92 protein-coding genes and 1 tRNA gene are annotated in these 115,343 nt (G+C 50.1%); 40 read left to right on the top strand and 53 right to left on the bottom strand.

Annotated features, from left to right (window positions below; genetic code table 11):
* The first annotated feature begins 227 nt into the window (after positions 1-227).
* Positions 228-1,091 carry an SH3 domain-containing protein gene (locus AC2215_RS07785; protein WP_486809399.1) on the top strand — a complete coding sequence of 288 codons (864 nt, stop codon included), beginning with the start codon at positions 228-230 and terminating at the stop codon, positions 1,089-1,091.
* A 138-nt stretch (positions 1,092-1,229) separates the two neighbouring features.
* Here the strand turns inward: AC2215_RS07785 and AC2215_RS07780 are convergent, their stop codons facing one another.
* The 6 genes from AC2215_RS07780 to AC2215_RS07755 all read right to left on the bottom strand — a co-directional run bounded on the left by AC2215_RS07780 (position 1,230) and on the right by AC2215_RS07755 (position 5,703).
* Complete coding sequence (locus AC2215_RS07780) at positions 1,230-1,352, bottom strand: hypothetical protein (protein WP_486809398.1); 123 nt, start codon at positions 1,350-1,352, stop codon at positions 1,230-1,232.
* Positions 1,353-1,465: 113 nt separating this feature from the next.
* A complete protein-coding gene (locus tag AC2215_RS07775; RefSeq protein ID WP_486809410.1) occupies positions 1,466-1,780 on the bottom strand; it encodes an asparagine synthase-related protein in 315 nt (104 codons plus the stop codon).
* A 162-nt stretch (positions 1,781-1,942) separates the two neighbouring features.
* On the bottom strand, positions 1,943-3,235 hold the full coding sequence (locus AC2215_RS07770) for an MFS transporter (RefSeq protein ID WP_486809397.1): 1,293 nt from the start codon (positions 3,233-3,235) through the stop codon (positions 1,943-1,945).
* Between the two features lie 266 nt (positions 3,236-3,501).
* Positions 3,502-4,035 carry a hypothetical protein gene (locus AC2215_RS07765; protein WP_486809396.1) on the bottom strand — a complete coding sequence of 178 codons (534 nt, stop codon included), beginning with the start codon at positions 4,033-4,035 and terminating at the stop codon, positions 3,502-3,504.
* 8 nt (positions 4,036-4,043) lie between these two features.
* Positions 4,044-4,808, bottom strand: coding sequence for an MBL fold metallo-hydrolase (locus tag AC2215_RS07760; protein ID WP_486809395.1), 765 nt, complete (start codon positions 4,806-4,808; stop codon positions 4,044-4,046).
* Positions 4,792-5,703, bottom strand: coding sequence for a hypothetical protein (locus tag AC2215_RS07755; RefSeq protein ID WP_486809394.1), 912 nt, complete (start codon positions 5,701-5,703; stop codon positions 4,792-4,794). Before AC2215_RS07755 ends, AC2215_RS07760 begins: the two co-directional genes overlap by 17 nt.
* A 159-nt stretch (positions 5,704-5,862) precedes the next feature.
* Here AC2215_RS07755 and AC2215_RS07750 point away from each other — a divergent pair, with 159 nt between their 5' ends.
* Complete coding sequence (locus AC2215_RS07750) at positions 5,863-6,468, top strand: DNA-3-methyladenine glycosylase (protein WP_486809393.1); 606 nt, start codon at positions 5,863-5,865, stop codon at positions 6,466-6,468.
* Between the two features lie 119 nt (positions 6,469-6,587).
* On the opposite strand, the gene stpA is transcribed toward AC2215_RS07750, so the two are convergent.
* From stpA to AC2215_RS07725, 5 genes are all read right to left on the bottom strand, one after another.
* On the bottom strand, positions 6,588-7,862 hold the full coding sequence (stpA, locus tag AC2215_RS07745) for a glucosylglycerol 3-phosphatase (RefSeq protein ID WP_486809392.1): 1,275 nt from the start codon (positions 7,860-7,862) through the stop codon (positions 6,588-6,590).
* A gap of 290 nt (positions 7,863-8,152) precedes the next feature.
* Positions 8,153-8,494 carry a cupin domain-containing protein gene (locus AC2215_RS07740; protein ID WP_486809391.1) on the bottom strand — a complete coding sequence of 114 codons (342 nt, stop codon included), beginning with the start codon at positions 8,492-8,494 and terminating at the stop codon, positions 8,153-8,155.
* Positions 8,495-8,621: 127 nt separating this feature from the next.
* Positions 8,622-9,407 (bottom strand): ZIP family metal transporter, encoded by a 786-nt coding sequence (locus tag AC2215_RS07735; protein ID WP_486809390.1) that lies wholly within the window; start codon positions 9,405-9,407, stop codon positions 8,622-8,624.
* Positions 9,408-9,551: 144 nt separating this feature from the next.
* The gene (locus AC2215_RS07730; RefSeq protein ID WP_486809389.1) at positions 9,552-10,421 is read right to left on the bottom strand and encodes an alpha/beta fold hydrolase; all 870 of its coding nucleotides are present in this window, start codon (positions 10,419-10,421) and stop codon (positions 9,552-9,554) included.
* Between the two features lie 201 nt (positions 10,422-10,622).
* Positions 10,623-16,034 carry a CHAT domain-containing protein gene (locus tag AC2215_RS07725; RefSeq protein WP_486809388.1) on the bottom strand — a complete coding sequence of 1,804 codons (5,412 nt, stop codon included), beginning with the start codon at positions 16,032-16,034 and terminating at the stop codon, positions 10,623-10,625.
* A gap of 441 nt (positions 16,035-16,475) precedes the next feature.
* Between AC2215_RS07725 and AC2215_RS07720 the strand changes: the two genes are divergently transcribed.
* The 3 genes from AC2215_RS07720 to AC2215_RS07710 all read left to right on the top strand — a co-directional run bounded on the left by AC2215_RS07720 (position 16,476) and on the right by AC2215_RS07710 (position 18,849).
* Positions 16,476-17,159 carry a DUF3318 domain-containing protein gene (locus AC2215_RS07720; protein ID WP_486809387.1) on the top strand — a complete coding sequence of 228 codons (684 nt, stop codon included), beginning with the start codon at positions 16,476-16,478 and terminating at the stop codon, positions 17,157-17,159.
* A gap of 307 nt (positions 17,160-17,466) precedes the next feature.
* Positions 17,467-18,393, top strand: coding sequence for a geranylgeranyl diphosphate synthase CrtE (gene crtE, locus AC2215_RS07715; protein ID WP_486809386.1), 927 nt, complete (start codon positions 17,467-17,469; stop codon positions 18,391-18,393).
* A 9-nt stretch (positions 18,394-18,402) separates the two neighbouring features.
* Positions 18,403-18,849 carry a divergent PAP2 family protein gene (locus AC2215_RS07710; RefSeq protein ID WP_486809385.1) on the top strand — a complete coding sequence of 149 codons (447 nt, stop codon included), beginning with the start codon at positions 18,403-18,405 and terminating at the stop codon, positions 18,847-18,849.
* On the opposite strand, the gene AC2215_RS07705 is transcribed toward AC2215_RS07710, so the two are convergent.
* The 3 genes from AC2215_RS07705 to AC2215_RS07695 all read right to left on the bottom strand — a co-directional run bounded on the left by AC2215_RS07705 (position 18,832) and on the right by AC2215_RS07695 (position 21,350).
* Complete coding sequence (locus tag AC2215_RS07705) at positions 18,832-19,812, bottom strand: hypothetical protein (protein ID WP_486809384.1); 981 nt, start codon at positions 19,810-19,812, stop codon at positions 18,832-18,834. The two genes, AC2215_RS07710 and AC2215_RS07705, sit on opposite strands and share 18 nt — an antisense overlap.
* Before the next feature lie 183 nt (positions 19,813-19,995).
* The gene (locus AC2215_RS07700) at positions 19,996-20,619 is read right to left on the bottom strand and encodes a glutathione S-transferase family protein (protein WP_486809383.1); all 624 of its coding nucleotides are present in this window, start codon (positions 20,617-20,619) and stop codon (positions 19,996-19,998) included.
* Positions 20,620-20,699: 80 nt separating this feature from the next.
* Positions 20,700-21,350 (bottom strand): glutathione S-transferase N-terminal domain-containing protein, encoded by a 651-nt coding sequence (locus AC2215_RS07695; RefSeq protein WP_486809382.1) that lies wholly within the window; start codon positions 21,348-21,350, stop codon positions 20,700-20,702.
* A 360-nt stretch (positions 21,351-21,710) separates the two neighbouring features.
* Between AC2215_RS07695 and AC2215_RS07690 the strand changes: the two genes are divergently transcribed.
* Complete coding sequence (locus AC2215_RS07690; protein ID WP_486809381.1) at positions 21,711-22,286, top strand: TetR/AcrR family transcriptional regulator; 576 nt, start codon at positions 21,711-21,713, stop codon at positions 22,284-22,286.
* Positions 22,287-22,477: 191 nt separating this feature from the next.
* On the opposite strand, the gene AC2215_RS07685 is transcribed toward AC2215_RS07690, so the two are convergent.
* Positions 22,478-22,804, bottom strand: a complete 327-nt coding sequence (locus tag AC2215_RS07685; RefSeq protein ID WP_486809380.1) for a c-type cytochrome — start codon at positions 22,802-22,804, stop codon at positions 22,478-22,480.
* A 148-nt stretch (positions 22,805-22,952) separates the two neighbouring features.
* Here AC2215_RS07685 and AC2215_RS07680 point away from each other — a divergent pair, with 148 nt between their 5' ends.
* Both AC2215_RS07680 and AC2215_RS07675 read left to right on the top strand, forming a co-directional pair.
* Positions 22,953-23,390 carry a peroxiredoxin gene (locus AC2215_RS07680; RefSeq protein WP_486809379.1) on the top strand — a complete coding sequence of 146 codons (438 nt, stop codon included), beginning with the start codon at positions 22,953-22,955 and terminating at the stop codon, positions 23,388-23,390.
* A gap of 310 nt (positions 23,391-23,700) precedes the next feature.
* The gene (locus AC2215_RS07675; RefSeq protein WP_486809378.1) at positions 23,701-24,252 is read left to right on the top strand and encodes a phycobiliprotein lyase; all 552 of its coding nucleotides are present in this window, start codon (positions 23,701-23,703) and stop codon (positions 24,250-24,252) included.
* Positions 24,253-24,631: 379 nt separating this feature from the next.
* Here AC2215_RS07675 and AC2215_RS07670 read toward each other — a convergent pair.
* The 3 genes from AC2215_RS07670 to murA all read right to left on the bottom strand — a co-directional run bounded on the left by AC2215_RS07670 (position 24,632) and on the right by murA (position 27,214).
* Positions 24,632-24,713, bottom strand: a tRNA-Leu gene (locus AC2215_RS07670).
* Positions 24,692-25,567 carry a M48 family metallopeptidase gene (locus AC2215_RS07665; RefSeq protein WP_486809377.1) on the bottom strand — a complete coding sequence of 292 codons (876 nt, stop codon included), beginning with the start codon at positions 25,565-25,567 and terminating at the stop codon, positions 24,692-24,694. Before AC2215_RS07665 ends, AC2215_RS07670 begins: the two co-directional genes overlap by 22 nt.
* A 282-nt stretch (positions 25,568-25,849) precedes the next feature.
* On the bottom strand, positions 25,850-27,214 hold the full coding sequence (gene murA, locus AC2215_RS07660; protein ID WP_486809409.1) for a UDP-N-acetylglucosamine 1-carboxyvinyltransferase: 1,365 nt from the start codon (positions 27,212-27,214) through the stop codon (positions 25,850-25,852).
* Between the two features lie 454 nt (positions 27,215-27,668).
* Here murA and AC2215_RS07655 point away from each other — a divergent pair, with 454 nt between their 5' ends.
* The 3 genes from AC2215_RS07655 to AC2215_RS07645 all read left to right on the top strand — a co-directional run bounded on the left by AC2215_RS07655 (position 27,669) and on the right by AC2215_RS07645 (position 31,266).
* Positions 27,669-29,135, top strand: coding sequence for a polysaccharide biosynthesis/export family protein (locus AC2215_RS07655; RefSeq protein WP_486809376.1), 1,467 nt, complete (start codon positions 27,669-27,671; stop codon positions 29,133-29,135).
* A 403-nt stretch (positions 29,136-29,538) separates the two neighbouring features.
* Positions 29,539-30,282, top strand: a complete 744-nt coding sequence (locus tag AC2215_RS07650) for a lysophospholipid acyltransferase family protein (RefSeq protein ID WP_486809375.1) — start codon at positions 29,539-29,541, stop codon at positions 30,280-30,282.
* A 177-nt stretch (positions 30,283-30,459) separates the two neighbouring features.
* Positions 30,460-31,266: an alpha/beta fold hydrolase gene (locus tag AC2215_RS07645; RefSeq protein ID WP_486809374.1), complete on the top strand. Its 807-nt coding sequence runs from the start codon at positions 30,460-30,462 to the stop codon at positions 31,264-31,266.
* Between the two features lie 166 nt (positions 31,267-31,432).
* Here the strand turns inward: AC2215_RS07645 and AC2215_RS07640 are convergent, their stop codons facing one another.
* From AC2215_RS07640 to cbiT, 3 genes are all read right to left on the bottom strand, one after another.
* Entirely contained in the window at positions 31,433-31,882 is a 450-nt protein-coding gene (locus AC2215_RS07640) for a hypothetical protein (RefSeq protein WP_486809373.1), read from the bottom strand.
* A gap of 376 nt (positions 31,883-32,258) precedes the next feature.
* Complete coding sequence (locus AC2215_RS07635) at positions 32,259-33,161, bottom strand: phosphatidate cytidylyltransferase (protein ID WP_486809372.1); 903 nt, start codon at positions 33,159-33,161, stop codon at positions 32,259-32,261.
* Between the two features lie 370 nt (positions 33,162-33,531).
* Positions 33,532-34,134, bottom strand: a complete 603-nt coding sequence (cbiT, locus tag AC2215_RS07630) for a precorrin-6Y C5,15-methyltransferase subunit CbiT (protein ID WP_486809371.1) — start codon at positions 34,132-34,134, stop codon at positions 33,532-33,534.
* 269 nt (positions 34,135-34,403) lie between these two features.
* Between cbiT and ychF the strand changes: the two genes are divergently transcribed.
* The 5 genes from ychF to AC2215_RS07605 all read left to right on the top strand — a co-directional run bounded on the left by ychF (position 34,404) and on the right by AC2215_RS07605 (position 38,175).
* Positions 34,404-35,495 (top strand): redox-regulated ATPase YchF, encoded by a 1,092-nt coding sequence (ychF, locus tag AC2215_RS07625; protein WP_486809408.1) that lies wholly within the window; start codon positions 34,404-34,406, stop codon positions 35,493-35,495.
* Between the two features lie 148 nt (positions 35,496-35,643).
* Complete coding sequence (locus tag AC2215_RS07620; RefSeq protein ID WP_486809370.1) at positions 35,644-36,006, top strand: phage holin family protein; 363 nt, start codon at positions 35,644-35,646, stop codon at positions 36,004-36,006.
* A 341-nt stretch (positions 36,007-36,347) separates the two neighbouring features.
* Positions 36,348-36,557 carry a hypothetical protein gene (locus AC2215_RS07615; protein WP_486809369.1) on the top strand — a complete coding sequence of 70 codons (210 nt, stop codon included), beginning with the start codon at positions 36,348-36,350 and terminating at the stop codon, positions 36,555-36,557.
* 131 nt (positions 36,558-36,688) lie between these two features.
* The gene (locus AC2215_RS07610; RefSeq protein WP_486809368.1) at positions 36,689-37,642 is read left to right on the top strand and encodes an MDR/zinc-dependent alcohol dehydrogenase-like family protein; all 954 of its coding nucleotides are present in this window, start codon (positions 36,689-36,691) and stop codon (positions 37,640-37,642) included.
* A gap of 236 nt (positions 37,643-37,878) precedes the next feature.
* Positions 37,879-38,175, top strand: coding sequence for an isochorismate lyase (locus AC2215_RS07605; RefSeq protein ID WP_486809367.1), 297 nt, complete (start codon positions 37,879-37,881; stop codon positions 38,173-38,175).
* A 300-nt stretch (positions 38,176-38,475) separates the two neighbouring features.
* Here AC2215_RS07605 and AC2215_RS07600 read toward each other — a convergent pair whose 3' ends face one another.
* The 3 genes from AC2215_RS07600 to AC2215_RS07590 form a co-directional block, all read right to left on the bottom strand.
* Entirely contained in the window at positions 38,476-40,287 is a 1,812-nt protein-coding gene (locus tag AC2215_RS07600; RefSeq protein ID WP_486809366.1) for a CHAT domain-containing tetratricopeptide repeat protein, read from the bottom strand.
* Positions 40,288-40,593: 306 nt separating this feature from the next.
* On the bottom strand, positions 40,594-41,661 hold the full coding sequence (locus AC2215_RS07595) for a DUF1822 family protein (RefSeq protein ID WP_486809365.1): 1,068 nt from the start codon (positions 41,659-41,661) through the stop codon (positions 40,594-40,596).
* 23 nt (positions 41,662-41,684) lie between these two features.
* Positions 41,685-42,404: a sigma-70 family RNA polymerase sigma factor gene (locus tag AC2215_RS07590; protein ID WP_486809364.1), complete on the bottom strand. Its 720-nt coding sequence runs from the start codon at positions 42,402-42,404 to the stop codon at positions 41,685-41,687.
* A 351-nt stretch (positions 42,405-42,755) separates the two neighbouring features.
* Between AC2215_RS07590 and AC2215_RS07585 the strand changes: the two genes are divergently transcribed.
* Positions 42,756-43,133, top strand: a complete 378-nt coding sequence (locus AC2215_RS07585) for a hypothetical protein (RefSeq protein WP_486809363.1) — start codon at positions 42,756-42,758, stop codon at positions 43,131-43,133.
* Positions 43,134-43,388: 255 nt separating this feature from the next.
* Positions 43,389-44,744 (top strand): cytochrome P450, encoded by a 1,356-nt coding sequence (locus tag AC2215_RS07580; RefSeq protein ID WP_486809362.1) that lies wholly within the window; start codon positions 43,389-43,391, stop codon positions 44,742-44,744.
* A gap of 147 nt (positions 44,745-44,891) precedes the next feature.
* On the opposite strand, the gene AC2215_RS07575 is transcribed toward AC2215_RS07580, so the two are convergent.
* From AC2215_RS07575 to AC2215_RS07555, 5 genes are all read right to left on the bottom strand, one after another.
* On the bottom strand, positions 44,892-46,364 hold the full coding sequence (locus AC2215_RS07575) for a cryptochrome/photolyase family protein (RefSeq protein ID WP_486809361.1): 1,473 nt from the start codon (positions 46,362-46,364) through the stop codon (positions 44,892-44,894).
* Between the two features lie 338 nt (positions 46,365-46,702).
* A complete protein-coding gene (locus AC2215_RS07570) occupies positions 46,703-49,834 on the bottom strand; it encodes a CHAT domain-containing protein (protein ID WP_486809360.1) in 3,132 nt (1,043 codons plus the stop codon).
* A 111-nt stretch (positions 49,835-49,945) separates the two neighbouring features.
* Positions 49,946-50,734 (bottom strand): DUF1822 family protein, encoded by a 789-nt coding sequence (locus AC2215_RS07565; RefSeq protein ID WP_486809359.1) that lies wholly within the window; start codon positions 50,732-50,734, stop codon positions 49,946-49,948.
* Between the two features lie 337 nt (positions 50,735-51,071).
* Entirely contained in the window at positions 51,072-51,875 is an 804-nt protein-coding gene (locus tag AC2215_RS07560; protein ID WP_486809358.1) for a sigma-70 family RNA polymerase sigma factor, read from the bottom strand.
* Between the two features lie 93 nt (positions 51,876-51,968).
* Positions 51,969-52,205 (bottom strand): hypothetical protein, encoded by a 237-nt coding sequence (locus tag AC2215_RS07555; RefSeq protein ID WP_486809357.1) that lies wholly within the window; start codon positions 52,203-52,205, stop codon positions 51,969-51,971.
* A gap of 169 nt (positions 52,206-52,374) precedes the next feature.
* Here AC2215_RS07555 and AC2215_RS07550 point away from each other — a divergent pair, with 169 nt between their 5' ends.
* From AC2215_RS07550 to AC2215_RS07535, 4 genes are all read left to right on the top strand, one after another.
* Positions 52,375-52,707, top strand: a complete 333-nt coding sequence (locus AC2215_RS07550; RefSeq protein ID WP_486809356.1) for a hypothetical protein — start codon at positions 52,375-52,377, stop codon at positions 52,705-52,707.
* A 548-nt stretch (positions 52,708-53,255) separates the two neighbouring features.
* Positions 53,256-54,686, top strand: a complete 1,431-nt coding sequence (locus AC2215_RS07545; RefSeq protein ID WP_486809355.1) for an MFS transporter — start codon at positions 53,256-53,258, stop codon at positions 54,684-54,686.
* 34 nt (positions 54,687-54,720) lie between these two features.
* Positions 54,721-54,936, top strand: a complete 216-nt coding sequence (locus tag AC2215_RS07540) for a transposase family protein (protein WP_486809354.1) — start codon at positions 54,721-54,723, stop codon at positions 54,934-54,936.
* A 171-nt stretch (positions 54,937-55,107) separates the two neighbouring features.
* A complete protein-coding gene (locus AC2215_RS07535; protein WP_486809353.1) occupies positions 55,108-55,614 on the top strand; it encodes a hypothetical protein in 507 nt (168 codons plus the stop codon).
* Between the two features lie 101 nt (positions 55,615-55,715).
* On the opposite strand, the gene AC2215_RS07530 is transcribed toward AC2215_RS07535, so the two are convergent.
* From AC2215_RS07530 to AC2215_RS07510, 5 genes are all read right to left on the bottom strand, one after another.
* On the bottom strand, positions 55,716-56,003 hold the full coding sequence (locus AC2215_RS07530; RefSeq protein ID WP_486809352.1) for a hypothetical protein: 288 nt from the start codon (positions 56,001-56,003) through the stop codon (positions 55,716-55,718).
* A 44-nt stretch (positions 56,004-56,047) separates the two neighbouring features.
* Positions 56,048-57,022, bottom strand: coding sequence for a succinate dehydrogenase/fumarate reductase iron-sulfur subunit (locus AC2215_RS07525; protein WP_486809351.1), 975 nt, complete (start codon positions 57,020-57,022; stop codon positions 56,048-56,050).
* Between the two features lie 252 nt (positions 57,023-57,274).
* Positions 57,275-58,321, bottom strand: a complete 1,047-nt coding sequence (locus AC2215_RS07520) for a pentapeptide repeat-containing protein (RefSeq protein ID WP_486809350.1) — start codon at positions 58,319-58,321, stop codon at positions 57,275-57,277.
* A gap of 317 nt (positions 58,322-58,638) precedes the next feature.
* Entirely contained in the window at positions 58,639-59,487 is an 849-nt protein-coding gene (gene map, locus AC2215_RS07515; RefSeq protein WP_486809349.1) for a type I methionyl aminopeptidase, read from the bottom strand.
* A 409-nt stretch (positions 59,488-59,896) separates the two neighbouring features.
* A complete protein-coding gene (locus AC2215_RS07510) occupies positions 59,897-60,385 on the bottom strand; it encodes a multicopper oxidase domain-containing protein (protein WP_486809348.1) in 489 nt (162 codons plus the stop codon).
* A 1,111-nt stretch (positions 60,386-61,496) separates the two neighbouring features.
* Here AC2215_RS07510 and AC2215_RS07505 point away from each other — a divergent pair.
* A complete protein-coding gene (locus AC2215_RS07505) occupies positions 61,497-62,327 on the top strand; it encodes an Npun_R2479 family HD domain-containing metalloprotein (protein ID WP_486809347.1) in 831 nt (276 codons plus the stop codon).
* Between the two features lie 203 nt (positions 62,328-62,530).
* Here AC2215_RS07505 and AC2215_RS07500 read toward each other — a convergent pair whose 3' ends face one another.
* The 4 genes from AC2215_RS07500 to AC2215_RS07485 all read right to left on the bottom strand — a co-directional run bounded on the left by AC2215_RS07500 (position 62,531) and on the right by AC2215_RS07485 (position 68,255).
* A complete protein-coding gene (locus AC2215_RS07500; protein WP_486809346.1) occupies positions 62,531-63,313 on the bottom strand; it encodes an ABC transporter permease in 783 nt (260 codons plus the stop codon).
* Between the two features lie 309 nt (positions 63,314-63,622).
* Complete coding sequence (locus AC2215_RS07495; protein WP_486809407.1) at positions 63,623-64,978, bottom strand: MATE family efflux transporter; 1,356 nt, start codon at positions 64,976-64,978, stop codon at positions 63,623-63,625.
* A gap of 596 nt (positions 64,979-65,574) precedes the next feature.
* On the bottom strand, positions 65,575-66,525 hold the full coding sequence (locus AC2215_RS07490; protein WP_486809345.1) for a hypothetical protein: 951 nt from the start codon (positions 66,523-66,525) through the stop codon (positions 65,575-65,577).
* Positions 66,525-68,255, bottom strand: a complete 1,731-nt coding sequence (locus AC2215_RS07485; RefSeq protein ID WP_486809344.1) for a carbamoyltransferase family protein — start codon at positions 68,253-68,255, stop codon at positions 66,525-66,527. The genes AC2215_RS07490 and AC2215_RS07485 overlap by 1 nt, the downstream gene beginning before the upstream one ends.
* Positions 68,256-69,480: 1,225 nt before the next feature.
* Here AC2215_RS07485 and AC2215_RS07480 point away from each other — a divergent pair.
* From AC2215_RS07480 to AC2215_RS07470, 3 genes are all read left to right on the top strand, one after another.
* A complete protein-coding gene (locus AC2215_RS07480) occupies positions 69,481-70,458 on the top strand; it encodes an ABC transporter substrate-binding protein (RefSeq protein WP_486809343.1) in 978 nt (325 codons plus the stop codon).
* Positions 70,458-72,203, top strand: coding sequence for a sensor histidine kinase (locus AC2215_RS07475; RefSeq protein WP_486809342.1), 1,746 nt, complete (start codon positions 70,458-70,460; stop codon positions 72,201-72,203). The genes AC2215_RS07480 and AC2215_RS07475 overlap by 1 nt, the downstream gene beginning before the upstream one ends.
* Positions 72,204-72,513: 310 nt before the next feature.
* The gene (locus tag AC2215_RS07470; protein ID WP_486809341.1) at positions 72,514-73,506 is read left to right on the top strand and encodes a methyltransferase domain-containing protein; all 993 of its coding nucleotides are present in this window, start codon (positions 72,514-72,516) and stop codon (positions 73,504-73,506) included.
* A 708-nt stretch (positions 73,507-74,214) separates the two neighbouring features.
* On the opposite strand, the gene AC2215_RS07465 is transcribed toward AC2215_RS07470, so the two are convergent.
* Positions 74,215-75,603 carry an MFS transporter gene (locus tag AC2215_RS07465; protein ID WP_486809340.1) on the bottom strand — a complete coding sequence of 463 codons (1,389 nt, stop codon included), beginning with the start codon at positions 75,601-75,603 and terminating at the stop codon, positions 74,215-74,217.
* A gap of 1,104 nt (positions 75,604-76,707) precedes the next feature.
* Between AC2215_RS07465 and AC2215_RS07460 the strand changes: the two genes are divergently transcribed.
* The gene (locus tag AC2215_RS07460; RefSeq protein WP_486809339.1) at positions 76,708-77,184 is read left to right on the top strand and encodes a YbjN domain-containing protein; all 477 of its coding nucleotides are present in this window, start codon (positions 76,708-76,710) and stop codon (positions 77,182-77,184) included.
* 359 nt (positions 77,185-77,543) lie between these two features.
* The gene (locus AC2215_RS07455; protein ID WP_486809338.1) at positions 77,544-77,861 is read left to right on the top strand and encodes a hypothetical protein; all 318 of its coding nucleotides are present in this window, start codon (positions 77,544-77,546) and stop codon (positions 77,859-77,861) included.
* Here the strand turns inward: AC2215_RS07455 and AC2215_RS07450 are convergent.
* The 5 genes from AC2215_RS07450 to AC2215_RS07430 all read right to left on the bottom strand — a co-directional run bounded on the left by AC2215_RS07450 (position 77,836) and on the right by AC2215_RS07430 (position 86,622).
* On the bottom strand, positions 77,836-78,636 hold the full coding sequence (locus AC2215_RS07450) for a M15 family metallopeptidase (protein WP_486809337.1): 801 nt from the start codon (positions 78,634-78,636) through the stop codon (positions 77,836-77,838). The two genes, AC2215_RS07455 and AC2215_RS07450, sit on opposite strands and share 26 nt — an antisense overlap.
* Before the next feature lie 43 nt (positions 78,637-78,679).
* A complete protein-coding gene (locus AC2215_RS07445) occupies positions 78,680-80,113 on the bottom strand; it encodes a polysaccharide biosynthesis/export family protein (RefSeq protein ID WP_486809336.1) in 1,434 nt (477 codons plus the stop codon).
* 339 nt (positions 80,114-80,452) lie between these two features.
* Entirely contained in the window at positions 80,453-84,148 is a 3,696-nt protein-coding gene (locus tag AC2215_RS07440) for a CHAT domain-containing protein (protein WP_486809335.1), read from the bottom strand.
* 241 nt (positions 84,149-84,389) lie between these two features.
* Positions 84,390-85,085: a potassium channel family protein gene (locus AC2215_RS07435; RefSeq protein WP_486809334.1), complete on the bottom strand. Its 696-nt coding sequence runs from the start codon at positions 85,083-85,085 to the stop codon at positions 84,390-84,392.
* A gap of 202 nt (positions 85,086-85,287) precedes the next feature.
* A complete protein-coding gene (locus AC2215_RS07430) occupies positions 85,288-86,622 on the bottom strand; it encodes a TrkH family potassium uptake protein (RefSeq protein ID WP_486809333.1) in 1,335 nt (444 codons plus the stop codon).
* A 260-nt stretch (positions 86,623-86,882) separates the two neighbouring features.
* Here AC2215_RS07430 and AC2215_RS07425 point away from each other — a divergent pair, with 260 nt between their 5' ends.
* The 4 genes from AC2215_RS07425 (at position 86,883) to AC2215_RS07410 (ending at position 90,942) form a co-directional block, all read left to right on the top strand.
* On the top strand, positions 86,883-87,803 hold the full coding sequence (locus tag AC2215_RS07425; protein ID WP_486809332.1) for a methyltransferase domain-containing protein: 921 nt from the start codon (positions 86,883-86,885) through the stop codon (positions 87,801-87,803).
* Positions 87,804-87,920: 117 nt separating this feature from the next.
* Positions 87,921-88,772, top strand: coding sequence for a tetratricopeptide repeat protein (locus AC2215_RS07420; RefSeq protein WP_486809331.1), 852 nt, complete (start codon positions 87,921-87,923; stop codon positions 88,770-88,772).
* Positions 88,773-89,010: 238 nt separating this feature from the next.
* The gene (locus tag AC2215_RS07415; protein ID WP_486809330.1) at positions 89,011-89,472 is read left to right on the top strand and encodes a DM13 domain-containing protein; all 462 of its coding nucleotides are present in this window, start codon (positions 89,011-89,013) and stop codon (positions 89,470-89,472) included.
* 246 nt (positions 89,473-89,718) lie between these two features.
* A complete protein-coding gene (locus AC2215_RS07410) occupies positions 89,719-90,942 on the top strand; it encodes a phosphate/phosphite/phosphonate ABC transporter substrate-binding protein (protein ID WP_486809329.1) in 1,224 nt (407 codons plus the stop codon).
* 159 nt (positions 90,943-91,101) lie between these two features.
* Here the strand turns inward: AC2215_RS07410 and AC2215_RS07405 are convergent, their stop codons facing one another.
* From AC2215_RS07405 to AC2215_RS07385, 5 genes are all read right to left on the bottom strand, one after another.
* Positions 91,102-91,797, bottom strand: a complete 696-nt coding sequence (locus tag AC2215_RS07405; RefSeq protein WP_486809328.1) for an ATP-dependent Zn protease — start codon at positions 91,795-91,797, stop codon at positions 91,102-91,104.
* 99 nt (positions 91,798-91,896) lie between these two features.
* Positions 91,897-92,946 carry a DNA cytosine methyltransferase gene (locus AC2215_RS07400; RefSeq protein ID WP_486809327.1) on the bottom strand — a complete coding sequence of 350 codons (1,050 nt, stop codon included), beginning with the start codon at positions 92,944-92,946 and terminating at the stop codon, positions 91,897-91,899.
* The gene (locus AC2215_RS07395) at positions 92,943-93,797 is read right to left on the bottom strand and encodes an NgoPII family restriction endonuclease (protein WP_486809326.1); all 855 of its coding nucleotides are present in this window, start codon (positions 93,795-93,797) and stop codon (positions 92,943-92,945) included. Before AC2215_RS07395 ends, AC2215_RS07400 begins: the two co-directional genes overlap by 4 nt.
* 276 nt (positions 93,798-94,073) lie before the next feature.
* Positions 94,074-94,679, bottom strand: a complete 606-nt coding sequence (locus tag AC2215_RS07390; RefSeq protein WP_486809325.1) for a Uma2 family endonuclease — start codon at positions 94,677-94,679, stop codon at positions 94,074-94,076.
* A 45-nt stretch (positions 94,680-94,724) separates the two neighbouring features.
* On the bottom strand, positions 94,725-95,636 hold the full coding sequence (locus AC2215_RS07385; RefSeq protein ID WP_486809324.1) for an alpha/beta hydrolase: 912 nt from the start codon (positions 95,634-95,636) through the stop codon (positions 94,725-94,727).
* Positions 95,637-96,442: 806 nt separating this feature from the next.
* On the opposite strand from AC2215_RS07385, the gene AC2215_RS07380 reads away from it, so the two are divergent.
* From AC2215_RS07380 to AC2215_RS07360, 5 genes are all read left to right on the top strand, one after another.
* The gene (locus tag AC2215_RS07380; RefSeq protein ID WP_486809323.1) at positions 96,443-98,014 is read left to right on the top strand and encodes a hypothetical protein; all 1,572 of its coding nucleotides are present in this window, start codon (positions 96,443-96,445) and stop codon (positions 98,012-98,014) included.
* A gap of 357 nt (positions 98,015-98,371) precedes the next feature.
* The gene (locus tag AC2215_RS07375) at positions 98,372-98,866 is read left to right on the top strand and encodes a hypothetical protein (RefSeq protein WP_486809322.1); all 495 of its coding nucleotides are present in this window, start codon (positions 98,372-98,374) and stop codon (positions 98,864-98,866) included.
* A gap of 382 nt (positions 98,867-99,248) precedes the next feature.
* The gene (locus tag AC2215_RS07370; RefSeq protein WP_486809321.1) at positions 99,249-102,971 is read left to right on the top strand and encodes an ExeM/NucH family extracellular endonuclease; all 3,723 of its coding nucleotides are present in this window, start codon (positions 99,249-99,251) and stop codon (positions 102,969-102,971) included.
* A gap of 432 nt (positions 102,972-103,403) precedes the next feature.
* Positions 103,404-104,300, top strand: a complete 897-nt coding sequence (locus AC2215_RS07365; protein WP_486809320.1) for a hypothetical protein — start codon at positions 103,404-103,406, stop codon at positions 104,298-104,300.
* 328 nt (positions 104,301-104,628) lie between these two features.
* Positions 104,629-105,783, top strand: coding sequence for a calcium-binding protein (locus AC2215_RS07360; RefSeq protein ID WP_486809319.1), 1,155 nt, complete (start codon positions 104,629-104,631; stop codon positions 105,781-105,783).
* Between the two features lie 151 nt (positions 105,784-105,934).
* Here the strand turns inward: AC2215_RS07360 and leuB are convergent, their stop codons facing one another.
* Positions 105,935-107,020 (bottom strand): 3-isopropylmalate dehydrogenase, encoded by a 1,086-nt coding sequence (leuB, locus tag AC2215_RS07355; RefSeq protein ID WP_486809318.1) that lies wholly within the window; start codon positions 107,018-107,020, stop codon positions 105,935-105,937.
* A 165-nt stretch (positions 107,021-107,185) separates the two neighbouring features.
* Positions 107,186-107,878: a hypothetical protein gene (locus AC2215_RS07350; RefSeq protein WP_486809317.1), complete on the bottom strand. Its 693-nt coding sequence runs from the start codon at positions 107,876-107,878 to the stop codon at positions 107,186-107,188.
* A gap of 348 nt (positions 107,879-108,226) precedes the next feature.
* Here AC2215_RS07350 and AC2215_RS07345 point away from each other — a divergent pair, with 348 nt between their 5' ends.
* Positions 108,227-108,664, top strand: a complete 438-nt coding sequence (locus AC2215_RS07345) for a GUN4 domain-containing protein (RefSeq protein ID WP_486809316.1) — start codon at positions 108,227-108,229, stop codon at positions 108,662-108,664.
* 118 nt (positions 108,665-108,782) lie between these two features.
* Here the strand turns inward: AC2215_RS07345 and AC2215_RS07340 are convergent, their stop codons facing one another.
* Positions 108,783-109,268: a peptidoglycan-binding domain-containing protein gene (locus AC2215_RS07340; RefSeq protein WP_486809315.1), complete on the bottom strand. Its 486-nt coding sequence runs from the start codon at positions 109,266-109,268 to the stop codon at positions 108,783-108,785.
* A gap of 327 nt (positions 109,269-109,595) precedes the next feature.
* Here AC2215_RS07340 and AC2215_RS07335 point away from each other — a divergent pair, with 327 nt between their 5' ends.
* Positions 109,596-111,941 (top strand): cellulase family glycosylhydrolase, encoded by a 2,346-nt coding sequence (locus AC2215_RS07335; protein WP_486809314.1) that lies wholly within the window; start codon positions 109,596-109,598, stop codon positions 111,939-111,941.
* Positions 111,942-111,964: 23 nt separating this feature from the next.
* Here AC2215_RS07335 and AC2215_RS07330 read toward each other — a convergent pair whose 3' ends face one another.
* Complete coding sequence (locus AC2215_RS07330; protein ID WP_486809313.1) at positions 111,965-114,331, bottom strand: CHASE2 domain-containing protein; 2,367 nt, start codon at positions 114,329-114,331, stop codon at positions 111,965-111,967.
* Between the two features lie 132 nt (positions 114,332-114,463).
* Between AC2215_RS07330 and AC2215_RS07325 the strand changes: the two genes are divergently transcribed.
* On the top strand, positions 114,464-114,796 hold the full coding sequence (locus AC2215_RS07325; RefSeq protein ID WP_486809406.1) for a DUF6717 family protein: 333 nt from the start codon (positions 114,464-114,466) through the stop codon (positions 114,794-114,796).
* Positions 114,797-115,343: the final 547 nt, after the last annotated feature.

Raw genomic sequence — 115,343 nt, 5'->3', positions numbered from 1 at the left:
AAACGCAATCAAAACTCAAGACGGATGCCAAGCTATTGTAGCGAACTCCCGACATTCCCCGATCTCAAGGAGTAATTCCCCACAAATATTCCACAAAGCGATCGATTTCATCCGGATCGCATCCCCTCTAGAATGTAAAAAGGTTTCAGACTCGGAACGTTCGCGCAGTCAGATCTGCCAGGGCGATCGCTTCGAGTCCCGACTCGACCCAGAAGACTTCAAAACTGATGAAACGTCACCCCCTTTTCTCCGTTGCCATTATTACCATCGCGATCGCCCTAACCAATTGCAGCAACGCCACCCCACCCATCCCCACGGCAACTAACACGCCCGCACCCACACCCACCACTCCGGCCACACCCACACCAACGGCCACCACTCCGGCCACACCCACACCAACGGCCACCACTCCGGCCACACCCACACCAACGGCCACCACTCCGGCCACACCCACCACTCCGGCCACACCCACCACTCCAGCCACACCCACCACTCCAGCCACACCCACACCAACGGTTACCCAAACTCCCACCACCGCCCAGAATCCCGATCCCGAACCGCAACCGGCGGATATTCGCACCATTAGCTGCATTACCACCAGCGCAGTGGTAGACGACCCCGATGCCCCCCTCAACGTTCGTTCTAGTCCAGTGACGGGGAATGTGGTGGGTCAACTCGATAATGGGGCGATCGTCACGGTCGAACGGGAAGCGGATAACTGGCTCGAAATTAGCGATCCGGTCGAGGGGTGGATCTCGAAAAACCTCACTCAAAGTAGCTGCAACCAGAAAGTGGCACGGGTTAGCTTTCCCGCCGGACCGACATCCTTTACCCTGGACGATCGCATCGTCGGTACGGGGAATCACCAGTATTTAGTTACCGCCTCCCAGGGGCAAACTCTGACTCTAAAAGCACAAGATGGGCCGCTACCTTTTGTCATTGCCCCCAACGGTCAGGAAATTACCGGGGGAGTCGGGTATGCCGGGGCTGTGGATTGGAGTGGTGCGTTACCCGAGAGTGGGGAATATCGGATCGAGTTGACCTCGAATTTTCGCGGGTTTACGTACAATACGGCGATCGACTTGCGATAAGTATCGATGTCGGGATGTAAAGGTCCTGGCGCGATCGCCGTTTTCAAACCCTTCTTTGTCTCTCTAGAACACAATCGGGATGTCAGAAGGCTAGTCTCCCGACATCCCGATCTCGTTGGTGAATGCAACTTGCTCGTGTTAGTGCGCCGAACCGTTGCCGTGATATTTGTCCGTATCGTAGAACCCGTTGCGAGTTCCGAAATACAGGCATCCGAGGGTGAATAGAGGGGTGATGATGAGTAAGATTAACTTAACGTCCATCAGTATGTTGTCGCTCCTATGGTAAAAAAATGAGACTCTGCGATCGACAAATGTCGAGACGAGTGCTATTCGATCTTTATTTTATGAATGGGTTCAAAAACCCCCATCAAATTTTAGATTTGAAAGTTGAGATTGCCAAGATATCCCCTGAAAAACTTTAGATTCGATCGAACAACCGCCAAATCTCGATCGATGATGATGAACGGCTTTGCGGCTTCTCTTAAGACATACTTTTCGGTCTGACCCCGAATTTTAAGGGAAACAGGCATATTCCGAACGAACTCTACAACTTTACGATCTAAAAAAGGTAGTCTTCCTTCAATGGGATGTGCCATCTCAACACCCTCGGCAAACATTCGTAAAATGTAGTTAGAAAGGACGGTTTTAGACCACAAATAGAGGGATTGATGAACCGGTTCTCTGTCCAGCCGTTGTCGTTGTACATCTATCTCGTTTATTTAACAGATAGTGAGCTGTAACACTGGCATCGATCGTTATCTTTTTACTTGAATTTCTAAACTTTTGCGATTTTGAGGAGTTAGCTCCAATCGCGTTCTCCTAACATAGGAAGCATCCCCTCCCCTATAGACTTATATGGTAAGCTCACGGCTGCGATCGAACATAAAGGCACTCAACAAACATAAGAAAGCACTCAATAAACCCATCATTTGATAACTGTCAAGATTAATAGCACCCAGATAAAGTCTCCATACGCCTAATGTAAAATTCAAATAAAATCCAACAAAAAAGGGGACGAGATTGCCCAGAATCATTCCGATACTATTGAAGAAAGCTAATGCTGTAACAGCCGATCGCTCCGTGGCAGTATTGTGTACGCCAACGAGCAATGCCATTTTCAATCCCGATTGTAAAAAGCCAGTCAGAATAGTAATTAAGACCAAGGATAGAGATGACAACTGCCACCAACCATAGGACCATTCAATGGGTCGCACAAATAGCCATAGCATTCCGACAGTGGCTAACATTAAGACAATAATATATAGGGTACGCATAAAGCCAATGCGGTCTATGAGTCGCCCCCAAATTGCTATCCCAGTCAGAGTGCCTACTATATTTAATGTGATTAACTGGGAAATATAATTGGCATTAAGCTGTAAGCCCATTGCTAAATAAGTGACAAATAGCGGCAAAGAGGAAAGAAAACATAAAGTCAGAATAGTGATGAATAAACGGTATTTTTTGTTGGCAAATATATCGCGAATATCTTCAATAAAATCATAGCGTTTTTCAGAAAATAATTTAGGGTTGTTAGAGGTTTTAATTTTATCAGTTATGAGTCCTGCAAATAAACAGTATATCATCAGCAAAAGCACTATATATGCGTAATCTTGAAGTGCTAATTTTGCTCCAATTGTCACAGAAAGAATCGCAAAAAAAAGTAAATTAAACCCATTTACCGTTAGCCGCATTTTAGCCAAAAACCATCCACGCTTTTCTGGAAAGGTGGATTGCCGGATAATCGGTTGAAAAGCAACTCCTTTTGTCGCATTATGAACAATATTCATTAATAAAATAGTAATACAAAAAAAAGCAAAACCCAGAGTTTTATTTTTTGCATAAACTACAGGCACAATCAACATTAATGGTAATAAACAGAATAATAAAGCAAAACCAATTATCAGAGTATTTTTACTTCCCCAACGCTTGACAAAATAAATCCCTGCCATTTGTAGAGGTATAACTAAGGAAGGTAAACCAATGGCAAAACCGATTTCAGCTTCTTGTAAACCTAGGATACTGGTTGCATATAGCTGAAGTAAGCTAGCATCAACAGCACCAAAATTGGTCATCAGAGGGATATTTGCAATATTTGAGATAATCAAAAGCTTTTGATTACGAGCCAGTTGTTTTTGATTCAGCATATCGAGTGGTTACCAGTAATATCTAGTGCAGCGTGGCAGAAATAACAAGCTCGTTCTCAAACGCAGCAAAGCGATGTGCAGTCAGCATTTTTAATTTTGCGTGCATCGCGAGCGGTGTCGGTTTGAGTCCCGTTCAACTTTTCAAGACGCATTTTTAATTCTGCGTAGCAGCACTAGTTCTGGTATTTCATCTGACAATCCTGGAAAAAATATTTACCTCACTAATATTAAAAGTGCTGTAATAATCATTCACTTTTCAGGCATGCCTAAGCATTATATTTCTTTTCCCACTCTTTGAGAGCCATCGCATAGTTTCCGACAGCACTAATTCGACTCCAAAACATGCTAAAATCTGCCTGAGCATTTTCTAATTTGAATTCAATCTTATTACTTTTGTTTTTGAGAAATAATTCAATATTAGCCTGTACGGTATTACAGTAATCAATACAAACATCTATTCGTTCGTATTTAAACTGTTTCGGAAGGATTATCGATTCTGAGTAACCTTTGATTATCGGACTATCTAGGCGTTTTGCATAACTTTTAGCCGTTGACATGATATCCCGCTTTAAATGTACATAAAAAGCACGATCTCCATATTTTTTCTCTAAAGAACCGAGAAACCACGACAACCGATTATCTACTTCAATATGATTTTGAGAATATTGAAGGCGCCGATCTCCTATCAAAGAGATTCTAGATTCGTGAGATGCTGTATAGTTTTTAATATGCTGACAGGCTTGAGCAAATGTTGTAGAACCACATCTTCCAGTACATAAAACAAAAACATTTGAAAACATTAGTTCTCTCAACTCCGCATAACAAGACCATCATAAGCCATAATAATATTTTGATGAAAATCTTTGATAGATGCAAAAAGCAACTCTTTGGTTTTCGTATCTGGATACTGTCTAGCACCAAAATGAGTGACGATTACTTTCTCAGCATTAGTACCAGTTAGCACTGCCTTAAGTTGCTCTATATCAAGATGAAATCCATTTGTTTTATCTCCTCCAACCGGGCAAGATTCAACGATTAGAATATCGCAATCCTTAGTTATATTTAAGAGAGAATCACATAAAATGGTATCAACACAATAACAAATAGATTGGTTCTCTAATTGTAATTGAGCGCCTATCACTGGAGTATTATGTTTTAAAGCTTGAGTCTTTAGGGTGAAATTATCGAAATTCAAGGTTGTATCTTTAGCAACTCGAATATCAACAGGAAATCCTAGTTTCTCCCTAGGTTTTACAAACGGATAAGAAAACAAAGTCTCTAAATAACTCTTTAGACTTTCATGGATAACAATTGTTAGGGAAGCAGGGCGAAACATCGGTAAAATATGTAGCCCATAACAGTGGTCTAAATGCAGGTGTGAAAGCATGACAGTAATATTTTTATTACGAACGCTTTCTCTGTCTATTTTTCTCACACCAGTGCCTAAATCAAATAAAACAATATCTCTATCATTTACAAATACTCCTACACAATTGGTAGCACCTAATGTGCTGTCAAACCAACCAGACGTTCCGTAAAAAACGATTTCCAATGCTTTAGTCTCCTCTTTCATCAAAGTATCTCCTGATTTTTACAGCATATTCGTTGTTTTCATCGTGCCATTGCCATGCTCCATCTTCATTAATTGTTAGACGATCTGCGATCGCAAAACTATCGTCCTGAATTAATTTATGGCGATCGGAATAGCGACGATTTTTATAATCTCCCTGAACAATATGATAAATCCGATTTTCCAGACAAGAAACTCTTCCCTCAATCATCTTAAAAACTTGGTCTCCCCAAGAATGATAGAGATTATACAATCGAGGACTTAAAGAAAGCGTTTTGAACAAAATCGAATGATATCCCATAGCGGAGGCTAATAAAACTTTGTCACCCCCCCCCAAAATCATAAAGTCGGGGAAACCGATTTCTCTAATTGTGGTTGCCTTTGTTGCCCATCCAAAGCCTGGAGAACATCCAAGACTTAAGCTGATGCCACGTTGACTGAAATACTCGTCAACTCTAATATCGCGATGGAAACTGGTGACCACGGATTTGCGACTCAGTCCAGTTTGGTAAACATTTCCATTTTCAAGCTTTACATCTTCGACTTGATTAAAGATTTGAACGAGTCGGTGGGTTTCCAGTTTCTCTTTTAATTGCTCTTGCCAATCCTGATTCGCGAACAGGATATCTGCATCAGCCCAAATCACATATTGATGCTTTTCATTCAAATGCGATAATGCGACGTTATAGAATCTTTCTTTTTGCCAAAGTACAGAAGCCGAGGAAATCTTGATAATTTGAAGATGAGGCGATGAAATAATACTGTCCGTATCTAAGCCATAACCAACCAAGATGATATCAACTATTTGGCTTAAGTCAGCTAGTAATTTTAAAAGAGCAATATACCGGCTTTTAGTGCCTGAAAAATTAAAATACGCTAGTATACAAACCGTATCCATCACTCTCGTAAGCCTGTTGAATATATGTACGACTCTAGAATTTAATCGTATCTCCTCATAGACCGCTTTGATAGTCTGAGAGCGTCAATCATAACTGTAAGGTGCAGACCGGGTTGATTGACAACAGTCAATCAGCCTGCCCCCTCTACCTCTCTTCCCATGTCCCCCAATTCGATCGAACCCGCTTGGTTTGCCCGTCCGGCAACGGAAGTTGCTCCCGATCTCATCGGCTGTACCCTGGTGCGAAAAACCGACGACGGGCAAATTGTCCGGGGTCTCATCGTCGAGACAGAAGCGTACGAACCCGGCGATCCGGCTTGCCACGGCTATCGAAAAAAGAGCGATCGCAACGCCGCTATGTTCGGCCCTCCCGGGATGATTTACGTCTATCTCATCTACGGAATGTACCACTGCGTCAATCTTTCTACCGATGCCGAAGGCGTTGCCAGTGCCATCCTGATTCGGGCCGTGCAACTCGATACCGTTCCTCCCTGGATCGATCGCACTAAAGCGGGTAAAGTCGATCGCATCGCCGCCGGACCGGGTAAACTTTGTCGGGTACTCGATATCGATTTGAATCTGACGGGGAAATCGCTGGCGTTGAATGGTGCGCTGTGGTGCGAACCCCGCGATCCCGAGTTTCAGGAAGATTTGGATCGGGGGAAACAGGCGATCGTCCAAACCATCCGCATCGGGATTACGAAAGGCGTGGATTTGCCCTGGCGGTGGTATTTGGCTGATTGTGCGGCAGTGTCTCGACGTTAGTGCTGCGACGGGTCATTAAAAATGCCGACGATCGCGCGCCCAATTGAGAATTGCAACAGCGTGTACTGTGGCATCTATGGCGCAAGACAAGGAATTTTTCCCGAGTCAAATCGCTCCACTCATCCACCGTTTTGCCGGCGTTTTGCTGCCATTTGAAACGCCTCGCAATACTCCCGATGTCCGTCGGGAAAGACCAGATTCAAAGTGAGGGGATCGTCAGTATCTCTGGGGTCTCCAGGTCCTTCCGTCGCCACGAGTTGACCATCAACCTCAGCCAAGGGAATGGGTTTGCGATTTTTCAGTTCGCCCCCGCTACTATCGATGTAAACCGTGAGATTTTCTCGATCGAACACGCGACCGATCGATTGAATCAGTTGCAAGAAATTGCGATCGCTTCCCCCTCGTTTGGCTTGCTGCCCGTCTGGCGTTTCGACGATTTGACTGGTGACGGTATCCCCCACACCGATGATGGTGGGCATTAAGGCTCGATCGCAATGTCGATCGACTAAGGTTAATAAATCCGCTTCCGATTTCGGGGCTTGGCGGGCGTTGAAATTCTCCCCGAGGGGATATTCTCCGGTGCGCTGATAGTAGTAGCGATTGAGTAGTGCCAGCACCCCCGCTTCTTTAATTGCCCCCCGCAGCATAAACTGAAAGTCCGTCGTTCCCGAAGAGCGATCGTCGGCAAACCAGACAATTTCGAGATCGCTGCTATCTCTGCCCAAATTCGGCGCGTAGTGAACGAAAAACGAGTCCTCCATGCCCTGTTGACTGGCTTCTTGCACCAAGGTATCCATTAAGGCTTGCATCCGTTGCTGAAGTTGCGGGTACAGCGACAGGTTATCGGTGGCAGACAGGGTTTCGTAGAGAGTATTGAGATTTGCTGTCGGTGATGCCACGTTATCGAGAACGGAAGATTCGATGCCGCGATCGAGTTCTGTTGGGGAAATATCGTGGGGATGAATCGCGAAAAACGCTCGCAGTTCCGTTGCAATTCGTTGGGGAACCTGTTGTAAAAATGCTAACTCCTCGTCGCTGACTCCTGGATGGGAGACCTTGCCATCGCGATTTTGCCATTGTACGCCCCCTGCGGCTAGTCCGGGCAGATAGAGTTGCTTCTGGGCAACATCTACACCGGGATAAGCGCGATCGATAATGCCATTGACCCCCCGCTTGCCGATATGTTCGCCATTGGTGAGGACGAAGAAATGCCCCTCAAAAGCACTGATGGCTTCCACGTACGCCGGATCGATGGTGCGATCGAGGGGGTCTTTGACTAACCCCATGCAAACGCCATCGAGGTCTTGGATAACGAGCAAATTTTCCGTATTCGCCAGTACGTCGATAAAAGCGGCGCGATCGAGGCTAAGGCGTTGTTGAGACAGGGATACCATATGAAATCTGGTCGACGATCGTATTGCTCGTACTCGATCGCCCATGATTATTTCTAGGGTCAAGTACGAATGGGACAAAATGCTGAGTGAATCCAGCAGCCACCGCAGTCAGTCGTCAGGGAAGATTTTGACTGCAATATTGCCCATCTTAGGGACTTGCAAGGAAATAAGATACCCGTACCTTGAGAATCATTTCTCGATCGGGGAAGGCATGAAAGATTTTGCCGTCTCTATCGCTGATGTAAAGTAAAACTTTTGATTTGCTTCTATCTCCACTTTTTTTCCCTCATTTAATCCGAAGACATTTCAAATTCGCCCATAGCACCAAGACGGATAGTTATAAGTTCAATATCCGTGATTGCTTCGTGGGGACCTTGTTGACACCCGGCTGGGGTTTTCCAAAATGTTCCTGCTTGACAAATATTTGGTACGGTTTTTATCGTACCCGACAACAAAAATACATATTCATCACATGGATGAGTATGTCGCGGTATGACAGTACCTTTCTTCATTTTTAAGCGGTGAATCGAACCATCTTTAACCGGTTCGCTAAGTACTGACCAACTCGTTCCTGGAAAAGCTTTTAAATCGGATAAAATTTGCTTGTCTGGTTCTATGAAAATTTGTTGCATAATAATTTTTTAATAGAAGGCATAGCATTTTTATTGTATCGCTCTATATTATCTCGCTCTAAAAACAATGTAAACTTTAGTAGCTTCCTATACTTTGGTATATTTTAGATGACCGATCGCTTATGACTCACCCCAACCCAATATCCAACAACATCATCACCACAAATCCCACCATCACCCCCATTGTCGCTTCCTGTTCGTGTCCTTTTTCGTGAGATTCGGGGATAATTTCTTCACTAATTACAAAAAGCATTGCCCCCGCCGCAAACGCCATCGCCCAGTGTAAAACCGACTGCGCTACCGAAACCACCCCCGCACCAATTAATCCCCCGATCGGTTCGACAAGTCCCGTCAGCAGCGATACACCAAAGGCATAGGGAACGCTATAGTTTTCCGCGACTAAGGAGAGTGCCACTACCAACCCTTCGGGAAGATTTTGCAATCCAATTCCCAAAGCTAACGGCACGCCATCGCTCACATTTCCCGCCCCAAAATTTACCCCCACCGCCAAACCTTCGGGGAAATTATGTAACGTAATTGCTGCCACAAACAACCAAATCCGTTTCAGGTTTTTCGGCGTATTCCCCTCGCATCCTTTACAAAAATGTTCGTGGGGTAAATATCGATGCGTCAGCACCAAAAATATGCCCCCTAAAAGTACTCCAATTCCCATCACGAATGCCGCCCGCATTTGAGTATCTCCCAGGGCGATCGCCGCTTGAGTTCCGGGGATAATCAGGGAAAATGCCGTTGCTGCCAGCATTACGCCACCGCCCAATCCAAGGGCGATCGCCTGTATCCGCTTCGTTAATTCAATGGGGAGAAAAACCGGTAAAGCACCGATCGCCGTTGCAAGTCCGGCACACAAACTAGCAAGAAATCCAGCGAAAACAGGATGAATTGTTAGATCCATAGTTGGAGAATTGGAGGAGGGGAAGATGCGGAATATGGGGACGCTTGTAGGGGCAAAGCATTTGAGCGGCAAATTCTCGAAGAAACGAAACCTCACAAATCCAAATGCTTCGCCCCCTCCGGATGAGGAGAGACTAACAAAGGCTCAGCTTACCCCAATTTCAGCCGCAAACTCGGCATCTAACCAGCGATCGATATCTTGACGCATTCGATCGGGAATTTCCCAGGGAAACAGGTGGGCGGTATTGGGGTAAAGATGCCACTGACTGCGTTTGAGGTGTTCGGCGGTTTCTTGACTCGATTCTGGGGTAATGTGGCGATCGGTATCGGCAGCCATCACCAGACAGGGACAATCGATCGCCTCTAAATCCGGCAGTCGGTTGTAGCCCCCTCGAATGGCTTTGTTGAGGGCGCGGGTAGCGGCTTTGGAAGTTTGCCAGTAGGCCCAAATCCCCTCATCGGCTATGTATTGGTATGCGGTGGCAGTATGTTGTTGGAACAGGTGTTGAAAGAGCGATCGTTTCGCCAATGTGTCGATATTCCACTGCCACCCCGGACGCAACAGGTTCACAATCCCCGATACTCCCGTATAGGCGAGATGTTGCCAGGTGACGGGGGGATGGTTGCTGCGGGGACGCGCCGCCGTTCCCACCAGAATTAACCCCTGCACTTTTTCGGGCAATCTCAGGGCCAGTTCCATCGCCAGAATCCCCCCCAACGACCAACCGAGGACGATGCAGCGATCGATATCGTATCGTTCCAGAACCGCCTCGAGATCTAAAAGGTGGGCTTTCATCTCGAAATCTCCCGTTGCCGGACTTTGACCGTAGCCGCGCAAATCCGGGGCCAAGGTTTTGCAGCGACGAGAGAGGTGGCGGGTAAAAACGGACATACTGCGTCCGGAACCGGGATGGCCGTGCAGGCAGAGGATGGGATAACCCGTTCCGGCGACGTAGACATTTAGCGGTAGGGGAGAGGATGAGTTGGTAGATACGGGGGTGGGTTGAGTTGGCATGTTTCGATCGTCCGACGGAATTCAGATTGAGGCGGCAACGCTCAATATATCGGAGTTTAACGCCAATTACCAAGGACTACCCACTAGGGTGAGCAGGGGGAGCTGAGGGAGCAGGGGGAGCAGGGGGAGCAAGACCCCGGAGAAAATCCAGGACTGTCCTAGCTGGAGTGGCGACAGCTATATATCGGAGTGTAGCGCCAATTACCAAGGACTACCCACCATGGTAAAGCCCGCCCAATAGTAAGGATGAGACAAATCGCGATTTTCCCAACCTTGCAATTCCGGTGGCAGGGGAATGCGAATACCGTCACCCACCAGTTCGCCCCCTTCAATCCGAACCTCCCCTCGCAATAGGGCAAGCTGGGCTTGTCGGAGCGCTTCGGCTTTAATGGGCGATTGTCTGAGATCGCCGTAAAACTGACTCATCATCGCCAAGGTTCCCAAATCGCTCACAGACCACAAGCTCGCTAGGACGGACTTAACCCCCGCTCGAACCGCCAGTCCGGCAATTCCCATTTCGCTGGTTTCATTTCCCACAGCGGTTTGACAAGCACTCAAGACTAATAAATCCACCACCGGCGGCGCAAACCAACCCACCTGCCGGAGTTCCTCTAAAGAGAGACGCTCGTCCCAGAACTGAATGTAGGCTCCTTCGGAGTCCGATCGATCGAAACGGGCGTGAGTGGCCAGGTGAAGAATATGATGGTGCTGCTCTTGGCGCTGCCCGATCAGATTTTCCAGGGTAAATTCTTCGTTGAGAAATACTTCACCCGGCCAAAGTCCAGGGGTGGCGGTAGAGGGCGTCTGAGGTTTGGATTTGCGGGCAAAATCAGCCCTCGATGCGGGTACCCCGACGATGGTTGCTAATTCTAGGGGGACCGCCGGTAAGGGCGCTAGCTCAGTAAACTCGGACATGCCCATGGCTAAAACCCGATCGCCCTGTAGGGATCGATAGCGGGTATCGGTGAGATTCAGACTGGGAATTAGACCGAGATTGTACTTTTCCATCAGAAACTGTTCGCCATCGTGCAAAGCGGCGATCGGGATTTGACGCAGCCCCGAATCCATGGAAAAGAGAAGGGTATCGATATCGTGGGCGACGAGTTCGCTTTCGAGGGGTTGAATCAACCACTGATAGAGTGTTTGGGCTGAGGGTAGGTAGCTGTTGGAGTTGTAACTCTGTAATTGATGGAGAAAAAGACCGATCGTTGAATCTAGGGGAAAAGATTCGGCATCCAGGGTGACGGTTTTGACCTGTGGCGAACCGTCCGGAAGTACCAACATCAGAGTTAACGGTTCCGATTCCGTTTCGAGAACCTCAGCCGGAGCTTTTGGCGGATGGGTGAGAGCGTAGATGATGGCTGCCTTTTCTCCAGTTTGCGCCTCAATGGTTCTGAGGGTTTCTCGCATCACTTCGGTGGTGATTTCTTCTCCATCAACGAGATTTGCACCCAAGTATTCCTCAAACTGGGATTCAAACCGCCGTTCGATTTGCACGACGGCATCATCTGAAGTGAAATCCGCATCCATGCGCTCCGGCATCGGTAGATTCTCGAGAGGAACTCGATGGTCTGGAAATGAAAGTTCGCCAATCGGGGAAATCGAAATGCGACCTTCATCCTGGCTGTGGGGCAAGTAAAACTTTCCACTAGAAATGGTTTCCTCGATACCGTTTCCTCGGGTAATCGCTCCTGCAGTGCCATTGGTTGATGCATCGCCGACGACAAACGGAATGATGCCACCTCCTCCATGCTGGATCTGAATCAAACCGCCCTCTGCACCGCCTGTGGTGGAAATGCTCGCGTCGATTCCATTGCGATCGGGTCGAGAATCCGTTATCTGCACGAAACCATTAGCGGTAATATTGACATCGCCACCGTTCCCATCTCCAAGGCTTTGAGTGTTAATAGCGGAAACCGCGATCTGGCCATCGGCTTCTAGGGTTACATCACCACCCTGGTTAAGAGAAGAGGAGTCGAGAAGACCCGTGGATATCTCTTCTCCAGACAGAAAAATTCCACCTTCTGCACGAATATCCTGGGTGGTAATTTCACCGCCTCTACCACCAATTGTCACACGGTTCAGTGGATTGTTGTGTCCGATATTCTCATTAATCTGAACTCTCTGAGCATTGATGGAGAGATCGTGGTTCCCGTCCACAGGGCCATTCAGCAGGACTTGACCACTCCGAGACTCAAGCCAAACATGTCCTGATAAGTTGACTGGGCTATTGATGAGAATGTCTTCATCACTGTCGATGCGGCCGATATGGTCTTCGCCGGCTGTAATGATGCCACCGACATTAAAAATGATTTGACCACCATCTCCGAAAGATCTAATGTCACCGATCTCCAAGTTGCCTTGAGGAGTATTGAGGACGATCCGATCGTCAGCACTTAGGCTTCTCGTATAAATGTCACCAGTTTGAGTGGTGAGATCGAGATTAGATTCAGTATTGATAGACCCAACACTTATATCTTCCAAAGCTTCTACGCTCGCATTACGACCCTCAATACTTTCAACGTTAATGGCAGAGGCAGTACTGCTTAGGGTAATATTCCCACTTCTGTGATTTCCATAAGCTCTCAAAGAATTGGCTGTGATGCCATTCGGTGCAACTAAACGAATGGTGCCAGCTTCGATGGGAAGAACGTTGGTATCGTTAATGCTCACATCGATATGATTAGAAGCATCGACCTTGGCAATATCGATCGCACCGTTCCGACTTTCTAGGATAATATCTCCGGTGTCTGGGAAAGGATTGCAGGTATAAATTTCTTCGATCGCAATGATGTTTCCGTCAGCCATCACGACGATATCCCCTCCGTCTATGGTAGAAATTCCGGTGAAGAGATCGGTCACCCCACCAATGGTGACTGATGTTGGAGACTTGAAAAATACCCCACCATTCCACGCTTGAGCTTCTAGATGACCCACATCGATCTGAATGGGCTGCAAAAGCGTGCCAATTCCGCTACTCTCGCCCGTCCGGAAAACGGCTGCTCCCGCACGCACCAGAGTGTTTTCAGCCGCTCGATAAATATTTCCCCCATTGCTATTAACAACGACTGTTCCGCTGGTATTCACGTCACCTATGGTGAGATTTCCCGCTTCTCCAGCGCTGCCCAATTCCAGCAGAATATTTCCACTGCCTGCATTCAGGGTTGTTCCTGGCGCTTGAGTTAAACTACCGGCACCAGGAGGACGAGTCCCCAGAGCAGCCGCTTCCTCATTATTCCCTCGCAAAACGATGTTCCCGTCAACGCTGGCGGTGTTAATATTGGCGTTGATATTGAGATTGCGCCCAGCCCGAATTTGAACGGACTCGTTGGCATTGATGGGGGTATCGATCGTCACATCTCCCTCGCCTTGTAGGTAAATATTACCGCTGAAGTCAGCGATATCATCAGCGAAACTTTGACTGCGAGTTTCCCCTTCACCCAGCAAGTTGAGATTTCCACCCGCATTGAGAATCTGCGTTCCCCCAATACCCGGGTCGAGCGTGCCTAAAACTGTAAGCTCCCCTCTACTGTTCAGAGAAATCGTTCCATTACAGGGACTACCATCGCAGCTACCTGCAATATTTATGGTATTGACAGCTACGTCCCTAGAAGCTATTAGTTCAATGCTTCTATATCCTTCACTCAGACCCAGACTTTCGATCGTACTTCGAGTTGTATCAATGGAGCCATTTTGACTTGTGAGTAAGATGTGACTACCTACAATACTGCCGGTAATGAGGCTTCCGGCGGTTGTAATATCTCCTCGATCGCTTTCAAGAACAATTGAAACAACGACGAGACCGCGAGAAATGAGATCGCCCCCAGTCGTAATATCTCCCCCAAGGCTGTAGAGATAGATGCCGCCACCGGCAACCAGATTCCCAGTAATATCAAGATTTCCCACAGAGCTTTGAATATTGATACCACCGGAGTCTCCACCATTGCCATTCTCTAACGATGTATCGATCGAGCCGATCGTCACGCTCGCTCCAGAAATCGAAATTGGACGATCCTCAGCCCGAATCGAGTATCCGAGGTTGGAGAAAGAACCGATATTATCGCCATCAGAATCAGCTTCGAATAGACCGATCCACATTCGAGTGGGGTCAAACGTGAGAGATGTGGCAACAGTGAGATCTTCAATAGCTCTCAGCCCAACTTCCCCCGTCTGACGATCGAGAACTTCCGTAGTCAGCACAAGACCCCGATCTTCGAATCTATCCTGGAAAATATTGGGAACTGCTTCTTCAGTTGGGGTTGAATCGCCAGAGCCTTCAGAGACAAGAATGTTGGAGGAAGAAAGCGCCAATTTTCCGAATTCATCCGAACCACGCACATCGATCAGGCCTTCAAAAATTAGATTGTCTTTCCCCGATATTCGTACATCTCCTCTTGTCGCCTCGAGCTGACCATAGAATCCAGTGACTTCATTCGCGGCGACAGTAACAGAGCCATCATTCCCATTGGCAAAGATGAATGAGTTGCGATCGATCCAAGTGCGCGAAGCTAAAGGAAATGAGCCGTTGTTTGTAAAGATACCACTGCCAATATGGACATTTCCACCGAAATCTGTGCCAGATGCATCAATACCAGCCTCGAACAGTCCGATCCGATCGCCCAAGATATCAACGTTGCCACCATAAACCTCTTCAGCGTTGCCAACATAAACTATTTCGGGGGATGGGGAAGAGGCATTCGAGACATCCACAATGCCCGAGACGATCGCATCTCCCGTTTGCGGGTTCAGCTGCATCCCAGAACCCGCCAGACTTATCGTCCCATCGGGATTCATCGCAATTTCCGTCGCATGACCCCATTCTTCTCCCCCCGCCAACAATTGCGGTAACGACAGAGGAGTCACGTTCCATTCTCGGCGATCGAATCCCGATGCTTGGTTCCCCACTTCCAAACTCATCACGTTCCCCTCAGAGTCCAGACGCACTAAGCTTTCTCCAGGAACGGCCGTGAGGGTAATATCACCCCCTGGTGCTTGCAGGGAACCCGTATTCAGCACGATACCGCCAATCAAGTTCAGGTTGGCATCGGGAGGAACGGCTAAGTTGCCTTCATTGACGATCGCCCCTGGATTGAGGGTGGAAAAGTCAAAAGCATTGGGATTACCCACTAAACTCGACCAGTTCGTCTCGCCTGCGGCATGAAACCAACCCCCATCAAATCCAATCCCCGTCGCCGTCGTTGCCGTGAAATCTGCCGGGACGTTCAAACTGGCATCGGCACCAAACACTATCCCTGCCGGGTTAAGCAAAAATAGGTTGGGATCGCCCCCCGTCACTTGAATGAGACCGTTGATGAAGGAAGCCTCGCCACCGGTGACGCGACCTAAAATATTTTCCAGATTCGGATTGGCGAGAAAATTGGCAATCTGTCCTTCGTTGAGTCCGAAGCGTTCAAAGCTATGGAACAGATTCCGTCCATCTGCGGACGTTTGACCGCCGTCGATATCAAATCGATCGCCCTCGGGAGTCACGAGCGTCCCCGTACCATCGGCGGCTGGGAGAATCGGTTGAGCGATCGCCCGAGGGCAGATTGCCAACATCGCCAAACAGAGGACGATTTTTGGGGCTAAACCGTTCGAGGGAGCGCTCCTCATTTGTTTCTTTCCTCGATGATTTGTTGGTATCGCGTTTGTGAATTTAGCTTTCGGGCGATCGGATTTGTTATCTTGATTCGTCTAGTTGACAGTTGGGTTCGAGTTCTCGTTCGATCGCGTGTTTGAGTAATTTTGAATAGTCCAAATACAACTCTCCCAAGCAATTGCAGATCGGTGCATCGTTGTAAGCGGGCTTTGCATGAGTGGGTGAATGTCTCGATCTCGATTGAATCTGAGGGATAAGCGCTCCCGATCGAGAGTGTCTTCCCTGTGGATGTTATCGGGATTGATGGCAGATTTTATGCGATCGATATTCTTCTGTGGATTGGATGCCCGACTCAATGAGCTATCGCCTCGTCACGACCGTACAATCCGAAAAAGAGGTCTACGCGCTATGATTTCAGATAAAGCCTGTTGTTGAATATCGTCCAAGGCCGAATTATGACATCCTATGCAACCTCCACTGCGAAATCCGAAATCAACGAACTACGACGCTTAAGAGGCTTACTTCCCCCCGAGTTGCAAAGCTGGGTAACGGTTGAGAAAACCACCGAAATCGATCCGCCTCTGATTCGATGCGAAGAATTAAGCAAAGACGAAATTGAAATTGCGATCGATTTAGTGAAGTGGGACCAACTCGCCCTCGACCAGCGCAATTTGTTATTCTGGCACGAAGTCGCTCGGATTCAGAACGATACGATTCCCAAAGAAGGATGGGAAATGGCAGCCCTGGCGATCGGTCTTGGCGGTGCAGTGGGCGAACTCTGGGTACAGGATGGAGTTCTGTTGCTGTTGGCACTGGGACTGTGCGGCGTATCCGGCTATCGGCTGTATCAGAAAAACAACAGCGATCGCAGTCTAAGTGAAGCGATCGAAGCCGATGAAAAAGCGATCGCGATCGCCACCCGCTTCGGCTATTCCCTTCCCAACGCCTATAAGAGTTTGGGGAGCGCCCTGAAAACCCTCGTCGAACAAACCCCCAAAAAAGGTCAGCGCAAACGCTACGAAGCCCGACTGCAAGCCCTGCGTCGCAGTGCCTCGAAAGCCAAATCTAAAATCAAATCCAACCCCGCCTCTCCTTCTCAATCCCGTCAGATGAACCAGAACGGCGAGCGAGTCTATTAGAGTGATGGTGAAAGTTTGCTTAGCTCTCGGGGGCTTTGGGGGCGACCGGGGCTTCCGGAGCAAGGGAGACTTGGGAAGCTAAAATCCTCCTTGTCCACCTTGTTTTCCTTATCTCCCTCTGGGCGTCTCCGCCTCCCCGCGTCATATCCTTTCCCCGACCTCCGAACTCGCGATCGTGTCAAGATTCCTAAAGTATTGGGTGGCGATCGGATTGTTTGGTAGCCTAGTGTCGGTAAGGCTTTGACAGTTCCGAACCCCAAAAGAACGGTCAAACAGTTTTGGCGGCGATCCGCGCAAAGGAAAAGGCATGGTACTCACAGACGATCGACACCTATCTCAATCTGACTCGAACTTCGATCTATCCGCTTATTTGAGCGAGGCAAAAGTGGAAGTGGAAGCGGCATTAGACCGTTCCGTGCCGATAACCTATCCAGAGCGGATTTACGAGTCGATGCGCTACTCTCTGTTGGCGGGGGGTAAGCGCCTGCGTCCGATTCTGTGTTTGGCGACGTGCGAGTTGATGGGGGGAACTCGTCAGATGGCGATGCCCACCGCTTGTGCCTTGGAAATGATTCACACCATGTCCTTGATTCACGACGATCTCCCGGCCATGGACAACGACGACTTTCGCCGGGGCAAACCGACCAATCACAAGGTTTACGGCGATGACGTGGCGATTTTGGCCGGAGATGGGTTGCTCGCCTATGCCTTTGAATGGATTGCGGTGGCCACCCAAAACGTTCCTCCCCAGCGATTGATTCAAGTGGTAGCCCGCCTGGGACGTGCCGTGGGGGCTGCGGGTTTAGTCGGTGGGCAAGTGGTCGACCTCGAATCGGAAGGGAAGTCGGATGTTACCCTCGAAACTCTCCATTTCATCCATCAGTGCAAAACGGCTGCCCTGCTCGAAGCCAGTGTCGTCTGTGGAGCTGAGTTGGCGGGGGCAAAAGAGGCGGACGTGCAGCGATTGTCGACATACGCGCGCAACATCGGCTTAGCGTTTCAGATTATCGACGATATTTTGGATATTACCGCCTCTACGGAGACATTGGGCAAAACCGCTGGGAAGGATTTGCAAGCGCAAAAAGCCACATTCCCCAGTTTGTTGGGGTTAGAAGAATCCCAGCGTCGCGCCCGACAGTTAGTCGATGAAGCGAAAGCCGAACTCAACCCTTACGGTACCAAAGCCATTCCCTTACAAGCGATCGCCGATTTTATTACCAGCCGCAGTCACTAAACACCGAGAATGCAGGACGTTTATCATATTCTCAATAACCAGATTCTCCTGGTCGCACTGATCGCCTGTATTGTCGCTCAGGCTTCCAAACTGATTGTTTATTTCGCCCAGCACCAGAAAATCAACTTTCGGATCCTCGTGGAGACGGGGGGAATGCCCAGTTCCCATTCGGCGTTGGTGGCGGCACTAGCGACGGGGGTGGGACAGACCATCGGCTGGGAGAGTACGGAATTTGCGATCGCCACCATTTTTGCGGGGATTGTGATGTACGATGCGGCTGGAGTTCGTCAAGCCGCTGGGAAACAAGCTCGCCTGCTCAATCAAATCGTAGACGAGCTATTTCAAGAACAAGAGTTTAATGAAGATCGCCTGAAGGAACTTTTAGGGCATACCCCGTTTCAAGTGATTGTCGGATTTATTTTGGGGGTGGCGATTTCTTTAGTGTTTGTCCGGTAACGATCGCGAACCGGTGCGAGCTAAGAACGGCGAAAACTCAGGTGCCGACCAGCGTAGGGGAAGACGACCTTCAACCCAATAGCCTTGTTCGGGCCAGAAGCGCATTAATCGCTCTGCTCCCTCATAGGTGGTAATTTCAGCGCCTTCCCAAATGACTTCGGCCGTCCCCGTCAAGAACAGCAAGTCCCCCGAGTTGAAGTCGACAAACAAAAGTCCCGCACGGGGATTGAGTTCGATATTGCCAAAGGTATTGAAGTGAGAGTTGCCCGAAAAATCGGGAACCGTTAGCGTACCGTCGCCATCGACGCGCACGAAGCCCGGTTTGCCGCCCCGATGGGAGACATCAACCCCACTGGCAGCTCCGGCCGATTCGTCCTGGTAGGCAGTGGCGATAAAAAACGTATCGGAGGCGGCGATCGCATCTCGTTCCCGCTCTGACAATCGAGTAATTTCGCGAATCGGTTTGGGCGTTCCCGGCTCAAATTCCACGAACTCGAACTGTCGGGCTTGAATGTATTGCGGGCAGTTGCCAAAACTTTGTACCACCCGCACTTCAAAACCACCGTCACCCACTGTGCTCACCACCCCATTGAGTCGATTGCGGCGGCGAGTATGCAGTTCGATACCCAGCAAACCGATATCGATGCCGGCTGTTAGAGTTTCCGCCAAAGGATCGCCGAAGAGAGGCTTGGCAGCAAGGTGCAACGTGCGATCGTTGGGGGAGGACACAAAACCGGCTTCTCCTACCAAAATTGAAGCCCAGGGACGACCCAACTCATCCACCGTTCCGACAATAAGATAGGGGAGTTGGGCAAAAAACTGCTGATGCTGCTCCAGGAGATACTCCCGGATGAACCGTCGCCCTTGCCGATCCATACGCTCTTGTGCGCCAAGTCTCCCTTGAAGGGCAAGTTCGCCGCGATGAAAGGGCGATTCGGTGCGAGTCCAACCTAGAATTGCCATCGTCTTATCTCTCGGAAAGCTGTTTCTTAGTTTCTGGGAAGAGGGTCGGGGGGAATGGGGAATGGAATTTAGGTGTACCTCACAAGGTGCGAGAATTGCTATAGATTGGTATTTCCCAAACCTTTCACCAATGCCCCACACCCTTTCCCAAAATCTAGATCTACAGGTTAAATGCGTCGCAGCTTAGACACAGAACTCCATTGGTGCGTCGATATTCCCCATACCAATGAAGCCGGGAAGGTGTTTGACTCGATCGATCCAAGCCAATACATTGGGATAGTTATCCAGGGAAATGTTGCCATCGGGGGCTAGCGCAACGTAGGGAAAGACTGCGAGATCGGCAATGGTGGGGCGATCGCATTCGAGCCAAGTTCGCTCGTTCAAATGGCGATCGAGTTGAGTCAAAATTTGTTGGGCTTGCCGAGTGGCGCGATCGATATTGATACTCGTGACGCCAAAGACGTGATACAGTCGCGCGCGTTCGGGCCCCTGACGCACTTCTCCAACCGCAATCGACAGCCAGCGAACCACCTGCGCCAATGCCAGGGCATCCAAGGGCAGCCATTCCTCGCCGCCGTACTGCCGCCCGATGTAGACTAAAATCGCTTGGGCATCGGCGAGTTGCGTCTCGCCGTCGATGAGAACGGGAACCTGTCCGAACGGGTTGAGAGCGAGAAATTCTGGCGATTGATGTTCGCCTTTGAGTAAATCCACTTTCACCCATTCGTATTCGAGATCGAGTAGTTCTAGAAAGAGCTTGACTTTGTAACTGTTGCCAGAGAGTTCGTGACCGTAGAGTTTTATCATTGTTCTTTCTTCAAAAAAGTAAATCGTCCTCAGTTGCCCGATCGATTTTTCCACCAGAGGAAGGGGTGCAGTGCTTCTGGCTACGCAACGGTTCCGTAACGACTCTCGAACTCCGGGGCCAGAATTGTCATACCCGTTTGCACGGCCGGACGGGTTTTCAGCGTTTCGATCCAGCGCCCGACGTTGGGAAATGCCTCGAGGGATAAGCCCATATAGGGAGAGGTGCTCGCGATAACCCAGGGATAGGTGGCGATGTCGGCGATCGAATAGTCTCCGGCAATGTAGGGGTGGGTGGCTAACTGGCGATCGAGAACCCCCAACAGGCGCAGGCTTTCTGTTTCGTAGCGGTTAACGGCGTAGGGCAGTTTTTCCGGGGCGGCATTGCGGAAATGTCCGAGTTGACCGAACATCGGTCCGACACTTGCCATTTGGAACATCAGCCATTCGATAACGCGAGTTCGAGCAACCGCATCCGTCGGCAGTAGCTTACCGGTTTTTTCCGCCAAATAAATCAGGATCGCCCCCGATTCAAAGACGGTAATGTCCGTCTCGCGATCGATAATGGCAGGGATTTTGCTGTTGGGGTTAATCGCCACGAACTCCGGTGAAAATTGCGCGCCTTTACCGATCTCGATTTTGTGGATGGTGTAGGGGAGTTCGAGTTCTTCAAGGAGAATGGCGGGTTTACGACCATTGGGGGTGGGGTAGGTGTAAAACTCGATCGGTTTCATGGTGGGTCTCCAGATAAGGATGAAACGATGGGGTTGAGTTTGGGTCAAACTCTCAAGATTGAAGGAGTTCGGTGTGACTTGACCTTGAGCTGGCACTGAGTCTGGCTGTCAATGCCGATCGCATCGCGGGTAATCCAGAACAACACTCCAGATCTCCAGCGACCGGGGGTCACTTCTTTGTACAATTGAGATTGTTTAGACTGGTCTGTATATTTTTACTATATAGACCAGTCTGTATATTGTCAATATTTTTTTGAGATCGGTCGCTAGCTTCGCGGGGCAGGTGACTCAGAACGGAATGAGAGTCGTGGGTTTGCACTATAATATAGACAGACCTGTATACATAGTATGGGTATTGTTATGGCACGCACTAAATCCTCGCGCCCCTCTGCTCGCGATCGCATTCTCGCAGCAGCATCAAAACTTTTTTACGAAGAAGGAGTACAAAATGTCGGCATCGATCGCATCATTGCCGAATCGGGCGTCGCCAAAATGTCCCTGTACAACCACTTCAAATCCAAAGATGCGCTGATTGCCGCTTGTCTCCAGCAGCGAGACAAACGTTGGGAAACTTGGTTTCAAGCTGAGGTAGAAAAGCGGGCAACAGAACCGCGCGATCGTCTGCTAGCGATCTTTGATGTTCTTCAAGAATGGTACGAACAACCAGATTTTCGCGGCTGTGCCTTTATTAATTCTGCTGTAGAGTTAGTCGATCGAGAACATCCCGGCTATCAGGTCTCTATGCGTCACCAGCAAGTGATTTCTCACTATCTCCTCAGTCTCGTGAAAGCGGCCGAACTATCCAATCCCGAACTGCTTGCCCAACAGTTGACCATCCTGATTAATGGTGCCACCGTCATCGCTATGATGCAGGACAGTTCCGAACCAGCGATCCAAGCCAAGCAAGCCGCCGCAATGTTAATAGCTGGAAGTTAATTAATGCATCGGATGCTTTGGAGGCATCGGAGGCAGCGGGAGCTTCGGGAGCAGGGGAGGCAGGGGGGAAAGACCAACCCTGGCGGTTGAGATCGAACAATACATAGTGGGAGCATCTTGCTCCCATTTCCCCTAAACATTGCATCTTGCTCCCATTTCCCCTAAACATTTTTCATTCCGCGCAGCGGCACTTAGTTTCGCCAGTTGGCTGCGGCTCGATCGAGGACGTAGGCAGAGACATTGAGGATTTCTGCCTCGCTGAGACGATCGCCATAGGCAGACATATTATTTTTACCGTTACGCACCAGATCGGCGATCGCTGCGACTGAATCTAATTTGTTGCGTTTGAGGGTTTTTTGCTTGAGGTTTTTGCCCCGGCGAATGATATTTCCCCCTCGGAGATGGCAGCCAGCACATTCGAGGCTGAAGATTTGTTCTCCTTGAGTTAAATCGGGTGTGGATGGGGCGATCGCACCAGCCGCCCAAGCCGGGGAAGCCATGCCAAATAGGACGCACATCAGACAAGTGAGGGCGATCGATTGCCAGAATTTTCTGCCCTTAGGCGTCGATCGAAAGGGCTTGAGGCTAGGGGTTTTCCTCTGCCCACCAGTGATAAAATCCATAAGAAAGTACAAAATATTTAAGATTTTTTAGGAGACAAACATTATGCCTCTCGAAGTGGGTGCAACGGCTCCTGACTTTAGCGTCAAAGATACCAACGGCAATACCGTTACCCTTTCGCAGTTTAAGGGAAAAACCGTGGTTCTTTACTTTTATCCCAAAGACGATACCCCCGGATGCACGAAGGAGGCCCAAGGTTTCCGGGATGCTTATGCCGAATATCAAGACAAAGATATGGTGGTTCTCGGTGTGAGCTTGGATGATGAAGCATCGCACCAAGAGTTTACCGAGAAATACGGTTTGCCGTTTCAACTGTTAGCGGATGTCGATGCGACGATTACCAATGCTTACGATGTCGCCGGTGGTGGCTATGCCAAGCGCGTCACCTATATTATCGATAGCGAGGGCAAAATTTCTAAAGTTTACAACACGGTAAACACCAGCACCCACGCTCAAGATATCCTCGCCGAGGTGGCGTCTTAGACCGAGGCGATCGATTTTCTATTGACGGACAAACTGGCGTGCCGAATGCAACTCGATTTTTGTTCGTCAGCCTCGTATCGGAGGGCAAACAATCGCGTTCCAAAAACTAGGGTCTGTCATCCGTAAATCCTATACTGCTGAGTGCGTATGGAGTCTAGCTTTTATAAATATTTTCAAGCAAATGCTATCAAATCCTTGTCTTGAAAAGTGGCTAGATTTAACGAATGATACGCCCTAGTTTTAGAGCGATCGATCGACGTATTTCCACTTTAACCGGATAACGTTTTTCTTAGTTTAAATCTTCTCAAATATGGATACCGAGCAATTTCAATTATTTTTCGATCGTTGCGTGGGAAAGTGGGTAACCGAGCGCACGTATCATTATCTGACCCGCGAGCATGTGGAGCGATCGCATACAGAGTTTGTCGTCGAACCGATCCCCGCCGAAATTAAAGCCAAGGTTCTCCAAGATAATCAGTATGCAATTCCCGAGAATCTCGGCGAACTTCCGGGCTATCATCTTAAGTTTGAAACCGTCTCGGATAAAGGAGAAGAAGTCTCACAACAGCTCAACCTTCTCTTCGTTCCGACAAAACAAGATGAGTTGATTTTGCACGGAGATTATTTGCGCGATCGTGCCTATGAAGAAGATCGCCCGATCGTGTCGGCATTTCGTTTTAACCCAGAGACGCGAGAGCTTTTGATGACGACAAACTATACTCACGTCGTTGCCGTTGATTCGATTACGATGGTCAATCCAGATCTGAGAATTCGCAAGATTCTTTCCTACGCCCGTCCCCCAGAAAACGAACCTTTAGAAAAAGTCGTACTGGTGGGATTTGGGGTCGAACAGAAACAGTAGAGTAAGTTCGTTTCGAAGCGTAGACTTCTGGAGGAAAAGGGGGAAGGGGGAAAGGGATAAAAAATGAATGAATTCGGTATCGAAATTGATTTGCTGTTTGATGACGACCAGATGTCTAGTCGTAAAACATTGTCAGCCGATCGCTCTTGGACTGAATGCTGACAAGCAGACTCCAAAACAGGCACAAAAAAAGAAGAGGAGCATCGCTGCTCCTCTCAAAACTTGGGTTTTCTTGCTTGAGTTTCTTACGCAATAGCTTTTGCTGCTTTTTGAGCTGTCTGGCTCGGGCCGCACCGCCTTTTCCTTTAGCGTTTCTCCCCGGGCGGCGGGGAGATTCCCATCGCTTCAGTCTCATCGCTACTTTTATTTAGATGTACAGTGGGCAGAGAGAGACTCGAACTCTCACGACCGAAGCCGCCACATTTTGAGTGTGGTGCGTCTACCAATTTCGCCATCCGCCCTTGGATGCAACTTCACCATTATAACCCGATGCGCCACATTTTAACAAGCATTGATAATCTGGCGAACTGGCCCAGCGATCGATCTCCCGCGCGCGCAGGACGGGAACGGGATGGGTGAGTTGTTCGGTTTGGGCTTGTTTGAGCATATCCCCGAGGCGATCGTCGCTAATTTCGTCGTAGGCGCGGGCTTGGGCGAGGAACGCATCCAGGTTGAGTTGGGGGGCAAGTTTTGGGGAACCTCCGGCGAGTTTCATCAACACCGACATCACCACCTGGGGATCTTGGGTTGCCAGCAATGCCGCCCGATCGCAGCTAAACTCAGCACAGCGCACCCATTCGAGCATTTGCGATTGCAGATTTTGGGCGATGAGTCCTCCCCAGTTGGGAATCAATCCGGCCGCGAGAGTAATTAAATTAGCTAAGGTCAAATAAACGCCGTGTTCGCATTTGAGGTGTCCCAGTTCGTGGGCGATGACCGCCTGAATCTCCTCGGGAGTCAGCATATCGATGAGAGAGGTATGCATGACCACGAAAGGCTGGCGGCCGCGCATGGCAAACGTATAGGCGTTGGGAACCGGGTTCTGGCGCACGTAGAGTTGGGGCGGTTCGAGATCGAGAATTCGCGCCGCTTCAACTAATAACTCGTGTAAATCTGGCAGTTGGTTTTCGCTCACCCGCACGCTAGAGGCGATATTTTCCAGATAAAAAAACTTTTCCCCCAAAGCCCCGAGCAGGTTGCGAACCATCAAGTCCATACCGGGAATTTGCTTGAGAGCTTGGGTGGCTTGTAAATCCAGGGGGTGGCGAAATCGATCGGATTGCAGACCCGTGAGAATGGTTTTGGAGAAGGACATAGAGGAGTGGTAAATGGGGAGCCGGTTGGCGAAGGGACAAACAGAGGCAAACAATTGCGAGTGTTGATGGGGATGAGTTGTGGAGAATATTCAATTCGATAAATTGACTGTAACGCCGATCGAAAAGTATGACTTTCAAACCGGGTTACCATCGGCATTTATCTCGGTTGAGTATTGGGCGAGATCGGACTTCCCGCATCTGAAAAGACCGATCTTGCCAACCCATTACCCCTAATAGCAACCTCAGCCATCATCAGCCTCGGACTTTGGTCATCTCGTTCCCTATTTTAAAGTGGATTCTTCGGAAGCGGCGTCTTCGGAAGCATCCACCTCCTGAGTCACCCGTTCGAGTTTGGCTCCGAGTTGCTGCATTTTCGCCGTCAGGTTTTCGTAACCGCGATCGAGATGTCGCAAGTCTCGGATGGTGGTCGTTCCATCAGCGGCTAATCCCGCCAATACCAGCGCCGCAGAGGCTCGTAAATCCGTCGCCAAGACCGGTGCCCCCGAAAGCATCGGTACGCCCCGGACGATGGCGATATTGCCCTTCACGCGAATATCAGCTCCCATGCGTTGCAGTTCGGCAACGTGGCGCAGTCGGTTTTCAAACACCGTCTCTTCAATGGTGCTACTACCTTCGCTCACCGTCAGCAACGCCATGAACTGGGCTTGCATATCCGTGGGGAAACCCGGATAGGGCAGAGTTTCGATATCGGCCGCCCGATTGTATCCCGGTACGACGCGCAAGCAATCGGGGGCTTCAACGATAACTTGAGAGCCGATTTCCCGTAATTTGGCGATCGCCGCACTTAAATGATCGGGAATCACCGGAGACATGGTTAACTCCGATTGGGTGATGGCCCCAGCCACCAAAAAGGTTCCCGCTTCGATGCGATCGGGAATAATCGAGTAATCGGTGCTGTGTAAGCTGGGAACGCCGGAAATCACGATGGTTTTGGTTCCCGCCCCTTGAATCCGAGCGCCCATGGAACGGCAGAAGTTAGCCAAATCAATGACTTCCGGCTCTTGAGCCGCATTTTCGATGCGCGTCTCCCCATCGGCAAGGGTTGCCGCCATCATCAGGGTTTCTGTTGCCCCAACGCTGGGATAGTCGAGATGGATCTTCGCGCCCTTCAACCGAGAACTGGAGCCGGGAACTTCGGCGTGAACCACACCGCTTTCGATGCGCACGTCAGCACCCATGGCTTGCAAGCCGCGAACGTGCAGTTCCACCGGTCGAGCACCGATGGCACATCCCCCTGGCAGCGGCACGCGGGCCGTTCCCAGACGAGCGAGTAGGGGTCCGATGGCAAAAAAGCTGGCCCGTAATTGACTTACCAATTCGTACGGAGCTTGGGAGTGACCGATATGCTCGGCATTGAGATCCAAGATGTCCCCTTGATGCTCGAGCTTGACACCCAAAGCTGCCAAAATTTGAGCCATGCGCTTCACGTCAACCAAAGAGGGAACGTTACGCAAGCGACAGTCTTGAGGGCAGAGCAATGCCCCTGCCATCACCACCAAAGCTGCATTCTTCGCCCCGCTGATTCTCACGTGTCCTTTCAAAGGGGAACGACCCTGAATCTGAAGCACCGCATTCTCGGCTTCAGGGGTAGCAGATGTTTGGATTCGATCGAGAGAGAGTGTAATGAGTCTGCCCTCCAGAAGTAACTTTTGTTTACATTGGAATTTGGCTCTGATTCTACCGGAAACTTGGCGATAGACTCAATAAATTCCCGATTTTCAAGGGCAAAGTGCAACGTCTGATACCTTAATTTGTCATCAATTCTCAATGACGCTTCGATCTAATTTTTTTTGCTGTGTTGAATTTACCGGGTTCGATCGACTCGATTCTGTGAAGCGACGAACGCCACGTGCAACTTAATTCACGTCAGTTCGGGATCCCGAAAGGAGGCAGCAGAGGCAGGGGAAGAACGCGATCGGTGAATTTTTTATATGATGGTCGTTCAACCCGATCGAATATAACCCTTTTCCACCAGATGTCTATTTGCTCCGATCGTCCTCCCGAAATTTTCCGAATGCCGATTTATTCTCATTGAAAAAGGATATTAGACTCAAAAACTTTCGATCGCCATTGACGATTATGCCGACCGCAAAATTCTTTTCGATCGCGTTAATTTTGCGAATGCCGATGGGTATTCTTGGAGTTGTAACGCTACTATCCATGCCTCGATCGCTTCACGCCCAGTTACCTCAGTTCGGCGATCGCCCGACCGAAGTCACCGTTCCAGAAGCCACGGTTATCGACGATCGAATTCCCGATACCCCAGTTGATGAAACATCCCCCTCCGCAGCCTACCTTCTCGGGGCGGGAGATACCATCGCCCTGGATGTCTTTAACGTTCCCGAATACAGCCAGGAGTACGCCGTTCTCGTCGATGGTACGCTGAATTTACCCCTCATCGGCCGGGTTTCCGTCGCTGGGTTGAGCCTTGCCCAGGCAGAAGCGGAAATTCTGCGTCAGTATACCCCCATTCTCGCCCGTCCCATTCTTCAACTGCGCCTGGCGGGGGTGAGAGCTTTGGAAGTTGGCATCGCTGGGGAAGTGACTCGTCCGGGGGCTTATCAGCTTTTGCCCGCCACCGATGGAGTCGGTATCGAGTTACCCACGGTGACACAAGCGTTGCAACTAGCTGCTGGGACGACACCGGCCGCCGCATTGCAGAATATCGAAGTGCGCCGCAGTCATTCCGAGGGAGAAGAAATCATTCCAGTAGATTTGTCAGCATTTTTTCGATCGGGTGACTTGCGCCAAGATATTCCCTTGCAAGATGGCGATACCATTTTTGTTCCCGCTGCAACGGAAATCGATACCATTGCCGCTCGCCAGGAATCGAGGGCGAACTTTACAGCCGATCGCACCGAACCAGTTACCGTTGCCGTTGTCGGCGCGGTAAATCGTCCGGGAACCCACACCCTCAATCTCGAAGTCACCCCTGCCGGCACGGGGGAAGCCTCCCTCACCCAAGCGTTGAGAACTGCGGGTGGCATTACCGCTTTAGCCGATATTCGCCAGATCGAAGTTCGCCGCCAACCTCTCACGGGGGGAGAACAGCACATCACGGTGGATTTGTGGGCGCTGTTGCAAACGGGGGATTTATCCCAGGATGTGTTGTTGCAAACCGGGGATACAATTTGGGTTCCCCAAGCAGAAGCCATCGTCGAGGGGGAAGCGCAAGAAGTGGCATCGGCAACCTTCTCCCCGGATACGATTCGGGTGAACGTCGCGGGTGAGGCGATCGCGCCGGGGTCGATCGAGGTGTCTCCCAATGCTTCGATCGAAGATGCCTTTTTTGCTGCTGGGGGTTTTAGCGATCGCGACGCGCAAACGGGTTCGATCGAGTTAATTCGCCTCAATTCCAACGGAACGCTATTTCATCAAAAAGTTGAAATCGATCTCGAAGCGGGATTTGTCGATGGGTTGGTGCTGCAAGATGGCGATACCCTGGTGGTGCGGCGCGATCGCTCTTTTACTGAAAGCCTCGGTTCGGTGGTGACCCCCCTATTTCCGGCATTGAGCGTATTCGATCTGCTCGACAATATTTTTTGAGTCGGCATCTCTTAAAAGTGGCACCCAAAACACATATAAAGCTTCAGGTCTAAGATCGGACGGCTTCTGGTGGAGGAGCTCGAGCTGCCCTCAGTCGCCGAGATGACTGAGCTCAGACGCAACAATGCCCATCGGCAATTCATATACCGGCACCCATCCAGTTAGATTGCCTGCATTGCTTACCATCGAGAGCTGTAAATTCCACTTGATACCGTCGAGCTAACTTCGCTACACTCGTAAAAACGGTAAAAACGAGTCACAATACTCGATATAACTTAGGCAACTAACTTGGATTTGAGAAAATCTAAACACGCGAATCGGAATTGAAATAGACGCTCAATTCCTGACTCGTGCGATCGAGAGTTGTCACTTTACTCGCGCTTTTAATAAAGGAAATCGGCATTTGACCGAACTGATGTCCCAAAGTCCGCTACAAATCTCGCGATCGTTCCTCACAGCCATGGGAACGCGAATGTTCGTCTACCATGAAGACCGCATTCCCCTCGACGGACCGGTTCTCGTCGCCAGCAACCATCGCAGTTTTATGGATGCCCCCGTTCTGATGGCGGCCCTGGGTCGTCCGATTCGGTTTGCTTGCCATCACTATATGGGACAAGTTCCCGTGATGCGGGATATCGTCACGTCCTTGGGGTGTTTTCCCCTCCCGGAACCCGAACGGCGACAGCAGGGTTTCTTGCATCGCGGCAGCGAATTGTTACATCGCCAGCAAGTGGTGGGTATTTTCCCGGAAGGGGCACAACCGATGGTTAATTTTACCTCTCCCCAGGAAGTGGGCAACTTTCATCGAGGATTTGCCCATTTAGCTTTGCGATCGTCTGCCCCCAATTTAGCGGTCTTACCGGTCGCGATCGCATCAACAGACGAAACCACCTACCCTGCCGTTCCCGTCAAACTACTAGGTTTGTTCGACCCCAGCGAACCCCTCTTCGATAGTTGGGGTTGGCATCCGATGGTGGTCTATCATCGCCTCTCGATTTTAATCGGTCGTCCCTATTGGATTACCCAAGCCCAACGGCAAGCGTATCAAGGTCGCCAAGCCAGGACGGCGATCTCGAATCTGGTGGATTACACCCATCGCGAAATTACGACGCTATTAGAACGAGGATGCAGGGATGGAGAGCGGTGAACAGTTGCCAGTTCTCAGTGCGTTAACGACACAGACTCCCCGACGTGAGTTTCGATCGAGAACGAAAATGCCAATCTCCTTGTTAGGCGGCTCTCCTCGCCTCTTCAGTTCCAAATTCCGACTTCCGAATTCCGAATTCCGAATTCTCCCAACTTCCCGTGTTAGTTTAGTTCAAAAATGTTAACTGAAAACCCCAAACTCCGCTTTCTCAAGCCCTATCCATCTCACCCCAATCGCCCTTTATTTGTCTTTTTGCCGGGAATGGATGGCACCGGGGAACTCTTACACCTACAGGCTCCGGGCTTGAGAACGAGTTTCGATTTGCGATGTTTGTCGCTGTCCAATTACGACGATCGCATGGGATGGGAGGAGCTTGCCGATCGAACCCTCGATTTAATTCACCGAGAACTTAAAAATCGATCTTGTCGATCTGTTTATTTATGTGGGGAATCCTTTGGGGGATGTTTGGCCTTGCAAATCATCATTCGATCGCCCGAATTATTCGATGGGTTGATTCTCGTCAACCCGGCATCCTCCTTCCGGAAACGCGCTTGGATGGCTTGGGGTGCGCCGTTTATTCGTTGGTTTGTCGAACCGATGTACCAACTTTCAGCTTTTGGATTACTACCCTTTTTAATCGCGCTCGATCGGGTTTCCCGACGCGATCGAAGTCGGCTGGTTGAGGCAATGCAGTCGGTGTCTCCGGCAACGGCGAGTTGGCGACTATCCCTGCTGCGAGATTTCGACTTTTTACCCATCCAACTGCATCAGTTCAAAAAACCCACACTCTTGCTAGCGAGTCAGGGCGATCGCCTACTGCCATCAGTGGAAGAGGCCGATCGCCTTGCCCGCTTTTTCCCCAATTCCCAGACCATCGTTTTACCCGATAGCGGTCACGTTTGCTTGCTCGAATCGGAGTGTAACTTGTATCAGATTCTTCAGGAGGCTCAGTTTTTACCGGAATGGGAAATTGTTAGTGGCTAAGACTAAGGGTCAAGGGGAAAGGGGAAAAGGCGGGAAAATACAGGACTTCGCCATAGAAATTGATGTTATTGTGAATTTTCTCCAGATGTCTATGACCTTCCGTGTCCTCCTTTGTTTTCCCGTCAGGTTTTGGCTGAAGCCTGAGGGCTGAGGACTGAATGCTGACTTAAGCGCTATCTTCCATATCCCATTCCCCTGCCGAACTAAACAATTCCAGAATCTGACGGCAACAGTGCTTTAATTTATCCTTAATTTCCGAAGCGGGTTCGGTATCGCCGACGAACTGCCAGTTTTCCACCGTCGAGAATCGCCATTTCCGACCGGTGTGGTCGTATCCGGCGGTTTCGACGCCGATCGCACGGCGTTGTTGCTCTAGAGAGTCTTGGTGAAAGCGAATTTGTACCAAGATACTGCGGCTTTGGATGCGACGACTCCAGCCGGGAAAATGAAAGCCGATATCGATCGAGTCGGGATCGACCATCTTTTGGGTATCGGGGTCGTTCATCCAAGGTTTGAGATCCGATTTTAAATCGGGAAACTCGGACTTAAACAGGTTAACAACTGCCGCAATTTTACTGGCGACTTGAAAATTTTTTGCTTGTTCTGCCGCGTTCACGATCTGCGCTCCACGATTTGCTTCAATTTTTATTGACTCTATTCTCAAAAAATAGACAAATTTTGGGTGGAACCCCCTAGATTTATACTCAGCTTAGACAGTTTATAACCGATCTACCGTATCGATGACAACAGAAGTGTAATATCGCGCTTGGTTTTCGGTACAGCTTTTCCTGACAATTGAATCGAATGAATCGAACGAACGACCCTTTGAGCGAATTTTTCCTAGAATTAGTTAAGCCGTCGAAAACCATTTTTGAATTTTATCAGGAAAATATCTCAATAAAAAAGAATAAAAATCTTAAATGTGGCGACTTTCGATCGATTCAAAAATCCACGTCGGGATCGATACCTTCCTCCCCAATGAATGAGCCCATTCAGTTAGAAAGAAGCGGTAAAACCAAAACAATAAAGTAGTAGATAGCTGGTGCGGTAAAAACGTAACTGTCGGTGCGATCGAGAATGCCGCCATGACCGGGAATGAGCTGACCGGAATCTTTAACCCCCGCATCCCGCTTCATCATCGACTCCGTTAAGTCTCCAAGCAAACTCATCAAACCCGTTGCCAGACCCAGACTGCTTCCGGCCAGCCACCACATCGGCCAATGCAAGCACCAAGCCCAAATTGCTCCCACCAGAGTACTTGCGAGCATTCCGAAAGCAGCTCCTTCGACGGTTTTCTTCGGGCTGATATCCGACAAGGGAGTGCGTCCGAAAAATTTACCGAAAAAGTAAGCGCCGATATCTGCCGCCCAAATACAGGTAAACCCCAACAGCGTCACGGTCAGTCCCAAAGAGAGAAAATGAGCCTTAGACCAATCTTCGGGTAAAAACCCCGCTAACGGCTGCGTGCTGGCAATTAAAGGACCACCAACGGTGCTACTCGACAAATCGTAATCCTGGAGCGATCGCAATCGAATCCAGTAGGTGGGGAGCAGACCTGCATAAAAGAGTCCCAAAATGGAACTAGAAATATCGGCGATCGTTGCGATTTGAGGTTGAAACAACAGGTAACAGCAAATCGCCGTCCCCGCGACGGGAAACATCACCTCCAGCCGATGGGGAGCAATCAAAGCGGTCACCAACAGGATTTGGCTGAGGACGATGGTCGTTTTGCCTGCCGGGACTGCTCCTTTAGCTCGTACCAGTTGAAAATATTCAACTAAAGCCAGGTAGGATAGCACTGCCATACCGAGGGTAAAGTACCAACCCCCGCCAACAATCATCCCTAAGGCCACGGCAATTGCGACAATGCCGCTAATAATTCGAGTCGCCAACATAAAAAAAAACAGATTCTCCAAAAGAGGGTATTCGCTGAGGGTTGAGCCATCGATCTGCGATCTTTGACCGGAATGATGTCCCTTGTATTGTGCAAAACACACCACTCAACCTTGGGCTTAACCCAATCTTAAGTTTAATCAGACGTTAAGAGTATTTGGAACTTAGCAATAATTAGTTAATTTTTCCCTTGAGGGTGTGGGGTGTGGGGTGTGGGTTGTAGGATGTGGGGGAAGAGCGTCGCGACTGACCCATTGTCGGGTCATTGCTGACTTAGAGCGCGTGGGCGATGCTCACCCTAGGGAATATCAAGGCTTTGGGCGATTTATTGAATCTTAATTTAGTGCTATTCACCCATTGTCAATTAACAATTCAATCTAACTTCTCCCCACTGAGAATAAACATCGGATCGACAGCGGCAAAGACTTGATGGGTGCCGCGTTTTTCTAGACGATTCACCGCCGACTGTACCACCTCGATGTTGCGCAGGTGTAACTCGGCAAAACATTCAGATATCACGTACAAGTTTTCGAGATTGCTAGCGGTGGCGACGATGCGACCCTCAGAAGGCAGATATTCCCAGACCTGTTGCAGGATAGGTTTAATGGGGCGACCCCCTTCAATACAAACGCGATCGGGACGATAAGGCAAGTCTTTGAGGCATTCCGGGGCGCTGCCTTCAATCACCTCGACATTTTTCACCCCAAAGCGATCGCAATTATGACGAATCAGATTGGCGACATCTTCATCTCGCTCGATGGCGACAATCCGACCTTTGGGACACAGCAAACCACTTTCGACGGGAATCGTTCCCGTTCCCGCCCCAATATCCCACAACACCGAATCGGCATCGAGACGGAGTTGCGACAGCAGCAGCAAGCGAATTTCGCGCTTGCTCATGGGAATTCCCGGAAGGCGATCGAACAAATTATCGGGAATACCGGGGGTGACATACGGCCAGAGGGAAGAAGACATAGGGGAGAGGGAGATGGGGAGATGGGGGGAGAGGGAGATGGGGGGAGAGGGAGATGGGGAGACGCGGAGATGGGGAGACGCGGAGATGGGGAGACGCGGAGACGGGGATAGAAAAACGAGTAACTGTTCCCCAAACCCTACACCCTACACCCTACACCCTACACCCTACACCCAACACCCAACTAGTCACGGGTCTACCCCACACGTTACAGTATGCAGAGCGTCGATCGCGTTCGATTCTGTTAATTATTCAAAACCGACCCTTTAAAATGCTCAGAGCTGGAATTGTTGGACTACCCAACGTTGGTAAATCGACTCTCTTCAATGCTTTGGTCGCCAATGCCAAAGCCCAAGCGGCAAACTTTCCATTTTGCACGATCGAACCCAATGTCGGCGTAGTTGCCGTTCCCGACGAACGCCTGCAAGTTTTGGCAGAGATTTCGACCTCGGAACAAATTGTCCCCACGCGCATCGAATTTGTAGACATTGCCGGACTCGTCAAAGGGGCAAGTAAGGGGGAAGGACTGGGGAATCAGTTTCTCGCCAATATTCGAGAAGTCGATGCGATCGTCCATGTGGTTCGCTGTTTTGAGAATGATGATATCATCCATGTCTCCGGTTCGATCGATCCCCTGCGAGATATCGAAACCATCGATCTAGAATTGGGATTGGCGGATCTCGACCAGGTGGAACGGCGTATTCTCCGTACCCGCAAGCAGGCTCGCAGCAGTAAAGACGCGCAATTCGAACTCGAGACGTTAGAAAAAATTGCCGCCGTCCTCAACGAAGGTAAAGCCGCGCGTCAAGCCGAATTGAGCGAAGAGGAAATCGAGTTAGTCAAGCCTTTAGGACTGCTGACGCGCAAACCGATTATTTACGGGGCAAACGTCTGCGAAGACGATTTGGCAACTGGGAATGAATGGGTGGAGAAAGTGCGAGGACTTGCCGCCGAACAAAACGCTCAGGTGGTAGTCATTTCGGCACAAGTGGAATCGGAACTCATCGAGTTACCCGAAGAAGAACGGGGCGATTTTCTCGATGCCTTAGGGGTCACCGAAGGGGGATTGCAGTCTCTGATTCGCGCCACCTACGATCTATTGGGATTGCGGACGTTCTTAACCACCGGTCCTAAAGAAACCCGCGCCTGGACGATTCGCGTCGGTCAGAAAGCACCACAAGCCGCGGGTGCGATTCATACAGATTTCGAGCGGGGTTTCATTCGCGCCGAAACCGTCGCCTATCAAGATTTAGTGGATTTGGGTTCGATGAGTGCGGCAAAAGAGAAGGGACTTGTGCGCAGTGAAGGTAAAGATTATGTTGTCCAAGAGGGCGATGTGATGTTATTCCGCTTTAATGTTTAGAGAGGATGTGGGGTGAAAGCCCTCGATCGAACTTTGGGAATCGGATGACTCGCGAGGGCTTCCCAAGACCGGGAAGTAACTGAATCGATTGAGGTGTTTCATCTTCCATCGGATTAACATCTAAATTATTAGATTCGGGAGTTGCAACATGGATATTATTGGGTTAATCGTTACTCTATTAGTGACGGCCGTCAGTTTTATTATCATCTCCTACATTCCCATTGGCGTGGAGGTGGATAGCTTTGGTAAAGCACTGACTTCAGCAGCCGTTTTCGGGATTTTAAACGCGCTACTCAAACCCGTTTTAGACTTTTTCGGGTTTCCATTAGTGTTTGTCACCTTTGGGTTATTTGCCATCATCATCAATGCTGTCATTTTTGGCATTGCGGCGTGGTTGGTATCGGGATTTCGCTTGCGTTGGGGAATTTGGAGCGCGCTGCTGGGTTCGCTTGCCCTCGGTTTTGTGAACTCCATTCTTTCCCAGCTTCTCGGTAACGCGGGAGTCGTATAAGTTTTAGAGCGATCGCCCCGATCGCTTTTTTGACATCGGTTGAGTTGGGGGAGGCTCGACTCAGCCGATGTTCTTTGAGAAAAACTGCGCCTTGCGATTAGGATAACGACGGACAATGTTGTCATTAACCCATGGTCTTTCCCCCGAAGCCTCCTCTGCCCACAGTCACTTGTGTCCTAACGACAGTGGCAACTGCTATATTTCGGTCGGCATCGATCTGCATTCGTCGGCACGGATTTCCTCGAAAATATACAATCAAAAACGAGAACACTTCGAGCGGATCGATCGATTAGACCCAGATCTCGATCGGTTCGATGCCAATAACAAACGAGAGGAGAACCATGGAAGAAAAAACCGTAGACTGTGCCAAAGAGTGCGTCAATGGCTGCGTGCTGGGGGAGAAATGCCCCAACCTGCAATACGCCAGCCAAGCCACTGAGTTCATGAAGGATACCTCCTTGGATAAAATGCATGATATCGCCGAGGCCGCCTTCCGCAAGAAAATGACGGCTCCCCCGAAATGGGTGATTCCCGATTTTGGTGACGAGTGAATGGCTTGTGGGGTATGGGGTGTGGGGTGTGGGGTGAATTGTGAGTTTCGTCTCCCATTTTCTCCTGCTTCCTCTGTTCTCCTTCACCCAAACCCAGGCAACCGAAACCAGCAAGAACTGGAGGCACGATCGTGAACGGACTTTGGCTTGAGAACCAACAACTGCAATTGCGAACGGATATCCCCATGCCCGAACCCGCTGCAGGGGAAGCATTGGTACGAGTGTTGCGAGCGGGAATTTGCAATACGGATTTGGAACTGATGCGGGGATACTATCCCTATGCCGGCGTGCCAGGACATGAATTTGTCGGCGTGGTAGAACGAGGGCCGCAACATTTAGTCGATCGCCGCGTGGTGGGGGAAATCAACGCCGCTTGCGGCATCTGCCGGTTTTGCCGTCGCGGCATTCCCACCCATTGCGAAAACCGAACGGTGTTGGGCATTATGAATCGCAATGGGGCGTTTGCCGAATATTTGACGCTACCCATTGCCAACCTACATCCCGTTCCCGAGAACGTTCCCACCGATGTCGCCACCTTCACCGAACCCCTGGCGGCTGCCTTGGAAATTCAGGAACAGGTGAAGATCGAACCGAACCAGCGAGTCTTGGTGGTGGGAGATGGGAAATTGGGACAATTGGTGGCGCAAACCCTGGCGCTGACGGGATGCGACTTACTGGCAGTGGGGCGACACGAAGAAAAACTGGCGAATTTAGCGGCGCGGGGGATTCAGACGGGATTTGCCGATGCCGTGGACGATCGCAGCTTCGATATTGCCGTGGAGTGTACCGGTAACCCTTCAGGATTCGAGCTCGTCCGTAGAGCTTTGCGATCGCGCGGAATCCTGGTGCTCAAAAGTACCTACGCTGGCAAGCTCACTCTCGATATGTCATCTCTAGTGGTAGATGAGATTACCCTCATTGGTTCTCGGTGCGGCCCCTTTGCTCCGGCGCTGGAACTGCTCGCTCAAGAACGGGTGGACGTGCGATCGCTCGTCGATCGTCATTATCCCTTATTAGAAGGGTTGACAGCATTCGATCGGGCGCGGGAACGCGGGGTATTGAAGGTGTTGTTAGAAATCGCTTAATCCAACGCCAGTTCGGGTTAAGGATTGTCCAGAGGTGGTGAAGTGGATTCGCCTCATGTGTGGATGGCTCCCGTTCCACATTGGAGAAAATTGGTCAACGGAGGCAGTTCTACGAGATTCCATTCCCCCGACACCCGGTCACCCTACACCCCATCCTCACCGGAAACTGTTATCCCAAACTGACATTAATCCATGGATTGTGTCTGTGGATTTGTGCGTCCAGAACTTGGAGTGTTATGAAAAAGCCTGATGAGTGTAAAAATATGGCAGATATTCGAGCTGAAATCGATCGGCTCGATCGAGAAGTTATTGCTTTGCTGGGTCAGCGTTTTGGCTACGTTCGAGCCGCGGCAAAGTTTAAAAAAAGTCAGACCGACGTGAAAGCACCCGATCGCTTTCAAGCAATGCTCGAACAGCGACGAATTTGGGCTCAAGAGGAGAATCTAAATCCCGATGCGATCGAGAAAATGTATCGAGATTTGGTGAATCATTTTATTGAAGAAGAGATGAAACGTTGGCAATCTCAAAACTGAAGCCAGCAGTCCATCGATCGGTGCGGGTAATATCAAGTTCGGATGATTCGTTACAATTAGGCGCGATTGCTAAAATTTTTCTCGAATTCTCTCGGTCGGCGTTCCCTTGCGTCTTACGCCAACGCGGGGTCCGACCGCTCCCGAAGCCCCCCACGCCCCCAAAGCCCCCGAAGCTCACTCAAACCGGAATTGTAAGTGTTTAACCGAGCTTGATATGATGGGTGGAAATTCGGAAAAACCCTAACCCCAAACCCGACAAACCTACCGTCACCGGGCACTGTTCGATCCCAAACAGATGTTTTATGAACTCTGTGCCCCAGAAGCCAAACGCTTCCGAGCTAAACCAATACATTCATCCTGTTCGGGAACCGCATCTGAAGCGTATTTGAGGGTATCGATCCAGGATTGACGCGCTTGTTGGGATTTGCCTCCCGCTTCAAGGGTTTGAGCCAGAAGGCAGTGGGAGTGGGGACTATCGGTTTCAAGAGCGATCGCCCCTCGCAACTCTTCTTCCGCCTCCTCGTAGCGCTCCTGTTTCAGACGCACCCAGCCCAAATTTTTCCGACAGGCGGCGCGAACGGCATCGTACTCCGCGCGTGCCAAACATTGACGAATCCCCCCGATCGCTCCGTGGTAGTCTCCATCGAGGATTTGCAAGCGAGAGGCTTCGGCATAGGCTTCCGAATGACCCCGCAGTGCTGCCTTTTGGTGAGCCGCGATTGCGCATTGCCGATTGCCCATCTCATCGCAAAGCCAACCGAGATTGTAATAGGGGGCGGCATATCTGAAATTCAAGGCAGCAGCGGTGCGATATAGCACTCGGGCGGTAAAAAACTCACCGCGATCGTGATACATCAGCCCCAGTTGATTCCCCCAGCGCGCGATTTGCGGTCCGATTCCCAAATATCCCCCCACGCACGCCAGAGCAATGGTTGCCGCCAACTGCCACCGTCGCTTTCGAGGGAGGGGCGATCGCCTCTCGAGGGTTACTGGGTTTTCTGTCTCCCCCGTACTCAGTTGGGCCCAAGTTGGAGGTTCGATCGCCGGATGCTGGCAAATCGCCGGCAGCCAACTGGCACCGGGAAACTCGTCTTCTAACCCCTTGAGTTGCTCCCGCGCCTGCCGCACCGCGACGTGAAATGGCTCACCAAAGGCAAACCCCCGCAAAAAATACTTCAAAAACGTCTGAGCTACCGCATCGGCAACGGGTTCGCGCATGACGATCGTCGTCGGGAGGGGAATCTTCGCCCCCGCCAAATCCCGCGCCAACCCCAACCCATCGCAGGAATTAAAAATTGCCAGTTGCAATCCCTTCTGGCTGGCACGATAGAGGGCTTCTTGCAGCTCCGCCACCGTCAAACTATTATGGTGAGAATTGCGGTTAATATAGAGCTTACCCCGGCTGCCATCCACCTCTGAGGAGCTGTGACCGGCGAAAAAGAGAATATCCCAACCTTGCTCCCAAAGTCGAGCGTTAAGTTCGGCGCGCTGGGGTTCGACAAGTAACTTCACCTGCGCACCGGGCAATTGGGCGAGTAAGGCTCGATCTTTACGCACGTCGATGCCGATACTGTTACCCAAAATTGCCAAAATTCGCACCACCTTCTCCCCGGTGTTTTTCCGTTGCGGCGGGGCACAATATTCTGGAGAACTGAGGGAAATCTCCCCCAAATGATATTCATCTTTGAGAAACGACCACAAATGGAGGGGCAGTCGCCACACCGTTTCGTTATCGGTTTCGATCGCCAAGCGAATGGGTTGAGAGGGATTGAGTTGGGTTCGCAGTTGCCGCTCGATGGGGCGAAACCCCTCTGACCCCAGCCATTGTTGGATGTGTTGCTCCAGGTCTCGGTACACGTCGGTAAATGCAGCCTCGGAGATGTGGGTGACCCCCGCAGAGGCAATTTCAATACCCGATCGGGTGCGAGAACGACACAGAGCTTCGTACAGGAGCTGCCAGTTGCGGTAGAGTTGGGGTAGTTCCGGTGCCGGGGGCAAGCTGCCGGTAAACTGCATTCCCCCTCGACCCGGTTTGCCCAAACGAGCGGTGACCGCACCAAACCCCTCCTCGAAGTTCCCCGGTCCCAGATTTAAGATAACTAACTCGCTCACGATCGATTTTCCTCAAATGACACCACGTGCAACTTTCTGCCCAGCCGCGTGACCGTTTAGCAGACCCGATCCCCCTTCCCCCTTCACCTTTGACCCGGCTCGATCGGGTTTTGGATAGTTAACGTCAGGGGCGAGTTAAGGATCGTTGAAAGTCCAGCGTGCTGATGTGGATTCGACTCATGAGTCGAAGAACCTCAAACCCCACCCGCTCCAATCGACTCCAAGCACTCGCGATCGCCCCCGACTCTAACCCCTACACCCTACACTTTTTATCCCGAACGGATGTTGATTAGGTCCCACATGGGGCTAAATGGCAAAGGCTTCCGTCAGGCTGAGGTCGTCGAGGGCGACTTGCAGGCTGAACTGAGTTTGGGGCAAAGCTTTGAACGGTCGCAGTTGAATGTAGAGATCGAGATCGTCGGAGACCACATCTTGCAGGGTTTCCCCGGTGTCGGAGAGCAACGCCAATTTGAGGTTGGCAGGTAAATATTGCGCCCCTCGCATCGGATGCACTTGCACCCAAATCCCCACTTTGCGATCGGGATCTTGAGTCAGGGCCACCAGCAGGGCGATCGCCCGATCTCCCAACTGCATCCCGAAATCCACTAATTTGGCGCGGGCGACCTGGGCTTCGGGAACCAGTCGAGTAATTCTCCCCGGGCTGCGGATGGCTAAGGTGCCTGCATCGCTCGATGGAGTGAGATCGCGCTTGAGGGCCTGTATCCATCGCCCCCAATTCGATCTCGTCTGGAAGCGATCGCCCATCCCGGATATTCCGAATTCTGGAAATAATAGGGATTCGGCATCGGTCCAATCGGTTTCAAACTGTTCTTGCAACCAGCGAGTCAATTGGATTTTGGGTTGACCGACCCGTTCTATATGAGCCAGCAACCCGTCGATGGATTCAAGTCGATCGAGGGAAATCGTCCCGTTCCCGGCGGTTTTCACAAATCCCAATAGAGTTGCCATCGAGTTCGCATCATCAATTTCGACGATCGCGTACCCTACCCGTTCTGCTTGCACTTCTGGAGGAATCGTACAAACCCGCGCGTGACGGCTGCGAACCGGGTCTGAGGAAGGCTCCGGCACCTTGAGCGGACGACATTCTAAAGTCCCCACCCCATCGATCTTCAAATCGGCGACATCAGCACACATTCGCATCAGGGGGTTCCAACTGTCACCAGCTTCTAAATGGGTTTCGATCGCCATCAGTTGCAAGTAGTCGCGGACGACCCAGACCGCTAGAGTATTGAGATAAACCCGTTCGGCACGCTCTGGATTGGGTTGTTCGGCGCTAAATTCTCGGGCGCGATCGCGGGCCTTCTGAGTAATGGGTATCGGTAAAGACTGGGTTTCGATCGTGGTGTCTAACATCTCGATGGCAAGAGTTCCCTCTACTATATGTATCCCTGAAATTCGCCAAATTTTCGCAAGCGCGGCAGACATTGGCGTTGGTAAAAGTTGGCTAGGGTGGAGTACGAGCAATCCAACTCCCGTTCTAAGGTTTTCCAATCCGTCTCCGGAGGCAAACGACGCAAAATCAAAAGCTGACAGGTCAAATCCGGACGACCTTTGATATGAATGCGTCTTAACTCCCCATCTCGATCTCGAATCACCCACTGCCGGGTTTCCTCTAAAATGGGAGGAATTTCCGGCGGTGCGGGCAGATTTTCGATGGTGCTCGAAGCCGGATCTGCTTGAGAGGTGTTGGGGTGAACTTGCTGTTGTTCCGGGCTTTTTGCGGCGAGGTAGAAATCTTGCAGTCGTCGCTTCAAATATTGATTGAGCCAAGTGGTCACTTGGCTTTTTTGAGGATCGTACTGCGCTCCAGTGGTGCCCTCACAGAGATTGCGGCACAGATAGAGCCACGTCTGCTGCAGGGCATCACCGTAGTAAGGGGTATTTTCCCGCCACAATTTGCCGGAGTCAATAATGGCACGCACCAAACGATTGAAGCTTTGACGGCGCTTTAACGAGCCAGGGCGATGCTGGCAGGTTTCGGCGACAAGTCGGGCAAGCTGTCCCTCGACAGACTCGGAACGTTCGGGTTCTCGACCGTTGAGGTTCCGATGGTTGGCTTTGGAGGGGGGGACGCTTCCTCGGCAGGTTGCATTCATCCTTAGATAATATTTGATTCCAATCGACCGAATTCGCTCCCAAGTTTAATTGGGTGCATTCGAAGTTAATGCTCCCCTTCAATAAACTTATCAGTCCCAATTTAATTTATTTCGCACGACTTTACGATTTGGGGAAAGATCCGGGATGATTTTCAGGGAAAATAAACCGCGATCGCTGATTCCCAAACCCCCGAAATGGAAGTTTAACTCCCAAATTTCCCCAGAACTTCATTCGGAGGAGAGGAATCATCTCTTTTCTGTGAATTTTTGTAAACAAATATGAATTTGGCGAAATTTTTGTCTGGCTGACTGACAAGACAATAAGCCGGGGCGTTGTTGCTGCAAGTCGGTATGATTCGATCGATGCGGGGATATTGGGGAATTCTCCAATTACACTGGCTTTCGTTCCAGAGATCCGACCGGCGGCAACGGTGGCACGGAAAAATTCGATCTCCGGGTAACGATCCCCACGATCGAAAATTTCCCAACGCCAAATGCGTCCACATTTACGTCAGGGTGAAGCATATGGTTCTAATTCGCGAAATCGTCCAACAGACATTAGAAAGCGGTTATCTAAGCGTGAGCGCAGAAGATCGACTGCGACAGCTCTTAACCGACAAGTACGATGTTGAGGACTTTAAAGCCTTTATCCATCTGCAACTTGCTGCGGTTAAAGGCAAAGTTAAACAAGAATCTCGCGAATTGCGCGGCAGCATTCAAAATCGCTAAGGCGCAATAGGCGAGTGCAGAACCTCTGTTATCGCAAACTGGCAAGCAACAAGCATCATGATGGGTAAAACCCTATTCAACGCGATCGCAGGACATCATCGTCCGATGGTGTCCTCACTCTCCACGCCGATTGCTTATCATTTCGTTACAATAGAAGCATGGGACTAGACCGCACACTCTCTCTAAATCAGTGAGACTTCTAGGTTTTGGGAACTCAACGCGGACGATCGCCCATCACCCGTGACGAATACAGATATGATGAAACTTCCTGCCGGCCCGACGACCAATCCCAAGTTGCAAATGTTTCAGTGGGTATCCAACCCTCTGGGGTACATGGAAACCAACCACCAGCGATTTGGAGATGTCTTTACCGCCTGCCTGGGAAGCCAGTTCAATTTAGTCTTTGTTTGCGACCCGCAAGCTGTTCGGGAAATTCTCAGTGCTGATGCGAGAACCTTTGATTCGGGACGGGCCAATGGGATTTTGCTGCCGTTGGTGGGAAGTGAGTCTATGCTGCTACTCGATGGCGATCGCCACAAACAACAGCGTAAGTTAATGATGCCGCCGTTTCACGGAGAGCGGATGCAGACTTACGCCACCACCATCGAAGAGATTACCCAGGAAGTGATGGCCCGATGGCAAATCGGTCAATCGTTCTCCGTCCGAGAAGCCACTCAGGAAATTACCATGCGGGTGATTCTCAAAGTCGTCTTTGGCTTGAATGACGGTCCGCGCTACGAAAAAGTCCGCCAACTGATGACGACAGTGCTGGATATGACCGGTTCTCCCCTCAGTTCCAGTTTGCTGTTTTTCAGAGGCTTGCAACAAGATTGGGGGCCGTGGAGTCCCTGGGGTCGCTTCATGCGGTGTAAGGCACAACTCGACGAGTTACTCTATGCTGAAATCCGGGAACGCCGCGAAACCCTCGATGAAAGCCGCACTGATATTTTGACCCTTCTCCTGTGCGCGCGAGATGAATATGGAGATGCGATGAGCGATCGCGAACTGCGCGACGAACTGCTCACCCTATTGCTCGCCGGACACGAAACCACCGCGACGGCATTGGCTTGGGCGCTGTATTGGATTCACAAGCTGCCCGACGTGGGGCAAAAACTGCGGGAGGAACTCGCCAGTTTGGGGGAAAAGCCCGACCCGATGGCGATCGTCAAAGCCCCCTACCTCAACGCTATTTGCCAAGAAACCCTGCGGATTTACCCCGTTGCCCTGATTACCTTCCCCCGGATCGTCAAATCTTCCTTTTCGGTGATGGGTCACCACTTCGGCCCGGAAACCTATCTCGCCCCTTGCATCTATCTCACCCACCATCGAGAAGATTTATATCCCGATCCCAAACAGTTTAAACCCGAACGCTTTTTAGAACGGCAATATTCCCCTTACGAGTTTTATGCCTTTGGTGGGGGAAATCGCCGCTGTTTGGGGCAGGCATTGGCACTCTATGAAATGAAATTGGCGATCGCCACCATCGTCTCTCAATTGAAACTGGTACTGCCCGACGATCGACCCATCAAACCCGTTCGTCGAGGAGTCACCCTTGCGCCATCCGGTCGCCTTCGTTTAATAGTTGCCGATCGCCGCTCTCACAAGTCATAAGTTGAAAGTAATAAGTAATAAGTTTGACCGGTATTGAAAGTCAGAGGATTCGACAAACGAATTCGATCTCAATTTGTTCTTCATTTATGAAGATGAAGAAGCTTTATTCCATTTAATCTGGACTTTACCTATACGACTTATTACTTATCACTTATCACTTATTACTTCTAAAAAATTCTCCGCATTCTGAAGATGGGTTGCCAGTTTTTCGGTTCCCATGCGATCGAGATGTCCGACAATCATCTTGCTGCGGGGGTTTTTGCTAAAAATCTCGCGGTGCTTTTCCAGAAATCGCCAATACAGTCCATCCCACACCGCGCACCAATCACCGGCCCGGAAATTGCTCATCTTGCGAACGTAGCTAGAACTACTGACGTAGGGTTTGGTGACAATCAGACCCCCATCGGCATATTGACTCATACCGTAGACATTAGGAACCATCACCCAATCGTAGGCATCGATAAACAGTTCCATAAACCAGCGATACACCTCATCGGGGTCGAACTCGCACAGCAGCATGAAGTTACCGAGTATCATCAGACGCTCGATATGGTGGGTGTAGCCGTCGTCGAGAACCCGTTGAATGGCCGCATCTACCGGGTCGATTCCCGTCGTCGCCGTCCAGAACGAACTAGGAATCGGGCGGGTATGATGCCAGAAATTTTTCGATCGCTGCGATCGACTTTCGAGAAGATAGAGCAAGCGCATATACTCTCGCCAGCCGATAATTTGACGCACGAAACCTTCTAAAGAGTTGAGGGGAATCTCTCGATGGTTTGCCTCATCTAAAGTGCGATCGAGAATCTCTTGGGGATTGAGGAGACCGATATTTAACATCGGCGTCAGGACGGAGTGAAACAGGAAGTTACGATCGCGATCGATAGCATCTTCGTACTGTCCGAAATCGGCAAAGCGTTCTTGCAAAAATAGATCGAGCCATGCCCGCGCGTCCTCATAGGTTACCGGATAACAAAAGTTTTTGGTACTCCCTGGATTTTCGGGAAAGTGTCGATCGACATAGCTCGATGCTTCTTGGATATAAGTATTAGAATAATTCACCCGAACATTCGGTATTTTAATGCCTCGTGGGAGCTTCTTGCGATTTTCCGTGTCGAAGGTTAACTTGCCCCCAATCGGCTTTTTATTTTTATCGAGAAGCATCCCCAATCGCTGCCGTTGTTCTCGATAAAAAGAAGTGAAATAGTAGCGCGTTTGTCTGCTAAAATATTGTTGTGCCCAAGTAATATCCGTGAGAAAATTGGGTGATTCTAAAATTTCTAGCTCGACATTGGCGAGATGACAAGCTTTTTCGATCGCCCTGGAGAGCCAATCGTCGCAAACATCACAAACCCAGACTTTTCGCGCCTCTTCTAAAAAACGGGATATTTGGTGAGATTCTGGTAAATCTTCTGCCTCAATATATCGAACTGGATACTGTTGAGATATTAGATAATCTGCATACATCTTCATTGTCGATCGATGCAGGAGCAGCTTTTTTTTGTGAAAAGCGTATTGAGTGAAAAATAGGGGTTCTTCAATCAGCAGAACTTTTCTGCCAGGAGCTAATCCGGGATGATTTTTAAAAAGCTGGTGGGGATAGATCGCGACAATTTCAGACATTAATTAATTTCGAGTGGGAATTCCAAGTTGGATTCCCATTTTTTTGATAATCGTACAAAAAATGAACGCACTCTCCCCCAGGAATCGATAAATTCAATCCTACCACACCCCCGAACCCACGTAAACTCGTTATCAAAATTGCTTTCATTCTCAATAAATGGGGTCTATTCTCAGCGAAATTGTGGTCGCGATCGAATTTTTTCAGGAACGGGGAGATTTTTGAATTCGGAATGAGGGGAAACGGGGAAACGGGGAAACGGGAGAATTTTAATGAGTTTAGCGCTCTCAATCTGCCAATTCTCCCCAATTCTTCCCAATTCTTCCCAAACTCCCAAATGCTACCGCACCCCCTGGGATACGAAACCCGCCCAATACACCGGACTGGCGAAGGGTAACTCCTCCTTGCACAGTTGCTTCAGGCGACTTTGAGCGGTGTCGATGCGGGTGGCAACGGCAGCCCAGCGTTCGTAGGCTTTCGGGTCGGTGTTTTTGGCCTTGTCGCGATGGGCGGTGGCTTCGTCGTAGCGGTCTTCGAGGATGGCGTTGAGTTCCTTGGAATAGTGGCGTTTGAAGTCTTTGCCCGTCAAGGTTCGCAAGTCCCGTTGGGCGGCTTGGAGGGCGGCGGGACGGTTGCGGGTTTGGCGGTGGTGGTAGTAGCGGATGGTAAACAGGGAAGTGGCGAGGTCATCGACAGACCAGAGGGTACTGACCACATTGCGGGCCCCGGCGCAGAGAAACCCCGCAGCCAGATTCAGGGGGTCGTCGATGAAGTCGGTGGAAAAGCCCAGTCCCGTTTCGCAGCAGGAGAGGAAAATATCGCTCAGGTGGGGCAGTCGCCACGCGGGGGTGAGGAGTTGCCCCAGGGTGATGGTGCCGTCGGCGAGAACCAGGGCCGATTCCAGGGGAGAGTCCAGGCGAGATTGGGCGTGGTGGGAGGAGAGGAGGCTGTGGGTTTGGGCGATGAGGTGGCGGTAGCGGGTGACGGTGGCGTTCGGACCCCGCAGGCGGTTTTCCGGGGGAATCTTCAGGAGTTGGGCGATGCGTTCTCCCTCGAAGTTGGCGCAGGGGAGGTCGTCGGTGGCATCTTCTACGGTTCCGTGGGGGTTAGCTGGGTTCGGTTCCGGGCGATTTTGGCAGAACTCCAGAACTTGGGTGTTGGGCACTTGCCGCAGTTGGAATAAATCCCCCAGGTAGATAGAGTTTTCCGTCGGTGCCAATTCCGGTCGGGACAATTCCTTTCCTAAAATACATCCCTCCTCCCCGCGTCCCCCCGTCCCCGTGTCTCCGCGTCTGTCCGCACAAACGGGAAGGGCGGCGAAGGGGATTTGGTGCAGCAGTAAGTGGGGAACCAGAATCAGTTCCGCGATGCCTTGCAGGTGTTGCTCAATCAGGGTGGAGAAGTCGAGGCGTTGGGTGAGTTGGGCGAGGATGTTGGGGATGGCATCTGCCCAGGTGCGGTAGTTTTGGCTGCGTTCGGCTTCGGTGTCGGCGGTGTTGATAGCAGCGTAGGGGAGAAGCCAGTTTTTGGCTAACCAGACTTGCAAGGATTCCTGGGGATTTTCGGGGGAGTTTTCCGGGCAGGTGTGGCAGCGGGTGGTGACTTCGCCGGTTTCGGTTTGCCGGAGGATGAAGATATAGGTGGTGTCTGGGGTGGTGTAGAAACTCAGCAGGGCGGTGGTGGGTTCGGTGAGGAGGGAAGCGAGGGCGGCGAGATTGGGGGGGCTGACTTGCAGCAAACCGGCGGAAACGGGGTCGAGTTGGCTCAGTTGCTGGCGGAGTTGTTGTTTTTCGGTTTCTAGGGTGCGAATGGCTTCCGTGGCGGCTTTGAGGGCGGCGCGGTTCGATTGCTGTTTGTTTGCGCGATGAAGAGATCCCCCCCGGCCCCCCTTATGAAGGGTAGACGATTGATGTTTGTTTGCGCGATGAAGAGATCCCCCCCAGCCCCCCTTATGAAGGGGGGAGTCATTTGGGTGTCGGGGATAGTGTTGGTCGAGGGGGGAGGAGTTTGGGTGTCGGCGGGAGGGGTCCGAGAAAGTCCCCCTTGTTAAGGGGGATTTAGGGGGATCTGCCATCCCCACACCGGAATTCAACCCGCGCAGGGTATCGATTTGGGTTTGGCAGTCGTCGATTTGTTTCAGGAGGGTTTGAATTTCCGAGGGAATGTTGCCATCGCGATTCAGGTTGCTACCAGCCATCAGTTCCACCAGACGCTTAGATCGAGAACGTTCGACGGTTTCTAGGGCTTTACCGTAACAGTTGAGGTTGAAATAGCAGCGAACCAAGCGGGTGTAGACTTCGGCAACTTCGTTGTGGACGGCTTGGCGGCGGTCTTCGTGGGCGGCCCAGGTTCGCAATCGTTCGCTGGCGGCGAGGGCGGTTTCGTAGGCCGTGGCGGCATCGATCCAGTTTTCGGTCTCGAAGTGGAGGTTCCCAAGGTTGCGGCTAACGGTGAGGCAAGTAGCGGGTAAGGTTTCGATAGTATAGACTTGCAAAGCTTGCTCGTAGTGGTGAATGGCCGCCTCCAAATTCTCGGCCCGGTCTCCAGAAATACGATCGCTGTAGGCAGCCGCTAAGTTATTCTGGGTCATTGCCCATTGTTGGGGAAAAGCGGTGCGGGTATAGACTTGCAAAGCTTGCTCGTAGTGGTGAATGGCCGCCTCCAAATTCTCGGCCCGGTCTCCAGAAATACGATCGCTGTAGGCATTGGCTAAGTTATTCTGGGTCGTTGCCCATTTTTCGGGAAAAGCGGTGCGGGTATAGACTTGCAAAGCTTGCTGGAAGTGGTGAATCGCCGCCTCCAAATTCTCGGCCCGGTCTCCAGAAATGCGGTTGTTGTAAGCATTGGCTAAATTATTCTGGGTTGCCGCCCATTTTTCGGGGAAATCCTGGAGGGAAAAGACCTGCACGGCGAGTTCGTAGGCAGCAATGGCCAGTTCCAGGTTCAGCAGCCGATTTCCCAGGGGAAATTGCTGAATCAGATTGCCAAATTCACCTACATTCTCGGCAATCGTCTCTCGCGCTTCGGAACTCTGATTTTCAAGGGCTGGCTTCATCAACGGGAATACCCGCAGCAATTCCTCATTCAGCCGCCCCAGATTTGCCTGAAAAAAGGGATAGACCTGTTGGGGATTGCCACCGTGTTCGGCGATGCATTGCAACAGTTCCCCGAGAAATTGCAGTGCATCCGGGTTGGGTGGGGTCTCGGTGGCTATTTCCTCCGTGGGAAGTTCGATTCCGAGGGCTTGGGCGAGTTGTTGCCCCAGTTGCCCCAGAAAGTTCGCTGCGTCGGTTTGTCCGTTTTCCTGCAACTGCGCCGCATATAGCGCCATGACTTGCAGCAAGCCAACATCGACGAGTTCTCGATGTTGCTGCAAAATCTCGATTTCCTGCCCTTCGGGACAAGTTAGCAGGGTTTGAATGAGTTCTGCGTAGGCTTGAATGCGTTGTTCGTCGATTTGTTCTGGGTTCATGGGTGTTTCGTCGGCGATAGATTTTCTCGTTATAGCCATCAGCCTTCAGCCTTCAGCTAATTTAGACTTGTCACTCGATGGGATATCCTTCATCTAGCTACAGCCATACCGCTACAGGTTGGATTGCCACACATTTGCCAAACGCTGCATCAGGGCTTCTGCATCTTCTTGGCGCGCCACCAAATCCCCCGACAGGTTGTTCTCCCGTACCGCCGCCAACTCTGGGGAACTGCCCGATAGCACCCGTGCGGCTTTAATGCCCCAGCGATTGGGCTTCTCCTGGCGGTAAATCCGTTCTAGCATCGCCACCAACATTAACTGCTGATGTTCGTCGGGTTCCGGATTGGATTCGGGGTTCGATTCGGAGTTCGATTGAATCTTCTTCAACTCATCCATCCCTCGTTCGAGGCGATGGAAATAGTCCACCATCTCATCCAAACTTTCCAACGCCTCCAACTCCACCTCGTCGGGAACGTCTTCGGGGTCGAACATCGGCGCAAAGCCCAGCAGCCGCACTTGTTTGGCTTCTATTTTGTCCTCGTTCTTGTTTTGTGGCATTTCCACCACCAGGTAGCCGATGCGTCCTTCCTGGGCTGCGGGGGGCAAGGGGCAGGTTTCGGCATCGGGTTCGGCAACGAGGCATTCAATTCGTCCGATACCGGCAATCCAAATATCGGCACTATCGGACAAGGTTCGGGTTACCGGATTCAAACTGTCTTCCTCGGGTACGTCGTATCCCAGCCAGTTTTGCAAATATTCCATTGCGGCGAATACGGCGAGGGTATGGCGATACACCCGCGCGGCTTTTTCGGGGGTGGGTTGCGCGGCGGCGAACTGTTTGGCTTTTTGGCGAACGGTGGTGGGAATGGGAATTTTTAGGGTTAAATCTTCGTCGTTCATGGTGTTTTTTTGGGTTAATTGAGCTGTTAGCTTTCAGCCGTCAGCCGTCAGCATTCAGCGTTGTGATGCGGGTGGGGTAATGGGCATTGGTGAAGGGTTAAGGTTGTATTCACTTTGTCAACCTTCCATCGATTTGCCGAAAACCCGGAGTTGGGGGGTCTCCCCCCAATCCCCCCGTTGGGGGAGGCGTTCGTCCCCCAATCCCCCTGCGTAAAAGAGTGAAGTCGCGAGGAATCATGGGTTTAATGGAGGTCGAAGAATTGCACTTGACATTTGACAAAATTGCTTAACTTGTCACCTATTGGTAATGGGATGCACCCGGAATGTGGCAGTTGATTCATCCCTCCTCTCCAAATAAGCGCCGAATCAGCGGCAGGCACTTGTGTTGATAGAAATCACTCAGGGTGGAAATTCGGGTGTGCAAATCTGCCTCTAGGTCTTTCCAAGGTTCGTCCTCTATCCCTCGCCGCCAGAGGAGGAGTTGGGCGGTAATCTCCGGTTTCCTGCGAACGTGGGTTGCCTGCAATTCCCCAGTGGGATCGGTTTGGATGAAGTCCCGCAATTGAGCGATAATCGGGTCGGGTTCCGGCGCGGGTATGGATTCGGCGATATCCATCCACTCTCCATCGGGCGATCGACGTTGTTGCCGTTGCTGCTGTTCCTCTCGGGCATTTTTCTCTGCATCAAGCAGCCGAAATTTGAGATACTTATTCAGCCGATGCAGAATCTTACAGGTGGGTTCGCTAAAGGGCTTTTTTGCCGTCGTCGCTTCCCACAAATTCCCCCAAAAATAGCGCCAGGTTAACGACAACGCATCTTCGTAAAGGGGGGAATCGCGCCGTAATAGCTGCCCCGACTGCTGAATTTTGCGGGCGATCGCATTTTTGATTTTGCGCCGTTGGGGGCTGTTTTCGGGATAGGGCAACCCCTCTTGAATCAGGGCGTGTAACTCGGCATTCAACGAGTCTGCATTCGGGTTTTCGTCGGGATTTTCATCGGCCGTATCGTCGAACTCGTCACGTTCATTCGCATCTTCATTGCCATCGGGGTTTTCGTTTCGATCGAACTTGTCATCAAATTCGTCATGCTGATTTTCCGGCATGGTTAACTCTCGGTGGGGATGGAATTCAAACTGTTCCATAAGCTCATCCACATTTCAATTGCATATTTTCAACACAAAGTAAAAAGACCAAATCCTTCTCCGTGTCTCCGCGTCTCCGCGTCTCCGCGTCAGTCAAAACGAGTAAATGAGATGGGTTGCAGCTGACTGCCCTCCCGAGGGGATGATGTCCGGAAACCGAGAATGCGATCGTCCGTGCATCGTACTGCGAGATTCAACCCCAAACCGGGGCAATCGCAGGGGGATTACCTCGACTGCCATCGCGAGGTGCGATCGGGAAAAACCACTCACCGCCTGACGATTCATCCATCGTTCGATCGGGATTTTGGGTCTCCATCGATTCCAATCCATGGGGGATTTCCTAACGCTGCTACTCCATTAGCAGGCGATCGAACCGGTTTTTACGGGAATAGCAAAAAAAATTTCAAAAATTTTTCGATCGGGCGAAATTTCCCACCTCGCCGTAATTTTGGAGGATTGACGCTGCTCTGTCTATAGCTATTGACAAAGTGTATTAACTATGCATAAAATCCCTCATAAGCCAGTTCGCAATTCGATTCAACGTCACAATCGCGATCGAATCGTCGGTGAAATACTCCGACAATCCCAGCAAAGCTTCGCCCTCGCCAAGCGGCACTATAACTTTGCCCTGGCGGTAACGGGAATCAGCGTGTGCGTCAGCCTCGGATCGATGGGGGCGATCGCTGCGGGGAAACTCTCGGAACGGGCGATCGCGGCGACGGCAGGAACCCTACCTCTGGTGGGCTGCGTGCAACTCCTCAATACCGCCCGCAAACACATCGAATCGGCAAGCGAACAACTCAACGATGTCCTTGACAATTTAGACAATTAATGCAGTACGGGAAACGCGAGGTGAGGGTTCAGGATGTTCGATCGCCCGTGAGGGGATGTGGCATCGACTCATATAGCAGTCGCCAGGTTCGTTAGGACAATCAGTGCGTTCGCGAAGCGTGTGCATCAGCACAAACATCTTGCTCGCGTTCCCAACAATCGTGTCGGTAGAAATGTCCGCGCCCAAAGTGAATACCGCTATATAGCAGTCGCCATTTGAGTTAAGACAACACCAGCCAATTGTGTAATCTGCCGGAAGTCTTCCCCCCGGGCTTCCAATGCTTCTGATGCCACCTTCGCCCACCTTGGTTTTGCTGGACCCATCGTCGATCGCCCAAATGCTTGTGCCCCTACAGCCTCCCAATTCCCCCACACCCTGGAGGGCAAAGCATGTGGATTGATTAGATTTTGTTTGTTGCAGAATCGATCGCTCAAATGCTTGTGCCCCTACAGTTCTCTGTCCCACGGTCCTCTGGTGGCAACTAACAGTTGTGGTTAAAATTGGGCAGGCCGCTAAATTTTAACAATTCCCGACGATCGCGTACTTCCATGAACGATTCCCCCTCAACGGCTAGCACCTCATCGGATTCCATCCCCGAGAAAATGAGTTTTCTCGAAAAACTGGCCTTCGGGGCCGGGGATATGGGACCGGCGATTACAGCCAACGTCCTGGTGTTCTTTCTGGCATTTTTCTTTACCGATGTGGCGGGGTTGCCAGCGGCATTGGCTGCCTGGATACTCGCCATCGGGAAAGTGTGGGATGCGGTGAACGATCCGATTGTCGGTTTTTTGAGCGATCGCACTAAGTCTCGCTGGGGGCGGCGACATCCCTGGATGATTTTCGGGGCGATTCCCTTTGGATTGTTCTTTTTCTTCCAGTGGATCGTTCCGGACTTCGGCAACTGGGGTAAGTTTTGGTTCTACGTGGGGATCTCGATTCTGTTCAACATGGCCTACACGATCGTCAATTTACCCTACACCGCCCTCACCCCAGAACTCACCCAAGACTACAACGAACGCACCAGCCTCAATAGTTTTCGGTTTGCCTTCTCTATTGGCGGTAGCCTGCTGTCGCTGATTTTGGCGTTGTTTATTTTCGAGGCCGTTGAAGATTTAGCCCTGCGCTACATCATCCTGGCTGGGGTTTGTACGGTTCTGTCGGTTGTGCCGCTATACCTATGTGTTTGGGGAACCCGCAGGCGCGTGGCGGCGATGGATGCCCGACGGGCCGAAACTGCAGAACCCACGGAAGCGATTCCCTTTTTCGAGCAGGTCAAAATCGCCTTTAGCAACGTTCCCTTCCTCTACGTGATGGGAATTTATCTGTGTTCCTGGCTGGCAGTGCAGGTGACAGCCACCATTATTCAGTACTACGTTGTCAGTTGGATGGCACTGCCGGGGGCTGCATTTACCCAAATTGCCTTTGCGGTGCAAGCGACGGCTTTGTTGATGCTGTTCGTTTGGACCCCCATTAGCAAGCGATTGGGTAAAAGAGCGGTCTATTTTATGGGGATGAGCATTTGGATTATCGCCCAAGCCGGATTGTTCTTCCTCCAGCCGAATCAAGTGCCGCTGTTGTACGTTCTAGCAGTGATGGCGGGAGTGGGAGTCTCGACGGCGTACTTGATTCCCTGGTCGATGCTACCGGATGTGATCGATCTCGACGAACTGAAAACCGGTCAGCGGCGCGAGGGGGTCTTTTATGCATTTATGGTGTTGCTGCAAAAAATCGGTTTGGCGATCGGATTGAATTTGGTACTCAACGCCCTCGGTTGGGCGGGATACATTGAAAGTACCGCCGGACAACCCGCCCCCGTTCAACCGGATTCGGCACTACTGGCCATTCGGATCGCGATCGGACCCTTACCGACGATCGTTTTAATTGCGGGAATCGCTCTGGCGTATTTTTACCCGATTACTCAAGAAGTTCATGCCGAGATTCTCCTGAAGTTGAAAGAGAGACGGAACGGCGATCGTTAATTGCGATGGGTGAACACTGAAACTGATTTCCTGTTTGTTACGGGGAATGGGGAACGGAAGAATGAGGGTTTCAGAAAAACAGCATAATCGTGCCCTGGCACGACTGCGGGTGCGAGTTGAACATCTCATCGGTCGCCTCAAGATTTTCCGCATCTTCTCCGAACGATATCGCAACCGCACGAAACGGTTTGGCTTACGCTTGAACCTCATCGCTGGGCTGTTGAATGCTGAACTGGCAAATGCTTCGTGATTCATGCAGGAGGTCTAGTGAAGAGCCATTAAAATATCGATTGTTTGAGTTGGAAAGCTGGTGTAGTTTAGAAGTATTCTGTCTCTTAGGATTAATGCAGTAAGAATTACCCTGAGTGAATCTACGCTTAATTTTTGATGTTTTTTAGAGTTTAACGTTAAACAAAAAACGATGGGAAAAGCTAGTCGAAGGAAGAAGGAAAGACGTAACGCTAGAAATCTCTCACTGCCAGACATTAGTGGGGAGTATTTAAAAGTAATAGAGGAAGAGGAGCGGAGGACTAGAGAGCTAGACGCGCAGAATTACCCAGATGATTTACCAGAAATTAAATTATGCAATTCACAGGAGCATGATGCTGTCATTTGGCGAGAAGACTATGCTCGTCGCCCTATGCCGTGGCGGTGGATGCAAGCAAATCTCAATGACCTCAGAGATATTGAAACTGAGGTGGGTGATTCGGCACCAGCGTCTTTGACTGGAACTATTCAATTTCTTGAAGCGCTTCTTTGTGCCCTAACAAAAGGGGATATTGACTGGAAGAAGCTTAGGCGGGCTGGGCATTTATTAAACGAAGCGGGAGGTATCGACCTAATGCACGAAGTTTGTCATTCTGCTCCACGCGAGACGTGGAGGTGTATCGATCTGGCGTGGGATGGAATAGGAGCTTGGTTGGCTTGAGAAAAAATAAAAAGTCTGGTGGAGAGAGCCTCCGTGTGAGGAGGTCTACTGATGACGAAGCACAACAACACAAATTCCCCACACCCTACCGAAACCTGAGGTTAACGCAATCCCAACCAGGTAAACAAGTCCTGATGGGTTACCGTTTCCAGGATAACCAGCAAGATAAAACCGAGCATGGCAAATCGCCCGTTCACTTGCTCGGAATATCGAGTCCAGCCGAAGGCAGGTTCTGCGGGGTCGATCGCTTCATCGTTCGTGGCTTCTGGGTTTTGCGTTTCCAGGGTGGAAGATTCTGTTTCTTGGGGTTCTGTCATGTCTGAAGTATCCGAACTCATCGCGATCGCCCGAGCGCAAAGCCTCTCCTGGGGAGAATCGCGAATTTCCATATCTACTATGAAACAAAACGCGATCGAGCGGAAGTCACCGCAACTCACCGACGCAATTCCCGCACCGAATCAATCAGCGATCGCACCTCAGCAGTCCCCTCCGAAGCCTCGAAACCCAACGGAAACTTGCCCCGTACCAGCATCCGCAGTCCTAGGGGTGCCAAACTCATCAAGCCTTGCAAATCGCGGAAATAATTTCCCACCACCTGTATGCCAAACTGCCGTTCGTCGATCCAGCCGCCGGATTTGACCAAATCGACCAGCACTTTGCGGTGGCGGATAGGGCGACTGACGCTGCGATCGTTCCGGGCTAAAATCTCCCCTTTCACCTGGCTGATGCGATCCATCGGGGCGACTTCCATGGGGCACACCGAGTTGCAGTAGTAGCAGCGAGTGCACCCCCAAACCCCTGAAGTTCCTTCGTTATATTGTTCCAGACGTTGTTCGGTTTGTCCGTCGCGGGAGTCGGTCACCATTCGCTGGGCTTTGGCAAGGGCATGGGGGCCGACAAAATCCGGATTCACCTCGCGAGCGTTACATTCCGAGTAGCAGGCACCGCAGAGAATGCAGTTGCCAGCGCGATCGAGTTTTTCCCGTTCTTCGGGGGTTTGCAGGAATTCTCGTTCTGGAATCGATCGGGCACTGCTGCTGACGTAGGGTTCGACGGTTTCGAGGTTATCCCAAAAACTGGTCATATCCACCACCAAATCCTTAATGGGGGGCATATTTCCCATGGGGGCGATGGTAATCGTGGGTTCGCCGTTCCCAGGGGTGCGATCGAGTTCTCCCCCCACGTTCTCCTTACACGCCAGGGCAGAACGTCCGTTGATGCGCATCGAACAACTGCCGCAGATGGTATTGCGGCAATTTTTACGAAACGCCAGCGTCCCATCCAACTCCCACTTAATCCGATTCAGACAGGTGAGAATGGTATCGCCGCGATCGACATCTAGGGTAAAAGTCTCGGTACGGGGCGCTTCGTTGCGGTTTTGGCGGAGAATCTCGAATCGAACTTCCATAGTGGCGCTGGAAAATTTGGGTACCCTATATTGTAGGATTCCGACGATTCACCTGTGGGATGAGTTTAGAATGATTTAGCCTCATCGCTATCGAGCAGCCATATTCAGGGCTTGGGAGGCACAGGAAGAATCGATAGTAGATAGTGGGAGCATCTTGCTCCCGATTCCCCCAATTCTCCCGTTTCTCCCATCTCCGCATCTCCACGTCCCCGCGTCACCCCATAACCCTCACACCCCATCCCCCAAAAATCTTCAATCAATCTCAACGTAGGGTTGCAACCAATCTCGTATCGCTTTGGGAGAAACTTCCGGTCCCGCCATTGCCCGCGTTCCCACGGCGGCTTCCGTTTGAGTGTAGGTTACCTGTTCCGGACAGGGAGCGGTATCTTCGCTTAAGAATATTTCATCGAGCTGTTGACCGGATGCGGCTTCCACCAGTCTCACCCAAGTCACGCTACGATAGCGATCGACGACGAATTCTGGCGCTCCGGGATTGTCTTGAGACTCGGCGATCCCATCGTAAAAGCAGCTTTCGATTTTCTCGCCTTGGGTATTTTGGTCGATGCAAACCACCAGTTCTACCTCGTTGCCAGTTTTCGCCACCCACGACTCTGATAAATAGCGATCGTCGAGAGTTGTATTCAAGCTCGCCACGATCGGGTGCGTTTTTGACGTAGACTCATAGGGTGTCGCGCCCGCCACCGGAGTCCCATCGCAAGCCGCGAGTAGTTTCTTGGGCGGAATATACTGTTCGCCATCGGGTAAAATTGTCGTTTCGTCGAAGCGCGCGGCTGTGAAGTTGAGGGCGTTCCCGATCTCGCTCCCAGTAAGATTCGCTCCAGTGAAGTCAGCTCGTTCGAGGTTAGCCCCCGCGAGGTTAGCCCCTTCAAGATTCGCCCCGCTTAAGTTCGCCTCAACGAGGTTAGACCCTTCAAGATTCGCCCCGCTTAAGTTCGCTTCCGTTAACAGGGCACTCTCGAGATTACTTTTCAAGTTTGCCCCGACCAAATTGGCTTTGCTCAAATGCGCGTCCGTTAGATTTGCCCCTTCCAGGTTCGCCTCGCTCAAATCGGCATTCGCCAGGTAAGCATCCGTAAGTTCGCACGACGGACACTCTTTGCTATTTTTCAAAACTTTGAGATTTCGATCGACCTCTGATGGAAAAACTGCTTTCACGGTCTTGCTAATCGTTCCGAGGGCGATCGGTAAAATGACGATCGCACCGATTCCGATGAGGAAAAATTTTAAGCAACCTTGACAACCGGATGTGACGCGAGTTCCGGGATTGGGTTGTGTCATGGATCTATTCTCTCCTAACAATCGACAGCTCCCTCCCGTGAGGGATTCAAGTTTTAGCCTGTGATTTCGTGGGGGGCGGCTATGACATCGAACCATGAATCGAACGATGGCATTGAAGATTGACAGTCCGCCCCTGCAAGTGTTTGGAGAGAAAACAGCGGCACAATTTCGATCGGAGCGTGCGTTCGAGATAACGCGATCGCATCGGTCAAAACTGCTCCGATTCAAAACTAGCACAACAAAATCGGGGCGAACCACAGTTCGCCCCGACATCATCGAGATATCGTAACGCTTCGAGGGATTTTCGACTCTGTTTTTTAGACTTTGGTGCGATCGGTCAAAATTTCATAACCGTCTTCAGTCACCAATACAGTATGCTCGAACTGAGCCGAGAGGGAATTATCCACCGTCACTGCCGTCCACTTATCCGAGAGGATGCGAGTGTGCTTGGAACCTTGATTGACGATCGGTTCGATGGCCAAGGTCATGCCCTTTTTGAGTTTGACATTGGGCATTTCGTGGGTGCGGAAGTTGAAAACCGACGGTTCTTCGTGTAGGTTGCGCCCCACGCCGTGACCGGTAAACTCTTCAACGATGCTAAATCCGTTGGCTTCCACGTGGTCTTGAATTGCCCCGGCCAAATCGAGTAAGCGGCTTCCGGCTTTGACTTGCTCGATGCCTTTGTACAAGGCTTCTTCGGCCACCCGAATCAGCTTTGCCGCTTCGGGACTCACTTCTTCTACAGCAATGGTGATGCAAGAATCGCCGTGGAATCCTTGATAAAAGGCTCCGGTATCGACTTTCAACACGTCCCCAGAACAAATCACTTTTTTGCGATTGGGAATCCCGTGGACGACTTCATTGTTGATGCTGGCACAAATCGAAGCGGGAAAACCGTAATACCCTTTGAAGCTGGGGGTTGCTCCCATTTCCCGAATGCGTTTTTCTGCATGAGCGTCCAAATCTGCCGTTGTCATGCCCGGTTTGACAATTTCCGAGATTTCTTTAAGTACGGTGGCGACAATTTTCGCCGATTGCCGCATGATTTCGATTTCGCGGGAGGATTTGACTTGAATCTGGCGGCGTTGTTTTTTCAGACTCGGAAGCTGACTTTGAACTTTCTTTTTTGGGGCTGGATTGGCTAGAAGTTCGCTAAAAATGTTCATGTGAGATGGGGAGAAGTTGGGAATCGTAACTGCAAGAGTTGAGAAATATTTGCAATGTCAAGATAGGCTACTAGAAGAGAAAATCTCGATGGTGCGATCGAAGGCGGAAAGCGCATGGGGAACGAGATCGTGCCGCGACGCTTTTGGATTTTTGCGATCGATGTCTCGAAGCAGTATCTTATATACCGTAACAGATTCCTACGGTCGTTGCGGAATCGGATTCGTCGGTCATTTCCAAAGTTGGATCGTTCGCTTCGGAGGAGTTATTGAAGTGAGGAGAACCTAACGCGAAGTATGGGTGTTTCGTAAAGGGGAACGGGGAATGGGGAATGGGTATATATGGGGCTTGACAAACAGCCTTTGATTTTACCTCGATCGCCCCAAATTGATTCCGATCGGGAGAGCGATACTAAACTTGAGATTGGGGAGGGGCGATCGTGATTTCCCCCGTCATCCCCGCTTCCGTATGTCCGGCGATCGTACAGTGCAAGTAGTAGCTTCCCGGCTTCATCGGTACGAATACCCACTCGGCAACGGCTGTCGGTTTGAGTTCGAGTTCGTGGACTGCGCCTTTGACCTCGACGTTACCCGCTTCCACCTTGCGCGTCCAACTGGCATCGGCAAAGTCTTTGGAGGTGAAGTAGTGTTTTTGAGGACTGGGATTATCGAGAATCAACTTGTAAGTTTTCCCAGCAACAAACTCCAAGGTATCGGGGAAAAATTTGAGTTCTCCGGCGGAACTGCCCAGGCTGATGCGAACTTCTGTGGCGTTCAAACGAGCGATCGCCCCTTCGAGATTATCGGGCACATTCTCTGCGAATGCCGGAGAGATTCTGCATTCGAGTACCAATAAGAGCAACAGGAGTCCGCGACTGAGGAAATCTAAAACACGAACCATCGCAATTTGAAAGCGTTTGTACATTGCCGATTACCTTGTGTCCACCTGCAAAGACGATTCCAAATTCTCCGCGTTATCCAAAGCCGTCCTATTACATCAAACCGATCGGTACTGGGGTGCTTTTTATCCCGATCTCGAACCCTTCACTGAGTCAGATTTAATTTGGAATCGAGAATGTTATTAATTCTACCTCACCGGGTTGCGTCCCTTCCGATGCAGCGCGATCGAGATCCCTAAAATTGAGCGATCTCGATCGTGAATCTTTCTGAGTTCGATCGCCTTCACTCTCCGAACAATACAGCATCATAATATATATAAAGTTAAAGTATAGATAACGTCAGACCGATCGCGCCGTAGCTCGCAAGCTATCCTCGGATATCCTTGACGATTGTTGGGGTCAGATCGGGTTGAGGGGACTGCAAAGTGTTTTTCCGAGCAGCCAAGTATTAGTCGCCCAGTTGTATAGCGGTTCTCAAGTCAGTGAGGGCAGACCTCCATTTCAAATCCTCCTTCATCAGGGGGATTTGCCGGGGATCTTCCGGACCCGATCCATTCGAGAAACGTTATAGAAACCCAGTTGCGATCGCCTGTTAGATTCGGGTCCGTGTTTTTGCCAATCTCCCTTTGTCTACCCTCGATATGCTGACGAATTCACAACATCACCCCAAAAACGAATCGCACATCCATTAGAGTTATTGGGAAATTGGTGCGATCGTCCGATCCCAATAGAGCAGCATCTTCTGTCAGGATAATGAACTCGAGCTTCTTCACTCATATTCTCCGATTTTGAGGGTAGACGCGAGCGGAAATTTCGATTGTCGAGGAAGATGAAGATGCGATCGCACTTTAACAGGATCTCTAGCAGCATTTTGAGATGGTTTTCGATCGATGTGACTTTCCCCGCAAGAACACCCGATGGCACGGAACGTTACATTATCCGGAACGAGTATCTATCACAACTGAATAGGTAAATCGCGAGCTATAAAAAGGAGATAGCAAATAGACATCTGGTAGAAATCAAACATCAGATCGATTTCTATGGTTCAGTCATGAGTTTCTTCTCCCTTTCCCCCTTAACCCTTAACCCTTAACCCTTTTTCGGAGATAGCAAATGTTTAATGCCACAAAACTACTCGTTAATGACTTCGTGGCCCGCCTCCAGGAGAACTATCACATCACCTATGGCGGCTACAAATCGAACTACGCCGAAATTATTGCTTGGGTGGGGGGAATGGCTCTGGAGAATATTGCCAATAGCGATGCTCTCTATCACAATATCGAGCATACAATTTTGGTGACTCTGGTGGGGCAAGAAATTCTACGGGGCAAGCATATTCGCGAGGGTGGCGTATCTTGCGAAGATTGGATGCACTGTACCATCGCCCTACTGTGCCACGATATCGGTTACGTCAAAGGCGTATGCCGCCAAGATAACGAACGCCAGCGAACCTACGCGACCGGCATCAACGATACCACCATTTACTTGGAACCGGGAATGACCGATGCCAGCCTCACTCCTTATCATGTCGATCGAGGCAAGTTATTTACCGACGAAAGATTTGGCGGTCATCAGCTCATTAATGCCGATATCGTCAAACAAAATATCGAACTCACGCGCTTTCCCGTTCCTGCCGGAGAAGATCGTCAGGATACTCTAGGCTACCCCGGTTTAGTTCGCGCCGCGGATCTCATCGGCCAATTGAGCGATCCGCGCTACTTACAGAAAATTAGCGCCTTATTCTACGAGTTTGAAGAAACCGGCATGAATAAAGAACTCGGTTACCGGTCACCGGGAGACTTGCGCGCGGGATATCCTAAATTTTACTGGACGGTGGTTTATCCCTATATCGAGGACGGGTTGAGCTATTTGGACTTAACCCAGGAAGGCAAACAAGTGATCGCTAACTTATACGCGAACGTCTTCCGCATCGAACACGGGTAGGGGGTAATGAACAATGGACAATTGACAATTGACAATGAGTCGGTGTTCGCAAGTAATAAGTTGAAAGTAAGAAGTTTGACCGGTACTGAAAATCAGAGGATTCAAGCAACGAATTCGGTCGGAATTTTTTCTTCACGAACTTAGAGGCGCGCGTTCCGTTTGATTCGGGCTTCACCTGTACAACTGATTACTTATTACTTATTCTAAAATCGTTCCAATTGCGCGGCCCCATTAAAAAACTTCTTGGCTAACCCCCGCGTAATCATCAGGGTGGCAATCAGATTTGCCAAGGCGAGCATAAACATAATTAAAATTTGATAGGCGGCAGCATAAATCGGGTTGACACCACTCAGGAGTTGTCCGGTAATGATACCCGGTAGCGTCACTAACCCTACCACCATCATCGAATTAATCGTCGGAATCAGTCCCGATTTAATCGCCTCTTTTCGATATTCAGAAACCGCTTGTTCTGGGGTTGCCCCCAAACATAAATGGGTTTCGATTTCTAGGGAACTCGATTGAATCGTGCTGGCGAACCGTTCCCCAGAAATCGCCGCCCCGTTCATAGCATTTCCCATCACAATTCCCGCCAGGGGAATCAGATATTGCGGGTTGCCCCAAATATCCGGTTGGCGCAAAACGAGCAAGTTTGTATAGAGTAAGGTAAAGCCACTACTGGCGAGAATCGAAACCCAGACGAGGGGGAGTAGTTTTGGAATTTTCTTGCTGATGCGATTGCGAGCGACAATGGCTGCGATCGACAACATAATGGCGAGTAATCCGACCAATGCCAGGAGATTTTTCCAGGTAAAAACAACCTCCAAGACCATCCCGACGACGAGGAGTTGAATGATAGTTCGGGCGGTGGCGAGGGCTAAGTTTCCTTCTAAGCCCAATTGCTGCCATGCTGATAGTCCAATGGCGATCGCCATCATTCCCAAAGCAATTCCGAGATCGAGAAAGTCGAGTTGTATTAAAGTTTCCACTGCATTTTGATTTTAAAGGTTCGATTCAAAGCGATCGGGCGATTTTTGCCATCCGATCGCCCGCGTCAGTGAAGATAATTTTAGGACGCAAGCGCCTGCTTTTTCCATCGACACCCATTCTTAGATGAGTAGGGGCACTATAGCGCTACGCAAATGTGTTAGGAAACCTACAACATCTACAAGCTATAAATAACAAGGTTTTGATTAATGGCTGAATGCTGATAGCTGAATGCCTACTGCTATACCCCTAATTCTGCCTCGCAGTAATCAACCTTTGGTCTTTCCCCCCTGCCCCCGATCGCCTATGTTCTAACGACAGTGGTGAGAGCCATTCAATCCCTGTTTGCTCAACCGATCGAACCGTAAAAACAGTAAACCCCCCGCGACGGAAAACCCGATGGACAATCCATACCAAATCCCGCTCGCACCGAAGTGTAAGGGTCCGCTGAGAAGATAAGCCAGGGGCAGTCCCACGATCCAGTAAGAAGCGATCGCGATCGGGGTGGGGAATGCGACATCGCCCATGCCTCGCAACGCACCGATAATCACCACCTGGATACTATCAAAAATTTGGAAAAATGCCGCTAAAACTAGTAAGGAAGATGCGAGTTGAATGACGCGATCGTCTTGGATGAATAAATGAGAAAGTCGATGGTTTCCGAGAATAAAAATAAAGGCACTGATAATCGATAAAGAGGTTGCCAAACTCAGAGAACTTAACCCCGTTGCCCGTAACTGGTGGAAATTGCGACGACCGAATTGATTTCCCACACCGATAGTGGCAGCGGCAGAGATGCCAGTGGCAACCATATAGGTCACGGTGACTAAACTCAAGGCGATTTGATGGGCGGCTAGTTCTTGAGTGCCCAACCAACCCATCATAATGGCCGCAAAACTTAGCGCTCCATTTTCAAATAAAAATTGGATGCCACTGGGAATTCCAATTTTGATGACTTTCAGCGCTTGGAAAATAGAGATCCTCAATCGTCTCATTTTTCGCAGGTAGCAAAAGCTTTGAGGAATGGCGATCGCAAACACGATAATCGCGATGGGCATAAAGATTCTCGAGATTAGGGTCGCGATTCCGGCTCCATTTAATCCCATCTGCGGAAAACCCAAATGACCGTAGATCAGTAAATCATTTAAAATAATATTCATAATATTGGCAAACAAGCTAACATACATCGCGGGCTTCGTTAATGATAAGCCCTCCATAAATTGCCGCAATCCTTGAAAAATTGTATAAGGAATCAAAGAAAGTGCTAAAATTTTAAAGTAGGGAATTGCTAACTCAACAACAGCTTCAGGTTGATTTAAAAATTTCAAGGTAGGTGTGGCTTTCCACAGCAGTAATGAAAAGCTCGCACCGGCAACCGCGCTCACTAAAATTCCATGTTTTAAAATGCGCGCGATTTCAGTTAAATTTTTCGTTCCATCTGCCGCTGCAATTAAGGGTGTAATCCCAAAAGTAATACCAGTAACAAAGGTAATAAAAATAAAAAAGATGCTGTTAGCAAAAGATGAAGCGGCGAGTTCGAGAGTTCCTAATTTTCCGACCATTGCACTATCCGCCAGACTCACCAAGACAGTTCCTAACTGACTTAAACAAACGGGATAGGCAAGTCTAATTATTTTTTGATAATGGCGAGATTGACTGAATAACATCTTCAAAAAGGGAATTTTATGGATGTAGAAATTGTAGATTTCCCCGAACGGATAAGATGGCACTCTGAACTCAGTTTTCAGAATTAGCTTGCAAGATTTTTTTCGATTAAGTTAAAGTGTGAAAAAATAAATCAGTGCTGATTGTCAATCAGCAAATCGGCTCAGATCGTATATCGATAAAAAATCAGATATCTATGCTTGGATAGCCGTGAAAGAATAAAAAATCGATAATAGACGATTGATGAATCGTCTCGTTCGCCGAATGAGTTCCCAGCGAACACTGCTTCTATGTCAATATACTGAGAAAAATAATAAAATCCGGAAGCTTTTATTATTAGAGCACGAAAATAAAGAAGGTCTACTCTCGTAGATTCCAAATTTACAACTGGCACATAAAATATAAATTTTTAAGATGCGACGTTCGTTTTTTCTTTATCTATTCTTTATAGAAAATCGCGCTCTGCTTCATATAAGCAAAACGCGATCTATTGTTTGATTGTGGTTCGCGCGCAATTACATCAATACTCTATTCTAGAGAGCTAGATACAGAGACAATTTGGGTGGAGTAATACGCACTCTATTCAGAAGTGATTAAATTATTGAGTCAATAGACTTATATCTTGAGAACGATTAAATCGATCGAATACTTCGAGATATCGTTCTAATTCCTCTGCTCTTTTATTTTGTTCGCGATCGTGCCCTTCATCTTGCCAACCCACAAAAACTTTCGCCGAACTTTGGCGCTCCTTAACGCACTGTTTCATTAAGATTAAAGCTTGAAGTGCATCTTCTAAATTAGCCCTAGGATGATTAGGAAACAGTCCTTGACTTTTAGTCGATGGATAGTAGGGATGAAAATTGAAATCAATCGAAACACCATATTTCTCAGAGAGATGCAAGCCATACTCTAAAGTGGTCACAGCTTCTGCAATCGCCTCATCTCCCACAACTTCCGGGGGCTGAAACACGATATTAAAATCGATGCCAATTTTCTCGGAATGCGCACCGACAATCGAAAAGGCATATTCGATCGCCTCTTTAGACATCAATTTTTTCAATTTTGTCATCCGAATCCCATCATTTTGAGACTCTACCCCCAAAATGATGCTAGCTTTTTGGTGTCTTCCCAGATATGAACCTAGGCGATCGAGATTACTAGATGTAATGTACATCTCACGCGAATCGAGGGAAATTCGCTTGCAGTTTTTTAAACCCGAAACATAGGTAAAAATTGCAGCAAAGGTTTCTCGGGTCATTTCCCGAGGATTTAACGTCGAACCGGAGTTATAGATTAACAGATGGCGAACATTTACCAATAAATCGGCATAGTAATCTTGGAAAAATTCGAGGCGCTGGCGGTTCGATGGAAAATCGAACTGAACCCCTTCTCCCGCACCGATATCGCAATGATGGCATTGATATTGATAAAACGGACACCGACCGCTTTTCGCCTCATTCCCAAATACCAATGCAAGGCGAGAACCATAGGCATCCGTTACGGGCGTAAATAAATTCGATTGTTCTGGAATTACAGTTAAAGCACTCACTAGCATTCTCCTTTCGAGACTAAAAAGTTCCCGATCGCTAAATAGTCAATTCTCGTTTTCCCAAAAGTATTCACCGCATCTTCGGGACTACAGACAATCGGTTCGGAATCGTTAAAGGATGTATTCAAAACAATCGGAACTCCCGTGAGTTTTTCAAATTCTTGAATGAGCCGATAGTATTTGGGATGAGATTGCGATCGCACTGTTTGTACTCGACTGGTGCCATCAACATGAATCACCGCTGGAATCAAATCCTGCTGACTCTCTCGCACTTCGTAGGCAAAGAGCATAAAATCTGAGGGCATTTGTGAGTCCTCAATGCAAAACCAGGCTTGGGCTTTGTCGGCTAACACAGACGGGGCAAAAGGTCGAAAATGCTCCCGATGTTTGACTTTATGATTGAGGATATCTCGCATATTGGGGTTGCGCGGGTCTGCCAGCAAGGTCCGACTTCCCAGTGCCCGAGGACCCATTTCCATACGATCTTGGAACCAGCCGACAATATTCCCTTGAGCCACCAACTTGGCTGCGGTTGCCTCAATGTTGTCGCACCGACGGTAGTTGAGGTGGTGTGCGTCGAGAACTGTTTGGATTTTCTCGTCGGAATACTCCGGCCCCAGATACGGACGTTCCATCACGTAGTTGCGCGGCTGTCCGAGCATTTGATGCCAAATCGCATAGGCCGCCCCAATCGCTGTTCCCGCATCATTTGCTGCGGGCTGAATGTAGATATTTTGGAATGGGGTCTTCTCTTGCAGGACGCGATTGGCAACGCAGTTCAAGGCAACCCCCCCAGCCAGACAGAGATTGGGGCTTCCGGTGCGATGGTGCAAGTCATTCGCCAGTTCTAAGAGGACTTCCTCGGTTACCTTTTGCAACGTGGCAGCAATATCCATGTGCCGTTCTTCGAGTGGTCCGCCCGGTTCTCGTTGGGGACCGAAGAGTTTTTCAAGTTCGCTAAAATCGTGAACCCGAAATTGGAGAATTTTGGGGTCAAGTTGAAAGCTTCCCGATTCGAGAGTGAGTAATTGCCGGAATTCGCGATCGTAATATTTGAAGTTACCGTAGGATGCCAAACCCATCACCTTACAGGCATCGTATTCGCTAAATCCCAAAAACTCGGCGAATTTTTCCCAGAGAAATCCCAGACTGTTGGGATAGTCAATCGTCTTGAGTTTGTTGAGGCGATTTCCTTTGCCGTGATAGAAGGTGGTGGATTCAAATTCACCAATACCATCCACCACTAAAACTGCAGCGTCGTCGTAAGGAGAGACGAAATAGGCACTACCGGCGTGACACAAATGGTGATCGAGCCATTCAAATTTGGCGGTAATATCTTCTCGGGCCAGTTGACTCAGCTTTTGGGGAACCTGTTGCAGTTTTTCGTAGAATAGTTGTTCCCCTTCGGTACTTCCCCAGTCTCCGGGGAGAACGGGTTCGGAATAATCTTTATTTTTGAGGCGTTTGATGGGGTCGAAAGAGTATCCAATCCGATCGATTTCTTGCCAGGTAATCCCGGCTGTTTCCAAACACAACTCAATCGCACCAATGGGCAGTTCGTCGGCATTATCGACGCGGGCAGGTTTGGTGTGCTTGATTCGGTTGAGCCGTTCTTCTTCAAGAGCGAGGATAATTTCTCCGTTATGAATTAAGCAAGCAGAGGATTCGTGATACGCAGCGTTAATTCCTAAAATATAATTTGACTGAGGCGATAGACTGGAGTCTTTCATCTTCAAAAAAAGGTGTATTGAAATTTTTGTGCGAGCAATCTTTTTTCTTTGGCGTCGGGCTATAGTCTTGGCTCAATTTTGGTGTTTTAGGAAAGCTGACTCTTTCTCGAATGAATTACGTCACTGCTTGCAAGCCGACCGAATATCAAAGTAAAAATTTTCGATTCGCTATCGATACGATTTCACTTCTGAACTGTTCCTAATTCTAGTAGAAGTGATTCAGCTCGCAATTGCCTTCAGTATTTCTACTGATTTTTTATATAAAGATTTATTGGAGAATGCAAATAAAAAATAAATATATTGGATTTTTATTCAGAGCCAACTACTTTTTAGTTAGTACAAAAAAAGCATGCTTATTTTTTGAAAGCATTGCCTGGAATAGGTTTTTACACTTTGATATTGACTCACGGCAAATTCAAAATTATAGGTTAAGCCATAAAATACCGTTTGTTAGATCTGTGATTTATATCACCCTCAATTGACTTAGTTTGGGGGTAAGCATTTAGCACTTAGCCAATGCCCTACGTGCAAGTTGCACCTAAAGTCATGCGATCGTTCACTAGAAAATAGAAATCATCTCGCGGTATCGAGCGATTTTTTTGAGAATCGTCACTTGTTGTTTGAACCTCTAAGGGATAAATCTCTCCCACTCGATGGCTGAAAGTCGATCTGCGATCGTTGAATGCTTACGTCTGGGTCTATTGACAGACCCCCTAGGAGCGACAATTCATCTGAAGACTGAACTTAAACTCTAGCTGGCATAATTTGAAGAAACTTTGCCGATCGAACTCAGGAAAACTATGACTATATCCTTCAGTCTAGAGAGCGATCGAAGACCCAAAACGTATAAATCATGGCTGAAGAAACCGTTATTTTAGAATTGACATCCGTAAGATTACGGATTTCGATCGGGTTTGCACGATCTTTAAAAAGATGAAATTTATTCGTCCGTCAGAAAAGCCCATTGCAATTTAAACTCAGGATCGCAACATCTCAACCTAAATCGATCGGGCTTCGAAAATATAAAAGATATCAATATAAGGTTTATGAAAAAAACTAGGCATTACTCAAATTATTTGATTATGCTGGCAGTATAGGTCACTACCACTTATGTTCTCTGCCGCATTTTGATGAGCAAACCCTAATGTCATACTCTACTCCAGCAACTTGTTCGGGGCAGACTGCTAGAAACAGGAAATTCAATGCTCGATCTCTACCTTCACTCTTGGGACTCTTTACCATTGGGTTCCTGCTCGTTTTACTTCTCAATGGATGCAATACCTTCTTCAATCGCGAACTGAAAACCCTGCGAGTGGGAATGAATCGATGGCCCGGCTTTGATGTGGTTCTCTACGCACAAGAAGCGGGGATGTTTGAAAAACGCGGTCTCAAGGTGGAGTTCCGCCTGTTCGAGAACTCTCAAGATGCCACCCGAGCGATGATTCGAGGGACTCTCGATGCAGCGTTCGTTCCCCTTTGGGACGTGATGCAAGCCGATCCGGGGGACGATCGTCCAGCTTTCATCATGGTGACCAATATTTCTGCCGGGGCTGATGGCATTGTCGCTCAACCCGGGATCAAATCCGTCAAAGATCTGAGCGGCAAAACCGTTGGCGCTCAACTCGGCACCATCGATCATCTGATTTTGCTCGAAGCCTTGAAACTGAATCAGGTCGACCCGATGAGCGTCAAGATCGAAAACCTCTCGAACGAGACGACGGTTCAACTCATGAAAGAAGGTCGTTTGGACGCGGCGGTCGTGTGGGAGCCGTTACTGAGCGATACCGCCAGCGCCATTGATGGTAATATCATCTACACTACGAAAGAAGTTGATAGCTTGGTAATCGATGGCTTAGCAGTGCGATCGAGCTTCATTCAAAAACATCAAGCAGATTTAACCCAATTTATTGCCACTTGGTTCGATCTCATGAAAGCAATCGAAACGCAACCCAAAACGGTGTTTGCCTCGGTTGCCAAACAACTCGGACAAAGTCCGGAAGATTTTTCAAGCGATTATTCAGGGCTAAAAAAAGGTGACACCGTTATGAATCGACGGATGTTCGAGCCACAGGGACGTCTATGGGCGGCCACTCAACAAATCGGTCGCTGGTTGCGCGAAGATACGCGCCACGGTCGGATCGTGCGCGACGATGTTGAGATTAATGCCGAACCTGTCACTGCTGCCATCGATATCTGGAGATAATGAGCGATTACCCTCAATCTTTTAAGCACAGCCTTGCAAAGCAACTCCTGGCTGGTTTTGGCCTGTCTTTAATTACGGTGGGACTCGGTGCGATGTGGGTGAACTATCACCTGGTTCGTTCCGGCTTGAAAGAACAGGTGCAAACCCGCGCCCAATCGATTACCCAAGGCTTGGAGTTTGCCACGGAAGGGTCGATCGAACTCGGTCATGCCAGTAATTTGCGACGGGTCGTTCAGAACTACGCGACTTTGCCGACGGTGGTTCAAATTGCCGTTATCGATCCCGACGGTCAGATTCTTGCCAATAGTGCCTCAGACTGGGGAGTGTATCCAACCCAGGAACAAACTGGCACTCACATCGAAGGAGCCATGGAGATCGCTGCTAGCACGGGCATGTCTCAAAGCTTACACCAGACGATGGGCGATCGTAAGGTACTCGTCGAAATTTTGCCCTTCAGCAGCTATATCTTTGAAACTCAGGGAAAGCGCGGACTGGCGATCGCGATCCTCGATTTGCAACAGATCGAGCAAGATTCGTGGCAGACCTTTTTTACATCCACGGTAACTATGACCGTGGGCACCCTTGGCATTTTAGTCGTGATGGGGTTAGCCCTGCACAAGATCGTACTCAGCCCCATCAAACGCTTGCATCACGCTCTCGAACGCAGCCAGAAGACCGAAACCTTCAATCTGCCATCGGCAATGCCCGATCATGAAATTGGCTTCTTAGCTCAGACCTTCGAGAAGGTTTTTCAACAACTCGAAAAACACGAACAATTACAGAAGGAAATCGAAGAACGCAAGCTCGCCGTTGCGGCGTTGCGAGAAAGCGAAACTCGAGAACGGGCAAAATCCGAACAGCTCGCGCGTACCCTCCAAGAACTCCAACAAACTCAGCTCCAACTCATTCAAACCGAAAAAATGTCGAGCTTGGGTCAAATGGTGGCGGGAGTCGCTCACGAAATTAACAACCCAGTGAATTTTATCCACGGCAACTTGAGTCACGCCAAGGAGTATATTCGCGACTTACTGGGTTTAGTCGAACTGTACCAGCGCGAGTACCCCCAACCGACAACGGCGATCGCCGACGCAATTGAAGCCATCGAGTTAGATTTTCTGTGTGAGGACTTAGCCAAACTCCTGAATTCGATGAACGTGGGGACCGATCGCATCCGGGAAATTGTGTGCTCGTTGCGGATGTTTTCCCGTCTGGACGAAGCTGAGATTAAACAAGCGGATCTCCACGATGGACTCGACAGTACCCTGATGATTCTACATCACCGATTGAAGCCCAAGCCCGACCATCCTGGGATTCAGGTGATTAAAGAGTTCGCTCGGCTACCCCAGATCGGTTGCTATCCCGGTCAGCTCAATCAAGTCTTTATGAATATTTTGAGCAATGCTATCGATGCCTTGGACGATTACAATCGATCGCGCACAGCAAATGAAATTCAGCGCCATCCAAGCATGATTTGGATTCGCACCACCGTTCTCGATAGCGACTGGGTGGAAATTCGGATAGCCGATAACGGACCGGGAATGAGCGAAGAGGTGCGATCGAAACTCTTCGATCCGTTTTTTACTACCAAGCCTGTTGGGAAGGGAACGGGTTTGGGATTGTCCATTAGCTACCAGATCGTCGTCGAAAAACACGGGGGATCGCTTCGATGCCATTCCGGTGACGGAATGGGTGCGGAATTCACCATCCGGATTCCCTCTCGGCAAGTTTTCGAGCGTGCGGCCTGATCTCGCTAGAAGTATTAAGATTCTCGTGTAGGCAAGCCGGGGGAGTCGGGGGAGAAAGGGGAGGCAAGGGGAGAAATATGCTGACGGGTTAGTAGAGTGAGCCGTTTTGAATGCAGTGACTGTAGTTGTACGCGAGCCATCAAACTGCCCACCGACCTGACTTGGGTTCTACCTCTATGAAAAGCGCGATCGGTATTTAACCGAACTTGAGAGAACGTCACCGGAAGCGGGGTCAAAAAGGAAAAGGAGAAGGTGGGAGCGTGGTACATTAAAAAATAAAATTATTACAAAATATTACGCTTTCTCATCAATGATTGGATTCTATACCTACACGTTTGGATTTGTGGCGCTCGTCCTAGCGATCGCGATTGCATGGTATTTGCTGGTTCCTCGCCGCTACCAATCCTCGGAATCCGTCGCCAATTCCTACGATGAATGGACGGATGACGGACTTTTAGAGTTTTACTGGGGGGAACACATCCACCTCGGTCACTACGGTTCGCCGCCTCAACGCAAAGAGTTTATCACCGCGAAAATCGACTTCGTTCGTGAAATGGTGCGTTGGGGGGGTCTCGATAAATTACCGTCCGGTACGACCGTATTGGATGTCGGCTGTGGCATTGGCGGCAGCAGCCGTATTTTGGCGAAAGATTACGGATTTGCAGTCACCGCAGTCACCATCAGCCCCCAACAAGTGAAACGCGCTCAGGAGTTGACCCCCGAAGGTATTGATGCCATCTTTATGGTGGATGATGCCATGGCCCTCTCCTTCCCCGATGCCAGCTTCGACGTGGTTTGGTCTGTGGAAGCTGGACCTCATATGCCAGATAAAGCGGTTTTTGCCCGAGAGTTAATGCGAGTTCTCAAACCCGGTGGCATCTTGGTCGTGGCAGACTGGAATCAACGGGACGATCGCCAAAACCCACTGAATTTCTGGGAAAAACCGGTGATGCGGCAACTACTCGATCAATGGTCTCATCCCGCATTTGCCAGTATCGAAGGGTTCTCGGAACAGCTTGCGGAAACGGGACTGACTCAGGGTGAAGTCGTCACCGATGACTGGACGCAACAAACCCTTCCCTCTTGGCTCGATTCCATTTGGCAGGGGGTAGCGCGACCCCTGGGATTGGTGCGTTTTGGGGTCTCGGGTTTAATTAAATCCTTGCGAGAAGTGCCGACGCTGCTACTGATGCGGTTAGCATTTGGTGCGGGTTTATGCCGCTTTGGAATGTTCCGGGCCGTCCGCAACGATGGGATAACAACCGGCGCGATGCCAGAACAAACTCAAGCCAGTGTGAAATAAGCGCCGATTGACGGTATGACAGCTGTTTTCGCGCGTTATAGACCCCAAGTAGAAAGTTGTTGGGGCAGTGCAATGACTGCTATCAAAGTCCAGATTCCGCCAGACAGACTGCCCACTCACTCCGATAACGTCTACTTCGATCGCCGTCGCCAGAGCAATTAGGACACTCGTGAAGGTGGGCTTCGCTGGCTCTCGGGGGGCAACGAGCGCAGGGGGGACGACTTCAGTCAGAGTTCACAATTGTCTGGTGTTGTCAAACAGGGTCGTGGCGACTGCGATAACGTCAGTTTTGCTAGCGCGACCTCGCCGGGATGCCGACTCTGGGTGATGTTCGGGAAATCAGCAAGTCTCTCGAAAGTGAGATCGCAACACTGGGTATCGCACTACGCTGGGGAGAAAAATACTCCATTCCCCATTTTTGATTTCCCATTCTCCACCCTCACCTGAAACAATATAGTCATTCTGAATAAAAGTGGTACACGTCCAGAGCCTGAAACACCGAATAATTCGAGATGGTTTTGAATTCTACTGTCCCATTCTTATTCAGAATGACTATATTATCCAAAACTAACGTTACTTTTAGCCAAAAGCGCTCTCAGAAATTAAGGCAATTTCCTGGAAAGAAAATACTAGACCGGTTTCGGTTTGAGTATTTTCTTTCTCGAAAATCGCCTGGGATGGAAGAAGCTCGAATAAGGGCGTCGCGGGTTAATTGACAGAATTCGAGGCGGCAACGCGCCGTTGTTGCAATTGAAATACGGTATCTTGATGCACGGTGGAGTTGATGGGATAAAAGTAGGTGAGTGCCAGACTCCCGAGCATTGTCAGCACCGGTAGGGCAAAAGTCACTTGGCGGATGGCAATCAGTGCCGATTCGGGCTGAATAACTTCTGCCTGACCCGGTACGGTTTCGTGGAAACCAGCTTGTGCCAACCACTGACCGACGAAAAACAATCCTAAGGCTAAGGTGACTTGATACAAAAACATGAGAATGCTGTAGTACAAACCCTCTCGCCGCTGACCCGTGCGCAGTTCGTCCCAATCAATGGCTTCGGGCAACATGGAGGGGGGAACGACATAGGTTGCCCCCATGCCGAATCCGATGGCGCAAGCCACGCCGTACATCAAATACACTTGTCCCGGTTGCAGGTAAAACAGAGCAAACTGTCCCAAAATCCACACGCTGCTGCCCAGCCAGAAGGCGGTTCTTTTACCGAACTGTCGGCTTAAGGGTTCCCAAATAAACAGGCTCGCTAAAGAGGTCACCTGCATGATGAGAACGATCGTCGTAATGGCAGAGGTGTCGAGTTCGAGATAGTTGACAATGAAATAGGGCAGAATGGCTGGAGTGATATGCAGAGCTAGCCAGGAGAGGGCGTAAATCCCCATCAAGATCGTGAAGGGTTGGTTCCCCAGCAGTAGCTTGAGTTCTTCCCAGTTGAGCTTGACATCGGTTTTGGTGGGTTCCCGACGCTCTACGGTTCCCCAGCAGCTGGCGAAAATCGACGCAACGATCGCCACCCCTCCAATCGCTCCAGTTATCCAAAGCTGTTGTTGGGGTTCGCTGACCCAATAGGCTAGTCCTTGGGCGAGTAGGAGGGCTGCAATACACCCAGCCAGAGAAAATCCGAAACGCAAGCTGTTGAGGCGAACGTGTTCGTGGCTTTTGTCGCTCAGGTCGGTGACAAGCGCGCCGTAGGGAATCAGAAAGCCGTTGGCACCGGTTTGAAAGAGCAGCGCCGCACTGAGGTAGTAACAAAAACGACCCCAACCTTCAATGGGGGGCAACCACCACAGGAGAAAAAAACCGAGACCCAAAATCGGAGCGCTACAGAACATCCAAATTCGTCGCCGTCCCCAAGGACTTTGGGTACGATCGCTCAAAATACCAACGATAACGGTACTCAGAGCGCTCCAGATATTACTGATAAGCAGAATCGATCCCGCTAATGCTGGCGACAGCCCAGCGATCGTGGTCAGGAAAAAGAAAAAGAACACCATTAAGGTGTTGCCGGCCATAGAAGGACCAAAATCACCCGCTCCATAGGCGATCTGAGTCCGAAGGCGCAGCCGCTCTCCATTTAAACAGCTATTCATCCGGATGTTTGAAATGAAAGTTTATGTTTTTTTGAAATACTTAATCTTTTTTCAGAATAAAACACTTTATGAGGGTTGTCTGCCAGGCAATTCATATGAATTGCTAAATTAAAAGATAAAGTTAAATAACTTTTTTTTAACTCTGAAAGAATCGATCGCAGCCCTGTTATTGACAAGGCTTTAAGACTCTATATATAGCGATCGCCATCTCAATGTCGGTACGAGAGTAACAGTTTGAAGTCAGGAAAACGAGAGGAACCGGATGTCTCGATCTGTGGCGGTTAGGGAACCGCATGTCTCTTACGAACGATCCAGGTTAGAGCACGACGATACTAAAGGAGATTTCAGGGACTTTACCGCTATCTATCAAGACGATCTTAACCACGCGGTCTGAGTTCTTTCACCCGATGGCGTTTCATCGGTCACCGATTCGTTCGTTGAAGCGTTGGAGGGCGTTGTGGGTACCGTAAATTACGTCAGTTTTGGATAAGACTGGTTCGGGTGAGGGTGGGGAATGGGGAACGGGGAACTCCGGATCGGGGGATGGAGTACTTCATCTCCCCAGTGACCAGATGACGAGCGTGTTGTCGCCTCGATGAAGATCGGCTGGCTGAGTGCCTGAACCTCTTGGAAAGCCTGCATCCTCGCGAGATAGCTTAAGCAAAACTGACGTTAAATTCCAGTTTTGGTGAGAATCGGGGACATCGGGAGCGATCGAACCCCGCGTCCGCTGCAAGAGGTCGGACCCCTTGTTAAGGGTGAGACGCAAGGGAACGCCGACCGAGAGATTTAAAGAAGAGATGGATCGGGTGGCGCTTAATTGTCAGTGATTATCCGAACTGGATATATAGCACTACGCAAATTAGTTAGGACATTTATAAATCCTGAAACTATCTGAGAGTCTACTGTTCCCCGTTCCCTAGCACGTAGCGCTATAACGAACAGATCTTGTGGTGTGACACAGGAAAAAACGAGCGAGCGAGCGATTCGTGCGAGCCTTTCAATTCAAGCGTTCTACGCTCCCTACCTCACAAATACTGGTCATTAGGTTGCCCAAAACGCTAGAGTGAATTTGGCAAGAATGCGAGTCAGTGGAGACAAATTATGACGACAGCTCGGGATGATATACCCCTTGACGTACTCGTGGACGAATCCATGGGTGTTGACTACGTTCGGGAAATTGAAACGGTTATTGCTAGTTTGGCGGAAGACCAAAAAGTGCTCGTCGGTCAAAGCGATGCCGGGCACTTGTGGAAGTTTAAGTACGGCAGCGTTCAGGTTTTCGTACAACTGACAGGTTCGACGGAAGAGGATACGCTGACGGTTTGGTCTTCGGTGCTGAAACTGCCGGCTCAAAATGAAAGCGAAATGATGCGCCGACTTTTGGAAATGAATTGGTCTAGCACCTACGAAGCTCGATTTGGGATGCTCGGTGACGAAATCGTCGTGCTATCGTCTCGCTCGGTGTCAGACCTCAACCCTGGAGAAATTTCTCGATCGATTACCGTGGTAGCCACCATCGCCGACGACCACGATGAAGCACTACAAGAGGAGTTTGGTGCAGCTTCTGCGGGAAGTTAGTTGACTATTGGGATAATTGCGCGAGTGCGAGCATCTTGCTCGCCTTGCACCTGCGAGCGCTGCAACGATGGCACCTCTCGATCTCGCGGTGATGTGCCAATTGCTCGATCCCAATTGCTGAATATGTGTGTTAGATCGCAATCTCCATTGTGTCGGATCTCCCAAAAAGTCGATCGAACTCACCCATGGAGATGATGGGTGTCGTCGAAACGATCGCGAAAAAAGCCGATATTGAATAAGAACGGAATTCGAGAGTTGGAGACGCTTGGCGGCAATACTCCACAGGTCAACTCCTACAGAGTTTTCCCCTTTAAAACGTCATCCCTTCGATTCCTTCCCATATCGATTTTCACAGGCTTATGTTTCACTACGACTTTCATTCGGACTTCACGGCTCGAGATCGCGACTTGGTCCAGAGATGCTGGAATATCGACAGCGGAAACGATTGGAGCGCACAGGTTCAAGACGCTTGTTTCTCAACGGCCGAACAACCCACCGAGCCATCGGGGAAATTCCCCCGCGTCCTGTTGGGTGCGGCATTAGTGATGGTGACGTTGCTCGGAAGCTCCTTGTATTTGGGTGCGCCTAAGATCGCTGAGTCTCTCGAGGAGGCGGCCAAAGAGTCCGTCGAAGGACTGGCTTGGGTTGAGTTTATTTTGGATTCAGGTCGCTCTTGAAGGTTGGGGGTGGGTTGCCCAGGGTCGGTTGCTCGGCAGGAATGGCGGGAACTAACTCCCGAGCGGTTTGAAATAGAAATTGACTATCAGCATCGCCCACCCATCGCCAATGCCAAGGTTCGTAACTGACGCAGGGGTGATCTCGGGTAAAGGAAAGCTCGAACCCGTAATTGTGGGCGTTTTTCATCAGCCATTGTCCGGCTGCCGTTAGCTCGAAATCTTGAGTGAAATCGTACCAAGGGTCAGCTCCATCGCCGATATCGATGGCGTAACCGGTATGGTGTTCGCTGTGACCCGGTGGTGCGGAGACGCGAGCCCGCTGTTGGAGGCTTTGACCCCTTTGGGCGGCGATCGTGTAGAACAGCTCCGTTTGCAGGGCTATATCTCGAAATCCCGACAGAGGAACCAATGTGACCCCATCCCTGGCCGCCGCTAGCTGCATTTGCCGAAAACTCACCGCTGCAGACCGTTCCATCCGTTCGCCGTTGCCAATGTCGACTAAGGTTTGCGGCACGGCTTCGGGATAGGGCAGGTGACCGTAAAAAGCATAGGGCGTGACGGTCGAACAATTCAAGAAGGTGGGGGGATCGACGAGGGTATTCTCTTGGGGGGAGAGGCGGGGTTTAAAGTACTGAGACCATGCCGGACTCGTCGGCCAAGATGCTAGACAAAGGGCGATCGCGATCGAAGGGAAACCAACTCGTTGGATTTGCACTCGAAACCACAAACTTCTAAGTTCGCTACCATTTTGACACGATTCTACGGTCGCACCCATAACCATTCCCGTTATTTTTAGTTTTTCTTGCGAGCTGCTACACCTATCGACCGCCTTGAAAAATGCGGAAAAAGTTGAGAAACGAGAAAAAGCTGCCGATGGGACGCAGAACCTCTCCAACAGTATCGGCGACGCTCGTCAAACCCGAGCGTCCGACAACGATCACGTCGTTGTCCTGCAAAAGCGGATTACCTTCAGTGTCGATGCCTTGTTCGAAATCGATGGTAATTTCCCGCCGGGAAACCGTTCCGTCGGGATTGAGACGAAGCAGCTCGACGGAACTGTCACTAGCGCGAACCGGATCGAAGCCGCCAGCCACCAGCAGTGCTTGGTTTAAGGGGGTATTGGGGGGCACGTCCACCGGACCGGGTCGAATCACTTCCCCCACGACGTTGACTTGAATGGTATCGGGGGAGAAGCTCGCCGAGGCGAGGGTTTCCACTTCCGTGGGGTCGATGTCCCGAGCGGTGGGAATGGCGATCGTATCTCCAGCCTGCAAAATAATGTCTTGGGCGAGGTCTCCAGATTGTAACAGCTCCCACAGGTTCACTTCGATGGTTTGCGCGCCCGACCGGGTCAGGCGGCGCACTTCAATGCGGCGAATGTCCGCTAAATCCGTAATCCCGCCGGCCACTTCGATGGCTTGGGTAACCGTGGGCGGAACTTCGACTCCCCCTTGCGAGTTGACCGTGTAAGGACCGGGGCGAAAAACTTCGCCGACGATAGCAATTTGAATGGGTTCGTTCGCTGCTGGGGAAAACGTTGCCGACTCAATGATACGACTGCGTTCGGCATCAAAACTCTCGGCGGTGGGAATCCAAATGCTATCTCCATCAAGCAAAACGGGATCTTGCTCGATGGTACCGTTACCGGCCAAGTCGAGCAGGTCAACCGTAAAGGTTCGCACCCCTCGTTGGATTTGGACTTGACCGACCCCGGCGGCTTGGGTAACGCCACCCGCCAGGGAAAGGGCTTCGGTCAAGGTAGGAAACAGCCGACCGGCTTCGCCCACCAACGTGTAAGAACCGGGGCGATTGACTTCCCCGGACACGGCCACTTGCACCGGACGCGGTTCGAGTAGCACCAGAGTGACTAGGGGCTGGGTGAGAAACGGCGCGTATTGACTGGAGATGAGGGCTTGCGCTTGGGGCAGGCTCAATCCGCCTACGTTTACGTGACCGATGACTTGTAAGTTAACGGTTCCATCGAGTAAAACAAGGTATTCTCCACTGTACTGCGGGACGCCAAAGACATCGACCCGCAGGCGATCTCCAGCTCCTAAAATGTAGGTCACGTCATTGGAGGAGGGAGCAACGGCGCCATCGACCTTCGATGGGGTGGGTTTGTTTTCCGAGCGGTTTTCCGAGGTGGGAAATTGGGAGGTTCGGGGGGGGACCCAGGGTAATGGCGCAACCCGAGGGTTTTGAGTCCATAGGGTAAAACTCGTCAAAGATTGCAAGAAAACTAAAGAAAACATAGAAACCGAAGAAAGAACGATAGTGAGTTATTGGACTTGGACTTTGGACAAATTGATGAGAGGGGGGTAGAGTGCATGAAGCGGCAAGAGGGGAAAATTTGCAAAAAAAAGACTGTATCGGTCTATATTGAGCGGTTCGGGGGAATTGAGAAATAAAATGATGTAATGCTTGTAGCCATGTGATTTAGACTACTTTAGATCGAATTCGGTTGAATCGTTACTGTAAAACTCTGGCTGACCGCCACTAGCCAACTTAGGCTCAATACTCGAAAAAGATATTACTGTTGCCAACTCGATATAGTCAGTGTATACCCAGATTTCAGATCGCTGCATTTCCCCTCAAGACTCCCCCATGAGAGTAAAAGCCGCCCAATTTTCCGGGCTGGGGTATTTGTCTAAAGTCCTCAGCATCGCTTGGCGCAAGGCGCGGGCTTTGTCTGGGTTGCGGTCGAGCTGGCGGTACAATTCCACCATCAGATCTGCTGTCGGTGCGTCGGGAACGGCCCACAGGGATACGACTAAACTAGGAACTCCTGCGGCCATAAACGATCGCGACAATCCGAGTACCCCATCTTCGGAAATGCGACCTTGACCGGTATGACAGGCACTGAGCACCACCAATTGAGTACTCAAGTCCAGGTCGAAAATTTCCCCAGCCGAAAGCAAACCATCTGCGCCATCGGAGGGAGTCAGGGCGATGGCGCCGGGTAAACCCAGTCCCTCAAAATCTTCGAGCAAGCCGTGAGTTGCCAGATGAACGATGTGCGATCGAGACATTCGATCGACAATCGCCTCTTCGGTGGCTCCATCCCCGGTAATCGCTTCGGTTCCCAACATCTCGGCGATGGCAATGGCTTCGGATTCCGCACCGGGAAGCGGCTCGAGGGGGTAGGGCGTACCCCCAGCACTAAAGGTGACCGCAGGCATCGTCGGATTTCCGACCACTAAGGCTTCCCCGAACTTGCGCCCTGCATTATTCTGCTGTTGTTGGTGCGTCAGGGAGAGTACCTGAATTGAAGGGGCTGTGGAAATCGTCTGCCGTTCGATGAGATATTGCCCGGAGGGGTCTTGCAAAGCGGGGAACGGCATCAAAAACATCGAACGGTGGGGAATGAAGATCGCTCGCTCTTCGGGGTTTTGGGGAAGTAAATCGGAGATCGGTTCGATCGCGAGTTGGTAGAGTTGTTGCAAATCGGGGTTGAGGATACGCTCGGACTCGGCATCGATGGGCCAATCGTTGAGGGTGACTCCCTTGCGGCGCAGACAGGGGATATTAAAACAGCGGGAATCGATCGCCAATTTTTTCAGGGAACCCCGTTCGGCAACGACGGACTCGAGATCGATGCGGCGAAATGCCACCTCTTGGGTGGGTTGCACCACCCAAATATAAAGTTCTTTGTCCTGAAGCTGGCGCACGCCCTCGATTTCTACCACGTCTTGGACGATCGAATAGGAAACGAGCGTGGCGTTTTGTTCTCGGGCGATGGCGCGAATCTGGGCGATGTTGGGGGGGTGAACTTGGGGCAGCTTTGCCGAGTTCCCTTGGCGGCGAGCGAGCAACTCCACGAATGCCCGAGCGCGTCCCCGTTCGGTAATTTCTAGAGCCGTCTCGAATTGATTTTGTTCCACCAAAATTTCTTGTAAGGTGCTGTAGGTGGTTTCTTGAGTTTCAAAAATGGCGACTCGATCGAGATCGCGATCGCCCAAATTCTCTCGTAGGGATTCCCAGGTTTCGATCGCCCTCAAAAGGGTATCGATCGCTTCGGAGGGTCGTCCGGCGCGATTGAGGGCATCCCCGAGGTTATTCAGGGCGCGAGCGATGCCGTGGCGATCTCCGGTTTCGCGCGCTAAGGCGAGGCTTTGTTGGTGGTAGTCGATGGCCCTTTCGTAGTCTTCGCGGGCGTAGTAAACCAGTCCCAAGTTTTCTAATGCCCGTCCGACGGCGGTTCGATCTCCCAATTCTCGAGCAATGGCGAGGCTTTGTTCCTGCAATTCGAGAGCGGTTTTGTAGTCCGTGAGTTTGTAGTGAGTGAGTCCGAGGTTGTTGAGGGCGTTGCCTCGGGCAACTTGTTGGCGTCGTTTTTCTGCGATCGAATTGCCTTCTTGCAGGGCGAACTCCAAGCTTTGCCGTTGCAGGTCGAGGGCGGTTTCGTAGTCTTCTAGGGCATAGTAGACCAGTCCCAGATTGCGAAGGATATTTCCTTCTAATGCCTGAGATTCGAGAGAACGGGCAATTTCCAATCCTCGATCGTAAGCCTCAACGGCGCGATCGAACTGACCGATGGCCCCGTAGGTATCGCCGATTCCTTTCCAAACAGCCCCTTGTTCGAGAAGATCGCCGAGCGATCGTGCTAACTCCAAACGTTGCTGGTGGTATTCCAAAGCCGTAGCGTAGTCGCCAATGGCGTAGTAGGAGATGGCAAGGTTGTAGAGGGTGTAGCGTTCGCGGGGGAGATCGCCGCTTTCCCGCGCAAATTTGAGGTTGGTTTGATAGCAGGCGATCGCTTCGGCGCGATCTCCAGAAACAGCAGTTGTTTCCCGACCCACTTCCGCATCGAGCAATCCCGACACCTGCAAACAAGTGCCCGCCTCTCGGGCTAAAACCGGTAATCCCCGTCCGACAGTTGGGTTCGAGTCGCGGATTTCGAGGCGATCGGTATTCACGAAATTAAACGCGAGGGTGGTTGGTAAATCTAGCACGATTGGGGGTTCGGGAGGTGCGGGAGGCGATGGAGGATTGGCTTCGAGGAGTGGAAGACGATCGCCACGATCCTCATAAGCCGCATCAATATTTCCCGTGGCGATCTGCTCCGTCGGACTCGATAAAATCACCCCCGCAGCATTTCCCTGGTTGCTGGAGGCATTCAAATCCTCGGTGGTAATACTTCCCCCCGCCATGAGTTCGATCCTGCCCCCATTTCCCTCCTCGGAAGAAGTATCGATATTTCCCGTGGCGATATTCCCCGTCTGGTTAAACAAAAAGACTTCCCCTCCGTCGCCCTGGATGCTAGAGGCATTCACATCGTCGGTGCTAAGATCCCCCAGGGCTTGCAAGGTAACCGCTCCGCCATTCTCCACAGCAGCCGACGAATCCAAGGTGTCTGTTGTCGTTATCCCCCCAGTACTATTGAGGACGATCGCGCCTCCATTGCTCGAAATCGAACCGGTAACGATATCTCCCGCTTCGAGACGCACGCCAGAACCCTTTAACGCCACGGTACCATCGGAGTTCACCGTCACCGTATCGGCATGGTCGAGGGATTTGCCCAGGGTGAGGAGTTCTGGGAGCGATCGGGGATTGAATAATGAGAACGAAGCAGTGGTGGGAGAAACTTCGAGGGCGAGGATATTCCCCTCAAGCCTCAAGCGGACCGGACTATCCCCGGCCACCGCAGCGATCGAAATATTGCCACCGTCCGCCACCAGATTTCCCTGACTCACCACCGTACCGCCGAACAAGTGTAAATTTGCCCCGGTTCCTACGGATAAATTCCCGTAATTGACAATGCTACCCGGGGTGAGGGTGGCAAAATCGAAGGCATTGGGGGTTCCCACCAGGTTGGTATAGTTGTTGGGAGTCATGGCATGAAACCATCCCCCCTCGAAGCCGATTCCCGTGGCGGTGGTTGCGGTAAAGGAAGCTGGGACGTCGAGTCGAGCATTTTCCCCAAAGACGATGCCTGCGGGGTTCATCAAAAAGAGATTGGCACTGCTGCCGGTGACTTGGATTAAGCCATCGATGAAGGAGGCGTTTCCCCCAGTCACCCGTCCGAAAATATTTTGAATATCTGGAGAGGACAAAAAATTTGCTGTCTGTCCGGTGTCTAAGCCGAATTCCTGGAAACTGTGGAAAAGATTGGCTCCATCATCGGAGGTTTGTCCGCCTTGAATGTCGATTCGATCGCCATTCAAGATGATGTCCGTTTGCGTACTGTCATCGGGGATAATCGGTTGAGCGAAGGCGATCGTGGGAAAGAGAATCGCGATGGCGGTAGAAGTAATCCAAGACCAAGAAGCGGGGGGAAGTCCTGACACGGTTCGTTATAGATGCAAAGACGCGGTAAAAGCAAAAACTCAATCGGGGTGGGACAAACCGGTAACGTACGGACTGTTCCAGAGCGGAATCTATCTCGTCTCATTAGCAAAGCGATCGAACCCATTCTAATAACATAGGTTCGACTTGGCCGAATTATGCAGTCCGTGGCAGAGCGATCGCTCTAATTTATGAAGACGAAAAACGATCGATGGGTGTGCCCGAATATTGAGACAATTGAAACTAAATTGGCAGGCGATCGATATCTTTATTCGAGCCGATAACCACCATCGCCGATCCGGTTTCCAAACGGTGACGCGGATTGGGATTAATCTGAAATTTATTGTTATGACTGACGGCTAAAACATTCAACCCGTAGCGACCTCTCAATTCTAATTCTGCTAAGGTTTTGCCAACAAACTTTTCGGGAACAATCACTTCAACAATACTGTGCAGGGGGTCGAGTTCAAATCGATCGAGCATTCGCGGTCGGGTGAGCGATCGGGCGAGTTCGTATCCCATTTCCCGTTCGGGGAAAACCACATGATCGGCTCCCACTTTTTTGAGCAGTTTCATATGAATTTCTGAAGAGGCTTTTGCCACGACATGTTCGACTCCACCTTCCTTTAAATTTAAGGTGGTAATGATACTTTGAGCTAGATAATTTCCAATGGCGACGATCGCCGTATCGAAATCGAAAAGACCCGCTTCTTGTAGGGCTAAAGGGTCTGTCGTATCTAGACGAATGGCGTGAGCCGCAATTTGGTCGTTGACGGCTTTATTGACTAAGTTTTCATCGCAGTCAACAGCGAGGACATCGTAGTTTAAACTGTGCAATGTCGAGCAAACAGATCTTCCAAAACGTCCCAAGCCAATTACAACAAATTGTCGATTATCTGGTCGTAAACTTTGAAAAAAATTGAGAGATGCTAGATTCACACTGAATACCTCATTTTAGAATATTAAACAAAAAAACATCACCCAAAACCAATTTGCATCATATAATTATTAACAATTTACAACCAAAATAGTAGGGTTAAATAAATCGGAGATAATTTTTCATCTTCATCACCATATGAGGAGACTTAAAGTTGCACGTTAATGCAATGCATTTAAAAAGAGAGTCAACTAAATGTTTCAACTAACCAATTAAAAGTTCCTCTTCAGGATAGTCTACTGCACTAGGTTTTGGGTCGCCTAAAATAGCAGACATGAGTAGCAAAATTCCCACCCGGCCAATATACATAATCCCGATCAGAATCGCCTTTCCCACGACCGAAATTTGAGCGGTAATGCCAACGGATAAACCCACCGTTGCAAACGCCGAAATCACCTCAAAAGAGACATCGATAAACTCCAAATTCGGATCGGTGACGCTAATGGCTGCTGTCGCTAAGGCAATGGTTAACAGCGAACCTACCACTACACCCACCGCTTTTAAAATCAGTTCGACGGGAATTTGTCGGCGATCGATGGTGACATCATCTCGTCCTCGCAAAACCGCTTCCGTACAGTTAAATAAGACGCGAACGGTCGTTGTTTTCAACCCCCCACCCGTACTTCCCGGACTTGCCCCAATTAACATTAAAATCATCATGGCGAATAAGGCTGCATTGGTCATTTGACCGAGGTCAATACTGTTAAAACCTGCCGTTCGGGTAATCACAGATTGGAACCATGCTGTCATCAATTTGCCATTAAAGTTCAAAGAGGCGAGAGTTAAAGGATTGTGATATTCTGCCAAAAAGTAAATGAGAGTTCCCAGGGCAAATAAAAAGTTATTCGTGCTGGTGACAATTTTGAAGTGAAGGGAAAAACAAAACCGCTCTGCACTTGAAGAAATTTTACTCCGAACCCATAGATAGAGTTCCATCATCACTTGGTAGCCAATCCCACCCACAATGACTAATCCCGGAATCACAACGTTAATAATCGGAGAGGTTGCATACCCCATTAAACTATCTTCAAACAAACTAAATCCGGCATTATTAAACGCGCTAATACTGTGAAATATTGATTGCCAAACTCCCGGTTTAAATCCAAAGTCACGGACGAAAACTAACATCAAGAGAAACACCCCGGTCAGTTCTACGAGTAGGGTTGTCGCAATAATCGATCGCAGAAGATTTCCCACATCCGATAGTCCCGCTGTATCTAGGGCTTGTTGCAAGGCAACTTTATACTTAAGTTTAAATCTTCGCCCCAAAAGAATTAATAAAAAAGTGGTGGCGGTCATATAACCCAACCCACCCACTTGAATCATCAATAAGATAAAAAATTGTCCCCAGAAGGAATAGTAGCTGCCCGTATCGACGACGATTAAACCTGTAACGCAAGTGGCTGAAGTTGCGGTAAACAGAGCCGTGATGGGGTTGTTCCAGGTTCCGCTACTAAGAGAAAATGGCATCATTAATAAAATTGTGCCAATAGTAATTACACCGAGAAATCCCAGGCAAATCGTTCGAGAAACGGTCATTTTAATTTTGAATTATCCGGAAATTGGAAATCGACAAGAATGCCCGCAACGGTCGAATAGCGAGCGAATTTAATTTGTCGATCGAGTCTGAGAGATGGGAAAGGTTCGCTTACAGAACTAGAAGACAACTCGATTGCGGAAAATCGCTCGAGTGCCGTTCGAACATCGCTAGTTTATTCTCTCACTTTAACGGGAAATGGTAGTCTAAATTGAGTTGAAATTGCGTTTCAAACACTCGCGCGCACGGACGCTTTTTTCTAATGACATCAAGCCTGTACGATCGCATTCGCCAATTTTACGATACTTCCAGCGACCTGTGGGAACAAGTGTGGGGGGAGCACATGCACCACGGCTACTATGGACCCCAGGGTCGCCTACGTAAAGAACGGCGACAGGCGCAAATCGACCTCATCGAAGAATTACTCCAGTGGACGAGGGAGTGCCTCGGCGAGAGCTTCAGCTTATCCGCCCCCAAACCCACCCAACAAATCCTCGATGTCGGCTGCGGTATTGGCGGCAGCACCCTCTATTTAGCCCGGAAATTTGCCACTAAAGCCACTGGGATTACCCTGTCTCCAGTGCAGGCTAACCGGGCGAGCGATCGGGCCGTAGAAGCCCGGATGCGTGGGAATGCGGGGTTTCTGGTCGCCGATGCTTTGAATATGCCCTTTGCCGACGCATCGTTTGACTTTATTTGGTCTCTCGAAAGTGGCGAACACATGCCCGATAAAGTCGAGTTTTTGCGGGAATGCTATCGCGTTCTCAAACCCGGAGGAACCCTGATGCTGGCTACTTGGTGCCATCGTCCCACGAACAACGGGGCTGCTCCGCTCACCGCCCGAGAGCAGCAGCATTTAGCCGACATTTACCGAGTCTATCACCTGCCCTACGTGATTTCCCTGCCCGAATACGACGCGATCGCCCGCGAACTCGAATTTCAGAATCTCCACACCGCTGACTGGTCTCAAGCGGTTGCCCCATTTTGGGAGGATGTCATCGATTCGGCTTTAAATCCAGCCGCTGTATTAGGGGTGCTCATGGCCGGATGGGATACGATCCAGGGGGCACTCTCCATGGGATTAATGCGGGATGGCTACGCCAGCGGTTTGATTCGGTTTGGCGTTCTGTGCGGGACGAAGGAGGCAGGGGAAGAGAATGGACAATTGACAATGGGTCGGTGACCTTTCCATCCTCACCGTTGCCCCCGTTGCCCTTGTTTCCTCCGTTGCTCGCGTTTACCCAAATCGAAATTCCTGTGTTATAACCAGATTTAGGTTCTATAAGGAGGCTGCTCCAAAATGCCAAAATCTAAAAAAGCTGCGCTTGCCGAAGAAAAACTCAACAGCGCCAACCAGCTTAAAGAAGAAGGGAAACTCGACGAAGCCCTTCCCCTCTACGAAGAAGCTCTCAACGCGACACCCAATAGCGTTCCAGCTCTGCGCCAGATTGCCAGCATCTACGAAACTCAGGAAAACTGGGCGCAAGCTGCAAGTGCTTACCAGAAAATTGTTTCTCTTCGACCTGAAAACGCTTTCACCTACTTGAAGCTTGCCAAAGCACTCGAGGAAAGCGGTGATGTGGATGGGTCGGTTTCTGCTTACAAAAAAGCGATCGCCCTCAACCCCGAGCAACCGTTCCGAGTTTATCTCAACGTTGCCAAAACCTTCAGCGAGCAAGGTCGTTCGGAAGAGGCGATCGAAGCCTATCGTAAAGTGGTCGAACTCAAACCCAGCGCCAGACTTCACGGTCAACTCGGTGACTTGCTGCAAAAGCAGGGCAATCTCGATGAAGCGGCTGATTGCTTCGGCAAAGCTGTCGCCGCTCAGGAGGAGGAGGGCAAACCCGAAGCCACCACGCGCTACCAGATTAAAATTGCTGCCATTCAGCTCAAGCAAGGTCGCATCGATGAGGCGATCGCCAGCTACCAGAAGGCTTTAGCGATTAAACCCGACCTCGTCTCCGCCCACATGGGATTGGGCAATGCCTTCGGCCAAAAGGGGATGTACGAGCAGGCCATTGGTTGCTACCAGAAAGCCAACGAACTCAAACCCGATAGTGCCAGTTTGTACCGCGCCATCGGCGATGTGAAGTTGCGCCAGGGTCAGGATGCGGAAGCTCTCACCTACTACCGTAAGGCAATGGCTGCCTAACGCGAAGGTCTATATCCTCACTCCTTTAATTCCAAATTGCTTCTAGTTCTCAACCTGCGAGTACTCAACGACACAAACAGTCGGCTCGCAGGTTTTCTCATGTTAAGACTCTTATTTTTTCAGGTTTCTCAGAAAACTCTTAGGGGTTTTTCAAGTTCCCATGGGAGTGCATTCAGTTCGATCGCCGATTATGAAAATCAAGCAATCGAAAACACATCCACTAGATGGAGCGCAAATCATGAAATTCAATCGAGTCGCATCTTTAGGTATCGCATCGGCCGTTTTGTTCGCTGGCTTCGGCACGATCGCCCCTTCTTCTCTACAAGCCAAACCCCTCGAAAATTCTATCCCACTCAAAGCTAAAACCACCCTCGCGGCTGGTGCTTTCGTCACCGTAGAACAAGACCACCCCACCAGTGGGGCCGCCACGATTATCGAAAAAGATGGGAAGCGCTTTCTCGAATTTTCTCAAGGATTCGATACCGCTAGCGGACCAGACGTGCAGGTGATTCTGCATCGCGATGGTGTCGTTCCCATTAACGTGAGCGAGCAGAACTATATTACTCTGGCGCCTCTGGAAAGTTTTAGCGGGGGACAACGCTACGAAATTCCTGCAAATGTCGATATTGAAGATTTTGATGCGGTGGCGATTTGGTGCCGCGAGTTTAACGTCACGTTTGGCTACGCCGCTTTTCGATAAAGACGATATCTCTCGAATGAGGGGGTGGGTAGTTTTTCTGAAGGAAACCGACGCACGACAGGTGACTCAACTGCCTACCTTCCCTTCAAAACTCAGTACACTAAATCTCTTGAATACGATCGAGAATGTGTTGGAGTTCGCGTTTCTTCTGATTCTCGATCGCTTTGAGAAAACTGTCGATTTTCCGGATGGCATGGGGTGAATTTTGTAAACATTGATATCTCTCAATGTTGAGTTGCATTCCTCATGAGTACTTACTATCGGCTGAAAACGATCGCTGCCACCATCGCCAGTTTTTTTCTCATCTCCTGTCAGCAATCGGCTCAAACCGAAACCACAAATCCCGCGAATCCTTCAGAGACGGAACCGGCGAGTGAAGTCACTATCGATACATCCACGCTGTTTGCCGATGGTTCGGTCACCGTTGGAGTTCTCACTACTCCCTATAATCCAGAAGCCGATTATGCCGCACTCGAAGAACATTTAGAAACCAAGCTGGGAGAAAATGTTGACGTGCAAATTGATAGTGTTGCCCTCAGTGGGGATGATGCATTTACTCAGGTGAGAAATCGGATCGTTGAGAAGCAATGGGATGTGGCGTTTACCACCAGTCCGATGATGTCTGTTGCTGCGATTAATAACGACTATCAATTTGCCGCGCGGATGTTTCCCCAAGCCTCGAAGTTTGAATCAGTTCTTTTCGTGCGTCAAGATAGTCCGATTCAGGGGATTAGCGATTTAACACCTGAGATTAAATTGGCATTGGGAGATTTTAATAGTGCCTCTGGTTTTTATATTCCCGTTTACGATTTATACGGCAAAACCTTGCAAGTCGATTTGGGCAATGCCGATACACCATCGACGATCGAAAAAGTAAAATCCGGGCAAATTGATGTGGGCAGCGGTGCGTATCAAATCGTGGAAAATGATGACCAATTACGAGCCATTAGTCGCAGTCGATCGATTCCCCTATCGGGGGTTTATCTTTCTCCGGATTTATCCAATGTCGAGCGAGACGTCATTTCGCAAGCCCTGGTGAATGCCCCCGATGAGGTGAAAAACAGTGCTAAATACGGAGAAGGGGAAGAACCGGATTATCAGTATTTTATCGGCATTACCAATCGCGTCGATGAAGTTCTCGGCTGCGTGGATTGGCAGAAACAACCGGTACAGTTATTTTGCGAGACGGTGGTAACGGCATCTGTCCCCACGGAAAGTAGCAGTATTTCTGGGCAAGTGAACGGGTATCAAGTAGATGGCGAGACGATTAATTTCATTCTCAATGGAGAGGATGGGACAGTTTATCGCGTTTTGGTTCCGAGAACCTTGCTCGATCGCATTCCTAATGGCGTTCCTTTACCGGGATTGCACGGCAAAACCTTTAAAATCGTCGATGTCACTCCCCAGGATAATCGGGGAACTTTGGAATTAAATGTTACGACGGTAGAACAATTGAAAATCGAGTCATAGTTGGGGGTGTGCTGGGAAATAAGATACCCCCCGTAGTCCCCTTCGCGTCGGAGGGCAAAGCATTTGGATATATCAGATGTCTATTGACTAATGGTTTATCGCTCAAATGCTTGTGCCCCTACAGTGGCGACTGCCATACATTCCATACCCGAACTGATGTTAACTCGGTTTGACTTCACTGCGATGCTTATCGACGATCGCACAACACTCAGCCACCGGTAACCGTTGCGACATCGCCTCAACGAGGGCATCGTAAGCCATACGATGAGTAGCCAGCATCGTCGTCGCTTGTAGAGCCGCCCAGCGTTCTTTTTGCTGGGTATCGCGAATGGGAGGACTCAGTTGAGAGAGTACCGTTCGCAGTTGTTGGCGATCGTCGCCGCCCCCTTCTGCGTTATCGTAGACGAGAGTTTCGGCAGCAATTCCGGCCATCCACACGGTACAGTAGCGATCGAGAGACTGGGCTGACAGCGTACCCCGTTCGAGTTGCGCTGCGAGAATGCGATCGTCAAATTGCACGCCACCCCGTCCCGATTGTCCCTGACGAAAGGCTTCCCATGCGCTGAGAGTGTAGTTGGCGATCGGAATCTCAAGCATGTGAGCCACCAGGAAATGCCCTGCTTCGTGATGGGTGACGCGCTGCCGATGTTCCGGGGAGATGGTTGCCAGCCAGTCTAGCATCAGCGTCGAACCGCGCCCGTTCAACCCTAGGGTATCGACGGTGGCGAGTCCTAATAATCCAAAGGCTGCGATCGCCGGAAAAATGGGATCGAGATGAATTAATGGACCGAGTAAAGCGGACATGGTAAAGCCAAAAATGGCGATCGCTACCAGGTTGAGAGACAAGGAACTCATCGAATTGATTTAAAATGCCAGTTCAAAATTTAAGTTAAATCTTCAAAGATCGATGTTCGATTTCTGATGACTTATTCCCTAGCAGTTTAACCGATCGAGTTACGAGACTCCTTGCAGAATTGGTACATGCATCTCTTCTGTGAACAATTTACGAGCGATCGGTTGGTGATTTTCCAACTGCTCTCGAAGGGATTTTGCCAAACAAAATGCTAACTGACAGGGAACTGCATTACCCACCATTTTGTACCCAGCTCTTAAATGTTGGTAGTCAAAAATATGGGTATCCGGAAAAGTTTGAATCCGCGCGCATTCTCTCACGCTCAATCTTCGATATAAATCCTCTTTTCCCGGTACAAATCTGCGTACATCTGGCTTGACTAATTGCATCTTTGGTGCTTGGGGATGCAAAGGCGCGTGTCTCCCGCCGGCTTGGATGGTAAAAGAAGGTTCGTCCCAGCTTCTCACCCGATTTCGGGACATATAAATACTGGAGAATCCTCCTACCATATATTCGTGATTGGCTAATTTACATTTCTTGCCGTTGGTATAGTTTTTATCTTTTGCGGGTAAAACTGAATCTTGAATATCTGCGATCGCATCTTTGAGAACGTACTTTTTAGATAAAGGCGAGGGGAATTCAAACTTAAAATCTAAATCTTGGCGAATCCCTACAAAAAAGACTCGCTTTCTATCTTGAGGAACGCCGTAATTCACCGCATTTAAAAGAGAAAATGATAAATTGTACCCACTCTCAGAAAATAAAACCTTGATATTCTCTAATGCTTCCAAATGTCGAGGTGCCAGCATTCCCGACACATTTTCCGCAAGAAAGAATTTTGGCTGTTTATCTTGTAATATACGGATAAATTCAAAGAATAACTGTCCTCGGCGATCTTGAATACCTCGCAATGCCCCCGCCTCACTCCAACTTTGACAGGGCGGTCCGCCAATAATACCGTCGCAGTCGGGAATTGCATCGGAAGGAATATCGCGAATCGATCGACGATCTAATTTTGTATTGGGAAAGTTGCTCTCAAAGGTTTCCCAAATCTCTTTATCGTATTCGTTCGCCCAAATGGTTTGGAAACCTGCGTCTTCAAACCCGCGATCTAAACCCCCTGCACCGGAAAAGAGTGAAACTAATTTCATGTTAAACTTGCACTTATAGAAAACGTTATCATTTTTGCATTCATTAAATTAGCTGGATTATTCGGATTTTTGATTTTAATATCATTTAAGTCAAGCAGATTTGAAGATTCTAGGTTACTTTTACTGCTCTCCGGAAAGCTAGTATACTTTTCATCTTGCATTATCGCAACTAGTTGAAAATCTCGATCGTCATTACTTTTATATACATAATCAAATACTTTTTTGGGATTAAATATACTCCACATCCCTCTAATCCGAAGATCTGTAATCCCGAGAGGATCGACACGCTTAACTTTACCCAACTCTTTTGTGGGTGTAAATTCTATATCTGATATTTCTAAAATACCGCTAGAAATTGTCGTCTTTATTCTCTCATAAATATCTCGATCTGCTGCATAACAATTTCCATAAATCATCCATAATGATTTTAATTTTTTTTTAGATATATGTCCGATTGCATAAATTATATCTTTTTCAGACCAGGTTTCGCAATCTCTACAAGCTTGAGTAATCATTGCACTATCTGAATATAACTTTGCTTTTGGGTAAGAGCTATTTAAAGCTAATGCTGAATTAGATGACTCTATTTTCTTGACTTCAATAGCATCACTGCCACGTAAAATTAGATCTGGAGGGTTATTTTGATTTCCAGAATATGAATAGACTTCTTGTATTTTTCTTAGCCGAACCTGCTCGTCTTTTTCATGTATAGTTCCGGCAAAAGCATCTTCAATATAAATTTCCAATGCCTTACCCATATTATTAATTCTATTTTTTCCACTATAGAACTCAGTTAATTCTATTTGGGGAGAATTTGCAATAGATATACACGCTTCTAAAAGATTACTCACTAGAAACCTCCAATTCTGTAAAAGAATCGGCATGATCGAAGTTAATGGGGATGTTTATTTTATTGTTTTATTTATGAAATGTATAGTACTTGTACGCTTATCTTTACAAATTAAACGAGGAAAGTATCAGCGACAGATCGACTAAGCTTTTGAGTTGTGAAACTTTGTTTTCACAACAGTGTCAATGAGCAGAAATTACTGAAATGAGATTATCGTGCTCCATTATAATGACACAACAGAGTAAGCTTGCAATTTCTACTGGTTGATATCGTACAATTATTCCACATTTTCGGGACTCAGTAATTCTTTCGCCGTCAAGCACAGTTGGGGGAAAGTGGGAGAGGAAATTGCCTCATCATCGCGAAATACACCAATTTCCACGTATTGTCCTTCTTCCACAAACAACACCGTCACTTGTGCCTGCTGGGGGTCGATAATCCAATATTCGGGAATGCCGATGGCGGCGTATTGAGCGCGTTTGCGTTCGTAGTCCCGTTGGCGGCTTTCTTTGCCGGGACTGACGACTTCTGCAACCATACGCGGTGGGGGCATCTCCAGGGTGATGGTAAAGCGCTTTTTAGTTAAATCCAAATGCACTTCGTCGAGAACCATGAAATCGGGGTAACGGTTTGCGGCATCCCCTGGTTCGAGAACGGGAACCTGAACTTCTCCAGTGTGGGGGTAAATCAGCGATCGCTTGACGATGCGGGCGATCGCTAACACCCAAAAGAGTTCTTTGGCAATTTCGATATTCTCTCGCGATTCCGGTGGCAACAGTACTAACTCCCCATCAACTAATTCATAGCAGTTATCTGTACCGTCGTCGTAAGCGAGGTACTCCTCAAAAGTGGCGAAGGTTTTCGGTGCAACGGTTGGGGTCATGGCGGGCATCGCCTCGTTTGCGCGGTTAATGTTATTGTAAGCCGCTCAAATTCCAAAAAAGAGGGGGAGAATATTTTCCAGGCGACCCCCCCAGGATTCCTCAGAATGCTGACCGATCGCATCTTCGGTAATAAATAGGTTCTCGTTTTCTCGATAACCAAAATTAGACACCAGCAAATCCCGCATTTCCCGACCCCGCACTGTGGCCCGTTCTTCCATAAACTCGTTGTGGAAACCACCCTCGCGCACCAATCCCCAATCGAGGTAAACTTTCGGGCGCAGGGCAGGATTTTCTAGGGTTTTCGAGGCGGAAAACATGAGTGCCGACGACTCCAGCGCCCCCATTGAGGGTCCGAGTAAATTCAGCAGAGAAAAGTCCATCGCCGAATCTAACCCCACCCAGAATGAAGGAGACAACGCCGCCACGCAGCGGAATTTTTCCGGGTGTTGGGTAGCGGTATAAAACGCTGCTAGTCCGCCATGTCCCGCCCCCATCACTAAAGTGTGTTCCGCGTCGGGGAGGGTGCGGTAGTTATCGTCGATGAAGCCTTTCACCGACTGAGCGAGGTAGGTGCTGTAGGTATCGAGTCCCCCCCAATTGCAACCGTAGACTGGGGCGTGGGTATATTCTCGATCGCGATCGACCGGATAGACGGCAACGGCGATGACTTTGCGAATGCGATTGCTCAAATACAGCCGGGAGAGAACGCCGCCAACATTCCAGGTTTTGCGATACTCCCCGCCGGGGAAAAATGCTGTATGACCGTCGTTAATGTAGATAGTAGGGTAGCGTTCTCCACTCACTTCGTAGTCCCGAGGAAGAAAAATATGGACTTTGCGCGGCGTATCCTCGGAACCGCCAACTTTGAAGTCGGGGTAGGTGTGAAAAAAACCGCCCCAATGACCGCGATCGTGAAACCAGCCGTCTTGTCTGCCTTTGTTAAAATGCTCTGCCATTCCGATTGAGGGTGTGGGTTAATGCTTGTGAGTTGCGCTCGTGGTGACTGGGACTAGTACACCACAAATCGGGCGGGACAGGCAATCGGGCTTGGGAGGCTTCGGGAGTTTGGGAGCTTCGCTTGCTCTCGGGGGCTTCGCTTGCTCTCGGGGACCAGGAAACAGTTCATAGTGGGAGCATCTTGCTCCCAATTCTCCCAAAACCCCCAATTCTGCTCTTCGCGTCCCCGCGTCCCCGCGTCATATCATCACCCCGTTCCCAACCCGCGCCTGATGTGAATAAAGACCCCGGAGCTTGACCATCTTTACCATATCTAAACGCCAGTTCGGGTTAAGGAAATTCAGCAAGCTAGGGATATCGTGTCAGTTCCAGCAATGGGTTGAAAGAGGTCGAACAACACCGGGGGAGGAGCGACCCAGGTATGAAGTAGGAACTTGGAGCCGCCTTTCCCCACACCCTACACCCTACACCCCACACCCCCCACTCGAAACTGTCTTTTCCCGAACTGAGGTTATCTATATAACGGTAAAAACATTGTCGAATAAATTTCGATCGCGACCGAGAATTTATCCTGAAAGCTCGGTTTCGTGTCAGAAGATCTTGATTGAGAGCGATATTAAATCCTGATTTTAAATATCCCCGGTGGGAGAGTCTTAAACCTCTCTAAATTTACCCGCACTTCTACCGCGACCTTCACTGACGATTTGACATCGAGCAGCGGGGAAATATCTCTTCGATGAAAGGGAAACGCTGCTATTTTCCGTACTCCAAGCCCCACCCTTCAGAGTGAAACGATAGCGAAACGATGCTGTACTTCCACTACAATTTACCCGACTCCAAATCTAAAAAAAACCGACCTGTCCAAGGGGCGATCGTACAGCAACCGGATGGCTGGTTTGCCGTGATGGATGTGTTTTTTCCCGACGATTCTGCGAAAACGAATCCCAGCTACGATCCCAAAAAAATCGATCGCTCTGTGGTTCTTTCGGGGGAAGGTAAAGTCGATCCCGATGCAGTTCCCAAAATGCTGACTTCGGCACTGAATTCTCCCGATACGACGGCCTCGAACTTTTTGGTGCAAGCAGATGGCAGCACGGCGATCGATGTGGCGGCCTCAGCCATCTTACCCGCCTCGGCGTCCAATGCGATCGCCAAAGTCCCCCAGGGATTGAAATCGGGCAAATCTCCCTATGCTGCGGTGTTGTGGACGGGAGTGAGTGTCGGACTGGCCGCGAATCTGATGACGATCGCCGCTGGGGCGTATATGCTCTACGATTTGCCCCAGGAAGAAGCGGAAATTCTCGCCAAAGCCACCCAAGAATACGAGGCGGGAAATCTCCAGCGAGCCATTATGCTCGCCAACTCCGTCGAAGCGCAAGATACCATCACCCAGTGGCAGCAAGATTGGCAAGCCGCCAGCCTCAAGTATGCGGAAATTGAAGGGGCGTTTTCGAGAGGACAATGGCAAGCGGTGTTGCGAGGCGCGCGGGAAATGCCCCAACTCGATGCGTGGCAGCAAAAACTCAAACCGATGGTGGAAGATTCCCTCGCCCAACTCGAAACCCTGGGGGAACAGTGGGTGCAGCAAGCCTACGACTTAGCGGCGCAAGAGGATTACGCCGGGGCGTTGCAGGCGTTGCAACAAATTCCCCAAGGCACGGCACTCTACGCCCAAATTGAACCCAAACTCGCCGAATACCAGCGACAGCAACTACTCAAGCGAGATGCGGTGGCCGGGGAATGGGTGCAGTATGCCTACGATTTGGCGCGTCAAGGAGACTTTACGGGCGCCCTCGATGCCCTGCAACAGGTTCCCGAAGGCACGGAACTCTACAGCAAAATTCAGCCTAAACTGGCGGAGTACGAGGAGAAACGGCAAATCAAACGGGAAGTGGAAGCCCATCAGTGGGTGGAGGAAGCTTACCGACTCGCGGCCCTGGGAGACTTTGACGGGGCGCTGCAAGCCCTGCAAGAAGTTCCCCCCGATACCACCCTCTACACCAAAATTCAGCCGAAGTTTGTCGAGTACCAGGAGAAACGCCGCCAGCAGCAGGATGCGATCGCTTATCAATCGATACAAGAGGCCTACGAATTGGCCGCGCAAAGTGATTTTACCGGGGCACTAACCGCCCTAGAACGGGTTCCTTCCGGTACGGCCGCTTACGATCGCATTCAACCGAAGTTGGCAGAGTATCGGCAAAAACAGGAGATTCGCGCCCAGTGGATGGTGAAACAAGCCAGCGAACGAGCGCGGGTGGGTCGGATTGACGAGGCGATCGCCTTTTTGGAGCAGGTCCCCTACGAAACGTCGTCGTATTCGATCGCTCAGACGAAAATTTGGGAGTATAGCAACCGTTCTGTGGGTAGCGGACGGTAACGGGAGTTTGGGCTTCGGGGGCGAAGGGGGACAATGGGCGCATGGGGAGACCAGGGAGAAGAGAATTATTCAATTAACCATTCCCCAAACCCCACACCCTATCCCCCATTCCCCAATTCCCCCGATTCCGCACCTGACGTTTAATTAAATTGCTGAAAGATTTTAGATTTTGGGTTTGAAATTGTTCGTTTCTCCTTTTTTCTCAATACGAACCAGAATCAACCTATATTGTGTACTTTTATAAAGTAAATATTCCGCCTAAAAACATCTCGATATTTTGCAAGAATACTTCATATTTTTTCCGAGTTTTTTTCGTTAGACTAGATGGTGACAAGACATAATAATGAAATTTCGCAGATGACGACTTTTACAAATTTAGAAGTCAAGCGGCCGGCGTGGCAATCGATCGTGACTTTTGCGTTGGCGCTTTGGCTCGGCGGTAGCCTCGTTTTAGATTTAGTGGTCGTGCCTAGCTTATGGGAAGCCGGCATGATGACCCAGCCGGGATTTGCATCTGCGGGTTATATGACCTTCGAGGCATTCAATCACTTAGAACTCTTATTTGCCGGGACGGTGATGACTGGGATTTTATGGTTGAGCGGCACCCATTATTTTGCTGGGGGCTGGAGACGAACGGCGATTGTTTTATCCGCCATTTTGCTTGTCATTCCTTTGGTTTATACCTATATCCTCACACCCCAAATGAGTGCGATGGGCATTCAGCTGGATCTATTTTCTCCCATGGATGGCATGCCGTCGGGAATGATGCCAATGCACCTCGGATATTGGGGATTAGAGGTGTTGAAAATTGCTGGAGTCGGTGCCTTGTTATTAGGGTGCGATCGGCGATAACATCTGGAAAAAAATTCCATTGTCTTGGGTTTTTCTGAATGGGTTTTTCTTAAGCTTTATTCTCCTTGCTAAAGGATGTGTCTACTTAGGATTTGGGTGCGTCTAGAAAGAATATCGGGTGGGTCTCGCTTCAAAACTCCACCCGATATTTTTTTCGATCTATAAATATCAACAAAATATCAACAAATATGTCTCCCTCGTTGACAGAAATTTGGTGACGATCGGGAATATTTATGGTCGGACATCGAACTCAGCCGAACGATCGAGATCGAGCATCCGCATTTGTACGGAGGCAAACAGGATTCAATCCCCGTTGTAATAGAAAAGAAAAAGAATAAAATCGGCTCGATCGATTTTACATTTGCGTCTCTACCCAAATCTGATGACCCCAACCACCAGTATCCTGCGCGGCGGGATTGTCCTCAACGAAGTATTAATCGATCCGAACGGAACCCAAAACTTCGATACTGACGGTAACGGAACGGCAAACAACAACGATGAATTTGTCGAACTCTACAATCTCTCTTCAAGTGCGATCGATTTAGGGGGTTTGCAGCTTTGGGATGAAGGTCGAGATTTGTGGTTTACCTTTCCTTTAGGGACGACACTGGGGGCCGGAAAATTTGCCGTTGTCGTTGGCGGTATCCAAGCTGGGGGTTCGTTACCCAATCTCCCGGCTGGTAATCTCGCCTTCGATGCAGGACGGGGGACAGGCATTATCAATAACGGTGGCGATAACGTCGTCCTCTACGATCCCGATGCCGATGAGTACGTGCAGTTTGCCTTCAACGGCGCAGCAGCAGACGATCCGACTGCTGACTACACGGGTTTTTCAACGACTGCGACTCGGGTAGGGGCGATCGAAGATTGGGGAAACGACACCGATGGTATCTCCCGAGGACGTACCTCCGATGGCAATACCAATCTATTCAGCCACAACGACTTCGGATCGATTCGTTTGGCTTCCCCCGGCGCAACCAACCTCACCCTCACCCCCATTCACCAAATTCAAGGGGATGGCGCATCCAGTCCGGTAACTGGAAGCGTTTTCGAGATCGAAGCGATCGTTGTTGGCGACTTCCAGGGAAACGAAGAACTGCAAGGATTTTTCCTCCAAGAAGAAGATACCGATGCCGACGGCAACCCCGCCACTTCGGAAGGGATTTTTGTTTTGCACGATGCCCTCGATGTGGCGGTGGGGGATAAAGTGCGTTTAGTGGGGGAAGTGGGGGAACGTTCGGGACAAACGGCGATCGAAAATGTTTCCCACATCGAAATTCTCGATTCTGGCAACCCTCTTCCAACCACCACCACCGTCACCTTACCCTTTGCCAACGCGATCGCCCTGGAAGCCTACGAAGGGATGCGGGTTCGCTTTCCTCAAACCCTTACCGTCACCAGTACGGAAAATTTAGGGCAGTTTGGAGAAGTGGTTCTCTCCAGCCGCGGACGGTTATGGCAACCGACTCAAATTGCCTCTCCCGGCGCGGCTGCCAATGCGGTTGCGACTGCCAACGCCCTCGATCGAATTATTTTCGATGACGGTAGTACCGAAGAATATCCCGCAGATTTACGATTGCTCGATCGGGAATTTGACGCCGCTAGCCAAACCCTGCGGGGGGGCGATACAGCAACGGGGGTTGCGGGAATCGTCGGGGAGATGGGGGGCGAGTATCGAGTGCAAGTGGTCGAGGCGATCGACTTTGCCCGCGCCAATTCCCGTCCAGCAACGCCACCGGCCGTGGATGGTTCCCTACAAGTGGCGAGCTTCAACCTCAACAACTACTTCACCACCTTCGATAATGGCAGTAATGGGGCACTCGGGGCCGATCGCCTCACGGAATTCACTCGCCAGCGAGACAAAATTGCGATCGCCCTGGCAGCCATCGATGCGGATATCATCGCCCTGACGGAACTGGAAAATAACGGCTACGGACCCGGTAGCGCCATTGCCAATTTAACCGATGCCCTCAATGAGGTGGTGGGGGCGGGAACTTACGAGTTTGTGAATCCCGGCGTACCGATGTTGGGGTCTGGGGCGATCGCATCGGGATTTCTCTACAAACGGGCCGTTGTTTCTGAAGTGGGAACGGCAGCTTTTCTCGAGACACCGGGTATTTTCCAGGGGGAAAACACCAATACTCCCCCCCTCGCCCAAACCTTTGTTGTCACGGAAAGTGGGAATCCCAGTTTTGGGGAAAAAGTTACCCTCGCTGTCAGCGATTTCAAATCCAAAGCTGGAACGGGAACCGGGGCAAATATCGATGCCGGAGACGGTCAGGGAAACTGGAATCAAACCCGTGTTGAAGGGGCAAATGCCCTGACTGCATGGTTGGCGACGGATCCGACGGCGGCGGGGGATAGCGATGTGTTGGTCGTGGGAGATTTGAATGCTTACGCCCGAGAAGATCCGATCGCGGCGATCGAAGGCGCTGGATATACAAACCTCGACACGACCTCCTATTCCAGTAGCAATGGTGGGGCTTGGGGAACCCTCGATTACGCCTTCGCCAACTCTAGCCTCGCCCCCCAAATTACCGGGGTGGGCCGGTGGCGCATTAATGCCGACGAACCCGCGATTTTCGACTACAACGAAGAATTTCAATCGGCGGCGCAACTCAACAACTGGTACAACGCCGATTCCTACCGGGCGGGCGATCGCGATCCGATGGTTATCGGGTTGAATCTGGAGACTCCCATTTCCCCCATCCCAGTGACGAACCAACCGCCAGAAAACCGGCTGCCGGCAATACCAGTCACGACATTCGCGAACCAAACTCTAACCATCCCTCTGGGAATTTTCGATCCCGATGGGGGAGTTATCCCGCTGCAAGTGACCCTCACCGCTACCCAGGGAACTGTAACTTTAGGGGAGACAACCGGACTCGACTTCCTCGTCGGAGATGGGACGGAAGACGAAATCCTCTCGTTTCTGGGGACTACCGAGGCGATCGAAATTGCCCTCGCCGGACTCCGCTTTACCCCCACGATCGATTTTGTCGGGGAAGCCAGCCTTGAAATTACCACGGACGATCGCGATACCACTCGTCCCGGTGGGGCACAAACGGATACCGATCTCTTGGCAATTGCCGTCACCGCAGAAGTTCCCGCCACCCCACCGCAACCGGATTTAGAAGATAGCGGCGATCGCCCGTCCCAGACTCCGATCGATCCGGCGATACCAGCGATACCCGCAATTCCCAGCGTCCCGACGGTACCGCAATTTTGCCCCCACCTCCAGAATCTGCCTCCGTTTCCTACTCCCAACCCCACCATCAATACGATTACTGGCAATTTCATTGAAGGGGACGATAACCCCAATACCCTCGACGGTCGCAGTCAAGTTCGGGTAACGGTAGTCGCTTGGGCTGGCAATGACGATATATTGGGCAGTCCGGGCGATGACCTCCTGTTTGCTAACCGGGATGACGATCGGATTGAGGCCGGAGAGGGGAACGATTGGATTTTTGGCGGTAAGGGGAATGATGCGGCCCTTGGCGGAGTCGGCAATGACGTATTGGCGGGAGATTTCGGGGACGATCGCCTCTGGGGAGATGAGGGGGGCGACCTGCTATTTGGGAATGCTGGAAACGACTACACCCACGGAGGTTCCGGCAGCGATACGATTTATGCCGGAAGGGACGATGATGCTGCCGTTGGTGGAGTCGGCAATGATGTATTGGCGGGAGATTTGGGGAACGATTGCGTCTATGGAGAGACGGGGGACGATCGCCTGTTTGGCAATTTCGGGGCCGACGTTCTCGATGGCGGTTTGGATGACGATCGACTTTATGGCGGTCGAGACAACGATACTTTATTGGGCGGCCTCGGTGGCGACGTACTCAGTGGCGATCTCGGTAACGACTGGTTGGTGGGCGGTTTGGGGGGCGATCGCTTCGATTTTCGCCCCGGAGATGGCCGCAATACGATCGCCGATTTTACCGATGGCGTGGATATTATCGGCTTGAGAGAGGGATTGACCTTTGCCGACCTCACGTTCGCGCAAGTGGGAAACGATACTCAAATTGCGGCAACGGGACTGACGATCGTGTTACTCGGGGTAAATACGGATGCGATCGATATTATGGATTTTGCCAATCTCTAACAAGTTTTACTGTGGTAAATGTTTGCCAATAGAGAGATTTGTGGGATTTTTTTATCGGCTGCAATCGTCAATTTTCGCTCTAAAACTTCAGTATTAACACGTATAAATATATCCAACATCATTCTTTTTTGCCTGTATATTTTCTGATTTTTTAGAATTCAAGAAAATAAAATTCAGTATTTATACAAAAGGAATGACTGGATCGGTAATATTACGGATTCAAGAAGAGCTAGGGGAGTGTCAGTAGGATTTGGTAAAAATACAAAACATACCTACAAACTTTAATCTCTCTTTATTTTAATCCAGAAAAATTGCTATAGCATGATGAGCAACGTTGAGTGAAATTAACTATTGTCGCTCGGTTGCCTCGATATATTTATCCAGTAAAAGTACGCAATATCGACATTCTATCGCAGTATTCGGAGAAAAAATATGACTTTCTCTCAAAAACTAACCCAGGGTTTATTTGTATTAGCTGCCCCAGTTATTGCCGGGTCTACCCTCAGTGCTGCCCCCACCCTCGCAGCTACTTTTGCTTCGTCTTCCTCGACCGTCAATCTTTTTAACTTCAATAACACTCCCGTATCGGGTTCCCTATCAGTCAATGCCGATGCCCAAGGCTTTAGCTTAGATGGATTCGATCCCGGTTCGACGATTGATAATGGCGACTCCATCAGTTCAAGTGCTGGCAACGGATCGATTTTTGCCAATGCCGATGCCAGTGGCGCCCTCATTTTTGACGAAGACCCTGCCGAAGCCTTCAATACAACGACCAGTCAAGTGGGGGGAGATAGTCGCGAATATCTCTTTTTGGCACAAAGCGAAGCCGAAGTTATCGGTAATTTTTTCCTCGATACAGCCTCGCTATTTTCCTTTGATTTTATTATTTCCTCTCTCATCGATACCCAAATCGACAATCCTCTATCGGAATTTGTGGGTGCGGGTGCTAATATCTCATTAGCTATCTTTGGTGGAACGAGTCAATCAAATCAATCCCTACTCGATACATTTTCCTTATCTGCGATCTTGTTGAGTCAAGGTCCGGATCTTGGTACAACCCTTCAACAAAGCAGCAATAATTTTGATGTCGATGTATTCGCTGATGAAGACTTTGGCGATTCGCAAACTGAAGAATCAATTTTCTTCTTTGCCGAAGGATCTTATCAGCGAAGTTTCGATGCAAATAGTTATGTCACCGTTGTTGAAGTCAAAAATAATGTAGCAGCGGTTGCCGTTCCCGAACCCTTTGCCTCTTCAATTGCGATTTCTCTACTCGTCATGGGAGGAACCATGGGAATGCGATCGAAACTCAACCGCAAACAGTCATAGTTCCTCTAAATCTTACATAAGTTTTGTAATATTCTTACGCTGCAAAATTCAGTTTTCACGGATACCTTCTCTTCTTTTCCCACGTCCAAAGTGTCGTGGGATTTTTCTGATTTTTTCGATCTAACTCTTGTTCAATAAAAATTTGTAGGCCTTTATAGTATCTTTAAAAAAGTGCGATTGAAACAATCCTATTTATCGCGATCTCGAAAATTATTTTCTGCCAAAATGGCAACACTTTTAGAGCTTCCCTCCTTATAGTAAGACTCTTAGATACAGATATATTTTTCTTGCAAATACATCGAAAAACCTTGAGGGAGGGTTGACAAAGATGGCATTTATCAGAGGGACGAACTCGGACGACGTTATTAACGGATTTACTCAAGAGGTGGTCAGAACCATCACGTTTCCAGATTTTGGGGGTTCCACCGGTCAGATTACAGTTACGATCCCGGTTCCGGGTCTGGGACCGACCACTTCGGCAAGAGATATCGTTTACGGTCGTCGGGGAGACGATCTCATTGTCGGAATGGGTGGCGATGACTTTATCAGAGGAGACTCAGATGACGACACGGTATTAGGAGGCGATGGAGACGATCGCATTTTTGGCGGTAGTAATGACGACTTGCTTTTTGGAGATAACTTTGGTTCCGGGGACGGAGACGATTTTATTGATGGTGGCAGCGGCAACGATTTTATTTTTGGAGAGGGTGGAGACGATCGCATTTTTGGCGGTAGCGGTAACGATTCTCTCGTGGGTGAAGAAGGAGACGATCTGATTTCTGGATTGTTCGGTGATGACATTCTCGATGGGGGAACTGGGAACGATCGCTTATTTGGCGAGAACGGCAACGATCTAATTTTCGGACGGGAAGATAACGACGAAATTAATGCCGGACCCGGTGACGATACTGTTGATGGGGGGACTGGCAACGATGAAATTTTTGGAGATCGCGGTCTCAACAGCCTCGTGGGTGGTGCGGGGAACGACACGATTGACGGGGGCATCGAATTTGATACGATTAATGGCGGTAGCGGCAACGACCTACTCGATGGCGGCGATTTCAACGACCTACTCTTTGGCGGCACTGGGAGCGATACAGTTACCGGAGGTAATGGTAACGATAATATCGCCGGTATCGACGCCGGAGGTAATGGTAGCGGTGAGATCGATATCCTGACTGGAGATGGGGTCGCTGCCGACGGAACTCCATTAGTCGGGGCAGATGCATTCTTCTTGGCTAATCCCAATACCGGTCAAGTGTTGTATCTGGGTCAGGGATTTAATGACTTGGCGGAGATTCAAGATTATCAACCTGGGATCGATTCCCTCGTCATTCGCACGAGTGGCGTACCCGGAGGTCTCGATTTCTATGTGTTTGCCAACTCTCCTGCCGGTGATGGTGCCCTGTTCTTCCCCAACGGTGACTTGATTGCCGTTACCGTCGGCGTTCCCGTCGAGCAGTGGACGATCGCTGAAATTTAACCCCATTCGCCGTGGCGTTGCTCAAATGTTGCTTTTCTCGAAATGGAACGATCTGTGGCGATAGGTCAGGGTCAACGGTCGTTGACCCCGCAACTCCAGCAACATTCATTGCAGACAACGCGCACCGACTCGTGGGGAAAATTCGCCCCCCTCAACCGGCTAACGCTTCTAGCAGAACCTCCGACATCTGTTGGCAGCCGACGGGTTTCATTCCTTCGGCCATGATGTCCCCGGTGCGGTATCCCCCATCGAGAACCGCCATTACTGCCTTTTCGATGCGATCGGCAGCTTGGGGTTGGTCTAAAGCGTAGCGCAACATCATCGCCGCACTCAACACTTGGGCGAGGGGATTGGCTTTATCTTGACCGGCAATATCCGGGGCGGAACCGTGAACGGGTTCGTAAACCCCAGGACCGCCTTCCCCCAAACTCGCCGAGGGCAGCATCCCGATACTCCCTGTCAGCATCGCCGCCGCGTCGGAGAGGATATCGCCGAAGAGGTTACCGGTGACGATCGTATCGAACTGTTTGGGGGCGCGCACCAGTTGCATAGCGGCATTGTCGACGTAGAGGTGGGACAGTTCCACATCGGGATAGTTGGGGGCGAGGGCGCAGATGCGATCGCGCCACAGTTGGGAAACATCTAACACGTTCGCTTTATCCACAGAACAGAGTCGGCCCTGACGCTTACCGGCAATCTCGAACGCCACCCGTCCGATGCGATCGATTTCTCCTTCGGTGTAGGCCATCGTATTCACCCCCCGTTGTTCGCCAGTTTCCGAGGCAAAAACGCCCTTAGGTTTGCCGAAATAAATCCCTCCGGTGAGTTCGCGTACCACCATAATATCTACCCCTTCCACGACCTCTCGCTTGAGGCTAGAAGCGTCGATGAGTTGGGGCAAAATCGTTGCCGGACGCAGGTTGGCAAACAGTCCCAACCCTTCTCGCAGCCCCAACAACCCCGTTTCCGGGCGTTGGTTGCGGGGCAGGTTATCCCACTTGTAACCGCCGATGGCTGCCAGCAGAACCGCATCGCTATTGCGGCAGGTGTCGAGGGTGGCTTCCGGTAGGGGATTCCCCGTGGCATCGATGGCGGCCCCACCAATGAGGGCTTCTTGAAACTCAAAACTCAGATCGAACTGTTTCCCCACCGCTTTGAGGGCTTCAACGGCGACGGGGATAATTTCTGGGCCGATGCCATCGCCGGGAAGGAGGGTAATGCGGTAGTGCTGAGTCATGGTGCGCTGTCGGGAAATGGCGAAAATTCTAGTCGATTTTCTATCATATAGCTCAACGCGCTCTTCTTTTAGACTCAACCCGAGAATCAAACCCACCAGATAGAGTTATGGGGTGTGGGGTGACAAGGAAGAATTTTTAGCTCCCCCTGCCTCCGAAGCCCTCCATTACTGACGAATGGGAAGCGACTGCGGGTTGCGAGTCCGCTTTAACCACCGACCGCAACGACGGTAGAAGCGATAGATGGCACGGACGGCATCTAACACTGCGTAGGGAAATCGAATCGGCAGCCGACTGAGAATCGGTCGGTAAAAATAGCGATACACTCGCTTCACGTCATCCCACAGGGAACAATAATCTTCATGAAGGAAATCGGAAATATCCACCACGAAACCGCGCCCTTCGTGCATCATCACGTTGCGGCCGTGAACGTCGTGGGGGCGAAGTCCTCGGGTTCGGGCGTATTCGAGGGCAAGATCGATATCCCGAATCACCTGGGGGGGAATTCGCAAGCCCCGATGGAGGCAGTCGTAGAACGTGACTCCCTCGAGTCGCTTCAAAATCAGAACGCCATTTTTTGCCCAATAGCATTGCGAATAGGCTGGGTGGGAACCCAACCGCCGATAAACTTCCACTTCTTCCTCAAAACCGGGGCGATTGGGGGCATAGATTTTAACGACTAATGTGGGATGGTCTGGGTGACCGAATACGGCGGCGTAATTCCCCGTACCCACCAAATACCAGGGGGTGGGAATCTGGCGAACTCGAACGGGATCGTGATGGTAAACGCTTTGAATGGAGACAGTCGGCAGTAAGACTTGTTCGATTTGGGCGACTAAAGAAGGAATCTGTTTAGACATCGATACGGTTAGGCTTTTTTAAGGGTTTAGATATCTGGATCGATCCAGTTAAAAACTCACGTGTTTAACTGGAGTCGCGCAAGGGGTAGAGCTCAATTGAAAAAAATTCTTATTATTTAGGATACACGATATTGCAGCTTACTCACCTGGAATTGGGGCGACAATGATGATATGAGAAATATGAATAACCTCAATTAAGAGATAGCAAAAAATATCGAGAGAGTGGCGAGCATGGGAAGATTGAGTGAAGTCATCTTTCGATTTTCTCAGATACCGTCCAGCTTTCATTGATTCAAAAAAATTCTGTTGAGGATAAGTAGAATTTATAAAAACGAAATAGTATTTGCGATGAAACTGGAAAAAGTGCAAGCTTTACTTGAACTAGGGAAGTGGCAAGAGGCCGATCGAAAGACAACGGAAATCATGTTAGAGGCAGTCGATCGAACCCACGAAGGATGGCTCAGACTTGAAGATATCTATTCTTTTACCGGGGAAGATTTGGGTAAGATCGACTATCTGTGGAGAAAATATAGTAACAATCGCTTCGGCTTTAGCATCCAACGGAAAATTTTCCGAGAACTGGGGGGTACGCAAGCGTTTAATTTCGATCTTTGGTACGATTTTTGCGATCGGGTTGGATGGCTCGATACAGAACGTTGGCGAGCTGAGGATGATGTCAGTTTCCAATCCAAAGCAGCGCTCGGTCACCATCCAGGAGACTGGTCTTACTTTGGTTTATGCTTAGCCCATGAGGCGTGCGCTCTTCTGTGCCGTCAAGACTTTTAGATTATAGAATAACTCGATAAAATCTATAAATTTAGCGATCGAAAAGTTACTTTATAATCATCGAAAAGCGATCGCCCTCCAAGAACGATCGCCCGTGATATTTATTTAGCCGATGAAATTAGCAGTAGGCGTACTGATACAAAGCCGACCAGGTTTGGGGTCCGACAATGCCATCTACAACTAAACCATTGCGAGCCTGGAAATCTTTGACCGCAGCTCCAGTTTTATGTCCGAAGATACCATCAACGACCAGTTCGTAGTGAAAGCAATTCAAAAAGTGTTGCAATTTTTTGACATCATCCCCAGTGCTGCCTTTACGCAAAAGCGGGAATTTGGGAGAGATGGGAGCGCGGCGAGCTTCAACCAGATAGTACCAGGTTTGAATACCAACAATGCCATCCACAACTAAGCCATAGTCTTCTTGGAATTGCTTGACGGCGGCTTCAGTTTTGCTGCCGAAAATTCCATCCACTTTCAGATCGGGACCGTAGATATAGTTGAGGGTGTGCTGGATGTATTTAACATCATCGCCAGTGCTACCTTTGCGGAGGATGGGGTGGGCTTTGGCGGTTTGAACGGTTTGGGTTTCTTTGGCAAGGGTCATGTTTTTTATCCTCGTGTGTTGGTGTTGGATGTGTTTCGTTCGATGTCTTCACTGTAGGAAATTCACCAAGGACTGCGAATGCCATTCGTGTCACTTCTCGAAGCTGAATCCGAGAAGGGAATTTTTCAATTTTCGATAAATGATTCAAATCCCCAATTGGCTTGAGTGAGTACCCATCGGGGGTAGGGTGACAGTCTCGTAATTGGTCGATCTCACCATCTCTGACCGAATATTGGACTCAAGTTACGCATAATCGCGGATGTCAATCTTCGGGATGCCATGTACCCTCTAAAAACAATCAATGCGAACTCAAGCTGGGGGTTTTGTGTGGCGAACGATACGTTATATGGCGTGCATATGCTATTTGAAGGGGGTCCCTCGCGTCTCGGCGACGGGTATAGCGCCCAATCCCTCAAGAATTACATCGATGAAGCCATCAAACTCGGTTCCGACGTTATCCGGTTTCCGGGAGATTGGAATGCTCTAGAACCCGCACCGGGACAGTGGAATACTAGCTACATCAATAACGTCCGCAGTGCCATCCAATACGCCGAGGACCAGGGCGTTAAGGTGGTGATGCTGTTTGCCCAAACACCGGAATGGGCGCGTCCGAACCCCAGCGATAGCATTTGGCACCCGCCAGAGGATGCGGGGGATTTTGCCGATGCAATGGCTTACTTCTACAATCAACTGTCCAGCGTCCGCGATAACATTCTGGCTTGGGAAGTCTGGAACGAGCCAAATGTTTTTGAATTTTGGGGTAGTGCGAACCCGGCAACAGACGTGCGGCAAGTGGACGGTCAAGATGCCTTCGTTCTCGTCAAAACCCGCTTCGCCAGCGAGTATGTCGAACTCCTCAATGCCGCTTATACAGCGCTCCACAATGCTGCCAATGCCGCGAATACCGATGTCACCGTTTTAGGAGGTTCGACGGCGGGGACGGATTTTCAATACGTGCAGGCAATGATAGCCGCAGGCGCTCAATTCGATGGGCTGGCAGTTCACCCTTATACCCGAGTTAACGATACGTCGGGCGATCCAGGTTACGGAATGCCTTGGGCACCCGATGCAACTCTCGCCCAATTCAATGCGAGCGATCGACCGACCCTCAACAAGCTCTGGTCGTTCGACTACGGAATGAATCGACTCCGGAATCTCGTCTCGCAAGATGTTTGGATTACGGAGTTTGGCTGGACGATCGGGAATGGATGGGGGGACGTTTCCCCAAACACGCGCGTTCAGTATATGGAGACGGCGTTGGAGTTGATTCGAGGCTGGAATGATGTCCCCGTCGCCACAGCATACCGACTCTTTGATGACGGCGCGGGTAATTTCGGTCTTCTCAACAACAATGGCTCGATTCGCGATAGCGGGTTAGTGCTCCAGGAGTATGCAGATGGTGGTGGAGGCAGCAATCTCATTCAAGGCACTTCGGGCAACGACGAACTGTTCGGAACCGATGGTGATGACATCTTTGAAGCCCAGGCGGGAAGCGACATTCTCCGGGGACGAGATGGTAACGATTTTTATCTGGGTGGCTCGGGTAGCGATCGATTCGTCTTCACTGCCGGAGAAGATTTTGTTGGCGATTTTAACCTCAGTGCCGACAAGGTCATTTTGCTAGATTTAGGCGTTTCATCTTTTGCCCAAGTGCAACCACTTCTCCAGCAATGGGGACCGAATGCAGCGATTGTTTTCGATGCGGACACTTCAATCGTCCTGGAAAATATTAATATTGGCAATCTGAGCGCAACCCATTTCGGTTTTTCAGACCCCGGTGCGATCGTGGGGACGGCTCGAAACGATACGCTGACGGGAACGAGCGGCGCAGACACGATTCAAGGCTTGGGGGGAAGTGACCTGTTAAGAGGACTGGCGGGAAATGATGACCTCAATGGCGGTAATGGCAACGATCGACTTTACGGACAGAACGGGGCGGACGACCTCAATGGAGGCGACGGCAACGATCGACTTTACGGACAGAACGGGGCGGATGACCTCGATGGTGGCAACGGCAACGATCGACTCTTCGGAAACAACGATGCAGACACCCTCAAGGGGGGAAATGGAAACGATATCCTGTGGGGTGGTGCGGGAGGCGATGACCTCAACGGCGGCAGCGGTAACGATCGAGCATCCTACACGACGGCACCATCGGCGGTGAGAGCCGACTTGGGGGATGATGGAAGCAATACTGGCGAAGCCGCTGGCGATACTTATACCTCGATCGAACAGCTTCAGGGGTCAAAATATAACGATACGCTGCTGGGCAACTCGGCCGCAAACTGGCTCTGGGGTCACAATGGCAACGACGAACTCCACGGAAGCGGCGGCAACGATCGCGTTTACGGGCAAAACGGCAACGACCTCTTATTTGGGGATGGAGGAGCCGATCGCCTTGACGGCGGAGCGGGGAACGATTTCCTGCTCGGCGGTAGCGGGAACGATCGCTTTATCTTCGTCGGCAACTTCGGTGAGGATTTCGTGGGAGATTTTACCCAGGGGGACAAAGTACTCCTCAAAAATACCGGTGTGAGTTCTTTTGCTCAACTTCAAGGATTGATGAGCGAATTTGGCGGCAACACTTTCATTACCTTTAACGGGCAGAAGGAAATCGTTCTGGAGGGGGTGGCGGTTTCGAGTCTGTCGGGTTCCGACTTCATCTTTATTTAGCAGCCCAGTTCGCCCCAGAGGATTTAACGATTTTTCAAAAACGTCGATCGCCCCAAAACTCGATCGAACCCCCCACTTTGCAACGCGCCACTGCCGCCACTCCCCAGCAGCAATGCCAACGCTGACGGCACCAGCGGCATCCATCCCCCCCATACCAGTAGCAACCAGCAGGTACCGTACAATCCAGCCGTAGCGATACCCAGGCGCAAGGCGATTTTAAGCCAATTTCGATCGCCCCCGATAACGCAAGCGCCTACAAACGCCCAACCGCCCACCCAGAGGCATTCCCCCCATAGCGGCAACCACCAAACGAGCGATCGTCCATCTTCTACCGCACTGACAATTTGACTGGTCATTTGCGCCTGTAGCAGTACCCCCGGCAGGGTGTTGTAGGGCAGTTGGGCGGCGCTGTTGGGGGTATAGAAGTAGTCGGCGGAAATGGGGCTGGTGATGCCTATCAACACGATGCGGCTTCGCACCCACTCCGGTTCGAGGTTACCGGCGAGAACGTCGCCCAATCGCACCCGTCGCGCCACTTCCGGCAGCCGGTAGTTGAGCATAATTTGAAAGCCGCGATCGTCTAAATTTTGGTACGCCCCGCTGCGGGAGGTGAGGGGTTTGAGGAGAACATCACCAATTTGGACTTGTTTCGGGGGAATGGTTTCGGCTTCGATATCCTGGGTTGCCAGGTAGCGAAGTGCCAGTTGGCTGCTGAGGGCGAAGTTGGTGAGGCAGGGACTGGCATGGTGGGGTTGGAGGAACATCAAGTGGCGGCGCGCCAACCCGTCGGCATCTTTGATGACATCGCTGAAGCCTACCTGGGATTCGGGCATCTCGGGTGGAGGGGCAACGCCGGTTTTTTTGGGGTTGTTAGGGACTTGGGTGCTGCAAACGACGATTGCGTCGGAATTCGCCTGCAACCGGGCAAGTAGGGCATCGCGCCCCTCTCCGACGAGACGATCGCGGTAAATATCCAATCCGATGACGGCGGGTTCGAGGGCTTCGAGGCGTTCGAGGGTTCGATCGAGAATCTCATCGGGGAGGGGAAAGCCGTATTCGCTCAAATCTGCTTCTGTCGCTTCCACCACCAAAAGGCGATCGTCGGGGGATTCTGGGGGGCGCTGTCGCAAGAGGCGATCGTAGGCTTGCAGTTCCCAGATTTCCAGCCAACCGAGCGATCGAACCCCCAGTATCGCCAGGGTAGCCATAGCACTGGCTGCCAGAATCCGCCCCCAACGCCATCTCGGCAGAATTCCCCATTTCAGTGGGGGTTGGGTGAGGCTTTTCCAGGTGGGAGGAGGGCGATCGGGATTTTGGCAGATGACGGGCAACCAACTGGCACCGGGAAACTCGCTTTCGAGTCCCTGCAACCGTTCCCTGGCTTGGCGTACGGCGAGGAAGAAGGAGGTTCCCCCGGCAAAGGCGGCGAGGAAATACTCTAAAAATGCCTGGGCGACGCGATCGGGAACCGGTTCGCGCATGACAATGGTTTGGGGGATTTGCAAGTCAGCTAACTGCCGCGCTAATCCCAACCCGTCGCAGGAGTTAAAAATGGCCAGTTGCAACCCCCGCTCGATCGCCGTTTGCAGGGCGTATTTGAGTTGGGGGATGGTTAAACTTTCGCGATCGTTAATATAGATGCGTCCGGTTTCTCCTTCCGTGCGGCTGTGTCCGGCAAAAAAGAGGATATCCCAACCGCGATCGTCCCATAGGGCTTCGTTGAGTTCCGATCGTTTGGGGGTTTCGAGCCAGGTTAATTCTAGCTGTGAAATGGCAGACCTGGAAATCGCCGAGAGTAAATGGCGATCGGTTTGAATATCGATCCCTTCGCTGCTACCTAAAACTGCTAAAACTCTCACCGCCCCGGAAGCGGTTTTCGTCTGGGAAATTTTGCCCCGTTCCAAACACCCCAAAGCCACTTCCGAACGAGGATAATCCTCTAGAAAATGCCACAAATGCCAGGGCAATCGACTCGCAATGTCGTCATCGGTTTCGACAATAATTTGCAATTCGTCATCGGCGTTGAGTTCCGTGCGTAATTTGCGATCGATATTGGTAAATGTGGGTGCATTTAGCCAGTCGTTGAGTTGGGTTTGAAACTGTTGATTTAACGCCTCAAAATCGATTTCCGAAATATGGGTGATATCATCTTCTTCAATCTCGAAATCGTCATCGAAGCTGCGGCTTTGACGTTGGTAAAGGGCGCCGCAGAGCAGTTGCCAGCGTCGGTAGCTGGTGATGAGAGCTGGAGCGGGGGGTAAGCTGCCGTTGAACTGCATCGAGCTATCGAGCGAGCGATCGTCTCCCATGGTGGAAACTTGGGCGGTAACTGACCGAAAACCAGTTTCTAGACTACCTCCCACTAGGTTGAGAATCACTCGCTGGCTCATAGATATTTAAATGGGTATCGATAGGTATTAGATTTTAGATAAAATTTATACTTTACCAAATAAACTATTATAAAATAAAATCTATAATCTAATTTTTTTATATGCTATATAATGAAGAATTAACTCTTAGTTATTTTTCCCTATCAATGTGAAGAAATTTGGGTATTTGATGATGCCAGTACGGGTTTAGTTCGAGAACCGTTTGTTTGTGGCGTTCCCGAAATGATAGAGCACCTCGTGCAAGATATTCCCAACGCGAAACAGGGATTCAAGCTCATTTTTGCCAGTCAACCTTTCCCCGGATTTCAGGAAAAACTCACCTGGGTGCGTCAGGAGTACGAGGGAAATTGGTATCAAATCGAAGGACTGAATTTGGAGGGTTGGCTGTGTCCGGCTTTATTTAAGTATTTTGCCGAAGCCCCCCCGGAAATTTACGTGAAGGCAGAAGCGAAACAGGTCAGTTGAGGGAAATGCTATGGCAGTTGCCAGGTTCGTTAACGTCAGTTCGGGATAAAAAGTGTCGGTTGGGGGTGGGGTGTGGGGTGTAGGGGGCGATGGCGAGTGCTTAGAGTCGATTAGAGCCAGTGGAGTGAGAGGTTCTTCCACTGATGACTCGAATCCACATCTGTACCAGGACTTTCAAGTATCCTTAACCCGAACTGACGTTTCGTTAGGAAAATCAGTGCGAACGCGCGTGCGCGTGCATCAGCACAAACATCTTGCTCGCGTTGTCAATCAGCAAAATAACTCGGTGTCCTAACAGCCTTGGCAATGGATATAATCCAACAACCCGGACTTCACAATCGAAGCATTAGAGAAGTATTCGTCAAACTCATCGATGAAGAATTTGACCTGGCGAGTCCCGGAGCCCACAGTGCAAGAGCTAAAGAGCACCCGCCTTAGCGCGAATTAACGGGTCTTCATCAGTCGCGGCAATTTCTCGAGCCGAAGTATCTCCCAATTGCTCGAGAGCCATCAAACAGGCATATTGAAGGTGGAAAATTGGGGTCTG

The organism is Zarconia sp., from assembly GCF_057467645.1.
Note: the sequence above shows the minus strand (reverse complement) of the source record. Positions and strands in the feature narration are given on the sequence as shown.

What these genes read in the sequence shown, in the direction of transcription:
- AC2215_RS07420 (WP_486809331.1), top strand. Translation starts at nt 87,921, where the DNA reads ATGCCAAAATCTAAAAAAGCTGCGCTTGCCGAAGAAAAACTCAACAGC.
- AC2215_RS07340 (WP_486809315.1), bottom strand. Translation starts at nt 109,268, where the DNA reads ATGACCCTTGCCAAAGAAACCCAAACCGTTCAAACCGCCAAAGCCCAC.
- AC2215_RS07475 (WP_486809342.1), top strand. Translation starts at nt 70,458, where the DNA reads ATGAGCGATTACCCTCAATCTTTTAAGCACAGCCTTGCAAAGCAACTC.
- AC2215_RS07580 (WP_486809362.1), top strand. Translation starts at nt 43,389, where the DNA reads ATGATGAAACTTCCTGCCGGCCCGACGACCAATCCCAAGTTGCAAATG.
- AC2215_RS07425 (WP_486809332.1), top strand. Translation starts at nt 86,883, where the DNA reads ATGACATCAAGCCTGTACGATCGCATTCGCCAATTTTACGATACTTCC.
- AC2215_RS07785 (WP_486809399.1), top strand. Translation starts at nt 228, where the DNA reads ATGAAACGTCACCCCCTTTTCTCCGTTGCCATTATTACCATCGCGATC.
- AC2215_RS07770 (WP_486809397.1), bottom strand. Translation starts at nt 3,235, where the DNA reads ATGCTGAATCAAAAACAACTGGCTCGTAATCAAAAGCTTTTGATTATC.
- AC2215_RS07605 (WP_486809367.1), top strand. Translation starts at nt 37,879, where the DNA reads ATGAAAAAGCCTGATGAGTGTAAAAATATGGCAGATATTCGAGCTGAA.
- AC2215_RS07780 (WP_486809398.1), bottom strand. Translation starts at nt 1,352, where the DNA reads ATGGACGTTAAGTTAATCTTACTCATCATCACCCCTCTATTCACCCTC.
- AC2215_RS07465 (WP_486809340.1), bottom strand. Translation starts at nt 75,603, where the DNA reads ATGAATAGCTGTTTAAATGGAGAGCGGCTGCGCCTTCGGACTCAGATC.
- AC2215_RS07345 (WP_486809316.1), top strand. Translation starts at nt 108,227, where the DNA reads ATGAAACTGGAAAAAGTGCAAGCTTTACTTGAACTAGGGAAGTGGCAA.
- AC2215_RS07760 (WP_486809395.1), bottom strand. Translation starts at nt 4,808, where the DNA reads ATGAAAGAGGAGACTAAAGCATTGGAAATCGTTTTTTACGGAACGTCT.
- AC2215_RS07365 (WP_486809320.1), top strand. Translation starts at nt 103,404, where the DNA reads ATGACTTTCTCTCAAAAACTAACCCAGGGTTTATTTGTATTAGCTGCC.
- AC2215_RS07695 (WP_486809382.1), bottom strand. Translation starts at nt 21,350, where the DNA reads ATGAAACCGATCGAGTTTTACACCTACCCCACCCCCAATGGTCGTAAA.
- AC2215_RS07460 (WP_486809339.1), top strand. Translation starts at nt 76,708, where the DNA reads ATGACGACAGCTCGGGATGATATACCCCTTGACGTACTCGTGGACGAA.
- map (WP_486809349.1), bottom strand. Translation starts at nt 59,487, where the DNA reads ATGAACATTTTTAGCGAACTTCTAGCCAATCCAGCCCCAAAAAAGAAA.
- AC2215_RS07740 (WP_486809391.1), bottom strand. Translation starts at nt 8,494, where the DNA reads ATGCAACAAATTTTCATAGAACCAGACAAGCAAATTTTATCCGATTTA.
- AC2215_RS07595 (WP_486809365.1), bottom strand. Translation starts at nt 41,661, where the DNA reads ATGTTAGACACCACGATCGAAACCCAGTCTTTACCGATACCCATTACT.
- AC2215_RS07535 (WP_486809353.1), top strand. Translation starts at nt 55,108, where the DNA reads ATGGGAAAAGCTAGTCGAAGGAAGAAGGAAAGACGTAACGCTAGAAAT.
- AC2215_RS07585 (WP_486809363.1), top strand. Translation starts at nt 42,756, where the DNA reads ATGATTCGATCGATGCGGGGATATTGGGGAATTCTCCAATTACACTGG.
- AC2215_RS07485 (WP_486809344.1), bottom strand. Translation starts at nt 68,255, where the DNA reads ATGAAAGACTCCAGTCTATCGCCTCAGTCAAATTATATTTTAGGAATT.
- AC2215_RS07330 (WP_486809313.1), bottom strand. Translation starts at nt 114,331, where the DNA reads ATGAGCCAGCGAGTGATTCTCAACCTAGTGGGAGGTAGTCTAGAAACT.
- AC2215_RS07730 (WP_486809389.1), bottom strand. Translation starts at nt 10,421, where the DNA reads ATGCCAACTCAACCCACCCCCGTATCTACCAACTCATCCTCTCCCCTA.
- AC2215_RS07685 (WP_486809380.1), bottom strand. Translation starts at nt 22,804, where the DNA reads ATGTGCGTCCTATTTGGCATGGCTTCCCCGGCTTGGGCGGCTGGTGCG.
- AC2215_RS07725 (WP_486809388.1), bottom strand. Translation starts at nt 16,034, where the DNA reads ATGAGGAGCGCTCCCTCGAACGGTTTAGCCCCAAAAATCGTCCTCTGT.
- AC2215_RS07370 (WP_486809321.1), top strand. Translation starts at nt 99,249, where the DNA reads ATGACCCCAACCACCAGTATCCTGCGCGGCGGGATTGTCCTCAACGAA.
- AC2215_RS07755 (WP_486809394.1), bottom strand. Translation starts at nt 5,703, where the DNA reads ATGGATACGGTTTGTATACTAGCGTATTTTAATTTTTCAGGCACTAAA.
- AC2215_RS07735 (WP_486809390.1), bottom strand. Translation starts at nt 9,407, where the DNA reads ATGGATCTAACAATTCATCCTGTTTTCGCTGGATTTCTTGCTAGTTTG.
- AC2215_RS07655 (WP_486809376.1), top strand. Translation starts at nt 27,669, where the DNA reads ATGCCGACCGCAAAATTCTTTTCGATCGCGTTAATTTTGCGAATGCCG.
- stpA (WP_486809392.1), bottom strand. Translation starts at nt 7,862, where the DNA reads ATGGTATCCCTGTCTCAACAACGCCTTAGCCTCGATCGCGCCGCTTTT.
- AC2215_RS07550 (WP_486809356.1), top strand. Translation starts at nt 52,375, where the DNA reads ATGCATAAAATCCCTCATAAGCCAGTTCGCAATTCGATTCAACGTCAC.
- AC2215_RS07390 (WP_486809325.1), bottom strand. Translation starts at nt 94,679, where the DNA reads ATGACCCCAACCGTTGCACCGAAAACCTTCGCCACTTTTGAGGAGTAC.
- AC2215_RS07560 (WP_486809358.1), bottom strand. Translation starts at nt 51,875, where the DNA reads ATGGAACAGTTTGAATTCCATCCCCACCGAGAGTTAACCATGCCGGAA.
- AC2215_RS07680 (WP_486809379.1), top strand. Translation starts at nt 22,953, where the DNA reads ATGCCTCTCGAAGTGGGTGCAACGGCTCCTGACTTTAGCGTCAAAGAT.
- AC2215_RS07530 (WP_486809352.1), bottom strand. Translation starts at nt 56,003, where the DNA reads ATGGAAATTCGCGATTCTCCCCAGGAGAGGCTTTGCGCTCGGGCGATC.
- AC2215_RS07470 (WP_486809341.1), top strand. Translation starts at nt 72,514, where the DNA reads ATGATTGGATTCTATACCTACACGTTTGGATTTGTGGCGCTCGTCCTA.
- AC2215_RS07750 (WP_486809393.1), top strand. Translation starts at nt 5,863, where the DNA reads ATGTCCCCCAATTCGATCGAACCCGCTTGGTTTGCCCGTCCGGCAACG.
- crtE (WP_486809386.1), top strand. Translation starts at nt 17,467, where the DNA reads ATGGTACTCACAGACGATCGACACCTATCTCAATCTGACTCGAACTTC.
- leuB (WP_486809318.1), bottom strand. Translation starts at nt 107,020, where the DNA reads ATGACTCAGCACTACCGCATTACCCTCCTTCCCGGCGATGGCATCGGC.
- AC2215_RS07570 (WP_486809360.1), bottom strand. Translation starts at nt 49,834, where the DNA reads ATGAACCCAGAACAAATCGACGAACAACGCATTCAAGCCTACGCAGAA.
- AC2215_RS07765 (WP_486809396.1), bottom strand. Translation starts at nt 4,035, where the DNA reads ATGTTTTCAAATGTTTTTGTTTTATGTACTGGAAGATGTGGTTCTACA.
- AC2215_RS07385 (WP_486809324.1), bottom strand. Translation starts at nt 95,636, where the DNA reads ATGGCAGAGCATTTTAACAAAGGCAGACAAGACGGCTGGTTTCACGAT.
- AC2215_RS07445 (WP_486809336.1), bottom strand. Translation starts at nt 80,113, where the DNA reads ATGTTTTCTTTAGTTTTCTTGCAATCTTTGACGAGTTTTACCCTATGG.
- AC2215_RS07410 (WP_486809329.1), top strand. Translation starts at nt 89,719, where the DNA reads ATGAGTACTTACTATCGGCTGAAAACGATCGCTGCCACCATCGCCAGT.
- AC2215_RS07505 (WP_486809347.1), top strand. Translation starts at nt 61,497, where the DNA reads ATGTTTAATGCCACAAAACTACTCGTTAATGACTTCGTGGCCCGCCTC.
- AC2215_RS07620 (WP_486809370.1), top strand. Translation starts at nt 35,644, where the DNA reads ATGGATATTATTGGGTTAATCGTTACTCTATTAGTGACGGCCGTCAGT.
- AC2215_RS07430 (WP_486809333.1), bottom strand. Translation starts at nt 86,622, where the DNA reads ATGACCGTTTCTCGAACGATTTGCCTGGGATTTCTCGGTGTAATTACT.
- AC2215_RS07675 (WP_486809378.1), top strand. Translation starts at nt 23,701, where the DNA reads ATGGATACCGAGCAATTTCAATTATTTTTCGATCGTTGCGTGGGAAAG.
- ychF (WP_486809408.1), top strand. Translation starts at nt 34,404, where the DNA reads ATGCTCAGAGCTGGAATTGTTGGACTACCCAACGTTGGTAAATCGACT.
- AC2215_RS07575 (WP_486809361.1), bottom strand. Translation starts at nt 46,364, where the DNA reads ATGTCTGAAATTGTCGCGATCTATCCCCACCAGCTTTTTAAAAATCAT.
- AC2215_RS07645 (WP_486809374.1), top strand. Translation starts at nt 30,460, where the DNA reads ATGTTAACTGAAAACCCCAAACTCCGCTTTCTCAAGCCCTATCCATCT.
- cbiT (WP_486809371.1), bottom strand. Translation starts at nt 34,134, where the DNA reads ATGTCTTCTTCCCTCTGGCCGTATGTCACCCCCGGTATTCCCGATAAT.
- AC2215_RS07635 (WP_486809372.1), bottom strand. Translation starts at nt 33,161, where the DNA reads ATGTTGGCGACTCGAATTATTAGCGGCATTGTCGCAATTGCCGTGGCC.
- AC2215_RS07520 (WP_486809350.1), bottom strand. Translation starts at nt 58,321, where the DNA reads ATGACACAACCCAATCCCGGAACTCGCGTCACATCCGGTTGTCAAGGT.
- AC2215_RS07705 (WP_486809384.1), bottom strand. Translation starts at nt 19,812, where the DNA reads ATGGCAATTCTAGGTTGGACTCGCACCGAATCGCCCTTTCATCGCGGC.
- AC2215_RS07360 (WP_486809319.1), top strand. Translation starts at nt 104,629, where the DNA reads ATGGCATTTATCAGAGGGACGAACTCGGACGACGTTATTAACGGATTT.
- AC2215_RS07455 (WP_486809338.1), top strand. Translation starts at nt 77,544, where the DNA reads ATGTTTCACTACGACTTTCATTCGGACTTCACGGCTCGAGATCGCGAC.
- AC2215_RS07405 (WP_486809328.1), bottom strand. Translation starts at nt 91,797, where the DNA reads ATGAGTTCCTTGTCTCTCAACCTGGTAGCGATCGCCATTTTTGGCTTT.
- AC2215_RS07615 (WP_486809369.1), top strand. Translation starts at nt 36,348, where the DNA reads ATGGAAGAAAAAACCGTAGACTGTGCCAAAGAGTGCGTCAATGGCTGC.
- AC2215_RS07450 (WP_486809337.1), bottom strand. Translation starts at nt 78,636, where the DNA reads ATGGGTGCGACCGTAGAATCGTGTCAAAATGGTAGCGAACTTAGAAGT.
- AC2215_RS07665 (WP_486809377.1), bottom strand. Translation starts at nt 25,567, where the DNA reads ATGTCCTTCTCCAAAACCATTCTCACGGGTCTGCAATCCGATCGATTT.
- AC2215_RS07555 (WP_486809357.1), bottom strand. Translation starts at nt 52,205, where the DNA reads ATGGATTGGAATCGATGGAGACCCAAAATCCCGATCGAACGATGGATG.
- AC2215_RS07415 (WP_486809330.1), top strand. Translation starts at nt 89,011, where the DNA reads ATGAAATTCAATCGAGTCGCATCTTTAGGTATCGCATCGGCCGTTTTG.
- AC2215_RS07400 (WP_486809327.1), bottom strand. Translation starts at nt 92,946, where the DNA reads ATGAAATTAGTTTCACTCTTTTCCGGTGCAGGGGGTTTAGATCGCGGG.
- AC2215_RS07565 (WP_486809359.1), bottom strand. Translation starts at nt 50,734, where the DNA reads ATGAACGACGAAGATTTAACCCTAAAAATTCCCATTCCCACCACCGTT.
- AC2215_RS07495 (WP_486809407.1), bottom strand. Translation starts at nt 64,978, where the DNA reads ATGTTATTCAGTCAATCTCGCCATTATCAAAAAATAATTAGACTTGCC.
- AC2215_RS07590 (WP_486809364.1), bottom strand. Translation starts at nt 42,404, where the DNA reads ATGAATGCAACCTGCCGAGGAAGCGTCCCCCCCTCCAAAGCCAACCAT.
- AC2215_RS07720 (WP_486809387.1), top strand. Translation starts at nt 16,476, where the DNA reads ATGACATCCTATGCAACCTCCACTGCGAAATCCGAAATCAACGAACTA.
- AC2215_RS07525 (WP_486809351.1), bottom strand. Translation starts at nt 57,022, where the DNA reads ATGGAAGTTCGATTCGAGATTCTCCGCCAAAACCGCAACGAAGCGCCC.
- AC2215_RS07690 (WP_486809381.1), top strand. Translation starts at nt 21,711, where the DNA reads ATGGCACGCACTAAATCCTCGCGCCCCTCTGCTCGCGATCGCATTCTC.
- AC2215_RS07380 (WP_486809323.1), top strand. Translation starts at nt 96,443, where the DNA reads ATGCTGTACTTCCACTACAATTTACCCGACTCCAAATCTAAAAAAAAC.
- AC2215_RS07545 (WP_486809355.1), top strand. Translation starts at nt 53,256, where the DNA reads ATGAACGATTCCCCCTCAACGGCTAGCACCTCATCGGATTCCATCCCC.
- AC2215_RS07700 (WP_486809383.1), bottom strand. Translation starts at nt 20,619, where the DNA reads ATGATAAAACTCTACGGTCACGAACTCTCTGGCAACAGTTACAAAGTC.
- AC2215_RS07350 (WP_486809317.1), bottom strand. Translation starts at nt 107,878, where the DNA reads ATGTCTAAACAGATTCCTTCTTTAGTCGCCCAAATCGAACAAGTCTTA.
- AC2215_RS07375 (WP_486809322.1), top strand. Translation starts at nt 98,372, where the DNA reads ATGACGACTTTTACAAATTTAGAAGTCAAGCGGCCGGCGTGGCAATCG.
- AC2215_RS07710 (WP_486809385.1), top strand. Translation starts at nt 18,403, where the DNA reads ATGCAGGACGTTTATCATATTCTCAATAACCAGATTCTCCTGGTCGCA.
- AC2215_RS07510 (WP_486809348.1), bottom strand. Translation starts at nt 60,385, where the DNA reads ATGGTTCGTGTTTTAGATTTCCTCAGTCGCGGACTCCTGTTGCTCTTA.